This is a genomic window from Caballeronia sp. INML2, assembly GCF_023631365.1.
GTDB lineage: Bacteria > Pseudomonadota > Gammaproteobacteria > Burkholderiales > Burkholderiaceae > Caballeronia > Caballeronia turbans.
This window is the reverse complement of record NZ_JALQDH010000069.1, coordinates 1-113487: the sequence shown is the minus strand read 5'-3', so window position 1 is coordinate 113487 and position 113487 is coordinate 1. Positions and strand designations below refer to the sequence as shown.

The 113487-nt window shown below is 64.5% G+C and carries 107 protein-coding genes and 1 pseudogene (1 of these 108 only partly in view); 76 read left to right on the top strand and 32 right to left on the bottom strand.

Annotation, left to right across the window (positions count from 1 at the left end):
* The 3 genes in view from NCT32_RS24025 to NCT32_RS24015 are tightly spaced (each overlapping or abutting the next) and all read left to right on the top strand, a layout consistent with a single transcriptional unit that may run on beyond the window.
* A protein-coding gene (locus tag NCT32_RS24025) for a glycosyl transferase family protein (protein WP_061119192.1) crosses the window boundary here: on the top strand, positions 1-1139 show its 3' portion. It extends 1039 nt beyond the left edge of the window; 1139 of the gene's 2178 nt are visible here — the last part of the coding sequence; the start codon falls outside the window, past its left edge; it ends in the stop codon at positions 1137-1139.
* On the top strand, positions 1136-3559 hold the full coding sequence (locus NCT32_RS24020; protein WP_061119191.1) for an NfrA family protein: 2424 nt from the start codon (positions 1136-1138) through the stop codon (positions 3557-3559). Before NCT32_RS24025 ends, NCT32_RS24020 begins: the two co-directional genes overlap by 4 nt.
* A complete protein-coding gene (locus NCT32_RS24015; protein ID WP_250477738.1) occupies positions 3559-4407 on the top strand; it encodes a hypothetical protein in 849 nt (282 codons plus the stop codon). Before NCT32_RS24020 ends, NCT32_RS24015 begins: the two co-directional genes overlap by 1 nt.
* A gap of 87 nt (positions 4408-4494) precedes the next feature.
* Here the strand turns inward: NCT32_RS24015 and NCT32_RS24010 are convergent, their stop codons facing one another.
* Positions 4495-4767: a hypothetical protein gene (locus tag NCT32_RS24010; protein ID WP_061119189.1), complete on the bottom strand. Its 273-nt coding sequence runs from the start codon at positions 4765-4767 to the stop codon at positions 4495-4497.
* Between the two features lie 157 nt (positions 4768-4924).
* Here NCT32_RS24010 and NCT32_RS24005 point away from each other — a divergent pair, with 157 nt between their 5' ends.
* From NCT32_RS24005 to NCT32_RS23960, 10 genes are all read left to right on the top strand, one after another.
* Positions 4925-5557 (top strand): TetR/AcrR family transcriptional regulator, encoded by a 633-nt coding sequence (locus tag NCT32_RS24005; RefSeq protein WP_061119188.1) that lies wholly within the window; start codon positions 4925-4927, stop codon positions 5555-5557.
* Between the two features lie 179 nt (positions 5558-5736).
* Positions 5737-7077: a hypothetical protein gene (locus NCT32_RS24000; RefSeq protein WP_061119187.1), complete on the top strand. Its 1341-nt coding sequence runs from the start codon at positions 5737-5739 to the stop codon at positions 7075-7077.
* A gap of 94 nt (positions 7078-7171) precedes the next feature.
* Positions 7172-8254, top strand: coding sequence for an alpha/beta fold hydrolase (locus NCT32_RS23995; protein ID WP_086961238.1), 1083 nt, complete (start codon positions 7172-7174; stop codon positions 8252-8254).
* Positions 8255-8488: 234 nt separating this feature from the next.
* A complete protein-coding gene (locus tag NCT32_RS23990; protein WP_061119268.1) occupies positions 8489-9469 on the top strand; it encodes a hypothetical protein in 981 nt (326 codons plus the stop codon).
* A 220-nt stretch (positions 9470-9689) separates the two neighbouring features.
* Positions 9690-10448: a flagellar brake protein gene (locus tag NCT32_RS23985; protein WP_250490595.1), complete on the top strand. Its 759-nt coding sequence runs from the start codon at positions 9690-9692 to the stop codon at positions 10446-10448.
* A gap of 64 nt (positions 10449-10512) precedes the next feature.
* Positions 10513-10854, top strand: coding sequence for a hypothetical protein (locus tag NCT32_RS23980; RefSeq protein ID WP_061119184.1), 342 nt, complete (start codon positions 10513-10515; stop codon positions 10852-10854).
* Between the two features lie 87 nt (positions 10855-10941).
* Positions 10942-11607 carry a MarC family protein gene (locus NCT32_RS23975; protein ID WP_061119267.1) on the top strand — a complete coding sequence of 222 codons (666 nt, stop codon included), beginning with the start codon at positions 10942-10944 and terminating at the stop codon, positions 11605-11607.
* Positions 11608-11702: 95 nt separating this feature from the next.
* Positions 11703-13436 (top strand): L-arabinonate dehydratase, encoded by a 1734-nt coding sequence (gene araD, locus NCT32_RS23970; protein WP_250477736.1) that lies wholly within the window; start codon positions 11703-11705, stop codon positions 13434-13436.
* Between the two features lie 13 nt (positions 13437-13449).
* Complete coding sequence (locus NCT32_RS23965) at positions 13450-14190, top strand: ribonuclease activity regulator RraA (protein ID WP_061119182.1); 741 nt, start codon at positions 13450-13452, stop codon at positions 14188-14190.
* A 49-nt stretch (positions 14191-14239) separates the two neighbouring features.
* Positions 14240-15277 (top strand): LacI family DNA-binding transcriptional regulator, encoded by a 1038-nt coding sequence (locus NCT32_RS23960; protein ID WP_250490594.1) that lies wholly within the window; start codon positions 14240-14242, stop codon positions 15275-15277.
* On the opposite strand, the gene NCT32_RS23955 is transcribed toward NCT32_RS23960, so the two are convergent.
* Complete coding sequence (locus NCT32_RS23955) at positions 15278-15862, bottom strand: histidine phosphatase family protein (RefSeq protein WP_061119180.1); 585 nt, start codon at positions 15860-15862, stop codon at positions 15278-15280.
* 96 nt (positions 15863-15958) lie between these two features.
* Positions 15959-16876 (bottom strand): NAD(+) diphosphatase, encoded by a 918-nt coding sequence (gene nudC / locus NCT32_RS23950; RefSeq protein ID WP_061119179.1) that lies wholly within the window; start codon positions 16874-16876, stop codon positions 15959-15961.
* Positions 16877-17008: 132 nt separating this feature from the next.
* On the opposite strand from nudC, the gene NCT32_RS23945 reads away from it, so the two are divergent.
* Positions 17009-17713, top strand: a complete 705-nt coding sequence (locus tag NCT32_RS23945; RefSeq protein WP_061119178.1) for a glutathione S-transferase C-terminal domain-containing protein — start codon at positions 17009-17011, stop codon at positions 17711-17713.
* A gap of 64 nt (positions 17714-17777) precedes the next feature.
* Here NCT32_RS23945 and NCT32_RS23940 read toward each other — a convergent pair whose 3' ends face one another.
* Positions 17778-18290 carry a response regulator transcription factor gene (locus tag NCT32_RS23940; protein ID WP_061119177.1) on the bottom strand — a complete coding sequence of 171 codons (513 nt, stop codon included), beginning with the start codon at positions 18288-18290 and terminating at the stop codon, positions 17778-17780.
* 223 nt (positions 18291-18513) lie between these two features.
* Between NCT32_RS23940 and NCT32_RS23935 the strand changes: the two genes are divergently transcribed.
* From NCT32_RS23935 to NCT32_RS23920, 4 genes are all read left to right on the top strand, one after another.
* The gene (locus tag NCT32_RS23935) at positions 18514-19173 is read left to right on the top strand and encodes a glutathione S-transferase family protein (RefSeq protein ID WP_061119176.1); all 660 of its coding nucleotides are present in this window, start codon (positions 18514-18516) and stop codon (positions 19171-19173) included.
* A gap of 26 nt (positions 19174-19199) precedes the next feature.
* Entirely contained in the window at positions 19200-19916 is a 717-nt protein-coding gene (locus NCT32_RS23930) for a DUF899 family protein (RefSeq protein WP_061119175.1), read from the top strand.
* Positions 19917-20051: 135 nt separating this feature from the next.
* Positions 20052-20678, top strand: coding sequence for a septal ring lytic transglycosylase RlpA family protein (locus NCT32_RS23925; RefSeq protein WP_086961236.1), 627 nt, complete (start codon positions 20052-20054; stop codon positions 20676-20678).
* 69 nt (positions 20679-20747) lie between these two features.
* On the top strand, positions 20748-21809 hold the full coding sequence (locus tag NCT32_RS23920; RefSeq protein ID WP_061119174.1) for a phytoene/squalene synthase family protein: 1062 nt from the start codon (positions 20748-20750) through the stop codon (positions 21807-21809).
* On the opposite strand, the gene NCT32_RS23915 is transcribed toward NCT32_RS23920, so the two are convergent.
* Positions 21787-22638 carry a LysR substrate-binding domain-containing protein gene (locus NCT32_RS23915; RefSeq protein ID WP_061119173.1) on the bottom strand — a complete coding sequence of 284 codons (852 nt, stop codon included), beginning with the start codon at positions 22636-22638 and terminating at the stop codon, positions 21787-21789. The two genes, NCT32_RS23920 and NCT32_RS23915, sit on opposite strands and share 23 nt — an antisense overlap.
* Positions 22639-22742: 104 nt before the next feature.
* Here NCT32_RS23915 and NCT32_RS23910 point away from each other — a divergent pair, with 104 nt between their 5' ends.
* The gene (locus NCT32_RS23910) at positions 22743-23612 is read left to right on the top strand and encodes an alpha/beta fold hydrolase (protein WP_061119172.1); all 870 of its coding nucleotides are present in this window, start codon (positions 22743-22745) and stop codon (positions 23610-23612) included.
* A 12-nt stretch (positions 23613-23624) separates the two neighbouring features.
* Here NCT32_RS23910 and NCT32_RS23905 read toward each other — a convergent pair whose 3' ends face one another.
* Positions 23625-25277 (bottom strand): D-alanyl-D-alanine carboxypeptidase/D-alanyl-D-alanine-endopeptidase, encoded by a 1653-nt coding sequence (locus tag NCT32_RS23905; protein WP_061119171.1) that lies wholly within the window; start codon positions 25275-25277, stop codon positions 23625-23627.
* A 309-nt stretch (positions 25278-25586) separates the two neighbouring features.
* Here NCT32_RS23905 and NCT32_RS23900 point away from each other — a divergent pair, with 309 nt between their 5' ends.
* Both NCT32_RS23900 and NCT32_RS23895 read left to right on the top strand, forming a co-directional pair.
* Positions 25587-26003, top strand: a complete 417-nt coding sequence (locus tag NCT32_RS23900) for a hypothetical protein (protein ID WP_250477733.1) — start codon at positions 25587-25589, stop codon at positions 26001-26003.
* Between the two features lie 202 nt (positions 26004-26205).
* Complete coding sequence (locus tag NCT32_RS23895; protein ID WP_409219306.1) at positions 26206-27087, top strand: fructose bisphosphate aldolase; 882 nt, start codon at positions 26206-26208, stop codon at positions 27085-27087.
* 11 nt (positions 27088-27098) lie between these two features.
* On the opposite strand, the gene NCT32_RS23890 is transcribed toward NCT32_RS23895, so the two are convergent.
* Positions 27099-28328, bottom strand: coding sequence for an NAD(P)/FAD-dependent oxidoreductase (locus NCT32_RS23890; RefSeq protein ID WP_250490593.1), 1230 nt, complete (start codon positions 28326-28328; stop codon positions 27099-27101).
* A gap of 254 nt (positions 28329-28582) precedes the next feature.
* Here NCT32_RS23890 and NCT32_RS23885 point away from each other — a divergent pair, with 254 nt between their 5' ends.
* The gene (locus tag NCT32_RS23885; RefSeq protein WP_061119168.1) at positions 28583-28900 is read left to right on the top strand and encodes a DUF4148 domain-containing protein; all 318 of its coding nucleotides are present in this window, start codon (positions 28583-28585) and stop codon (positions 28898-28900) included.
* A gap of 70 nt (positions 28901-28970) precedes the next feature.
* Here the strand turns inward: NCT32_RS23885 and NCT32_RS23880 are convergent, their stop codons facing one another.
* Positions 28971-29912 (bottom strand): LysR family transcriptional regulator, encoded by a 942-nt coding sequence (locus tag NCT32_RS23880; RefSeq protein ID WP_061119167.1) that lies wholly within the window; start codon positions 29910-29912, stop codon positions 28971-28973.
* A 112-nt stretch (positions 29913-30024) separates the two neighbouring features.
* Here NCT32_RS23880 and NCT32_RS23875 point away from each other — a divergent pair, with 112 nt between their 5' ends.
* The 8 genes from NCT32_RS23875 (at position 30025) to NCT32_RS23840 (ending at position 38359) form a co-directional block, all read left to right on the top strand.
* Positions 30025-31536, top strand: coding sequence for a CoA-acylating methylmalonate-semialdehyde dehydrogenase (locus tag NCT32_RS23875; RefSeq protein ID WP_061119166.1), 1512 nt, complete (start codon positions 30025-30027; stop codon positions 31534-31536).
* A 180-nt stretch (positions 31537-31716) separates the two neighbouring features.
* Positions 31717-32631 carry a LysR family transcriptional regulator gene (locus NCT32_RS23870; RefSeq protein WP_061119165.1) on the top strand — a complete coding sequence of 305 codons (915 nt, stop codon included), beginning with the start codon at positions 31717-31719 and terminating at the stop codon, positions 32629-32631.
* A 29-nt stretch (positions 32632-32660) separates the two neighbouring features.
* Positions 32661-33752, top strand: coding sequence for a nitronate monooxygenase family protein (locus NCT32_RS23865; RefSeq protein WP_061119164.1), 1092 nt, complete (start codon positions 32661-32663; stop codon positions 33750-33752).
* Positions 33753-33869: 117 nt separating this feature from the next.
* Entirely contained in the window at positions 33870-34808 is a 939-nt protein-coding gene (locus NCT32_RS23860; protein ID WP_061119163.1) for a TauD/TfdA family dioxygenase, read from the top strand.
* Between the two features lie 63 nt (positions 34809-34871).
* Positions 34872-35957, top strand: coding sequence for an ABC transporter substrate-binding protein (locus NCT32_RS23855; RefSeq protein ID WP_061119162.1), 1086 nt, complete (start codon positions 34872-34874; stop codon positions 35955-35957).
* Positions 35958-36782: an ABC transporter permease gene (locus tag NCT32_RS23850; RefSeq protein ID WP_061119161.1), complete on the top strand. Its 825-nt coding sequence runs from the start codon at positions 35958-35960 to the stop codon at positions 36780-36782.
* A 10-nt stretch (positions 36783-36792) separates the two neighbouring features.
* Positions 36793-37575 carry an ABC transporter permease gene (locus tag NCT32_RS23845; protein ID WP_061119265.1) on the top strand — a complete coding sequence of 261 codons (783 nt, stop codon included), beginning with the start codon at positions 36793-36795 and terminating at the stop codon, positions 37573-37575.
* A gap of 13 nt (positions 37576-37588) precedes the next feature.
* Positions 37589-38359 carry an ABC transporter ATP-binding protein gene (locus NCT32_RS23840; RefSeq protein WP_061119160.1) on the top strand — a complete coding sequence of 257 codons (771 nt, stop codon included), beginning with the start codon at positions 37589-37591 and terminating at the stop codon, positions 38357-38359.
* On the opposite strand, the gene NCT32_RS23835 is transcribed toward NCT32_RS23840, so the two are convergent.
* From NCT32_RS23835 to NCT32_RS23810, 6 genes are all read right to left on the bottom strand, one after another.
* Complete coding sequence (locus NCT32_RS23835) at positions 38356-38730, bottom strand: ester cyclase (RefSeq protein WP_061119159.1); 375 nt, start codon at positions 38728-38730, stop codon at positions 38356-38358. The genes NCT32_RS23840 and NCT32_RS23835 overlap by 4 nt on opposite strands.
* Positions 38731-38848: 118 nt before the next feature.
* Entirely contained in the window at positions 38849-39553 is a 705-nt protein-coding gene (locus NCT32_RS23830; RefSeq protein WP_061119264.1) for a hypothetical protein, read from the bottom strand.
* Positions 39554-39779: 226 nt separating this feature from the next.
* Positions 39780-41066 carry an oxalate/formate MFS antiporter gene (gene oxlT, locus NCT32_RS23825; protein ID WP_061119158.1) on the bottom strand — a complete coding sequence of 429 codons (1287 nt, stop codon included), beginning with the start codon at positions 41064-41066 and terminating at the stop codon, positions 39780-39782.
* A gap of 110 nt (positions 41067-41176) precedes the next feature.
* Entirely contained in the window at positions 41177-42808 is a 1632-nt protein-coding gene (locus NCT32_RS23820) for a gamma-glutamyltransferase family protein (protein ID WP_061119157.1), read from the bottom strand.
* 134 nt (positions 42809-42942) lie between these two features.
* Positions 42943-43704: a GntR family transcriptional regulator gene (locus NCT32_RS23815; RefSeq protein WP_061119156.1), complete on the bottom strand. Its 762-nt coding sequence runs from the start codon at positions 43702-43704 to the stop codon at positions 42943-42945.
* 2 nt (positions 43705-43706) lie between these two features.
* A complete protein-coding gene (locus NCT32_RS23810) occupies positions 43707-44279 on the bottom strand; it encodes a MarR family winged helix-turn-helix transcriptional regulator (protein WP_061119155.1) in 573 nt (190 codons plus the stop codon).
* A 332-nt stretch (positions 44280-44611) separates the two neighbouring features.
* Here NCT32_RS23810 and NCT32_RS23805 point away from each other — a divergent pair, with 332 nt between their 5' ends.
* The 9 genes from NCT32_RS23805 (at position 44612) to NCT32_RS23765 (ending at position 54027) form a co-directional block, all read left to right on the top strand.
* Positions 44612-45874, top strand: a complete 1263-nt coding sequence (locus NCT32_RS23805) for an amidohydrolase/deacetylase family metallohydrolase (RefSeq protein ID WP_061119154.1) — start codon at positions 44612-44614, stop codon at positions 45872-45874.
* A gap of 18 nt (positions 45875-45892) precedes the next feature.
* On the top strand, positions 45893-48301 hold the full coding sequence (locus NCT32_RS23800) for a xanthine dehydrogenase family protein molybdopterin-binding subunit (protein WP_250490592.1): 2409 nt from the start codon (positions 45893-45895) through the stop codon (positions 48299-48301).
* A complete protein-coding gene (locus NCT32_RS23795) occupies positions 48298-49134 on the top strand; it encodes a xanthine dehydrogenase family protein subunit M (protein WP_061119152.1) in 837 nt (278 codons plus the stop codon). The genes NCT32_RS23800 and NCT32_RS23795 overlap by 4 nt, the downstream gene beginning before the upstream one ends.
* On the top strand, positions 49131-49652 hold the full coding sequence (locus tag NCT32_RS23790; protein WP_061119151.1) for a (2Fe-2S)-binding protein: 522 nt from the start codon (positions 49131-49133) through the stop codon (positions 49650-49652). Before NCT32_RS23795 ends, NCT32_RS23790 begins: the two co-directional genes overlap by 4 nt.
* A gap of 23 nt (positions 49653-49675) precedes the next feature.
* Positions 49676-50338 (top strand): SRPBCC family protein, encoded by a 663-nt coding sequence (locus NCT32_RS23785; RefSeq protein ID WP_061119150.1) that lies wholly within the window; start codon positions 49676-49678, stop codon positions 50336-50338.
* Positions 50339-50340: 2 nt separating this feature from the next.
* Positions 50341-51534 (top strand): DUF1116 domain-containing protein, encoded by a 1194-nt coding sequence (locus NCT32_RS23780; protein ID WP_061119149.1) that lies wholly within the window; start codon positions 50341-50343, stop codon positions 51532-51534.
* On the top strand, positions 51531-51920 hold the full coding sequence (gene hpxZ / locus NCT32_RS23775) for an oxalurate catabolism protein HpxZ (protein WP_061119148.1): 390 nt from the start codon (positions 51531-51533) through the stop codon (positions 51918-51920). Before NCT32_RS23780 ends, hpxZ begins: the two co-directional genes overlap by 4 nt.
* A complete protein-coding gene (locus NCT32_RS23770; RefSeq protein WP_061119147.1) occupies positions 51917-53122 on the top strand; it encodes an amidase in 1206 nt (401 codons plus the stop codon). The genes hpxZ and NCT32_RS23770 overlap by 4 nt, the downstream gene beginning before the upstream one ends.
* A 74-nt stretch (positions 53123-53196) precedes the next feature.
* Positions 53197-54027, top strand: coding sequence for a phytanoyl-CoA dioxygenase family protein (locus tag NCT32_RS23765; protein ID WP_250490591.1), 831 nt, complete (start codon positions 53197-53199; stop codon positions 54025-54027).
* Positions 54028-54099: 72 nt separating this feature from the next.
* Here the strand turns inward: NCT32_RS23765 and NCT32_RS23760 are convergent, their stop codons facing one another.
* The 4 genes from NCT32_RS23760 to NCT32_RS23745 are packed head-to-tail and all read right to left on the bottom strand — an operon-like array spanning position 54100 to position 57169.
* Positions 54100-54975 carry an amino acid ABC transporter ATP-binding protein gene (locus NCT32_RS23760; RefSeq protein WP_061119145.1) on the bottom strand — a complete coding sequence of 292 codons (876 nt, stop codon included), beginning with the start codon at positions 54973-54975 and terminating at the stop codon, positions 54100-54102.
* Positions 54972-55631: an amino acid ABC transporter permease gene (locus tag NCT32_RS23755; protein WP_061119144.1), complete on the bottom strand. Its 660-nt coding sequence runs from the start codon at positions 55629-55631 to the stop codon at positions 54972-54974. Before NCT32_RS23755 ends, NCT32_RS23760 begins: the two co-directional genes overlap by 4 nt.
* On the bottom strand, positions 55628-56272 hold the full coding sequence (locus tag NCT32_RS23750) for an amino acid ABC transporter permease (RefSeq protein ID WP_061119143.1): 645 nt from the start codon (positions 56270-56272) through the stop codon (positions 55628-55630). Before NCT32_RS23750 ends, NCT32_RS23755 begins: the two co-directional genes overlap by 4 nt.
* A gap of 27 nt (positions 56273-56299) precedes the next feature.
* Positions 56300-57169: a transporter substrate-binding domain-containing protein gene (locus tag NCT32_RS23745; protein ID WP_061119142.1), complete on the bottom strand. Its 870-nt coding sequence runs from the start codon at positions 57167-57169 to the stop codon at positions 56300-56302.
* A 333-nt stretch (positions 57170-57502) separates the two neighbouring features.
* On the opposite strand from NCT32_RS23745, the pseudogene NCT32_RS23740 reads away from it, so the two are divergent.
* Positions 57503-57658, top strand: a pseudogene (locus NCT32_RS23740) (2,4-dienoyl-CoA reductase); the annotation flags it as partial.
* Positions 57659-57712: 54 nt separating this feature from the next.
* On the opposite strand, the gene NCT32_RS23735 reads toward NCT32_RS23740, so the two are convergent.
* Positions 57713-59104 carry a PLP-dependent aminotransferase family protein gene (locus tag NCT32_RS23735; protein WP_061119263.1) on the bottom strand — a complete coding sequence of 464 codons (1392 nt, stop codon included), beginning with the start codon at positions 59102-59104 and terminating at the stop codon, positions 57713-57715.
* A gap of 380 nt (positions 59105-59484) precedes the next feature.
* On the opposite strand from NCT32_RS23735, the gene NCT32_RS23730 reads away from it, so the two are divergent.
* The 15 genes from NCT32_RS23730 (at position 59485) to NCT32_RS23660 (ending at position 74667) form a co-directional block, all read left to right on the top strand.
* Entirely contained in the window at positions 59485-59967 is a 483-nt protein-coding gene (locus NCT32_RS23730; protein WP_061119141.1) for an MSMEG_0572/Sll0783 family nitrogen starvation response protein, read from the top strand.
* A 5-nt stretch (positions 59968-59972) separates the two neighbouring features.
* Positions 59973-60980, top strand: coding sequence for a Nit6803 family nitrilase (locus tag NCT32_RS23725; RefSeq protein ID WP_250477729.1), 1008 nt, complete (start codon positions 59973-59975; stop codon positions 60978-60980).
* Positions 60973-62043, top strand: a complete 1071-nt coding sequence (locus tag NCT32_RS23720) for an MSMEG_0568 family radical SAM protein (RefSeq protein ID WP_061119140.1) — start codon at positions 60973-60975, stop codon at positions 62041-62043. The genes NCT32_RS23725 and NCT32_RS23720 overlap by 8 nt, the downstream gene beginning before the upstream one ends.
* 2 nt (positions 62044-62045) lie before the next feature.
* Positions 62046-62606, top strand: a complete 561-nt coding sequence (locus NCT32_RS23715) for an MSMEG_0567/Sll0786 family nitrogen starvation N-acetyltransferase (protein WP_061119139.1) — start codon at positions 62046-62048, stop codon at positions 62604-62606.
* The gene (locus tag NCT32_RS23710) at positions 62603-63553 is read left to right on the top strand and encodes a sll0787 family AIR synthase-like protein (protein WP_250490590.1); all 951 of its coding nucleotides are present in this window, start codon (positions 62603-62605) and stop codon (positions 63551-63553) included. The genes NCT32_RS23715 and NCT32_RS23710 overlap by 4 nt, the downstream gene beginning before the upstream one ends.
* Positions 63541-64728, top strand: a complete 1188-nt coding sequence (locus NCT32_RS23705) for an MSMEG_0565 family glycosyltransferase (RefSeq protein WP_409219305.1) — start codon at positions 63541-63543, stop codon at positions 64726-64728. The genes NCT32_RS23710 and NCT32_RS23705 overlap by 13 nt, the downstream gene beginning before the upstream one ends.
* A gap of 13 nt (positions 64729-64741) precedes the next feature.
* Complete coding sequence (locus NCT32_RS23700; protein ID WP_061119137.1) at positions 64742-65026, top strand: MSMEG_0570 family nitrogen starvation response protein; 285 nt, start codon at positions 64742-64744, stop codon at positions 65024-65026.
* A 25-nt stretch (positions 65027-65051) separates the two neighbouring features.
* Positions 65052-66341: an MSMEG_0569 family flavin-dependent oxidoreductase gene (locus tag NCT32_RS23695; RefSeq protein ID WP_061119136.1), complete on the top strand. Its 1290-nt coding sequence runs from the start codon at positions 65052-65054 to the stop codon at positions 66339-66341.
* A 6-nt stretch (positions 66342-66347) separates the two neighbouring features.
* Positions 66348-67175 carry a Pnap_2097 family protein gene (locus NCT32_RS23690; protein WP_061119135.1) on the top strand — a complete coding sequence of 276 codons (828 nt, stop codon included), beginning with the start codon at positions 66348-66350 and terminating at the stop codon, positions 67173-67175.
* Entirely contained in the window at positions 67172-69277 is a 2106-nt protein-coding gene (gene scpA, locus NCT32_RS23685; protein WP_061119134.1) for a methylmalonyl-CoA mutase, read from the top strand. Before NCT32_RS23690 ends, scpA begins: the two co-directional genes overlap by 4 nt.
* Before the next feature lie 297 nt (positions 69278-69574).
* On the top strand, positions 69575-70876 hold the full coding sequence (locus NCT32_RS23680) for a gallate dioxygenase (RefSeq protein ID WP_061119133.1): 1302 nt from the start codon (positions 69575-69577) through the stop codon (positions 70874-70876).
* 26 nt (positions 70877-70902) lie between these two features.
* A complete protein-coding gene (locus NCT32_RS23675) occupies positions 70903-72252 on the top strand; it encodes an aromatic acid/H+ symport family MFS transporter (protein ID WP_061119132.1) in 1350 nt (449 codons plus the stop codon).
* Positions 72253-72267: 15 nt separating this feature from the next.
* Positions 72268-73293 carry an amidohydrolase family protein gene (locus NCT32_RS23670; protein ID WP_061119131.1) on the top strand — a complete coding sequence of 342 codons (1026 nt, stop codon included), beginning with the start codon at positions 72268-72270 and terminating at the stop codon, positions 73291-73293.
* Between the two features lies 1 nt (position 73294).
* Positions 73295-73978 (top strand): 4-carboxy-4-hydroxy-2-oxoadipate aldolase/oxaloacetate decarboxylase, encoded by a 684-nt coding sequence (ligK, locus tag NCT32_RS23665; RefSeq protein ID WP_061119130.1) that lies wholly within the window; start codon positions 73295-73297, stop codon positions 73976-73978.
* A gap of 5 nt (positions 73979-73983) precedes the next feature.
* Positions 73984-74667: a substrate-binding domain-containing protein gene (locus NCT32_RS23660; protein ID WP_250490589.1), complete on the top strand. Its 684-nt coding sequence runs from the start codon at positions 73984-73986 to the stop codon at positions 74665-74667.
* A 91-nt stretch (positions 74668-74758) separates the two neighbouring features.
* Here NCT32_RS23660 and NCT32_RS23655 read toward each other — a convergent pair whose 3' ends face one another.
* The 3 genes from NCT32_RS23655 to NCT32_RS23645 form a co-directional block, all read right to left on the bottom strand.
* A complete protein-coding gene (locus NCT32_RS23655) occupies positions 74759-75679 on the bottom strand; it encodes a dihydrodipicolinate synthase family protein (protein ID WP_061119129.1) in 921 nt (306 codons plus the stop codon).
* A 295-nt stretch (positions 75680-75974) separates the two neighbouring features.
* Positions 75975-76976 (bottom strand): 4-hydroxythreonine-4-phosphate dehydrogenase PdxA, encoded by a 1002-nt coding sequence (locus tag NCT32_RS23650; protein WP_061119128.1) that lies wholly within the window; start codon positions 76974-76976, stop codon positions 75975-75977.
* A gap of 120 nt (positions 76977-77096) precedes the next feature.
* Positions 77097-78272, bottom strand: coding sequence for an L-rhamnonate dehydratase (locus NCT32_RS23645; RefSeq protein WP_061119127.1), 1176 nt, complete (start codon positions 78270-78272; stop codon positions 77097-77099).
* 145 nt (positions 78273-78417) lie between these two features.
* On the opposite strand from NCT32_RS23645, the gene NCT32_RS23640 reads away from it, so the two are divergent.
* Entirely contained in the window at positions 78418-79341 is a 924-nt protein-coding gene (locus NCT32_RS23640) for a LysR family transcriptional regulator (protein WP_250477727.1), read from the top strand.
* Positions 79342-79360: 19 nt separating this feature from the next.
* On the opposite strand, the gene NCT32_RS37480 is transcribed toward NCT32_RS23640, so the two are convergent.
* On the bottom strand, positions 79361-79831 hold the full coding sequence (locus NCT32_RS37480) for an Lrp/AsnC family transcriptional regulator (RefSeq protein ID WP_061119125.1): 471 nt from the start codon (positions 79829-79831) through the stop codon (positions 79361-79363).
* A 294-nt stretch (positions 79832-80125) separates the two neighbouring features.
* Here NCT32_RS37480 and NCT32_RS23630 point away from each other — a divergent pair, with 294 nt between their 5' ends.
* From NCT32_RS23630 to NCT32_RS23590, 9 genes are all read left to right on the top strand, one after another.
* Positions 80126-80953 (top strand): alpha/beta hydrolase, encoded by an 828-nt coding sequence (locus NCT32_RS23630; protein WP_061119124.1) that lies wholly within the window; start codon positions 80126-80128, stop codon positions 80951-80953.
* Positions 80954-81895 (top strand): tryptophan 2,3-dioxygenase, encoded by a 942-nt coding sequence (locus NCT32_RS23625; RefSeq protein WP_061119123.1) that lies wholly within the window; start codon positions 80954-80956, stop codon positions 81893-81895.
* A gap of 3 nt (positions 81896-81898) precedes the next feature.
* On the top strand, positions 81899-83125 hold the full coding sequence (gene kynU / locus NCT32_RS23620) for a kynureninase (RefSeq protein WP_061119122.1): 1227 nt from the start codon (positions 81899-81901) through the stop codon (positions 83123-83125).
* A 69-nt stretch (positions 83126-83194) separates the two neighbouring features.
* The gene (locus NCT32_RS23615) at positions 83195-84592 is read left to right on the top strand and encodes an amino acid permease (protein WP_250477726.1); all 1398 of its coding nucleotides are present in this window, start codon (positions 83195-83197) and stop codon (positions 84590-84592) included.
* A gap of 33 nt (positions 84593-84625) precedes the next feature.
* The gene (locus tag NCT32_RS23610; RefSeq protein ID WP_061119120.1) at positions 84626-85759 is read left to right on the top strand and encodes a cupin domain-containing protein; all 1134 of its coding nucleotides are present in this window, start codon (positions 84626-84628) and stop codon (positions 85757-85759) included.
* Between the two features lie 43 nt (positions 85760-85802).
* Positions 85803-86759 (top strand): fumarylacetoacetate hydrolase family protein, encoded by a 957-nt coding sequence (locus NCT32_RS23605; protein WP_061119119.1) that lies wholly within the window; start codon positions 85803-85805, stop codon positions 86757-86759.
* The gene (locus NCT32_RS23600; RefSeq protein WP_061119118.1) at positions 86759-87775 is read left to right on the top strand and encodes a carbon-nitrogen hydrolase family protein; all 1017 of its coding nucleotides are present in this window, start codon (positions 86759-86761) and stop codon (positions 87773-87775) included. The genes NCT32_RS23605 and NCT32_RS23600 overlap by 1 nt, the downstream gene beginning before the upstream one ends.
* Positions 87768-88526 (top strand): Asp/Glu racemase, encoded by a 759-nt coding sequence (locus NCT32_RS23595; RefSeq protein WP_061119117.1) that lies wholly within the window; start codon positions 87768-87770, stop codon positions 88524-88526. Before NCT32_RS23600 ends, NCT32_RS23595 begins: the two co-directional genes overlap by 8 nt.
* A 68-nt stretch (positions 88527-88594) precedes the next feature.
* Positions 88595-89662, top strand: coding sequence for a porin (locus NCT32_RS23590; protein ID WP_086961225.1), 1068 nt, complete (start codon positions 88595-88597; stop codon positions 89660-89662).
* Positions 89663-89835: 173 nt separating this feature from the next.
* Here NCT32_RS23590 and NCT32_RS23585 read toward each other — a convergent pair whose 3' ends face one another.
* From NCT32_RS23585 to NCT32_RS23575, 3 genes are all read right to left on the bottom strand, one after another.
* The gene (locus NCT32_RS23585; protein WP_061119116.1) at positions 89836-91161 is read right to left on the bottom strand and encodes an MFS transporter; all 1326 of its coding nucleotides are present in this window, start codon (positions 91159-91161) and stop codon (positions 89836-89838) included.
* A gap of 227 nt (positions 91162-91388) precedes the next feature.
* Positions 91389-92945: a methyl-accepting chemotaxis protein gene (locus NCT32_RS23580; RefSeq protein ID WP_061119115.1), complete on the bottom strand. Its 1557-nt coding sequence runs from the start codon at positions 92943-92945 to the stop codon at positions 91389-91391.
* A gap of 172 nt (positions 92946-93117) precedes the next feature.
* Positions 93118-93897 carry a DUF2182 domain-containing protein gene (locus tag NCT32_RS23575; protein WP_086961244.1) on the bottom strand — a complete coding sequence of 260 codons (780 nt, stop codon included), beginning with the start codon at positions 93895-93897 and terminating at the stop codon, positions 93118-93120.
* A gap of 99 nt (positions 93898-93996) precedes the next feature.
* Here NCT32_RS23575 and NCT32_RS23570 point away from each other — a divergent pair, with 99 nt between their 5' ends.
* The 5 genes from NCT32_RS23570 to NCT32_RS23550 all read left to right on the top strand — a co-directional run bounded on the left by NCT32_RS23570 (position 93997) and on the right by NCT32_RS23550 (position 100302).
* Positions 93997-95217, top strand: coding sequence for a hypothetical protein (locus tag NCT32_RS23570; RefSeq protein ID WP_061119113.1), 1221 nt, complete (start codon positions 93997-93999; stop codon positions 95215-95217).
* 36 nt (positions 95218-95253) lie between these two features.
* Positions 95254-95892, top strand: coding sequence for a hypothetical protein (locus tag NCT32_RS23565; protein WP_061119112.1), 639 nt, complete (start codon positions 95254-95256; stop codon positions 95890-95892).
* 126 nt (positions 95893-96018) lie between these two features.
* On the top strand, positions 96019-98298 hold the full coding sequence (locus NCT32_RS23560; RefSeq protein ID WP_061119111.1) for an EAL domain-containing protein: 2280 nt from the start codon (positions 96019-96021) through the stop codon (positions 98296-98298).
* A 49-nt stretch (positions 98299-98347) separates the two neighbouring features.
* Entirely contained in the window at positions 98348-98998 is a 651-nt protein-coding gene (locus NCT32_RS23555; protein WP_061119110.1) for a hypothetical protein, read from the top strand.
* An 86-nt stretch (positions 98999-99084) separates the two neighbouring features.
* Positions 99085-100302, top strand: coding sequence for an MFS transporter (locus NCT32_RS23550; RefSeq protein WP_061119109.1), 1218 nt, complete (start codon positions 99085-99087; stop codon positions 100300-100302).
* On the opposite strand, the gene NCT32_RS23545 is transcribed toward NCT32_RS23550, so the two are convergent.
* Positions 100244-101227: a LysR family transcriptional regulator gene (locus NCT32_RS23545; RefSeq protein ID WP_061119258.1), complete on the bottom strand. Its 984-nt coding sequence runs from the start codon at positions 101225-101227 to the stop codon at positions 100244-100246. The genes NCT32_RS23550 and NCT32_RS23545 overlap by 59 nt on opposite strands.
* 120 nt (positions 101228-101347) lie before the next feature.
* Here NCT32_RS23545 and NCT32_RS23540 point away from each other — a divergent pair, with 120 nt between their 5' ends.
* The 4 genes from NCT32_RS23540 (at position 101348) to NCT32_RS23525 (ending at position 107475) form a co-directional block, all read left to right on the top strand.
* Positions 101348-102661, top strand: coding sequence for an MFS transporter (locus tag NCT32_RS23540; protein WP_061119108.1), 1314 nt, complete (start codon positions 101348-101350; stop codon positions 102659-102661).
* Positions 102662-102692: 31 nt separating this feature from the next.
* Positions 102693-104201, top strand: a complete 1509-nt coding sequence (locus NCT32_RS23535) for a M81 family metallopeptidase (protein WP_061119107.1) — start codon at positions 102693-102695, stop codon at positions 104199-104201.
* Positions 104202-104255: 54 nt separating this feature from the next.
* Positions 104256-105284: an alpha/beta fold hydrolase gene (locus NCT32_RS23530; protein WP_061119106.1), complete on the top strand. Its 1029-nt coding sequence runs from the start codon at positions 104256-104258 to the stop codon at positions 105282-105284.
* A gap of 214 nt (positions 105285-105498) precedes the next feature.
* The gene (locus tag NCT32_RS23525) at positions 105499-107475 is read left to right on the top strand and encodes a PhoX family phosphatase (protein ID WP_061119105.1); all 1977 of its coding nucleotides are present in this window, start codon (positions 105499-105501) and stop codon (positions 107473-107475) included.
* A 61-nt stretch (positions 107476-107536) separates the two neighbouring features.
* On the opposite strand, the gene NCT32_RS23520 is transcribed toward NCT32_RS23525, so the two are convergent.
* Positions 107537-107800, bottom strand: coding sequence for a hypothetical protein (locus NCT32_RS23520; protein WP_250490588.1), 264 nt, complete (start codon positions 107798-107800; stop codon positions 107537-107539).
* A gap of 323 nt (positions 107801-108123) precedes the next feature.
* Between NCT32_RS23520 and NCT32_RS23515 the strand changes: the two genes are divergently transcribed.
* Positions 108124-109230 carry a porin gene (locus tag NCT32_RS23515; protein ID WP_061119257.1) on the top strand — a complete coding sequence of 369 codons (1107 nt, stop codon included), beginning with the start codon at positions 108124-108126 and terminating at the stop codon, positions 109228-109230.
* A 54-nt stretch (positions 109231-109284) separates the two neighbouring features.
* On the opposite strand, the gene NCT32_RS23510 is transcribed toward NCT32_RS23515, so the two are convergent.
* A complete protein-coding gene (locus NCT32_RS23510; protein ID WP_061119103.1) occupies positions 109285-110034 on the bottom strand; it encodes an SDR family oxidoreductase in 750 nt (249 codons plus the stop codon).
* 102 nt (positions 110035-110136) lie between these two features.
* Here NCT32_RS23510 and NCT32_RS23505 point away from each other — a divergent pair, with 102 nt between their 5' ends.
* The gene (locus NCT32_RS23505) at positions 110137-111606 is read left to right on the top strand and encodes a PLP-dependent aminotransferase family protein (protein WP_061119256.1); all 1470 of its coding nucleotides are present in this window, start codon (positions 110137-110139) and stop codon (positions 111604-111606) included.
* Here NCT32_RS23505 and NCT32_RS23500 read toward each other — a convergent pair.
* The 3 genes from NCT32_RS23500 to NCT32_RS23490 all read right to left on the bottom strand — a co-directional run bounded on the left by NCT32_RS23500 (position 111603) and on the right by NCT32_RS23490 (position 113344).
* On the bottom strand, positions 111603-112220 hold the full coding sequence (locus tag NCT32_RS23500) for an FMN-dependent NADH-azoreductase (RefSeq protein WP_061119102.1): 618 nt from the start codon (positions 112218-112220) through the stop codon (positions 111603-111605). The two genes, NCT32_RS23505 and NCT32_RS23500, sit on opposite strands and share 4 nt — an antisense overlap.
* The gene (locus NCT32_RS23495) at positions 112217-112678 is read right to left on the bottom strand and encodes a GNAT family N-acetyltransferase (RefSeq protein ID WP_061119101.1); all 462 of its coding nucleotides are present in this window, start codon (positions 112676-112678) and stop codon (positions 112217-112219) included. The genes NCT32_RS23500 and NCT32_RS23495 overlap by 4 nt, the downstream gene beginning before the upstream one ends.
* Positions 112679-112780: 102 nt before the next feature.
* Positions 112781-113344, bottom strand: a complete 564-nt coding sequence (locus NCT32_RS23490; RefSeq protein ID WP_061119100.1) for a PAS and helix-turn-helix domain-containing protein — start codon at positions 113342-113344, stop codon at positions 112781-112783.
* Between the last annotated feature and the right edge of the window lie 143 nt (positions 113345-113487).

The following is a 113487-nucleotide window of genomic DNA, read 5'->3' as shown; positions in this document are numbered from 1 at the left end:
CGCTGACGGGCTGGAGCGGGTCGCTCGCGAATCGCTATCTGCTGATGCGCGACCGCAAGGGCGTGGTGACGGCGTTCGTCGGCATGCTCGCATACCTGCTCGCCGTGCAGTTCATGCTGTTCGCCACGGCTTCGTATCTCGGCCTCGCGGGCGACTTCTTTCCGTCGCCGTTCATCGATTCGCGGTGGCTGCAGGCGCTGCTCGCCGCGAACTCCGTCGCGCTCGTGCTGCGCGTCACGCAGCGCATCATCTTCACGACGCGGCTCTACGGCTGGGAGCACGGCGTGCTGTCGGTGCCGCGCATGGTCGTCAGCAACGTCATCAACTTCATGGCGGTGGCGCGCGCGTGGCGGCTTTTCATCGTGCATATGGTGACGGGGCGGCGGCTCGCATGGGACAAGACGATGCACGATTTCCCCAGCAACGAGGCCCTGCGCGACACGCGTCAGGATCTCGGGGAACTGCTCGTCTCGTGGCAGGCGATCGCACCCGAGCGGCTCGAAGAAGCGCGGCGGACGGATCATGCACGCGAAGCGCCGATCGGCCGCGTGCTCGTGACACGCGGCTGGCTCGACGAGGAAACGCTCGCGGAAGCGATCGCGTTCCAGGCCGACCTGCCGCGCGGACGCTTGGACGCGGCGCGGATGGACCCGACGCGCATCGCGACGCCCGAGACGCTCGTGCGGCTGCGCGTGCTGCCGCAGGGCATCGATGCGAACGGGCACGCCGTGTTCGTCTGCGCGAGCCTGCTCGACGATGCGTCGCTCGCCGAATTGCGCGCGACGTCCGGCGGCCCGGTCGCGCTGCAGATCGTGCGCGAAAGCGAGATCGCGGCGGGCCTGCGCATGCTGCGCGCGGTCGGCATGCCGGTCTTGACAGGCGATGGCGAAGACGATGCCTCGCCGGCGCTTGCCGACGCCACGGCCGCGCGCGGCGTGCCCTTGCTCGGCGACATCATGATCGAGATGGGGCTCGTCACGCGCAGCGCGTTCGAGGCCGCGTTGCGGGACTATCGGCCGGAGCGGCACGGACGCATCGGCGATTACATGGTGGCGGAGGCGATCATCACGTCCGATGCGCTCACCGCCGCAGTCGCGGAGCAGCGCCGCCGCTATCTCGCGCGGGCCGGCATTCGATGACGCCGCACGTTCGCGTTGCGTTGTGCGCCGCGCTCGCCTTGTGCGGCGCCGCGGCATCCCGTGCGGACGAGACCCTGCAGCTGCCTCTGAGCGGCGCGGCGTATCGCGTGGCGCGCGAAGCGTTCGCGGCCTACGGCGAGCATCGTTATGCCGATGCCATCGCAGGCGCGCGCGAGGCGATTCGCCAGCGGCCCGACGTCGCGGATCTGCGTCTGCTGCTTGCGAATGCGCTCGCGGCGCGCGGGCGTCTGAAGGACGCGAGCCGTGTGCTTGCCGAAGCCATCGCGCAGCTCGGTCCGGCGCCTTCGCTGACCGCGCGGCGCAGGCAGATCGACATCCTGATCGCGTCGGGCGGCGAGGGCGGCGTGCCGGACGACTTGCCGGCGCCGGCGTCGAAGGCAGCGCGCGCGGCGTATCGCGATTACGCGAAGAAGGATTACGCGTCGGCGGTGGCGGGAAGCCGCGAAGCCGTGCGTCTTGCGCCGCGGGCGGAGCGTCTGCGCTATCTGCTGATCGATTCCCTCGCCGCATCCGGCGACGATGCCGCCGCATACGATGCGGCCGTCGACGCATCGCAGCACTTCGGCGACAGCGACGCCTTGCGGGAGCGGCGGCGCTTCATCGGCGACCGGCTTGCGCCCGGGGCGTCGAAGTCCGCATATGTGGCGCGCGAGCGCGGCGACCTGGATGCGGCGCAAGATTTCGCGCGGAAGGCTGTCATGTATGCGCCGGCGCGGATGGATTTCCGCATGCAGCTCATCGAGATATTGTTCACGCGCGGCGATCTCGCGGGCGTGGAAGCCGCGGCGGGCGATGCCATCGCGATCGATGAAGACAATGCGCTCGCGTGGGCTTTGCGCGGATACGCACGCGCCGCGCGCGCAGAGCATGCCGACTTCGCGCGCGCGCTGACCCTGGCCGCATCCACCGATGCGGGCGACGCACGCGCATATCGCGATGCGCGCGTCGCGCGCACGATCGTCGCGGACGTGCGGCTCGCGCAAGGCAATCCGCAAGCGGCGCTCGATACACTGCCGTCCGTCGCCACGCAGCCCCCCGACGACACCGATGCCGCGATCACGTTACGCCGCCATCGCGCGCAAGCGATGTTGCGCATGGCGGCCACGCAGACCGTGCAAATCGATCCGCGCGCGCGCCCGACTTTCGAATGCCGCGAAGACCGGTTCGGCGCATCGTGCGATGTCTACGCGCACGATCCCGCACTCGCCGCGACACGCGAAGCGCGTCTTGCCGAACGTCGCGGCGATCGCGCAGCGGCCATCGGCTTCTGGCGCACGGCGATCGCCGAAGTGCCCGACGATCCGCAGCCGCGCATCGCGCTGATCGACGCGCTCGCGGCGACGGGCCGCACGCGTGAGGCCTCGGGCGAAGCGCGCGCGTTGATCGACGCGAATCTGCTCGATTCGATGACCGCCACGCAGGCCGCGTTCATCGCGCAGCGCGCGGGCGACAGCGCGCTCGCGCTGCACTACTTCGCGCGCGCGGAACGCGAGGGCGCGCTGCCCGCATCGGCCGAAGCCGACGCCGGCTACGCGGCGCTCAACCTGCGCCGCACCGACGAAGGCGTGAAGTTCCTGGAACGCGCGATCGACCATAGCGCGGGCGCGCCCGCCGGCGAGGCGCTCGCGCCTGAAGCACTGAACGACGCACGCGCGGCGCACGCCGAAGCGACGCGCAACTGGGGCTTCAGCGCGTCGGTGAACTATCGCGGCAACGGTGCGCAGCAAGGGTTCGCGTTCGCGCCCACGCCCGGCGTATCGAACAACTGGCAGGCGGGCGCGGAGGCGTACTGGCGGCCGTTCGGCAGCCTCGGTGACCGCATGTTCGAGGTGTACGCGCGCGGTTACGAGAACTTCGGCGTGAAGGGCGGCGGGCCATCGGGGGTATCGACGTTGCAGGCGGCGATCGGCGCGCGCGTGAAGCCGTTCGCATCGGCGAATGCGATTCTCGCCATCGAAAAAATTCTGCCGATCGGCTCGGACGTGCGCGCCGACTGGCTCGCGCGCGCCGCGTATTCGAACGGCTTCGGCGACACGCGCAGGCTCGACGTCCCGAACTGGTGGACGGGCACGGTGTACGGCGAGGCGGGCCATTACATCCAGAACGATTCGACTTACGCGACCGCGAACGCGCGACTGGGCCGCACCTATCGCGTCGATGCGATCAGTCCGCGTTTGACGGTGTTTCCGCATGCGGTCGTCGGCATGGACTACGATTCGGCGGTCGATCACAGCGTGCCGGTGGGCGCCGGCGCGGGCGTGGCGGCGCGCTACTGGTTCCGCGGCGGTCCGTATGACGCGCCGCGTTCGTTCGTGGATGTCGCGGTGCAGTACCGCTTGCGCGTCGCCGGCGACGATCGCGCGCGAGGCGTGTTCTTCGGCGCGGTATTCTCGTACTGATGTCCTCTCTATTTTCCGCCCTCGTCATTGCGTGCTGCCTTGTGCTCGCGCCGGCTTCGGCTCAAGCCGATGCCTCGCGCGTGCGTCTCGTCGACGGCATCGTCTGGCAGCCCGACAACGCGCACGCCGATCCGCGCGGCGACTGGGACAAGCTCGGCGCGCATGAACTCATTGTGCAATGGACGGCGGTGGACGGCATCGCCTTCGTGCCCGGCGCCGGGATGCGCACGGCGGCACGGATGCCGGACTGGGAGCGCATCGGGCAGGAGCCCTGGGCGCGCGACGTGATCGTTGGACTCGCGGGCCGTTTCGACGAAGCGGCGGCGCGCGCGAATGCGGCGCAGTTGTTCGTCGAATCGATGCGGCTCGTGGAAGTTCATCCGCCCGTGCATGTGACGGGCTACTACTTTCCCGTCGAGATCGATCCGACCTGGCAGAACGCGGGTGCGCTGCGCGCGCTGCTCGATGGGTTGCCGCGTCCGTTGTGGATCAGCGTGTATGACCGCGCGAATGTCGGTGGCGCGGCGCTCGCGCAATGGCTCGATGAGTGGTTGCCGCGCGATGTAGGCGTGCTGTTGCAGGACGGCTGCGGCGTGTATGCGCGAGAGCCGCGCGTCGCGCGGGAGTATGCGGATCAGATTGCGGCGAAGCTCGGGCGGCATCGCGTGCGAATCATTGCGGAAGCGTTCCGGCCGCAAGTGGGCGGCGGGTTTCGTTCCGCGACAGTGGACGAACTGAGGCCGCAGATCGATGCGTATCGCGGATATAAGACCTATCTTTTCGATGGGCCGCATTATGTGTCCGCGGACATCGTGCAAGGCCTGCTCGATGCGTATCGACGGCATTAGCGACGCGCCGCAACGCCAGTTCCGCAAAGCGCTCCGGCGCTCTGCCTCGTCGGCCGGCCGTGGCTGCCGGCCGCCTGCGTATGACGCTTACTTGACCGATGCCGTGTCGATGGCACGCGCCGAATCGGCAGGCAACACCGACGTCAGCACATTCGACGGCACATGCTGCGCTTCGTCCTTCGACACCGCGCCGACGAACTTCCATCCTGACGGCATCTTGACGAAGGTGAAGCCGGTCGGCTGATCGACGAACACCGAATACGGCGCGGGCGACGCCGGCGTTGCCGTGGCTTGCGCAAACGACATCAGCGGGCTCATCAGCAGCAACGCGGCGGCCAGTGCGGACAAAGTCGATTTCATGACGACACTCCTAAGAAGGTTCCGAGATTTATGTAACGGTCGACACATATATTTGAACATCGTCGCGTGACGGCGTCCAGTTATTTTGTTACGATCGACACATAATTCAGAATTTCAATGCGCGCAGCAATCGATGGGACGCGCAAAGGAGCGAGACATGCCGTCGGAAGTTCGGGAAACGCAGCACAAGGCGCGCGGACGGCCCCGCACGTTCGACCGCGAGGCGGCCTTGCGAAGGGCGATGGAAGTGTTCTGGGCCAAGGGCTTCGACACGTGCTCGATGGCCGATCTCGTCGACGCAATGGGCATCAATTCGCCGAGCCTCTACGCCGCGTTCGGCAGCAAGGAAGATTTGTATCGCGAGGCGGTCGAGCTCTACACGGACGCGGAAGGCGGCGCCGCGCTCAGGCAGTTGCAGGCGCACGAGTCCGTGCGCGACGGCCTGCGCGCGATGTTTCGCACGAGCGTCGAGCTTTTCACCGGCGCGCCGAATCCGCGTGGCTGCATGATCTTTCTGGGCGCGATGTCCGTCGGCGCCGAGCATGCGCAGTTGCGCAGCGAGATGCAGAAGCGCAGACGCAAGGTGGCGTCGATCGTCGCGGCGCGGCTCGCGCGAGGCGTCGAGAACGGCGAGCTCAATGCACGCACCGATGTTCCCGCGCTCGCCGCGTTGTGCATGACGCTGTTCGCGGGCTTGTCGATTCAGGCGCAGGACGGCGTGCGCAAGGCGGCGCTCCTTGCGGCGATCGATCAGTTCATCGCGACGCTGCCGCTGCGCGCAAAACGCTGAACGCGCGATCCGTATTCGTCCGTCGAGCGTCGGTAATGCAACGACGCTGCCCACGTCGTTGCGCGAAACGATCGCAGCCGATGCCCAAGCGGATGAAACAAACTGTCCTTGCGCTTGCTCACGCGCCGACCCCGGGACCAGAATCGCCCGGATAGGAACGCAAATCACGGAGCATCGCCATGACAACGCACGTCATCAGTTTTTTCGCGGACGGTAACGCTCACGCGTCGTTCGAGAATGCGCGCCGCTACTGCGCGCGTCAGGGATACAGACACGAATACGTCGATGCGAGCGCGATCGGCTGGCCGCATCTGCGGATGTTGCTGAAATATCAGGTGCTGCTGCGAGCGCTGCGCACGAGCGCCGAGGGCGACCTCGTGCTGCTGCTGACGCAGGACTGCCTGCTGTTGCGCGACATACCCTGCGAGACTTTCATGCAAGGCGGGAGCCGCGACTGGATCATCTCGTACCGCGACAGCCACGACGTCGATGTGATGGCGGCGTTCCAGCTCTGGCGCAATACGCCCGCCGCGCGCGAGTGCGTCGAGCGCCTTTGCGAGCGTGCGAAGTTCGGCGGCCACGCGCTTGTGAGCGAATCCGAGTTGCTGCGCGCGCTCGATCCGCTGTCGTTCAACGTGGCGATCAATGGCTATGTGCCCGTTGCGCTTGCCGCGCTGGACGTGTCTCCGGTCTGGTCCGAATGGCCCGCATTCGCGCTCGCGCTCGCGGATATACGCGAAGCGCCGAGAAATCAGCCGGTTTTCGCTGGCCTGCGCGATCTGCTCGCGGAGCACGTCAACGATTATCAGGCGCGCGGACTGCCGTATCTCGCCTTGCCGGCACCGGAAACCGGCGAAGCGCGCTACGAGGCAGTGAACGGCGACGCGCGTGTCGCGCTCGCGATGCTCTACACGCCGAATATCCGCGAGTACGGCGCGATCGCCGAGCGCAATCTGCGCCGCTATTGCGAGCGGCACGGCTATGCGCTCCATCTCTATCGCGACGTGCCGCCGGACGCCGGCCCGGACGCGAGCGGCAACTGGATCAAGCCGTGGGTGCTGCTGCGCCATCTGCCCGGACACGAATGGGTCTTCTGGATCGATGCCGACGTGCTCGTCGTCGATCAGGGCAGGCCGCTTGAATCGCTCATGAAGGACCGCGACCGCGTGATCGCGACGGACGTGAGCTGGCGGTTCAACTCGGGCATCATGGGCTTTCGGAACACGCGGCAAAACATCGAGGTGCTGAGCGAAATCGAGCAGACCATCGGCGGGATCGCGGATAAATCGTCCACATACGCGAGCGGCGGCGATCAGGACGTGTTCATCAAGGTGCTGCAACGGCACGGCCTCGCCGAATATCGCGATCTTCTCGATTGCACGACGATCAACACGCCGTACCAGCTTCAGGGCAGCGACAGCTTCATGGTGCATTACATGCATATGTGGCCGTCGATGCGCGCGCTCGCGATGCATCACGGCGACCTGACAAGCCAGATGCGCGGCGCGCGCCGTCCTTGACTTTCCAAAGCATTACGGGCGAGCATGAGCGAACGCGCGGGGCCGCCGCGCGGGCATCGACTTTGTACGTAGTCCCTACATACACATCACTCCGATGGTGCCGCGCCCGTCCATGCCACGGCAGCAGATCCGCCTTTGCCCGGCGAGCGACGGCGTGCGCATCGCATACGCGACTTGCGGCTCAGGGCCGCCGCTCATCAAGGCGGCGAACTGGCTGAGTCATCTGGAGCTGGACTTCACGAGTCCGGTCTGGAGCCATCTGGTGCTCGAACTGTGCGGCCGCCACACGCTGATTCGCTACGATCAGCGCGGCTGCGGTCTCTCCGACCGCGATGTCCCCGACATTTCCTTCGACGCCTGGCTGCGCGATCTCGAAACCGTCGTCGATGCGAGTGGCCTCGAACGCTTTCCGCTGCTCGGGATATCGCAGGGCGCGTCGATCGCCATCGCGTATGCGGTCGCGCATCCGGAGCGCGTCACGCATCTCGTGCTGCACGGCGGCTACGCGCGCGGCCGGCTCAAGCGCACCTGCGATCCGGCGCTGCGCGAGGAAGCCGAAATGCTCGTGAAACTCGCCGAACTCGGCTGGGGAAAACAGAATCCCGCGTTCCGGCAATTCTTCACGACGCAATTCATTCCCGGCGGCACGCCCGAGCAGCATCACTGGTTCAACGAGCTCGAACGGCTGACCACGACGCCGCACAATGCCGCGCGCATCATGCGCGTGTTCAACGAGATCGACGTGGTCGATCTGCTGCCGCGCGTGCAATGCCCGACGCTCGTGCTGCACGCCACCGGCGACGCGCGCGTGCCCTTCGACGAAAGCCGGCTGCTCGCCGGTCAGATTCCCGGCGCGCGCTTCGTGCCGCTCGAAAGCGAGAACCATCTCACGCTCGAATCCGACGCCGCCTGGCAGCGCTGGCGCGAGGAAGTGCGGGCGTTCCTGCCGTCTGCGCAAGTGGCCGATCCCGCGTTCTCCGCACTGACGCCACGCGAGCGGGATATCGTCGAATTGATCGCGGGCGGGCGCGACAACGCGCAGATCGCCGCGCGCCTCGCGCTCAGTGAGAAGACGGTGCGCAATCACATCACCAGCATCTTCGCGAAGCTCGAAGTCGAGAATCGCGCGCAGGCAATCGTGCTTGCCCGCCGCGCGGGCTTCGACGCGCCTGCCTGAGCCTTCGGGACACACGTCCCCCTTCCCTGGCGCCAAAACGTCGCGTCCCGGTTCGCGACCGGGACTTGCGCCTCATGTGCGAAAGCGCGGCACTCCCGAGAATGATCAGCAGAACGGTGACGCGACGCATGACTCATGCATGAACCCTACGCCGACCTGTTCGACGCGGCGCGCCGCCTGTCCGGCGCCCCTTTCAACGCAGTCATCGACGCAGAGTCATCCCGGAGTTTTTACATGAAAGCCGTTCAGCACGAGTCCAGCAAGACCAGTACGCAACAACGCTATGCGAAGTGCATCGAAGTGTCCCGCCGCATTCGCTGGGATATCGATCGCGACGTATTGCGCGGCCGTCATTTCGATCCCGCGCACAAGTTCATGCCCGACGGGCTCACCGAAGTCAACCGCCTGCCGTTTCTGGATACGCGCGAACGCCGGCTCATGTCGCAGATTCAGGGCCGCACGTACGCCAACATGTTCGGCATGATCGAGCGTTTCGTCGGCGCGAAGATGCTGGAAGTCGGCCGCGATCACGCGCTCGGCGATCAGACCGCGCTCGAAGCGATCGTTCGTTTCACCGATGAAGAGCTGAAGCATCAGGAACTGTTCCGCCGCGTCGAGGCGCTCGCGGCCGAAGCGCTTCCGCCCGGCTATCGCTTCGTTGCGCAGGCCGACGAAGTCGCCGCGTTCGTGCTCGGCAAGTCCACATGGTCGATTCTCGCGCTGACGTGCTGCGTCGAAATCGTCACGCAGGTGCATTACCGGCAGAGCATGGAGAGCGACGCGAGCCTCTCGCCGCTCTTCAAGGACATCTTCCTGTTTCACTGGAAGGAGGAGTCGCAGCACGCGATCATCGACGAACTGGAATGGGTGCGCGAGGACGCGCGCATCGACGACGACGCACGCGATGCCGCGATCGGCGATCTGATCGAACTCGTCGCGGCGATCGACGGCATGATGCAGGCGCAAGCCGCCGCCGACGCGCACTACTTCGTCACGCTACTCGACCGCGCGCTGTCCGACGACGAAGAGGCGCGCGTGCATGCGGGGCTGGTCGACGCGTATCGCTGGCAGTACATCATCTCCGGCGTCGACGAGCCGCGCTTCGGCGAGATTCTGACGAGTCTGGTCAGCGAGGCTCAGGGCGAGCGCCTCGGCGCCGCACTCACGCCGATGAGACGCCGCGCGCTCACAAGCGAGTCCGACGCGCTCGCGTGACGCATTCAGCGTGAAGCACGAGGCCGGGTGACAGCGCCCGGCCTTTTTGCACTTTCGAAGGCAAAACGTAAGGCAAGCGCGTTTGCTGCTCTGCAAAACGCTGAATTACCGTGAAAACCTAGTCGTTACTGACGGACTGGAGCACTTTCTTTTCGGGCAACATGGTCAGATCAGGTAGTCGTCGCTCACTGTCCCAAACTGATAACTAGATTGGACCATCATGCTCGCCGAACCGTTACCGCAGGCATCCGACATCGAAAAACTCGCAGAGGACCACGAGCGCTTCGCGCGACATACGCCATCCGAAATATCCATTGTTCTGCGCAATCTCGTGCAGCGTCGCGACATGCTGACGGTCACGAGCGGGAAAGGGCAGATCGTCACGCAATTGCTGGAAGTCGATGTGCGCGGTGCGCGTATCGTGTTCGACTGGGGCGGCGTGGAATCGGACAACCGCGCGCTGCTCGAAGCGCGGCAGTTGTATTTCAAGGGTGCGCCGGACGGCGTGCGCGTCGAATTCACGACGCACGCCGCCCATGCCGTGACCTGCGAGGGACGGCAGGCGTTCGAAGTCTCCTTTCCCGAGAAGCTCTATCAGTTCCAGCGCCGCGAATACTTCCGCGTGCCGACGCCGATTCTCGATCCGTTCTACGCGAAGGGCGCGTTCGGCGACGGCGAATCGTTCCGCTACGAAGTGCACGATCTGTCGCTCGGCGGCATCGCGCTGCGCATGGACACGCCGCGTCTCGCGCAAACGGAGACCGGCACGCTGTTCAACGATGTCGTGCTGCATCTCGGCCCCGGCGCGGCATTGCCCGTCGATCTCGAACTCGTGTCGCCGCGCACCGGGACCACGCCGCGCGGCGATGTGCGCTATGTCGTCGGATTCCGTTTCGTGCAGCTTTCGGGCGCGGCGGAGAACGTGCTGCAGCGTCTCATCACGCGCATGGAGGCGAAGCGCCGCAGCCTGTCGGCGTGAACGGCACGCGGATGCGAGGCGCCGTGGAGTAGAATGCGTGCCTCTTTCCACTGCATGACGACGCATGTTGCGCAAGGCCTGGCGCGGAGAAGAACGTTGCTGGAAAGTCTGGTGGCTGTTGGGCGTGCCGATTCACCTCGCATGGTGGTTCGTCTATCTCGACCTCTGGACGAGCGGCGTCGCTCCCGAAACATTCCTGCTGATCACCGTCTGGTTCTGGCCCGGCATGCTGGGCGTATTCGCCCTCTGCTCGGCGTTGTATCTGCTGTGGTGCACGCTCGCGTGGCGCTGCGCGGGCAATGTCGATCGCCGCATGTGGACGGTCATCGCGCGCGTGCTGATCGGCGTCGGGCTCGGGTCGTTTCTCACCGAATGCGCGTTGATTCTTTCGGCGCCGTTCGCCTGAACCGTCGATTGCCGCGCACGCGATTCGACTTACCGTGCACAATGTCCGGGCTTGCAGCAAGCCAACGACGAACGGACAACGACGCGCATGCTCAACGAATTCGCCAAGACGGTCCTCGTGATCGTCGCCGGTTTGTTCCCGATCATCAATCCGCCGGCGACGGCGCTCGTCGTGCTGAGCATGCTGCCGCATATCGGCGACGACGATCGCGCCGAGCTTGCGCGGCGCATCTGCATCAACAGTTTCGCGATTCTGCTCGCGTCGCTTTCGATCGGCGCCTACGTGCTGTCGTTCTTCGGCATTTCGATTCCTGTGTTGCGCGTGGCGGGCGGTCTGGTCGTCGCGATGGCGGGCTGGAGCCTGCTGCAGGCGCCCGATGACGACGACGCCTCCGAGGCCGCGCCGAGGCCCCGCAGCGGCGCATCGCTGCGCGCGAAGGCCTTTTATCCGCTGACGCTGCCGATCACCGTCGGGCCGGGCGCGATCGCGGTTGCCATCGCACTCGGCACCGGCTCGCCGCGCCACGGCCTGCAGCCGGTGCATCTCGCGGGTGTCGGCGTCGGGCTGGTGGTCCTGTGCGCGAGCATCTATGTGTGCGTGCGCTTCGCCGGGCATCTCGAACGCCTGCTCGGCACTGCCGGCACGCAGGTCGCGATGCGCCTCTTCGCGTTCGTAATCTTCTGCATCGGCGTCGAGATTCTTTGGCTCGGACTGTCCGAGCTGATCGCGTCGGTTCATCTCACTATCAAGTAGCGCAATTCCCGGACAAACCCCGAGCGACGCTCGCGGATGACAGCGTTACCATTTTTGGTCGTCGCATGGTAGCGCTACCATCAAGGAGACGCCGCTTGACTCTGAATCGCAAGAAGCCGGAAGACCTGCGCAGTCACCGCTGGTACGGCGCGAACGACCTGCGCTCGTTCGGCCACCGCTCGCGCACGGCGCAGATGGGCTATCACGCGTCCGATTACATGGGCAAGCCGGTTATCGCCGTGCTCAACACGTGGAGCGAAATCAATTCGTGCCACACGCACTTCAGGCAGCGCGTCGAGGAAGTGAAGCGCGGCATCTGGCAGGCGGGCGGCTTTCCCGTCGAAATGCCGGTGATGACGCTCGCCGAGCCGTTCCAGAAGCCGACGACCATGCTCTACCGCAATTTTCTCGCGATGGAAGCCGAGGAAGTGTTGCGCTCGTATCCGTTCGACGGCTGCGTGCTGATGGGCGGCTGCGACAAGACCACGCCCGGCCTTCTGATGGGCGCGATCAGCATGAACCTTCCCGCGATCTTTCTGCCCGCCGGCCCGATGCTGCGCGGCGACTGGCACGGCCGCACGCTCGGCAGCGGCTCCGATACGTGGAAGTACTGGGCGGAACTGCGCGCGGGCACGATCACCGAGGACGAGTGGAAGGGCGTGGAAAGCGGCATAGCGCGCTCGCCGGGCCATTGCATGACGATGGGCACGGCATCGACCATGACGAGCGCCGCCGAAGCGCTCGGGATGACGCTGCCCGGTTTCGCGTCGATTCCCGCGGTGGATTCGCGGCACGCGCAGCACGCGTCGCTGACGGGGCAGCGCATCGTCGACATGGTGTGGACGGACCTCAAGCCGTCCGACATTCTCACGCCGGCCTCCTTCGACAACGCCGTGACGACCGTGCTCGCGCTGTCCGGCTCGACCAACGCGATCGTGCATCTCGTGGCGGTCGCGCGGCGCGCGGGCGTGCCGCTCACGACCGCGCGCTTCGACGAACTCGCGCGCGTGACGCCGGTGCTCGGCAACATCCGCCCGGCGGGCAAATATCTGATGGAAGATTTTTTCTACGCCGGCGGCCTGCGCGCGCTGCTCGCCGAACTCGGCGATCTGATCGACGGCTCGCAACTGACCGTCAATGGCGCGACGCTCGGCGAGAACATCGCGGGGGCCGCGATTTTCAACGACGACGTGATTCGCCGCCGCACCCATCCATTGGTCCAGAACGACGGCCTCGCGGTGCTGACCGGCAATCTCGCGCCGGACGGCGCCGTGATCAAGCCGGCGGCGATGGAGGCGCGCCTGCTCAGGCATCGCGGGCCGGCGGTCGTGTTCAGGGATTACGCCGACATGGCCGCGCGCATCGACGACGAAGCGCTCGACATCACCGCCGATTCGGTGATCGTGCTTCAGCACGCCGGGCCGGTCGGCGCGCCGGGCATGCCGGAGTGGGGCCAGTTGCCGATCCCGCAGAAGCTTCTGAAAGCGGGCGTGCGCGACATGGTCCGCATATCCGATGCGCGCATGAGCGGCACGAGCTACGGCGCATGCGTGCTGCATGTGGCGCCGGAGTCGTTCGTCGGCGGGCCGCTCGCGTTCGTGAAGGACGGCGACATCGTCGAGCTGGACTTGCCCGCGCGCCGCCTGCATCTCGGTGTCACCGATGACGAGCTCGCCGCGCGCAAGGCCGCGTGGACACCGCCGAAGCGCCCGTTCGAGCGCGGCTTCGGCGTGATGCATCAATTGCATGTGACGCAGGCGGACAAGGGCTGCGACTTCGATTTCCTCGAAGAGAAAGCCGCGACCGGCGGCGACCCCGACATACATTGAGACGCGCAACCTCATGACGACACCCGATATCGCCATTTCCGACGAAACCATCGAGCTGCTGCGCCACGTCAGCACCGCGACGCTCACGACGCAACTCTTCAAGCGCGGCCTGCGCAACGTGTTCCTGCAAGGCGTCGCGCCGCTCGTGAAGCCTGCGAAAGGCACGCCGAACATGGTCGGGCCGGCGTTCACGCTGCGCAATATTCCGGCGCGCGAGGATATCGATCACGTCGGCGTGTTCCAGGACCCGGATCACCCGCAGCGCAAGGCCGTCGAAAGCGCGCCGCCGGGCAGCGTCCTCGTGCAGGATTGCCGCGGCGAGCGCAGCGTCGCGTCGACGGGCTCGATCCTCACGACGCGTCTCAAGGTTCGCGGCGTCGCGGGCATGGTGTCGGACGGCTGCGTGCGCGACTCGGGCACGATCGGCGATATCGGCCTGCCGCTCTTTTGCGCGGGCGCGAGCGCGCCGCTCAATCTCGCGAAGCATCACGCGGTCGACATGAACGTGCCGATTGCATGCGGCGGCGTGGCGGTGTATCCGGGCGATATCGTCGTCGGCGATGTGGATGGCGTCGTGGTCGTGCCGCGCTACATGGCCGAGGACGTCGCGAAGGACGCGACCGGGCAGGAAATCATGGAGGAATTCCTGTCCTCGCGCGTGGAAGGCGGCGCGATGCTGCGCGGCACGTATCCGCCGAATGAGGAAACGCTCGCCGCCTACGAGGAATGGCGCAAGCGGCGCACGGTCGGCTGACTGTACGGGCCTTGCGTTTCCATCGAAGCCCGCTCAAGCCGACACCAAGATGGCCTCGACCAAACCGGACCTCACACGCACGCGCCGCGCGCGCACAGGCGCGAAAGGCGTGCGCATCACCGACGTGGCGGCATCCGCGGGCGTCTCGCCGATCACCGTCTCGCGCGTGTTCAACGCGCCCGGCACCGTCGCGCCCGAGACGCTCGCCCGCGTGCGCCACGCCGTCGCGGAACTGGGCTACGTGCCGAACCGGCTGGCCGGCGGGTTGTCATCGGCGAAATCGCGGCTGATCGCGGCGATCGTGCCCACCGTCGCGCACTCGCTCTTCTCCGAAACGGTGCAGGTTTTCAGCGATTCGATGGCGCGCGCCGGCTATCAGGTGCTGCTCGGCCTGTCCGGCTACAGCGACGAAGACGAAGACGCGTTGCTCGACGCCGTGCTGAGCCGTCGTCCGGAAGGCGTGTTCCTGACGGGCGTCGCGCACACGCCGACGCTGCGAGACCGCCTGCGCAAGCTCGGCATTCCGATCGTCGAGACGTGGGACATGAGCGACGATCCGATCGACATGCTCGTCGGCTTTTCGCATGAGCACATCGGCGTGATGGTGGCCGAGCGCTTTCTCGCGCGCGGCACGCGCCGCCCCGCGCTCGTGTCCGCGAACGACCGGCGCGCGCTCGCGCGGCGGCGCGGTTTCGTCGAGACCCTCGAGAAACACGGCGTGAACGATGTCGCCGAAATACTGATGCCGCCGCCCAGTTCTGTCGCCCTCGGCAAGGAAGGCTTGCGGCGCGTGCTCGAAAGGCGCGCGGGCGTCGATGCGATCTTCTGCAGCTCCGATCTGCTCGCGCTCGGCGTCGTGTCCGAGGCGCGCCGGCTCGCGATCGACATTCCCGGGCGCATCGCCGTGTGCGGCTTCGGCGATCTCGAATTCACCGCCGACGCGATGCCCGCGCTCACGACCGTGCGCGTGGACCGCAAGCGCATCGGCGCGACGGCGGCGCGCTGTCTCATCGACAGGCTGGGCGGCGCGACCGGGGAAACGCGCGTCGATGTTGGCTTCGAGCTGGTCGAGCGCGAGACGCTCTGACTACGGCAGAAGATTCCACTTGATGATCGCGCGCACGTCGCGCTCGAAGCCGAGCACGCTCATCGCGGCGGTGTCCATCGCGAGATGCGCGCCGAGCGAGGGCGAGCCGGTCGCCCATTGCGCGCCGAACACGCGCGAGAAATGCGCGTGCGAAAAGAGCGCGATGTTCGTCGCGTTCGTTGCGAGCAGCGTGTCGATGAGCGCCTGCGCGCGCCTGCCGACATCGGCGAGACTCTCGCCTTCGGGAATCGGCGACGTCCACACCGACCAGTCCGGCACTTCTTCGCGAATATCCGGCGTCGTGCGGCCTTCGTAAATGCCGTAATTCCACTCGTGCAGTTCGGGTTCGACCTGCGCGAGACCGGAGAGACCCGCGAGGCGGCATGTTTCGATCGCGCGGTTCATCGGGCTCGTCAGCACGAGATCGAAGGTCTGGGACGCGAGGACCGGCGCGAGCGCGGTTGCCTGCTTGCGTCCGTCATCGGTGAGCGGGATGTCGGTCGTGCCGGTGTGCTGGCCCGACTTGCTCCATTCGGTTTCGCCATGCCGGATCAGCCAGATATGGACGCCGCCTTTCATGTTCATGTCGTTCACCCGGTGTCTGAGAAATGCGGTGCGCGCCCGCGCGTCACAGCCTGGAATTCTGCGCCGATCTCCGAAGGAACGCCGCGACGCTGCCTTTCAATCCAGCTCGCCTGTCGCGAACGCCTTCAGCAAATGATGCGCGATCGCGAACGGCTTGGGCGCCGACATGCCCGCTTCGTGCGTGCCGTCGAGCATCGCGGCGACTTCCTTGCGCGTGAACCAGCGCGCGTCTTCCAGTTCGTTCCTGTCGACGATGATCTCGGCGGTGGCGGCGCGCGCGAAGCAGCCGATCATCAGCGACGACGGAAACGGCCACGGCTGCGACGCGAAATAGCGCACGTCCGTGCAGCGGATGCCCGCTTCCTCCAGCACCTCGCGATACACCGCGTGCTCGAAGGTTTCGCCCGGCTCGATGAAACCCGCCAGCGCCGAATACATGCCCGGCAGGAATTGCGGCTGACGCCCGAGCAGGCAACGTTCTCCATCGGTGACGAGCATGATCACGACCGGATCGACGCGCGGAAAATGCTGCGCCTTGCAATTCGGACAGATGCGCCGCCAGCCCGCACCGGCGGAATCGGTCGGCTGGCCGCAGTTCGCGCAGAATCGGTGACGGCGATGCCAGTCGAGCATCGACCGCGCTTCGCCGAGCGCGCTGACGAGCCAGGGCGCCACGAGCCCTTGCATCGCGATGGGGCGCAGCTCGATCGCTTCGACTTCAGGAAGGCTTTCCGTCGCGTTGTCGAAAGAGGCCGCGAAAAGCGCGCGCGCTTCGGCGTCGCGGCCGAGAAACACTGTTTGCGATGGCGCGCCGGCCGCCGCCGCTTCCTGCGCGCTGAAGAGCGGATCGTGCCCGTCGATGCGCTTGAAGAGCGGCACGTTGTTCACGAAAAGCAGAAAGCGCGTGGACGGATCGTCGCGCAGGCTGGCGACGAACGCTTCGTCGTCGCGCTTTTCCGACACGCGATCGAGCGGATCGAGCGTAAAACCGATGGCATGAGGCGGCGTGGGCATAGTATTTTGCGTGTGTGGCGGCGCGTGACGGGAGAATGCCGAAACGCGCGCCGCGTGACGGGAAGCTGCGGGGCCAGTCGGCAATCGTAGCGAAGTTGGCGCGTCCTTGCAGGGCGACGCCCGGAGACGCCGATGATCACGCTGTATTCATATCCTCAGTTGTTCGGCCTCGAAGACAACAACCCGTTCGGGTTGAAGGTGTTCGCGTTCCTGAAGCTCGCGTGCCTGCCGTTCGGGCATCGTCATGTGCTCGACACGAGCGCCGCGCCGCGCGGCCAGCTTCCGTATCTCGTGGATGACGATGAAACCATCGGCGACAGCGATGCGATCATCGCGCATCTGAAACGCAAGTACGCGCTGACGCTCGACGACGCGCTCACCGCCCCGCAGCGCGACCTCGATCTGCTGATTCGCCGCACGCTCGACGATCTCTATTGGGTGATGTCGTATTCGCGCTGGCGCGACGACCGCTATTGGCCGCAGTTCCGCGCGGCGCTTCTGGAGCAGCATCCGGATATCGGCGGGGAGGCGCTCGAGGGCGCGCGAAAATACAACTTCGAGCGCTATCGGTATCAGGGCATCGGACGGTACGAGCCCGAGGCCGCGTATGCGCGCGGCATAGCGAGCCTTCAGGCGATGGCGAGCCTGCTCGGCGACGGGCCGTTCATGTTCGGCGCTGCGCCCGCGAGCATCGATTGCGCGTTGTATGGGTTTGTCGCGAGCATCTGGTTCTACGACATCGATACGCCTCTCAAGCAATTCGTCGCGACGCAGCGCAATCTCGTCGCGCATTGCGGCGCGACGCGCGCGCGCATGGGGCAAAGCGCGACGCCGTGAGGCTCGCTCCGGCGATGAGCGCCCGCGCTCGTGAAGCCGCCGGCACCGGTCGCCGCCGCTGCACTCAGAGCCGCGAATTGAACGGCCTGATGCTCATGCGCACGCCGTCATAGTCGGGCGCGGCATCGAATGAGACCGCGGCGCCGGTTGCGTCGCCGCAGCTCGCGATGCGCGGCGAGAGGACTTTCACCGCGCCGGAGAGCACCCGCTCGCACACGCGTTCGAACGCACGCGCTTCTTCGCGCGGGCTCACGAGGCCCGACGCGCCCGCTCGCTGCATATCGAGGAGCGCGTCGGGGTCGGTTTCGTCGGTGAAGATGACGACGGGCGTATCGGGAAACGTCCGGCGCAATTCGCGCAGCAGCGCGAAATCGTCCGCATGGCAGCCTTCCAGACCGCAGCCCAGCACGATCAGGTCGTAACTCGCGGTCCGCAGCCTCGCGAGCAATTGATCGGCGCTCTTGACGCATGCCGTGACCCGAAACCGCTCGTGCGACTCGAACCAGCTTTGCAGCCCATACAAAACGACAGGGCGATCGTCTGCAACGACGATACTAATTTTGTGTTCGCGCTTCATTTTTTTCGGCGGGCTCGACGGACAATGTATCCGCCGGCCGCGCTTCGGTTGCCTGAACCGCGCACGTTAGCAAATCAAAAGTCTCACGCTGCGCCGCACTACAAAATATATCGATTCCTTGTCGATTGGCGCGGTGGCCGTTCGTCGTCCAGATATCGGCGCTGCAATCGTCGCAGGCGCATCGCCGCGTTCCGAACCCGCTCGATAATCCGGAGGCTCTCAGATGAGCTTGCAACTCTATGCACACCCATTTTCTTCGTATTGTCAGAAAGTTCTGGTGGCGCTGTACGAAAACGGCACGCGCTTCGAATGGCGCGCGCTCACGCCCGAAACGCCGCAATGCATGGCTGAACTCGCCGAAATCTGGCCGATGAAGCGCTTTCCCGTGCTGGTCGATGACGGTCGGCCGGTGATCGAATCGACGGTGATCATCGAACACCTGGGGCTGTTCCACCCTGGCCCGGTGCGCCTCGTTCCCGATGATCCGCGTGCCGCGCTCGAAACGCGCTGGATGGATCGTTTCTTCGACAACTATGTGTCCACACCGCAGCAGAAGATCGTGTTCAACGCGATGCGCGATCCGAACGAGCGCGATGCGCGCGGCGTCGCCGATGCCCGCGCGATGCTCGACACGTCCTACGCCTTTCTCGATCGCAAAATGGCCACGCGCGAATGGGCGGCGGGCGACACCTTCAGCCTCGCCGATTGCGGCGCCGCGCCGTTTCTGTTCTATGCCGACTGGTCGCATCGAATCGGGGACGCGTATCCGAACGTGATCGCGTATCGCAAGCGCCTGCTCGCGCGGCCCTCGTTCGCTCGTGCCGTCGAGGAGGCGCGGCCGTATCGCGCGTTGTTTCCGCTCGGTGCGCCGGACCGCGACTGAGCTACTTGAGCCACAGGAGATCGGATATGAGCACGACCACGAATCACGTTCCCGCCGATGAACTCGCGAAGCGCGCCGCGATGAGGTTTCCCAACGAAAGCGCCGAGTATCGCCGGGCGCGCACCGCGTTGCTGGCCGAGGAAATCGAATTGCGCCGGCACATCGAGCGCGTCGCGCAGATGCGTCGCGCGCTGCCGCCCGGCGGCGAAGTGACAGGCGATTATCGATTCGAAGGCGAACGCGGCGCGGTCGATTTCGCGGGCCTTTTCGGCGACAAGGACACGCTCGTCACCTACAGCTACATGTTCGGGCCGCAGCGCGAACGGCCGTGTCCGATGTGCACGTCGCTGCTGTCGGCATGGGAGGGCGAGGCGCGCGACATCGAACAACGCGTGGCGCTCGCGGTGATCGCGCGTTCGCCGATCGCGAAGCTGGTGGCGTTCAAGACCGAGCGCGGCTGGCGCGATCTCAGGCTGTTTTCCGATACGAACGGCGCGTTCAGCCGCGACTATCACGCGATATCGAAAGAAGGCGGCGATGAGCCCGCGCTCAACGTTTTCACGCGGCGCGACGGCGTGATCCGGCATTTCTGGAGCGGCGAGATGGATTTCGCTACCGCCGATCCCGGCGAGGATCCGCGCGGCGCGCCTGATCTGATGCCGCTCTGGACCGTGCTCGACATGACGCCCGAAGGACGCGGCACGGACTGGTACCCGAAGCTGGACTACGGGCCGCGGACGTAAGGGAATGCAGTGCGCCGCCGGCGCTTCGTCTGTAAAGATGGGTCATATCTTCGGCGCACGCGTCAACTTCCAGGCGAGGCGCGCGTTGTGAGCGAGTCGATGAAATGCGTCGGCATTTCATGGAGAAACTCGCTAATGCAGAACAACGGACCCATCATGCAGTGGCAGGCGGCGCGCGTGGCCGCTATCGCGGCTTCCGGCGCGTGCGCCACATTGAACGGATGCGCGAACCAGCCGGACATCCCGTCGAAGGAAGCGGACTCGGCGTCGATCCTCACCGAAAGCGCTCACATCGCGGAGTCGATGCCCGCTCAGGAAAGCCACGCCCTCGATGCCGAGCCGCTCGACTACCGCAACGCCCGGACGAAGACGGTTCCGAATATCGGCTGGGCGTCGTATTACAGCAAGAAGTTTCAGGGGCGCAGAACGGCCAGCGGCGAACGCTACGACATGCACGCGTTGACGGCGGCGCATCGCACATTGCCGCTCGGCTCGTATGTGCGCGTCAGCAATCTCGCGAAGACGAAGTCGATTGTCGTGCGCATCAACGATCGGGGCCCGTTCGTGAAAGGCCGCATGATCGATCTGTCTTTCGCGGCGGCTGTCGAACTCGGTCTGCAACGCGCGGGAAGCGCGCAGGTGATCCTCGAACCGGTCGATCGGCCCGTCGCGCTGGCGTCGGCGTCCCGCGCGCCGCAACGCATCATGCTGCGCATCGAGCCTCATCCGCGGCATCGAAAGAAGCACGCAACGCCTCATTGACACGCGGACGGATACAATGCGGCGGCGCGCGATCATCGCGCTTCCGGCCGCCGTCATTCGATCCAAGTCATGAACCATTCGCCTCGGGCCTTTCTGCTGGGCCCGCTTCTGAAGCGCGTATCGCGATCGTTCTACCTCACGCTGCGCATCTTGCCGAGGGGCATGCGCGATCCCATCGGGCTTGCGTATCTGCTGGCGCGCGCCGCCGACACGATTGCGGATACATCGCTGATCTCGCCGCAACGCCGTCTGGAATTGCTGCTTTCGCTGCGCGCACAAGTCAATGGCGCGCCCGATGACGGCGCGCTCGCGCGCATCGCCGGCGAAGTCGCGGGACAGCAGGCGCAGCCGGATGAGCGCGCGCTGCTCGAAAGCCTGAGCGCCGCGCTCGCGATCCTGCCGCAACTGGGCGCGCAGGATCAGGCCGCGGTTCGCGAGATCGTCACGACGCTCAGCACCGGCATGGAGTTCGATTTGCGCACGTTCCCCGACGAGACATCGGGCGAGATCGTCGCGTTGAGGCAATTCGAAGAACTCGATCGCTACACGTATCTCGTCGCGGGCTGCGTCGGCGAGTTCTGGACGACGATGACCTACGCGCACATGCCAGGCGTGCTCGAGGCCGCGCCCGATACGATGCTCGCGCTCGGCGTGCGCTTCGGCAAGGCGCTGCAGATGACCAACGTGCTGCGCGATTGCGCGCGCGATCTGCGCATCGGCCGCTGCTATCTGCCCGAATCGATGCTCGCGCGTCACGGGCTGACGCCGCAGGATGTGTTGCGGCCGGAGTCGTCGGCGCGTGCGCGGCCCGTGCTGTTCGAATTGCTGCGCACGTCGCTCGCACTCTTTCAGGACGCGGTCGATTACACGCTCGCAATTCCATCGAGCGCCGTTCGTCTGCGACTCGCCTGTCTCTGGCCGATCATGATCGGCCTCGACACACTCGTGCTGCTCGCGCGTAACGATGCGTGGCTCGATCCCGGCCGGATCTCGAAAGTGCGGCGCAACGACGTGTATCGCATCATGGCGGCATCGTTGCCGATGGTGGCATCGAACGGCATGCTGCGCGCGTGGACCTCGCGCCGCATCCGTGCAATAGAGCGGGAGATCAGCGCCGCAGTTCGGCCATGATGCGCTCGGCGAGGAAGTCGCAAGGCGGGCGTCTGGACGCCGCGCTGCGCGCGAGCACCACTTCGAGCGTGCCGATCTCGGGCAGACCTTGCGCCGGCCCGAGCAGCGTGAAGTGCGCGGGCACCGCGCATTTCGCGAGCGGCGTCACGGCGAGGCCCGCTTCGGCCATCGTCAGCAGACCGAGCAGGCTCGGGCTTTCATACGACGTGCGATAGCCGATGCGCGCGCGCTCGAGACTCCGGATCGCATTCTCGCGGGCGACGCTGCCCGGCAGGAACACCGCGATCGGCAAGGGCCGCTCTTTCCAGATTTCGGTGGCGCCGGGCGCCGCGGCCCAGACCATCGGCTCGTGGCGCAGGAATTCGCCGGACAAGCCCTTCACGCGCGTCGCGCAGACGAGATCGACCGTGCCGTCCTTCACCATCGGCGCGAGCGCGAGGCTCGGCAGGCCGACCACCTGAATCTCGACCTTCGGATACGTCGCCGAGAATTTCTTGAGGATCGGCGGAAACAGCGACGACGCGTAATCGTCCGGCACGCCGATCACCACGCGCCCGGTCACGTCCGGCCGCACCACCGCCGCCCACGCCTCGTCGCGCAGCGCGATCATGCGGCGCGCGTAGGTGAGCAGCACCTCGCCGTCCTGCGTCGGCACCACGCTGCGCGGCTTGCGTACGAAAAGCGGCTTGCCGAGCGCGGTTTCCAGCGTCTTGATCTGCATGCTCACCGCCGATTGCGAGCGATGAACGAGCTCCGCCGCCCGGCTGATGTTGCCGGTATCGGCGACGGCGACGATCATCGAAAGGACATCCAGATCGAGCGCTTTCATGGGTGAACGACCGTTTGGTATCAGAAAACCTGAACGATTCTATCAAAATTATGCGTTTTTCTTTTGCTTCGGCGCGGCGCATAGTCGCATCAAAGGAGCGAATCATGAACGCGCGAACCGATCTTTCCGTCCTCACCGCTGTACAAGGCTTGCCCGAACCGTCGTTCGCCACGACGGCAACCGGCGTCTCGATGCCGTATGTCGAGTGCGGCGAGGGCGAACCGCTCGTGTTCGTGCATGGATCGCTATGCGACTACCGCTACTGGAGCGCGCAGATTCTTCCGCTGGCGAAGCAGTTTCGTTGCATCGCGCCGAGCCTGTCGCATTACTGGCCGGCCGTCGATGCGTTCGTGCAGGGCGAGTTCGGCTGGGAAACGCACGTCGCCGAGATGGCCGGGTTCATCGAATCGCTCGATCTCGCGCCGGTGCATCTCGTCGGGCATTCGCGCGGCGGCTGCATTGCGTTTCATCTGGCGCGCGAATACCCGCGGCTCGTGAAGACGCTCACGCTCGCCGATCCGGGCGGCCCGCTGCACATCGCGCCGCAGGCCGTGTCCGCCACGCTGCCGCCTGCGACCAACGCGCTGCGCGCACGCGTGGCCGAGCTGATCGAAGAGGGCGAATTCGATCGCGGCCTCGAAATGTTCGTGGATTCGGTCAGCATGCCGGGCTTCTGGAAGAAAAGCACGGAGAGCTTCCGGCGCATGGCGCTCGACAACGCGCTCACGCTGCCGAGGCAATTTCGCGATCCCTTGCCCGCCTACACGCGTGAGGCGGCGCGCGACATCAAGTGCCGCACCTTGCTCATCGACGGGCAGAAAAGCCCGCGTATGTTTCGCAACAACGTCGAGAAGCTCGAGGAGTGGATCGAGTTCGCGGAGCGTCAGACGATCGCGGGGGCATCGCACGGGATGAACGTCGCGAGCCCCGGCGCGTTCAATCGCGCGGTGCTGGCGTTCGCCGGCGCGTGGTGAATCGAACGCGGGTCATTGCAGCTTCCAGATGTTCGCCGCGATCGTGCCCTGGTCGTTGAACACGTTGAGGATGTCGGGCACATCGGCGATCGGCACGTTGTTCACCATCAGCGCAAACGCGAGCCGGCGTCCGCTCTTCGCGTCGATATAGCCCGCGAGCGCCTGTCCCTTGAGCGTCGTCTGGATCTGGCCGTTCGCCAGCTCGGTGCCGCTCGCGTAAGTGCCCGTTTTCGCGTAGACCTTGCCTTTCGCACCCGCGAGCGTCGGATCGCTTTCGAATGCCGTGGTGCTTGCGAGCGAGCCATCGACGCCGAGGAACGGCAGCGAATCCACATACGCCGGGAAGACCGGACGGCCGTTCATCGCGCGCAACATCGCGATGACCGCGAGCGGCGTCGCCGTCGTCTCGCCGCCGCCGCTGCCGTCGATGAAATGCGTCTGGCTCATCGGCACATTGAACGGCGCGGCCGACAGCTTCGCATTCTCGGCGGCGAGCGCCGCATTGAGCGTGGTCGAGCCGTTGTTCGCAACGCCGAAGAGCATCAGGCTCGTGTCCGCGCCGATGTTATAGCTCACCTTCAAGATCCACTTCGAATATTCGCCGTACGGCTGCGACGTGAGCTGCGCGACGCGCGTATCGGCGGCATACGCGTTCTTCGCGGGCAGCAGTTGCACCGGATTGCTCTCGACGGCGGGCGCGGTGACCGTGACGCCCGCGCGCGCGAGCGCGTCGATGAGCACCGAGCGCGCATAGTTCGACGGCTGCGTGATGCGAAACGTGCGGATCACCGGGAAGCTGGGCACGATCGGCGGCACGTAGTCCGCCGGAATCGAGCCGCTCAGCACGCCGCCGCAGGGCAGCGTGCCGAAGCAGGTGGGATCCGCGGGCGTGACCTTGATCGTCGCGGGCGTGCCTGCCGCGCCCGTCATGAGCGTGGACTGAACGGTGAATGCCGATGACTTCGGCCGGTAATCCACCGGCGACGCCGCCCCCGCGCTGCCCTGACCGATGATCGTATCTACCACGTCGTCGTTCACGAAGATCGGCCGCAAATCGAACTCGCCGCGAAAGTCGAAGGGATCGAAAAGGCGATCGTCAATCACGACTTCGCCGTTGATCTTTTTGATGCCCGATGCCGCCACCTGCGCCGCGAGCGAGTCGTAGCCCGCGAGCGGATCGGGCGCCGTGATCTGCGCGTTGCCGAGACTGTTCGCCTCGTTGTGGTCGAAGTTGGTCCAGGCGAGCGTGCCGTCGGGATTCGTGCGGCCGCCCATCGAGAGATCGCCGCTCGCGACGAGCACGAGGTTGCCATTGAGCGTGCCGCTCGCATCGACCGTACCGAGCCGATACACCGGCGTCTGAAACTGATGCGACGCGCCGTATTGATCGAGCGCGGCGCCGAGCGAAAAGAGCTTGCGCACCGAGGCGACATACACCTGCGCGTTCGAATTCATGTCGTAGACGAGATCGCCCGAGTTCAGGTCGACGACGCGCAGCGCCCACGTCGAGCCCTGATACATGGGCTTTTTCATGATCTGCGTGATGGCGTCGGGGACGGACGTATCAGTGGAATCGGAACCGCCGCATGCGGCGACGGATGCGACGAGCGCGCATGAGAGCGCGAGAGCGGCAGCGCGTGCCGGACTTCCTGAAAGCGGGTACATGACGCGGCTCCGATAAAGGCACATCGCGCTCCACCTGGAGCGAACATCCGATACGTCGGGACTGCTTCACTGCGCTGACAGGAGATGTCGGCGGCCGTCCGCCATTTTGCAGGCGCGGTGTGTGAATTAAATACCGTACACGAGCTGTGTCAAGCGAGGGCTATCGCGAATCGAGTGCGTTAGGCAAGCGCTTTTTGTACGATTTCACGAACGCTTTTCGTCTGCTTGTTGTGACGCGACAACGGAAAAACGTTTGGCGCGGGCTAACATCTTCGGCACCTCATCGCGAAGAAGAGGACATCTGTGAGCATGGCCCACGACGATCTCGATGCATGGAAACGCCGGCGCACGCTGGAACTGGCGTTCGAGCTGGCCGATAGCGGCCGCTATGAAGATTTCACCGACATCGCCTATGCGCTGCAATTCGAGCGCGGCATGGCCACCGCCCAGGCGCTGATCGACGACCCCGATATGCGCCGCGTGCTCAATCAACGCTGCGGCGACGCGCGTGAAAAGCGCGCTCCGCTTTCCGAGTACGAGGCGATCGAAGCGGAACCTGTGCAGGTCGACGAACCGGTCGATGAACCGGTCGCGGAATCATCGAACGATCATGCGCAAATGCCGCAAACCGCCGGCTTCGACCGCGCGCCTTCTTTGCTTCGCCGCGCGCTGGGCTTCGTCTGGCGTTCCGGCAACGCCGGCGATCTCAAATCCGCCGCTTCCTGATCTTTTCAATCGCAGGCCGTGCATGAACGCACGGCTAACGCGCGGTTGCGCCCCTTTTGCGCACGAATGGCGGATTTGCACGACTTTGGCGCCCGCCAAAACCATTACACTTGAGGAAGCTGAACCATAAGCCCGGACTATGCACGCGCGCATCGTCCGGAGTTTGAACTTCGAGGAGGAAACGTTCGTGGCTAATGAGAAGATGCTCGCGCAAATGGCTGAGAAGGATGGTTTCATTGCTGCTCTGGATCAGAGCGGTGGATCGACGCCCGGCGCGCTACGGCAATACGGAATCCCGGATGACGCCTACAGCGGCGACGCCGAAATGTTCAAGCTGATGCATGAAATGCGCGTGCGCATCATGACCGCGCCTTCATTTACGGGCAAGAAGGTAATCGGTGCAATTCTTTTCGAGCGCACAATGGACGGCGAAGCAGAAGGCAAGCCGGTCCCCACGTTCCTGTGGGAAGACCGTGGCATCGTGCCGTTCCTGAAGGTCGACAAGGGCCTCGAAACCGAAGCCGACGGCGTGCAGGTGATGAAGCCGATTCCCGGCCTCGACGATCTGCTCGCGCGCGCCGTGAAGCTCGGCGTGTTCGGCACGAAGATGCGCTCGGTGATCCATCAGGCCGATGAGAAGGGCATCGCGGCGGTGGCGAAGCAGCAGTTCGAGGTGGGCGCGCAGATCATCAAGCACGGCCTCGTGCCGATTCTCGAACCCGAAGTCTCGATCAAGAGCCCGGACAAGAAGGGCGCGGAAAAGATTCTGCGCGACGAATTGCTCAAGGGCCTCGACGCGCTGCCGGAATCGAGCAAGGTGATGATCAAGCTGACCATTCCGGACGAGGCGGATTTCTATCGGCCGCTGATCGAGCATCCGCGTGTCGTGCGTGTCGTCGCGCTGTCGGGCGGCTATACGCGCAGCGACGCGTGCAAGAAGCTCGAGCAGAACCACGGCATGATCGCGAGCTTCTCGCGCGCGCTCATCAACGAGCTGAAGAAGTCGATGAGCGACAGCGAGTTCGACAAGACGCTCGAACAGTCGATTGACGAGATCTACGACGCGTCCGTGAAGAAGGCCTGATTCTTCAGCCCTTATCCTCGTTCGGTCGGCGGCGGCGTTTGCACGACGGGCGCCGCCGCCCGGAAGAGATCCTCGCGCGTGCCGCTTCTCGGCGGATAGATGCGCTCGCCGTTGATCGTGCGCTTCGTCGCCTTCGCCGTCTCGCCCTCGGAGACGAGCAACCTGTCCCAACCTTCCGTATACACCGCGCCCCACGGCCCGAGATCGCAGATGGTCGTGTACCAGTCGATCGATAGCGGCAGCATCTCGAGTCCGAAGAGATCGCAGACGGCGTTGTTGCCCGCGTAACGTCCCATCGGCCGGCCATGCTGGCATGACATCACCGAAGGCCGCGTGCCGTCGATCAGGACGCGCGCGCAATCGCCGGCCGCGAACACGCCCGGCACGCCTTCCGCGCGCAGGAATGAATCGACCGGCACGCGGCCGAGCGGATCGAGCGTGACCGGCAGTTGCGCCGCCAGCGCGTTCGCATGCATGCCGCCGCACCAGACGACCGTCGCGGCCGCGATGCGCTCGCTCGCGGTGCCGTCGTGGAGCGTCACGCTCTGGCCGTCGAGCGATTCGAGCGACACACCGGCACGCGTTTCGACATCGAGCGTCTTCAGTGCGCCTTCGATGACATGCTGTGCGCCGCCCATCGACTGCGCGATCTTCGGCGAGCGATCCGCGAGCACGACGCGCACCTTGTCGCGATCGCCTGCCGCCACGATCTCGCGCAGCCGCGCGGGCAACTCGGCCGCGAGCTCGATGCCCGTCAATCCCGCGCCGACGACGACCGCCGTATAGCGGCCCGGCGTATCGGGCAGTGCGGGCAGCGTCAGCAGATGCGCCTGCAGCTTGCACGCGCCCGCGTAGGTATCGACATCGAACGAGAAGCGGTCGAGGCCGGGAATCGGCGGGCGCACGAGCACGCTGCCCGCCGCGAGAATCAGCCGGTCGTAATCGAGCGATTCGGACGCACCGTCATGCTCGATCGTCACGCGGCGGCTGGCACTGTCGATATGGGTGGCCTTCGCCTGAATCAGCCGCACGCCTGCGGGCCTGAGCACGGTGTCGAGTTGCACGAGCGTCGGGTCGAGCGGCTGCTCGTAGTTGCGCACTCGCACGCTATGAAACGGCTCGGGATTGACCATGGCGACTTCGGCTTCGCCGGTGCAATCGAGTTCATCCAGCTTGCGCGCGGCCGACAACGCGCTCCACAGGCCGGCGAAGCCCGCACCGATCACAAGGATTCGTTTCAAGGTCATTCCCCTGAAGAGACGATCGTTCGTGCTATGCGCCACTTGCGGTGGCCGCTCTGTTCTTCGTTATAGGCGATTCGGAGGTCGTCGGTTCGTGGCGGTTGCATGGATTAGGCGGATTTTCGCCAAAAGTGATTTCGCCGTTTAGGTATTTACCCTAAAACGTGCGATACCTAAACTCTGTTCAACGGTCGCGAGCGTGCCAGCCAACACAGCGCGGAAGCGGCAATTCAAAACTTCCAGGAGGAAGCATCATGAACAAGTTCATCGGTATTGCAGCGGTCGCTCTCGCTTTTGCCGCTCCGGTCGCGTCGTTCGCGCAATCGAATCAGCCTTTGACGCGCGCGGAAGTCCGCGAACAAATCGTGCAACTGGAGAAGGCCGGCTATAACCCAGGCGTGATCAGCGACTCCAGGTATCCCGCTGATATCCAGGCCGCCGAAGCACGCGTCGCTGCGCAGAACGGCGCCGCGCGGAGCGCATTCGGCGGTGCGGCGGAAGGCTCGGCGCAATCGGGCGCCCACATTAATGCGATCGAGAGTGAGGTTTTCCCGACGTTCGCGCATCACTAAGCAACAAGGGCTCCAACAAAACGCGCCCGCATGAAAGCGGGCGCGTTTTTGCCGTTCAGAGCAGTTCGATTTAAAGCGGAAACCCACCCGCAAAAGCCTCGCGCAAATATCCGATGAAAAGCGCAACCGCGCGCGGCACATGCGGCGCATACGGCCGCACCACGAATAGCTGATCGGCGAACGCGCCGACCGGACGCCACTCCGGTAGCAGCACGACGAGCTTGCCCGCCTGCACGGCGGCTTGCGCGGTGAAATCAGGCAGCAGCGCAATGCCGAGATCGTCGAGCGCGGCATCGCGCAACACTTCGCTGTTATTCGCCGCGAACGGCCCGTTCACCGCGAGCGTATAGGGCCCGGTCGAACTCTTGCGCGAGCCCTTTCTCTGAAACGACCAGATGCTCGACGCCTGCGGGCGCGGATAGACGAGGCAATCGTGCGTGGCGAGGTCGTCCGGTGTCGCGGGCGTGCCGCGCCGCTTCAGATACGCACGCGTCGCCACGATCACCGAATGCGTATCGCACAACTTCCACGCGACATGCGTATCCGGCACCTGCGCGCTATGCCGCACCGCGAGATCGAAGCCTTCGGTCGCGATCGAACTCAGCTTGTCCGAGGCCTCCAGTTGCACGCGCACTTCGGGATGCGCATGCAGAAATCCCGACATGCGCGGCACGAGTTGCTGCCGCGAAAAGGCCATCGGCGCGGTCACGCGGATCAGGCCGCGCGCGATGCCCGCCGTTTCCTTCACGCTCAGGAAACTCGACGCAATGCGCTCGTATTGCTCGCGCGTATCGTCGACGAGCCTTCGGCCCGCCTCCGTGAAGCGCACGCTGCGCGTCGTGCGCGTGACGAGCGGCACGCCTGCCGCGCGCTCCAGCTCCGCGATGCGCTGGCTCATCGCCGCTTTCGATACGTTCAGGCGCGCCGCCGCCGCCGTGTAGCTGCCTTGTTCCGCGAGCACCGTCAACCAGTGCAAATGGGTCCAGAGACCTTCGATCTTTTGCTCGTCCATCAGCCGATTGTTCGCCGATATAAACAATGAGTTCAATCATAGCGTCTTTGCAGCGGACGAGACGCTTCTTACACTGTGTAGAGTGCCAAACCAGTCAGACAGAGGAGTCGAGATGCAAGCGTTCAACGATACGGCCGACGTAGTCCATTACATTCACGGCGAGCGCACGCATGGCTCGGCCACGCGCACGCAGCCGGTGTTCAATCCCGCGACGGGCGAGCGCCCGCGCAAGCTCGTGCTGGGCGAAGCCGCCGATGTCGATGCAGCCGTCGCGAGCGCGAAAGCCGCGTTCCCGGCCTGGCGGGACATGCCGCCGATCCGCCGCGCGCGCGTCATGCTCAAGTTCCTCGAACTCATGAACAAGCATCGCGACGAGCTCGCCGCAATCATCACCGCGGAGCACGGCAAAGTGTTCTCGGATGCCCAGGGCGAAGTGTCGCGCGGCATCGACGTGATCGAATTCGCATGCGGCATTCCGCAACTGCTGAAGGGCGATTACACCGAACAGGTCTCCACCGGCATCGACAACTGGACGACGCGCCAGCCGCTCGGCATCGTCGCGGGCATCACGCCGTTCAACTTCCCGTGCATGGTGCCGTGCTGGATGTTCCCGGTCGCAATCGCGGCGGGCAACGCGTTCATCCTGAAGCCGAGCGAGCGCGATCCGTCGGCGTCGTTGTTCATGGCCGATCTGCTCAAGCAAGCCGGCCTGCCCGACGGCATCTTCAACGTCGTGCAGGGCGACAAGGTCGTCGTCGATGCTTTGCTCACGCATCCGCAAGTGAAGGCGATCAGCTTCGTCGGCTCGACGCCGATCGCGAACTACATCTACGAGACGGGCGCGAAGCACGGCAAGCGCGTGCAGGCGCTTGGCGGCGCGAAGAATCACATGGTCGTGATGCCCGATGCCGATATCGAACAAGCCGTGGATGCCCTGATCGGCGCGGGCTACGGTTCGGCGGGCGAGCGCTGCATGGCGATCTCGGTCGCGGTGCTCGTGGGCGATGTCGCCGACAAGATCGTGCCGAAGCTTGCCGAGCGCGCGAAGCAGCTCAAGATCAGAAACGGCATGGAGTCCGATGCGGAAATGGGCCCGATCGTCACGCGCGCCGCACTGGAGCGCATCGAAGGCTATATCGCGCTTGGCGTGGACGAAGGCGCGAAGCTCGTCGTAGATGGCCGCGGCTACAAGGTTCCGGGCCATGAAGACGGCTTCTTCACGGGCGGCACGCTGTTCGATCACGTCACGCCTGACATGCGCATCTACAAGGAAGAGATCTTCGGCCCCGTGCTCGCATGCGTGCGCGTGAAGGATTTCGGCGAAGCGGTCGATCTCGTCAACGAACACGAGTTCGGCAACGGCGTTGCGTGCTATACGCGCGATGGTCACATCGCTCGTGAGTTCGGGCGACGCATCGAAGTGGGCATGGTCGGCATCAATGTGCCGATTCCGGTGCCGATGGCATGGCACGGGTTCGGCGGCTGGAAGCGCAGTCTCTTCGGCGACATGCACGCGTACGGCGAGGAAGGCGTGCGCTTCTACACGAAGCAGAAGTCGATCATGCAGCGCTGGCCCGAGAGCACGGAGAAGGGCGCGGAATTCGCGATGCCGACCGCGAAGTAAGGCGTCACCCAACGTATGAATATCGCCCGCTTTTTCCCGTGTGGAAGAAGCGGGCGATTGTTTTTGGGGCTTGCGCGGCCGATCTGTTCCCGTGCGTCACAAGTCAAATGAAACGGCGTCGGTTGACCGTGCGGCCGCAAGCGCGGAAGATGCAGCGACAACGACGCGAAGCCCATCGACATGCAGCGGCAATTCGACGATCTTCTTCTCGGCAGCATCGAACTCTTCTGCCTCGCCGCGGAACTCGGCAGCTTCACGCTGGCCGCAACGGCGGCGAGCGTCACGCCCGCCGCGGTGAGCCGCTCTGTCGCGCGGCTGGAAAAACGCCTCGACGTGCGGCTTTTCGTGCGCACGACGCGCCAGATCCGACTGACCGATGCGGGCCGCCGCTACTTCGAGCAATGCCGCGACGCGCTCAATCGTCTTGCGGAAGCGGAGCGCGAGGCCACCGGCCAGCAGACCACGCCGAAGGGCGTGCTGCGCATCAGCATGCCGACGCCTTACGGCCACTATCGCATGCTGCCGTTGCTCGCGGAGTTCAGAAAGCGCTATCCCGAAGTGACCGTCGAGGCGCATCTGAGCAACCGCAACATCGACTTTGCCGACGAAGGTTTCGATCTGGCGATACGCGGCCGCGCGCCACGCGATTCCGGACTGATCGCGCGCAAGCTGGAAGATGCGGAACTCGTCGTCGTGGCATCGCCGGGTTATCTGAAGCGCTCTGGCACGCCCAGGCGCATCGAGGACTTGCTCGAACACGAATGCATTCAGTTCGAGATGCCGAGCACCGGGCGCCCGGTGCCATGGCTCTTCATGCAGAACGGCGACGCGGTAGAGATCACGACAGAAGGGGGCTACGGCACCTCCGGCGATGCGCTCGCGGGCATTCCGCTCGCAGGTCACGGCGCGGGCCTTTTTCAGACCTATCGCTTCACCGTCGAGGAGGAGTTGCGCGCGGGCACGCTGACTGAGGTGCTGCCCGAGTTCGGCGGCTGCAGCAGACCGTTCATCCTGCTGTATCCGCATGGCAGGCATTTGTCGTCGCGCGTGCGGGCTTTCGTGGACTTCGTCGTCGAGAAGCTCGCGACGCGCTGAATCATGCAATGTTTAAAGGATGCATATCCATGAGCAAGAACGCATTGACATCGTTACTCGGCATCGATACGCCGATCATCCAGGCGCCGATGGCAGGCGTGAGCACGCCCGCGCTCGCGGCGGCCGTATCGAATGCGGGCGGGCTCGGCTCGCTCGGCGTCGGCGCGATGAACGCGCAGGGCGCGCGCAAGGTGATCCGCGAGACGCGCGAACTCACCAGCAGGCCGTTCAACATCAACGTCTTCTGTCATGCGCCCGCCAGCGCCGAGCCCGCCGTCGAGAAGGCCTGGACCGAATGGCTCGCGCCTGTGTTCGCGCAATACGGCGCGACGCCGCCCGCGAAGCTGAGCGAGATTTACACGAGCTTCGTCGTCGATGACGCGATGCTCGAAGTTTTCGTCGATGAAAAGCCGGCTATCGTGAGCTTTCACTTCGGCTTGCCGTCGAAGGAATATATCGATGCATTGCGCGGGGCCGGCATCAAACTGATTGCGTCTGCAACTAACGTTCGAGAGGCCCAGCAGCTCGTTACGGCGGGCATGGATGCGATCGTCGCACAGGGCATCGAAGCGGGCGGGCATCGCGGCACCTTCGACCCAGAAGCCTGCGACGACAACCTCGGCACCTTCGCGCTGACGCGCCTTCTTGCAAGCAGGTTCGATGTGCCGGTGATCGCGGCGGGCGGCATCATGGATGGCGCGGGCATCGCGGCTGCGCTGGCGCTCGGCGCGCAGGCGGCGCAGCTCGGCACGGCGTTCGTGCCGTGCACGGAGACGTCGATCGACGAAGGCTATCGTCGCGCGATTCTCAGCGATGCAGCGGACCATACGACATTCACCGCTGCAATCTCGGGCCGCAAGGCGCGCGGCCTCGTCAACAAGTTCACCGAGTTGGGGCGCGGCGCGCATGCACCGGCGGTTCCCGCGTATCCCATCGCCTACGATGCGGGCAAGTCGCTGCACGCGGCCGCTAAAGCGAAAGGCGAATTCGGTTACGGCGCGCAGTGGGCCGGGCAGGCGGCCGCGCTCGTGCGCGAGTTGCCCGCCGCCGAACTGATGGCGCGACTGGAGGCGGAATTGCAGCAAAGCATCGCGGGCCTGCAGCAATACATATCTCGCTGATCGCTTTAATGCTTAGTCGAAACGCTTCGTTGGTCGAGCGTGCTGTCGATGCTTCAATGTTTTCGTCGCATCCACTGCGGCCTGCATCCGACAAACGCATATCAACGGAGTTTTTCGATGTCCGATATCCCCACGCTCGCCGCCGAATCCCCGCTTCAGGCCGTCACGTCGAATGAACCGGTCCAGGTGCGCCCAATCGGCGGGCGCATCGGAGCGGAAGTGCGCGGCGTGACGCTTTCCGCCGATCTCGACGACAACGCGATCGCCGCAATCAACCAGGCGTTGCTCGAACATAAAGTGCTCTTTTTTCGCGGCCAGTCGCATCTCGACGATGCCGCGCAGGAAGCCTTCGCCGCGCGCTTCGGCGAGACCGTCGCGCATCCGACGGTGCCGTCGCTTTCGAACGGCAGCCGCCTGCTCGAACTCGATTCGAAGCACGGCACGCGCGCGAACTCCTGGCATACGGACGTTACCTTCGTCGATGCGTATCCGAAGATCTCGATTCTTCGCGGCGTCGTGATTCCGCCCGCGGGAGGCGATACGGTATGGGCCAACACCGCCGCCGCATACGCGAATCTGCCGCAAGCCCTGCGCGATCTCGCCGACAAGCTGTGGGCGCTGCATTCGAATACCTACGACTATGCCGCGACACGTCACGTGCCCGACACGGAATCCGAGCGCGAGTATCGCAAGCAGTTCACCTCGACGCTCTACGAGACGGAGCATCCGGTCGTGCGCGTGCATCCTGAAACGGGTGAGCGCACCCTCGTGCTGGGGCACTTCGTGCAGCGCTTCATCGGCCTGTCGCAGCGCGATTCGGATCGACTGATCGAACTGTTCCACGACCACGTCACGCGTCTGGAGAACACGGTGCGCTGGCGCTGGACGCAAGGTGACGTCGCCATCTGGGACAACCGCGCGACTCAGCATTACGCGGTGGCCGATTACGGCGACGCGCATCGCGTCGTGCGCCGCGCGACCGTGCATGGCGACGTGCCCGTGGGCATCGACGGGCGCAGGAGCCGCATCGTCAGGCAGGAAACCCGCAGCGTCTGACGCGCCTTATGCACCGGCGATGACGCTTCATCGCCGGCGGTCCACACACTCTCTCATTGCACGATGACACTACGATCCAAGCTCTTCGTCGGCGCGGCGACGTTGTTCGCTGCGCTCATCGGTCCCGCGCATGCCGCCGATCCGGCGGTGGTGCGCATCGGCGTCGCGCAGCAGGGCAGCGGCGATCCGCCGACCTTCGGCGGCTCACCGGCCGCGACCGCGCAGTTGCAGCATCGTGTCGAGGATGCGTTGCGGCCCGAGCAGCTCAAGGTCGAATGGATCTTCTTCAAAGGCGCGGGACCGGCCGTGAACGAAGCGCTCGCGAACAAGCAGATCGATTTCGCGTATCAGGGCGATCTGCCTGCCGTGATCGGCCGCGCGAACGGATTGAAGACGCATCTGCTGGTGGCGTCCAACGTGCGCGCCGGCGTCTATCTCGCCGTGCCGCCCGATTCCGATATCAAGAGCGTGAAGGATCTCAAGGGCAAGCGCGTCGCCATCTTTCGCGGGACGAACCTGCAACTCGTCGCCGATAACGTGCTGAAGCAAAACGGCCTCAGCGAGCGCGATCTGCGCGTGATCAATCTCGATACCGCTGCTGCACAGGCCGCGCTCGCATCGAAGGGCGTCGATGCGGTATTCCTCGACTATTCGCTCTTCAAGCTGCAGCGTCAGGGGCTCGCGAAGATCGTCTATGCATCGCGCGACGACGGCTTGCAGCTCACGCGCCAGGCGCATCTGCTCGTGCTCGACGACTTCGAAAACGCGCATCCCGATACCGTGCAGAAAGTCGTGACCGCGGTCGTTCAGGCGGCGTACTGGTCGTCCGACGAAGCGAACCGCAACGCGCTCTTCGCGCTGTGGTCGAAGAGCGGCATTCCCCCTGAATCGTGGGCTTCGGAGTATGCGAATCAGCCGTTGAAGGATCGCAACTCGCCGCTCATCGACCCGTTCCTCGTCGCGCGCTATCAATCCGTCGCCGACGATGCGCTGCGTTTGAACCTGATCCGCCAGCCCGTCAGCGTGAACGGATGGTTCGAGCCGAAGTATCTCGATCAGGCATTGAAGTCGCTGAAGCTCGAAGCATACTGGCCGCGTTTCGATGCCTCGGGCAAGCCTGCCGGCGAACGTCTCGCGGAGAACAGGTAAATGGCCAACGCCCTGACGCGTGTATTTCTTCCGGCATATCGCGCGCGCAGGACGCTGCCGGGCGATACGTTGCGCTCGATCGGCTGGACTGCGTTGCCGTGGATCGTGCCCATCGCTTTGGCCTTGCTATGGATGACGGGTTCGCGATACGGCTGGATTTCCGCGCAGGTGTTGCCGCCGCCCGCGCTCGTGTTCGAAACGCTCGGCGCGCTCCTGAAGAACGGCGAGCTATGGATCCACGTGTGGGCAAGCATGACGCGTGCCGCCGTGGGCTTCGGCGGTGGCGTGGCGCTCGGCATCTTGCTGGGCGGTTTGCTGGGCCTGTCGCGCACGTTCGAGGCTTACGTGCTGCCGAGCTTCAATGCGATCGTGCAGGTGCCCGTGCTCGGCTGGCTGCCGTTCCTCATGATCGTCGTCGGCATCGGCGAGCCGCTGAAGTATCTGCTGATCGGGCACGCGGCGCTCGTTCCCGTCACGCTGTCCACGTTGCAAGGCTTTCGCGGCACGCCGCGCGCATTGCAGGAAGTCGCGGCGGTGTATCGCTATTCGCGCTGGCAGGTGATTGCGCGCGTGACCTTGCCTTCGGCGATACCCGTCATCGGCACCGGCGTGCGGCTCGCGTTCACGAAGGCGTGGCTGACGCTCGTCGTCGTCGAACTCGTGGCATCGTCGGAAGGGCTTGGTTATCTCATCGTGTACGGACGACAGCTCTTTCAGCTCGATCTCGTGCTGGCCGCGGTTCTGATCGTCGGTGCAATCGGTTATGCGGCGGATCGTCTGCTCAATGTTTTCGAGCGCAGGCTTCAGCGCGGCCGCTCGGTTTGAGGATCAACAGATGTCGACACTGGATTGGGAAGCCGGAACAGTCAAAGGATCGTGGCGCGGGCTCGTGCTGCCGGTCGCCGCGCTCGCGGTGTGGTGGATCGTGTCGCGCGGCGCGCAAGCCGGGCACGGCGTGATGGTTTCGCCCGCACAGGTCTGGGATACCGCCGTCGAGCAGGTTCGAAGCGGCGCGCTCGTGCGGGCGTTGTCCGCATCGCTTGCGCGTGAATTGACAGGGTTCGCGATCGGCACGGGTCTCGGCCTCGCGCTCGGCGCGCTGCTCGGCATCTCGAAGCTCGCGAATCGCGCGATTGCGCCGAGCTTCAACACCTTCAAGCAGGTTTCGCTGTTCGCGTGGATCCCGCTGATTTCCGTCTGGTTCGGTCTGGGCGATGTCGCGAAGGTCGTGTTCCTTTCGCTCGCGGCACTCGTGCCGGTCGTGATGCACACGAGCGATGGCATTCGCGCGGTGCCGGTCAACTGGCTCGATGTGGCGCGGGCATATCGCTATGGCCGGTTGCAGACGCTGGCGTACGTGGTGTTGCCCGCCGCGTTGCCTTCGATCTTCACGGGCGTGTATCTCGCGCTCATCTATTCGTGGCTCGCGACGCTCGGGGCGGAGTATCTGCTCGTCGCGGGCAGCGGGATCGGCAATACGCTTGTCGATGGCAGCGAGCAATTTCGCATGGATCTCGTCGTGTTCGGCGTGATCGTGGTCGGTTTGACGGGGTGGGCGCTGAATGCCTTGGCGCGCGGCGTGCAGCGGCGCTGGTTCGAGACGTCGCGCGCGGCTTGAGGAGAATCCAGTAATGACGACGGCAATCGGGCAGGACAGCGGTCTGACGCTGCGGCATGTGAGCAAGCGCTTCAACGACGATGCGGCGCCCCCGGTGCTCGATCGCATCGACTTGTCGATTGCGAGCGGCGAGTTCGTGAGCATCGTCGGGGCGAGCGGGTGCGGCAAGTCGACGTTGCTGCGGCTCATCGCAGGGCTGGACGGCGATCACGAAGGCGAGATCGAGTTCGACGGCAAGCGCGTCGTGACCACCGATTTGTCGCGCGGGATCGTGTTTCAGGACCATCGGCTGTTTCCGTGGCTCGATGTCGCGCAGAACGTGGCCGTTGCGTTGCGCAATGCGCCGCTGTCGAAAGCGGAGAAAGCGCGGGCGGTGGCGGAACATGTCGAGCTCGTCGGGTTGAAGGGATACGAGCGGCATTATCCGCATCAGTTGTCGGGCGGGATGGCGCAGCGTGTGGCGATTGCGCGCGGGCTCGTCAATCGGCCGCGATTGCTGCTGCTCGATGAACCTTTCGGCGCGCTCGATGCGCTCACGCGCAGCCGTTTGCAACTGGAATTGCAACGCATATGGGAGCGGGAACGAATCACGATGGTGCTCGTCACGCACGATGTGGAAGAGGCAGTACTGCTCTCGGATCGGATCGTGGTGATGCAGGCGCGGCCCGGGCGCATCGGCGAAGTGATCGACGTGGGATTGGCGAGGCCGCGGAAGGTGGGGGATCGCGAGGTCGCCGGGTTGAGGGACGACATCGTCGATACGTTCTTCACGGAAGCCGCCTAAAGCTGCGCCTCGATCGCAGCTTTGTCGATGACGGACCAGACCTTGGCGATTTTCCCTTCGCGGAATTCGTAGAACACGTTCTCGCAGAAAACGACGCGTTTTCCGTCGATGCGCAGTCCCATGAATTCCCCTACCGGCGTGCATTCGAACCGCAACCGGCACGCGACGCGCGGCGGCTCTTCAATCAGCAGTTGAATATCGAAGAGGAGATCCGGTATCTCGCGAAAGTCTTTTTTCAGCATTTCGCGGTAATCATCGAGCGTCAGCGCCCGCTCGTTGTACTGCACCGCGTCGTGAACGTATGTGCCGAGATTCGGCCAGTCCTGCGCGTTCAGACAGGCAATGTAGCCGCGATAGAGATCTGAAAGCATGGGATGCGCTCCGGTTAGGGGCGATGTCTGTACGCCTCGAGCCGACGCGAGGACGAGTTGGGTTGTGAGTCGCTTACTTCGCGGTCCAGTGCCACGGTCCAGGCCGTGACGCCGACCGCTAGTCAACGCGGAGCCACCGACCCGATTCCGGGCACACGGCGGCCGGTGCACCGTTCAACCGGACTTGCTCTTCCTTGAGCTGTAGCGACGTCGGGCGGTCAACATCGAGGACGATCTTCAGCGCATTTCCAATATTGGCGTCTTCGATTGGAAGTTCCCACGTCAGAAAAATCTGGGTGAAGTCTTGGTCCGGGGCGAAGTCGGCCGGGAAAAACCTGTCGCTGCCGCGCTGAACGACGCCGTGGGGCTGGGCCGTATCGAAAATCACGGCTGTTCCGCGCTTAAGGGGAATGCGTTGGCCCGTAGAGGGAAAGTGCAAGTCCAGACCCTTGTCTTCGCTCAGGAAGAGATTGCAAAAGGCGGCACCGCCATATTGCTCGCCATCATGGTGATGTTTCGCGCCACGACAGGCCATCAGCGCCATGGGGCTGTCGGCAAGCACCGCGGGCAGTCCCAGGGCGCCTGTCCAGTCGGACATGGCCTGCACGCACCGCTTGTAGTCCGGCCAGCGCACTTGCGTACGCGCCAGATGCATTGCCTCGACATCCCCAGGTTCCAGGGCGAGCCGGGTCGCTGTCTCTCTTTGCCAATCCGCAAGCACGGACGCACAAGGCGCAGGCACATCGAGCGTGCCCGATAAAACGATGTCGCTTACGTTACGACTGCGGATGGCGTCGCCGCTCCAAAAAAAGGAAGTCAGCATATCTCGCATTCGACGCCGTCAAAGATGGAGTTCATCGATGCATTGTAACGATTCAGCCCGGTCATCCCGGCAGAGATCGGCCAATCTCTGTCCCTCGCCGATGCGATGTCCGAGACGCTTGATCGGCTGTTACGCCTCCGCGCCCGTCGCCGGGGCGAGCGCATCGGCGGCCCCGGCGGCAAGCGAACATACGTCGAACGGTAATCCTCTCGCGGTGCCTGGACGTTTATACAGTCCCCTGTTTCAGGAAGCGAGTGCGCATTGGCTTGAGCGCGAAGAGCGCGAGTAGGGCGGTGACGATGTCCAGCGTGATCGCGACGCTGAAGACCGGCACCCAGCTTTGCGCATGCTGATGCAACAGCGCCGCGAGCGGTCCACCGAAGATCGAGCCGATGCCCTGAGAGATGTACAGCCAGCCGTAGTTCTCGGTCGCGTGGCGTGTGCCGAACGTATCGGTCAGCGTGGACGGGAAGAGCGAAAAGATTTCGCCCCAGCCGAAGAACACCACGCCCGAGAGCAGCACGAACAGCACGGCGTTGTCGCGCGTGAGGAGCCACAGCGCCATCGCCACGCCTTCGAGCGCGAACGCGAAGAACATCGTGTTTTCACGGCCGAAGCGATCGGACACCCAGCCGAACAGCGGACGCGTGAGGCCGTTCGTGAAGCGGTCGATAGTCAGCGCGAGCGGCAGCGCGGCCATGCCGAACACGACGACCTTCGTAATGCCGAAATCCGCCGCGAAGGTCGCCATCTGCGAGGTGACCATGAGGCCCGAGGTGGACATCATCGTCATCATGGCGAACATGAGCCAGAAGAGCGGCGACTTCATCATCTGCGAAGGACGAAGATTCGTCACGCCCGATGCCGCCGCAGCCGACGCCGGCCCGAGCGCCGCATCGCGCGGCACGCGCAGACCCTGCGACGCGACAAAGCCCACGATCGCGAAGGCGATGCCGTAGATCCAAAGCGTGGCGTCGAGTCCGCGCGTCGCAAGCGATGCCGAGATCGGGAACGTGGTTACGATCGCGCCCATGCCGTAGCCCGCCGCCACCGCGCCGGCCGCGAAGCCGCGCCGGTCCGGGAACCAGCGCACCATCAGCCCGACGACGCCGACATACACGATGCCCGTGCCGAGTCCGCCGATGAGACCATACGTGAGATAGAGCATCGACGTGCTCGTGGCCATCGACGCCAGCACCCAGCTCAGGCCCGACATCACCGTGCCGAGCGAGATCAGGAGGCGCGGCCCGAAACGGTCGATCAGCTTGCCCTGAAACGGCGAAAAGAACGTCTGCAGGATGATGAGCATCGAGAAGGTCACCTGCAGCTCCGGCAGCGGCACGCCGAGCTTCGCCGACAGTGGCTTCGTCAGCAGCGTCCAGACGTATTGCGGGCTGGAGATCGCCATCATGCAGAGGAGGCCCAGGCCGAGCTGGAGCCAGCGGTTATGTGCGACGACGGCGGGCGAGGGCATTGCGGCATCGTCGTGCATCGGCTGGATGCGAGAGTTCATTGCGTTCCCCGGTGGTATTGCGAATCAAAAGGATGAGAGGCGCCGTCCGGTCCGACGAATCGCGGGACCGGACGATGAAACGACTGCGAATGGCGATGTGCCCTGAAGCGTTACCAGCCTGCGACGCCGCCGTCGCTGCGCGGATCGTGTCCGCCCTCGAACGAACCGTCGGAATGACGAACGATCGCGCCGGCATGACCCATCGCTTCGTCGTAGGCGGCGAGCACTTCGACGTCGTGCCCGAGGGCGCGCAGTGCGTCGACGGTCGGGGCGGCAAAGCGCGCTTCGAGCTTCAGCGAATCGGTGGACTGGCCCCAGGTGCGGCCGAGCAGCCAGCGCGGCGCATCGATCGCGGCCTGCGGATTCCAGCCGAATCGCGCGATGCGCGAGAACACCGCGCTCTGCGACTGCGGCTGGCCGTCGCCGCCCATGTTGCCGTACACCATGGTGCGGCCGTCGGCGAAATGCGCGAGGGCGGGATTGAGCGTGTGAAAGGGGCGGCGGCCCGGCATCAGCGGATTTAGCGACGAAGGGTCGAGCGAGAAGCTGCAGCCGCGGTTCTGCCAGTTGATGCCCGACTGCGGCAGCACGATTCCGCTGCCGAACTCGTGATAGATGCTCTGGATGAAGCTGACCGCGACGCCATCGCGATCGATGACGCCCATCCACACCGTATCGCCCGGGCCTCGGCCCTGACCCCACGGCGCGGCGCGCGACATCGACACCTGAGAGGCCATCGCGTCGAGCGCGGCGGGATCGAGCTGCGTGACCGGGTCGATGCGCATATGGTCCGGATCGGTCACGTGCTCGTCGCGCACCTTGAAGGCGAGCTTGGTCGCCTCGACGCACGCGTGCACGAACTCGGGGCCGAGCGGGTCCATGTCGTGGGTAAGCAGGCGGTCCAGCACGCCGAGGATCAGCAGCGAGACGAGGCCTTGCGTGGGCGGCGGCATGTTGTAGACGGTGCCGAGTGTGTGCCGCAGCGCGAGCGGCGTGCGCGCGCAGGCGCGGTGCCGCTCGAGGTCGTCGAGCGTGACGAGCGTTTCCAGCGATGCGAGATCGCTCGCGATGCTGCGCGCGAGGTCGCCGCGATAGAAGTCGTCGAGACCGGCATCCGCGAGGCGTTGCAGCGTCGCGGCAAGCCGCGCGTTGACGAAGCGCTCGCCGGTGTGCGGCGCACGTGAATCAGGGAGAAAGGTCTGCGCGAAGCCGGGCACGGTTTCCAGTTCTGCGCGCTTGCCCGCAATGCAATCGGCCTGGCTGCGCGTGACCGGGATGCCGTCCCTCGCGTAATAAATGGCGTCTTCGAGCAGCCGCGCGACAGTCAGGCGACCGCCGAGCACGTCTTTCGAGTAGCGATGCGCGAAGTCCCAGCCCGACACCGTGCCGGCGACGGTATTGGCCGCGAGCGGGCCGCGTGGGGGAATCGCGCTCAGACCGAGTGAGCGATACGTGTCGATGCTGGCGCGCATCGCGGCCGCGCCGCATGCCTCGATGCCGACGGGCGCGTGGCCGGGGCGCGAGATCAGCCAGAAGCCGTCTCCCCCGATGCTGTTCATGTGCGGATAGACCACCGCGATGGTCGCGGCGGCGGCGATCATCGCCTCCACCGCGTTTCCGCCTTCGCGCAGGACGGCGAGCGCGCTTTGCGAGGCGAGCGCGTGCGGCGCGACCGCCATGCCGCGCGATCCGCGCGTGGGATTCAGTGTGTTGGCAGCGGCTTGCGCGTGTTCCAGAAGCATTGACGTTTCCTTGTATACAACGAAACGACCAATGCGAGATCCGTGCCAACGCTTGGTAATAACCCTGATCAGGCTTGCCGGATAAGGCTTGCAGCGCCGCGTCGACGACGCCGATGCGAAGCCTCGTGATGTCGTCAGATGGTGCGCCGAGGCCTTGCCGGTGCGTGCTCGACGGCTTCGCGCCCTGTCCCGGTGCGCGCGGCGAGCAGGCGCTGCATGGTGAGGCCGCTCACGCTGGCCTGGCTTCCGCGGATATGGCGCGACACGAGTTCGACACCGAGCGCGCCGTCGCCGCGGCGAATGGCGTCGAGAATCGCAGCGTGTTCGTCATAGGTTTCGGCGATGCAGTCGCCCTGCACCAGGTCGAGCCGCCGCACCACGCGAATGCGGTCGGTGACGCGCTGCATCGCCGAGGTGAGCTCGTCGTTGCCCGCCGCCGCGACGAGCGAGTGATGGAGCGCTTCGTCCAGTTCGACGAGCTTGCGGCCATCGGTGATGCGCCGCGCGCGCCCGATTTTCCAGATGCGATCGAGCGCATCGAGCAGCAGATGCAGCTTAGCCTGCGGCGTCTGCGCGTCGCAGAGTTTGCGCACGGCGAAGGTTTCGATCATCTGGCGCATCTCGTAGAGGTCGTCGAAGCGCTTGTTGTCGATCGGCACGACTTCCCAGCCGCCGCGCACATAGCCCTGCATCAGACCGTCGCTCTGAAGCCGCTGCAGGGCTTCGCGCGCGGGCGTGCGCGAGACCGCGAAGCGTTCGGCGATGGCGCCCTCCGTAAGCCGGTCGCCCGGCAGGAGATGCATGTCGAAGATTTCGTCGCGCAGCGTGTAATAGACGCGATCCGCGCGCGAAAGCGTAGCGTGCAGTGCGATGGCGGGGCGCTCCTCGGGCGTCATGTTCACGTCGCGCCGGCTTCGCTTTCGCTTTCGTCCTGGGCGAGCAACTGGCTGTCGGGCAGCCGGAAGGGCACGAGGTTGTCGGCGTTGTTGGCTTCCACCAGCCGGATCATTTGCAGCATGAAGACGTCGCGCTCCACAGGCGAAAGATGCTCGATGGTGCGCTCGTGCGCGCGCTGCACGGCGGCGGCCATCTTCCTGACCAGGCGTTTGCCCGCCGGCGTGAGTTTGACGAGCCGCAGCCGCTTGTCATGTTCGGCCTGCGTGCGGCTGACGAGCCCGCGCGCGTTGAGTCGCGGAATGACTTCTGCGACGCTGGAGCGCTCCAGTCCGACTTCGATGGCGAGCGAGTTCTGATCCATCTCGCCGAGCGATTCCAGCGCCGTGAGCAAACTGTATTGCACCGGCGTGATGTTGAACTCGCTCGTTTCCTGCACGAACAGGAACGTATGGATCTGATGCATGCGGCGAATCAGAAAGCCGGGCCGCGCAAACAGCGGCGAGCGCGCCTGCCGCTGCGCAAGCTCCGCGCGAACGCTTTCGATGTCGATGTGATCGGTGACGGTGTTTCGCATGTCAGCGACTTCCGTGGAAAGAGGGACGAGCGTCGGACGCTCCGATGCCGCATTCTAGGCCGAAATCGCGGCGCGCCGCAAATGCGGGGTACACCGACGAATCACCATAAGAAGGCATCGCGCATGGGCGTGGTGCGGGAACGCGTCGGTGCTCTCCGAGTTGGTGCGAGGCAGTTTGCGAAGCTCCGTGGAATGGCACGTATCTGGCGTTGAAGAACACTGCTAACTGAATGATTCGGATGAAGAAAATTCGTTCGTAAATCGATGCATAAAAACCGGCATACAACTTGCGGTACACCACGCATCTTTCGACTCGGCCAGGCGCACAGTACATGTCACAAGTTCTGCTCAAGGGAGGGCGCGTCATCGACCCGGCCCAGAAAATCGACGCCACGCTCGACGTCCTGGTGGACAACGGCGTCATTGCCGCAATCGGCGCCGCTGCCGCGAGCCAGGCACATCAGGCGGAACTCGTCGATTGCGGCGGCAAGCTGGTGCTGCCCGGTCTCATCGATACGCACGGCCACATCTATCAGTACGTGACGGGCCGCTTCGGCTTGAATGCCGATCAGTGCGGCGTGCAGTCGGGCGTCACGACGATCGTCGATCAGGGCGGTCCGAGCTGCATCACGATTCCGGGCTTTCGTCATTACGTAGCGGAGCGTTCGGCCACGCGCGTGCTCGCGTTCATCTCCGCCTATCTCGTCGGCGGGCTCGAAGGTCACTACTATCCGGACCTGTATCGCCCCGACTGTCTGGATGCCGATGCGACCATCAAGTCCATCAAGGCCAATCCCGATCTGGTGAAGGGCATCAAGGCGCATGCGGAAATCGGCGGCTTCGCGCGCTGGGGCCTCGACGTGATGAAGATCGCCGCGCAGATTGGCCGTGGCGCGCAACTGCCCCTGTACATCCACTTCGGCCAGTTGTGGCCGAAGCCACAGAGCGGCGGCCTGCCGGTCCAGCCGGACTGCATCTTCAATCAGGTGGTCGAGACCCTCAAGCCCGGCGATATCCTCGCGCATCCGTTCAGCCGTCATCCGGGCGGCTTCGTGGAGGAGAACGGGCAACTGCATCCGCTCGTGCACGAAGCGGTCGCGCGCGGCCTGAAGATCGACGTCGGCCACGGCTCGCATTTCAGCTTCAGGACGGCGCGCATCGTGCTCGATGCGGGCGTCGTGCCCGACACGCTCGGCGCGGACATGCACGGCTACAACACACACGTGCCCGCGCCAGCCGGCACGCCCGACAGCCATCCCGACGAAGAGCATTCGTTCCTCGGCCGCACGCAGTTCAGCCTTGTCAGCGCGATGACCAGCATGCTCGCGCTCGGCCTGCCGCTCGATCACGTCGTCGCCATGACGACGTGCAACGCCGCGAAGATGGTCGGCATGGAGGGCGAGATCGGCACGCTCAAGGTGGGACGCGGCGCAGACATCAGCGTGCTCGACGACCGGCGCGGGCGCTGGGTGCTGGAGGACAACGAAGGCACGCAGGTCATCACCGACCGCATGCTGGCGCCGCTCTTCTGCCTGCGCGACGGCGTGCGCCACGACGCCGTTTCGCCGACCCTGCCGCTCGCGCGCGCCGCCTGAGAATGCGAGGTTCATACGATGATCAAACGTCTGCATAGACAGGGCGGCGGCGATAGCGCGCAAGGCATCGGCGCATCGCTCACGCGCAAGGAAGACGAGCGCTTCATGCACGGGCGCGGCGAATACGTGCCCAATATCCGCATGGTCGGCATGGTCGATGTGGCGTTCGTGCGCAGCCCGATCGCGCATGGTCATATCGTCGGCATCGAGAAGCCGGAGGGCTTCGAACACGCGATCTACACGCTTGGCGACATGGAAGGCGTGAAGCCTGTCGTCGCGAATTCGGGCCTGCCGGGCTTCAAGTCTTCCGAGCAGCCGGTGCTCGCGAGCGGCAAGGTGCGGCAGGTCGGCGAGATCATTGCAATGTGCGTGGCCGCGACGCGCGCGCAGGCCGAGGACATTGCCGCGCAGGTTTTCGTCGATTTCGAGGAGCTGCCCGCCGTGGTCGACATGATCGACGCGCGCCGCGACGATTCCGCGCTCGTGCACGAACACTGGGGCGACAACGTCTTCCTCGAAACTTTCGTCGATGCGAACCCTGACGTCGATCTCGACGCGATCCGCCGCGACGCGCCGATCCGCGTGCATCGCAAGCTGCGCACGGCGCGCCAGAGCATGGCGCCGATGGAAGGGCGCGGCTGCGTTGCGCACTGGGACCGGCGGCTGTCGCAACTGATCCTGCACACGTCCGCGCAGATGCCGCACATCACGCGCACCGGGCTTGCGCAATGTCTCGGCCTCGACGAAGGGCAAGTGCGCGTGATCGCGCCGGACGTGGGCGGCGGCTTCGGCTACAAAGGCATTCTGCTGCCCGAGGAAGTCTGCTGCGGCTGGCTCGCGATGCAACTGGAGAAGCCCGTGCGCTGGATCGAGGATCGCCGCGAACAACTCACGGCGAATGCGAACTGCCGCGAGCACGACTACGACATTACCGGCTACGCCGATCGCGACGGCCGCCTGCTCGCGGTCGAATGCGAGGCGCATGTGGATTCGGGCGCGTATTCGTCGTATCCGTTCTCGGCGTGTCTGGAGGCGGCGCAGATCGGCAGCATCCTGCCGGGGCCGTACAAGATGGAGCGCTTCCGGTGCCGCACGTGGTCGGTCGCGACCAACAAGCCGCCGATCCTGCCGTATCGCGGCGTGGCGCGCACCGGCGTGTGCTACGCGATCGAAACCGTCATGGATGCGATCGCGCTCGAAGCGGGCATCGAGCCCTATGAGGTGCGTCTGCGCAATCTCGTCGAGCCGCACGAGATGCCCTACGACAACATCACCAGGAAGCATTTCGACAGCGGCGACTATCCCGAGGCGGTGCGCCGCGCGATGGCCGCGATCGACCTGTCCGCGGTTCGCGCGCGGCAGCGTCGCGGCGAGCCGGACGGCAGGCGCATCGGTTTCGGCATGTCGGTGTTCTGCGAGCAGGGCGCGCACGGCACGTCGGTGTATCACGGCTGGGGCATTCCGATGGTGCCGGGCTACGAGCCGGCGGTCATCCGCCTCACGCCCGACGGCGTGCTCGAAGTGCGCGTGGGCGTGCATTCGCACGGGCAGAGCATGGAAACGACGCTCGCGCAGATCGCGCACGAAGTGCTCGGCATCGACACCGACCGCGTGCGCATCGTGCTCGGCGACACCGGCGTCACGCCTTATTCCACCGGCACCTGGGGCTCGCGCTCGATCGTGATGGCAGGCGGCGCGGTGGGCCGCGCATCGAAGGAACTGAAGGAGCGGCTCCTGAAGATCGGCGCGCATCTGCTCGGCGAACCCTCGAGCGAGGTGCGCTGGGAAAACGGCGCGGTGGTCGGCAGACAGGCGTCGCGCAGCCTGCGGGAAATCGCGCGGACCTGGTATCTCGCGCCGCAACTGCTGCCGTCCGATGTCGATCCGCGCGGCCTCGAAGTCTCGACGTCCTATCAGGCGAAGCGCGATTCGGGCACCTTCAGCTACGCGTGCCACGCGGTGGTCGTCGCGGTCGATCCGGCGCTCGGGCAGACGGAGATTCTAGTTTACGTGATCGTGGAAGACGGCGGCGTGCTCATCAATCCGATGGTGGTCGACGGACAGGTCTACGGCGGCGCGGCGCAGGGCATCGGCACAGCGCTCTACGAGGCGATGCCGTACAGCGACGACGGCCAGCCGCTCGCCTCGACGCTCGCCGACTACATCCTGCCCGGCGCGACCGAAGTGCCCGCCATTCGCATCGAACACATGGAAACGCCCGCGCCATACACCGAGTTCGGGCAGAAGGGCATCGGCGAGAGCGGGGCGATCGGTCCGCCCGCCGCGCTTGCCAATGCTGTCAACGATGCGTTGCGCGGACTCGGCGTGCGCATCGACCAGTTGCCGGTCACGCCGCGCCTCGTCGTCGAAGCGCTCGCGAAGGAGCGCGAACGCCAGGCCCGCGCGATGAAAGGAATGCCCGCATGAAAGCCGCGACCTACGATTATGCAAAGCCGCTCACCTGCGACGAGGCGATCGCGCTCATCGTCCCGACCGGCGGCATGGGCAAGTTCGTGTCCGGCAGCCAGTCGCTCGGGCCGATGATGAACCTGCGCCTCGCGCAGCCGGAAATGCTCGTCGATCTGCGCGGCATCGCGGCGCTGCGTGCATGCCGCATCGAAGGGGAGACGGTCACGCTCGGCGCATGCCTCACGCATGCGCAGATCGAGGACGGCAAGGTCGAGACCGGCACACGCGGACTCATGGAATATGTGGCGCGCGGCATCGCGTATCGCGCGGTGCGCAATCGCGGCACGCTCGGCGGCAGTCTCGCCCACGCCGATCCCGCTGCGGACTGGATCAACACGATGTGCGCGCTCGATGCGCAGTTTCTGGTCGCGGGACCGGGCGGCGCGCGCGTGATCGACGGCGGCGACTGGATGGCCGGCGCATTCACGACCGCGCTCGAAGCCGACGAGATCCTGACCGGCGTGCGCTTCGCGCGTCTTTCGCCGACGGCGCGCTGGAGCTACTACAAGTTCAACCGCAAGCCGGGCGAGTTCGCCGAGGCCATCGCGGTGTTCATCGACGATGCGGCGCGCGGCGTGTGCCGTGCCGTGATCGGCGCGATCGACGCACCGCCCTTCGCCATCGACGATGCGCGCGATCTGCTGCGCGACGCCAATCCGCAAACCTCGTGTTTCGATGCACATCTCGAAGCGGCGGGCATCGAAGCGGGAAGCTATGAACATGAAGTGCATCGCGTCGCGCTCGTGCGCGCGGCGGCGGCCATTCGCAATCAGGACGGAAAAGCACCATGAGCGACGCATTCATCAAGACGATCGAACTCGTCGTCAACCGTGCGCCGGTCGTGGACCGCGTCGAGCCGCGCACGAGTCTCGCCGATTTCCTGCGCGAGCAGCGCATGTTGTGCGGCACCAACATCGGTTGCGAGCAGGGCGTATGCGGCGCATGCACGATCGACGTGGACGGCGTGCCGACCCGTTCGTGCATCACTCCCGCGATCAGTTGCGCGGGGAGCGCCGTGCGCACCATCGAAGGCTTCGACGACGACGCCATCATGAACGAGCTGCGCGCGGCCTTCAGCGCCGAACACGCGCTGCAATGCGGCTACTGCACGCCGGGCATGCTGATGACCGCGCGCGACATCGTCACGCGCCTGCCCGATGCCGACGACGCGCGCGTGCGCCTCGAACTCTCCGGCAACCTGTGCCGCTGCACGGGCTACGTGGGCATCGTCCGCGCGATCCGCCGCGTGCTCGATGCGCGTCGCGCCCGCGCCGCAGCCCCGCTCGCGGCCGCCGCCGCGACCGCCTGAAACACTCATACGGAATTCGCGCCATGGAAATCGAACAAAGCTTCACCGTCCCTTATCCGCGCCATGCCGTATGGGCGCGCTTTCACGACACGCCCGGGATCGTCGCGTGCCTGCCGGGCGCCTCGCTCACAGCGCCAGTCGCGAACGGCATGCTCAAGCTCGCGATGACCGTCAAGCTCGGGCCGATCGTCGCGTCGTTCGCGGGCGACGGCGCGATGCAGCTCGACGATGCGCAGTATCGCGGCAGCATCACGGGAACGGGTGTGGACCGGAAGAGTTCGTCGCGCGTGAAGGGCGTGGCGTCGTTCGCGCTCGAAGCCACGGCGGCGAGCGAAACGCGTGTCGACGTGAAGGTGGACTACACGATCGGCGGCAGCCTCGCGCAGTTTTCGCGCGGCGGGATCGTGAAGGAACTGGCGACGCGCATGACCGAAGCGTTCGCCGAAAATCTCAAGGCGAAGCTCGACGTCGCGGACACGGCAGCAGGCAGCGCGCTGGTGCAGGCCGCAGCGCCGGCCGTCGTGCAGGAAGCCGAAGCGCCCGCCCCGAAGACGCGCGTGGAACCGCGTCCGGGAGTGCGTGCGGCATCGGCGAAAGCGGCAAACGCGCCGCTCGATGTCGGCAATCTGTTCTGGAAGATGCTGTGGTCGCGCCTGCGCGGACTGTTCAGCTTCGCGGCCCGCTGACCATGCGCACCGACGATGCCAACGCACGCGCGCTGAGCCGCGTTCACGCGGTGCGTCCGCAATGGCGCGCGGTCGTGGCGGCGCGCGACGCGGTGCGTCTGCCGGACTTCACGCTGCTGCATGCGGGGCCGCCGTTCGACAATCCGCGCGAGCCGTCCGCGCCGGTGCGTTCGTCTGCGGTCCTGTGCTGTCTGTACGAAGGCTGGGCGAAGGATGAAGTGCACGCCGAACGGCTGATCGCGCAAGGAGAAGTGCGGCTCGAATGCGCGCAGGCGTATGGCGTGGTGACGCCGCTCGCGGCCGTGATCTCGCCGCGCACGATGCTCGTCGAGGTGAACGACGCGAACGATTCCGCCGCGCGTGCGTGGTCCATGCTGGGCAGCGGCGCGGGTCCGCAGATTCGCTTCGGCGGCCGCGATCTGCGCATTCTCGATCGCATGAAATGGCGCGACCGAGTGCTCGCGCCCGCGCTCGATGCAGCGCTCGCTCGCGGCCCGCTCGATCTGCTGGCGCTGGCGCAAACCGGTCTCGATGATGGCGACGATCTGCACGCGCGCACCACGGCTGCCACCGCCGCACTGCGCGAGCTGCTCGCGCCGCGCCTCTCCGATGCATCCGGCGAGATCGACGCGATGCTCGCCCAGACGCCGCTTTTCTTCCTCACGCCGTGGATGGCCGCGTGCGCGCTCATGCTTTCGGCGGCGGCGCGCGCGGGCGATGCTTCATCGACGCTCGTGGTGGCGCTCGCGGGCAACGGCGAGCGCATCGGTATCCGGCTTGCGGGCGCGCCCTCACGGTGGATCACCGCCGACGCCCGCGCGCCGGAAGGACCGCGCATCGATCCGCACCAGCAGGCGGAGGCGGCGCCGCTGACCGGCGACAGCGGCGTCATCGACGCGGCCGGTTTCGGCGCGCAGGCGCTCGCGCCGGAGCCGGCGCAGGCGTTCGAGGCATTGTTGCCCGCCGGCTGGCGCGAGCGCCAGGCGCGCCTTTACACGGAGCCGCATCCCGCGTTCCCGCGGCTGCCCGGTGTGCTCGATGCCGCCCGCGTCGAGCGCGAAGGTATCGCGCCACTCGCCGCCATCGCGATGATCGGCGGCGACGGACGCGCAGGCCTGCTCGGGCGCGGTCTCTATGCGGCGCCGCCCGAACTCTTCGCGCGCGCAATGAGAAACCTTTCCGGCGACAACGCATGAGCGCAGAACCGATCAACCATCCGGCCACGCTCGCGGCGGTCGAAACCGCCTTCGACGAATACGAGCGCGCGCTCACGACCAACGACGTCGCCGTGCTCGACACGCTCTTCTGGATGAGTCCGCACACGCTGCGCTACGGCGCGACCGAAAACCTGCAAGGCTACGACGCCATCCGCGAGTTTCGGGCGCAGCGTCCGGGCAAGGGCCTGATGCGCACGATCGTCGACCGGTCGGTGACGAGCTTCGGCGCGGACTTCGCCGTGACGAACATCACGTTCTCGCGCGCAGGCGAGCCGCGCATCGGGCGCCAGTCGCAGACGTGGGCGCGTATCGACGGTCAATGGCGCGTGGTCGCCGCTCACGTCAGCTGGATGGACCCGTCATGACGCGGAACGATTTGCTGCAAGCAGGCCTCCACGGCGCATTCGTCGCCGATGGCTTCGCCTCGCTGCCGCCCGCCGCGCTGCCGCCGCGCACCGGCGATCGGCTCGCGACCTTGCGCCTCGCGGTGAAGGATGTCTTCGATATCGCCGGATTGCGCACCGGCGGCGGCAATCCGGCCTGGCGCGATCAGCAGCCGGTCGCCGCGCGCACCGCACTCGCCGTGCGTGCGCTGCTCGAAGAAGGCGCGCAGTGGATCGGCAAGACCGTCACCGACGAACTTACCTACAGCCTTGCCGGCGTCAACGCGCACTACGGCACGCCCGTGAATCCGGCGGACCCGGCGCGCATGCCGGGCGGATCGTCGTCGGGGTCGGTCGTGGCAGTCGCGGCGGGTCATGCGGACGTCGCGCTCGGCACCGATTGCGGCGGCTCCGTGCGCCTGCCGGCTAGCTATTGCGGCGTGTGGGGCATGCGGCCCACGCACGGCCGCATCGCGACCGACGGATGTCTCACGCTCGCGCACAGCTTCGACACGGTCGGCTGGTTCGCGCGCGATCCGCACACTCTCGCGCTCATGTTCGAGGTACTGGCGCAAAGCGTCGTCGGATCGAACGACGATGCATTCGCCGTTCACGTGCCGCGCAACCTGCTCGCCTGCGTCGATGCGCCCGTCGCGGCGCGCTTCGAGGCGTCGATCGAGGCGCTCGGCGAGCGCGTGAGCTTCGTCGCGCCGCAGGCACCGCTGCCTGACTGGGCGCAGACGTTCCGCGTGTTGCAGGCGGGGGAAATCGCCCAGCGATACGGAAAGTGGGCGCGCGAGCATTCGGCGAGCTTCGGTGCGGACGTCGGCGCGCGCTTCGCGATGAGCCTGACCATCACGCGCGAGCAGATCGCGCAGGCGCAGCGGCTTCGCGTTGAAGCGATCCACGCAATGGCCGAAGCCCTGCCGCAAGGCACCTACTGGCTGGTTCCGACGGTGCCGGGCGGCGCGCCGCGCGCCGATGCATCGGCGCAAACGGTCGATCACACGCGCGCCCGTGCGCAGCAGATGCTGTGCGTCGCCGGTCTCGCAGGCCTGCCGCAGGTGAGCATGCCGTGGACGCGCATCGGCAGCGCGCCGGTCGGCGTGTCCGTCATCGGCGCGCGCGGCGCGGACGAAGGCGTGTTGCGCGTCGCGCGCGCCGTGCACGAACTCATGCGGTAAGCGTCCGCGCGGGCGCGACCCGTTGCCGGACGAGCAAGCGTCTTTCCGATCGAAGCACACTCAGAGGAACGTCCATGACGAAGCATCTCACCGAAGCGCAGGTCGCGCACTTCAAGCAGCACGGCTATGTCTATCCGATGCGCGCGATCGACGCGCACGAGGCGGCGGAGTATCGCCGCATCATCGAACGGTACGAGGCGTCCTCCGGCGAGGACGTCAACAGGACGCTCAAGATCAAAGGTCATCTGGCCTTGCCGGCGATCGTCGAACTCGGCCGTCATCCGGCCATTCTGGATGGGGTCGAGGATCTCATCGGGCCGGACATCATGCTGTTCGGCGCGTCGATCTTCGCTAAAAACGGTCGTGATCCGCGCTATGTGTCCTGGCATCAGGACTCGACGTATTTCGGGCTGACGCCGCACGAGGAAGTGACCGTGTGGGTCGCGCTCACGCCGGCGAATTCGGTCAACGGCGTGCTGCGCGTGCTGCCCGGCTCGCACAGCGGGCCGGACCTCAAGCACGTCGAGACGTACGCGAAGGACAACATGCTCGCCAAGGGGCAGACGCTCGTCGACATCGACGAAAACCTGGCGGTCGAAATGCCGCTTGAGCCGGGCGAATTTTCGATGCATCACGAACGCACCGCGCACAGTTCGTTGCCGAATCGCTCGGATGATCGGCGCATCGGCTTCGCGTTCTTCTATGTGCCGGCGCATGTGCGATCCGTCACCGGCCGACGTCGGGCGACGCTCGTGCGCGGCGTCGATCGCTTCGGTCACTGGGATGCCGACACCTTGCCCGAATACGACTGCGATCCGCGGTCGATGAGCGAACTGGCGCAAACCTGGGGCAAGTACAAGGACGGTGAAGTCAGGCAGGCCGCGGACATGGCTGCGCCGCAATGAATCCGCTCAGACTCGTCGCGGCGCATGCAGGCCGCGACGAGTCTGAACGTCAGGCGCGTCCGGAAGACTCGCTCAGTCTTCGGCCGCGTGATGCGGCGAGCGAAAGCGCGCAAGAAACTGCCGCGCGCGCGGCGTCTGCGGCGCGTCGAAGAACTGCTCGGGCGGCGCGCTTTCGATCACCTGTCCCGCGTCCATGAACACGACGCGGCTCGCCACCTGCCGCGCGAACTCCATCTCGTGCGTGACGATGACCATGGTCGCGCCTTCCTGCGCGAGCGAGCGCATCACGCTCAGCACTTCGCCGACGAGCATCGGATCGAGCGCGCTGGTGGGTTCGTCGAAGAGCAGGATGTCGGGCTTCATGGCCAGTGCGCGCGCAATGCCCACGCGCTGCTTCTGGCCGCCCGACAGCCGCGACGGATACGCATCCATCTTGGCCGCGAGGCCGACGCGTTCAAGCAGGCGCTCGGCTTCCGCGTGCACTACGTCGCGTGGAAGTCCGAGCACGTGCAACGGCGCTTCCATCACGTTCTGCAGCACCGTCAGATGCGGCCAGAGCGCGAAATGTTGAAACACCATGCCGATGCGCGCGCGCGAACGCGCGAGTTCGGCATCGTTCATCTTGATCGACGAGCCTTCGCGCAGGCCCATGCGCCGGCCGGATACGTGGACCGTGCCGGCATCGGGAATTTCCAGCCAGTTCACGCAGCGCAGCAGCGTGGACTTGCCACAGCCCGACGGTCCCAGCAGGCATACGGTCTCGCCCTTGTGCACGGTGAGCGAGACATCGCGCAGCACGTGATTCTCGCCGAACGACTTCGATATGCCGTTGAGTTGCAGGACCGTAAGCGCCGCCTGGCTCGCCGCGCCGCTCGCGAGGCCGGACGATGCTCCGGCTGCGTCGGTCGCGCGCATGATGGTGACCGGGACGTCGTTCGAAATGTTCATGCTCTGCGTTCCTCGGCAAATCTGGACAGTAATCCGCTGCCGCCTTCGATCACGAGGCATATGGCCCAGTAAAGCAGCACGGCCGTGATGAACGCGGCGAACGGGATGAAATAGGTCGCCTGAATGCCGTTCATCTGATGCGTCAGCTCGCCGACCGCGATCACCGTGAGAAACGCGCTGTCCTTCACGATCTGCACGAGCTGGTTGCCGATCATCGGCAAGGCGACTGTGAAGACCTGAGGCAGGATGATGCGGCGAACCAGGCCGAAGCCGTGAAAGCCGTACGCGCGCGCGGCTTCGATCATCGGCGCGGGCAGGCCGGCCCACGCGCCGCGCAGCAGCTCGGCCATGTAGGCGGTGTTGTAGAGAATCAGCGCGATGGCGCCGGCCCACCAGTTCGACAGGCGAATGCCCGCGCTCGGCAGCCCGAAATAGATCAGATAGACGAACAACAGGAAGGGCGCGCAGCGCATCGCATCGACATACAGCACGGCGATGTGCGCGATGGCCGGGCGCTTCGACATGAGCGCGGGTGCGAGCAGCGCGCCCAGCAGGAGCGACGCGAGTGCGGCGACCGCGAGCAGTCCGAGCGTGTCGAGCAAACCCGAAAGCACGTCCGCGCGCTGCTGCCAGACGATCAGAAAGTGTTCCGTCATGCGCGGGCCTCCACGGGCTGGCGACGCTCGATCACGCGCTGTGCCCGGATCAGCACGAACACGATAAGTCCGTAGAGCACCAGCGCGAACACGAAGGGCGGCAGCGGATCATAGGTGCGCGCGCCCACACGCAAGGCCGCGCGCGTGATTTCGACGATGCCGATGACCGCGACCGCGGGCGTCGACTTGATCTGCAGGGTCATCTCGTTGACGAGACCCGGAAGGCTCGCGCGCCAGAGCTGCGGCAACACGATGCGCCGGAACCGCAGGCTGCGCGGCATCGCGAAGGCGAGGGCGGCATCGTACTGGTCGCGCGGAAAGTTGATCAGCGCGGCGCGCCAGATTTCGCAGTTGAACGCCGCAGTGCTGATGGTGAGCGCGAGGATCGCGGCGGGCGTCGGGTCAAGCGAGATGCCGAACTGCGGCAGCGCGAAGAAGATCAGCAGCGTCAGCGTCACGGCGGGACACGAGCGGATGAGGCTCACGTACGCGAGCACGATGCGGTTGAGATACGGCACGCGCGCCCAGCGGATCAACGCGAGGCCGAGTCCCAGCGGCACGCCGAGCACGATGCTGGCGACCGAGAGAAGCACGGTCTCCAGCGCTCCTTGCGCGATGCTCCAGTAATCGAAGGCGTTCATCGATGCGGGATGATATGGGCGTAAAGGTCAGTTGACCGACTGCGGCATGTCCTTGTAGCTCGCGCCGAGCCACTTCTGCTGGAGCTGGTACATCTCGCCGCTCTTGCGCAGTTCGAGCAAAGCGGCATCGACTATCTTCAGCACGTCGGTATTGCCCTTTTTCACGGCCCACGCGATATAGGTCGGCTTGCCGATCGCCTGGCCGACGACGAACACGTCCGGGCGCGTCTTCACGAGCGAGTTCAGGCTGATCTGCGTATTCGCGACCGCATCGACGCGACCGAGCCCGAGATCCTGATAAGCCTCCGGATACGACTGATACTCGACGATCTGCTTGAGACCGTTGCCGCCGTGCTTCTTTTTCAGTTCCTCGTTGAAGGACTTGAGGTCCGCCAGCATCGCGCTGCCCGTTTCCGCGCCCACGACCTTGCCGACGAGATCGTCGGCGGTCTTGATCGGGGCGCCCTTCTTGGTCGCATACACGGTGACGGCCTCGCAGGTCGGCGACGCGAAGTCGAAGTTCTTCTTGCGCTCTTCGGTGACGAGCACCGCGCTCAATGCCATGTCGTACTTGCCCGTCGTGACGCCGGGCAGGATGCCGGACCACGGCATCACCTGTTGTTTGACGTCGACGCCGAGCTTCTTGCGCATCAGCGCGAGCAGGTCGTTGTCATAGCCCGTGTTCTTGCCGTTCTCGACGAATTCGAACGGGTTGTAGTCGTCCTCGGTCGCGACGCTCAGATAGCCCCGCGCCTTGATTTCCTCCGCGCCCGCTGCATGAGCCGCCTGGCTCAGGCCGAACGTCGCGACGAGCATGAGCGCGCACGAGCGAAGAAGCGTGACGGCGGTGCGCTGTTTCGACTGACGAGCATCGCGACGGGTGAGACAGGCTGACATGAGAGGCCTCTTTGATGTTTGCGATGGCGCGCACGGCGTTCGATGCATGCGCGGTCGCTGGTTGGCGATCGTCGAATGGACGATTCGTTCGAGTACCGATGAAATCGACTTCGGAATATGCAAGTGGTATGCCAACGATCCATCGCGCCGCCATCCCCGACGAACCGGCGTTCATGCGGCACACGAGCCGCCGTATCGAAATATGTGGTGCACCACAGATGTCCTGGCGGCCTCGTCTTCGTGCATGACCGCACCGAGTTGCGACATGGGGCGGCAATCGGTGGTTTGCTTATCCGCGAATTGGTGTTCGCTTGCGGGCTTCGGACTCAGATCGACGCGCGGCAGGCCGTGATGATGCTCAATGACTTGAAGGAGAATCTCGTCGAACGCTCAGGCGGCAGCTATGAAGCTCCTGCCATGCAAGGCGAAGCGCGTGACGGTCGCACGGTGGCGCGTGAGGGCTGCTTTGTGGGCTTTGCGCGCGGTATCCGCAAGAGACCGCTGCGGGTCGAATCGCCCGTTCACTTAGGCGATAGCGCGTTTTCAAAGCGTCGGCATATGCAGATGATGCGGATCGCCCATCATATCGGCGACGCGCCTTAGCGCTTCGCGGCAATCTTCCCGGTTCTGAGGTCCACCGAGACATAACCGCAGCGCATTCGGCGGATTCCCATCTGCGGAAAATGCGGCCCCGGCCACCGCGCCGATGCCTTGATTGCGCAACTGGAGGGCCAATTCCGGCGCACTCCAGTCACACATCGAAGGCACGGGCAGCCACAGATGAAACCCGTGCGGGTCGGCGTCGAACGCGAAGCCTCGAAGCTCGTCCGACGCGATCGCCTGTCTGGCCGATGCCTCCTCGCGAATAGCTTCGAGCACGTCTGAAGCCGTGCCGTCGTTGACCCATTGGGTCGCGAGGAGGACGGTGAAAGGGCTCGGCATGACCGTCGTCGCACGCAATGCTCCCGCGATCCGCTGCGTCTGCCGCAGCGTAGGCGCTTTGAGATATGCCACGCGCAACCCCGCGCCCAGCGTCTTCGATAAGCCGGTCACGTGATACGTCAGTTCGGGCGCGAGTTGCGCGAGCGTGGCGGGCGCGTCGAAAGGCAACATGCCGTAAGGCTCGTCTTCGATGATCGGCACGTTGTAACGCAAGGCCACATCGGCAAGGGCTTCGCGCCGCTGCAGCGTAAGCGTCAATGTGCTCGGGTTCTGCAGCGTGGGATTGCAGTAGAACGCTCCCGGCTTCTCCGTCTTGCACAACGCTTCGAACGCATGCGGCAACGGGCCTTCGTCATCGCGGGGCAAGGCCTGCAAGCGCACGCCTAGTTGCGAAGCAATCGCCTTGATCCCGGGATAAGCGAGCGAATCCAGACAGATGATCTCGCCCGGCCGCGCAAGCTGCGACACCAGCGCAACGAGCGCGCCATGAATGCCCGGACAAACGAGCACGTTATCGACATCGCAATCCGGAACGCGTTTCCGAAGCCATTCGCGTCCCGCCGCGCGATCCGCCGCCGTTCCGCCGAAATCCTGATAACGCAACAACTGAAACGGATCGGCACGCTCCATCAGGCTCGCCGCCGACGCGCGCAGTCGCGCTGCCAACAGCGGTGGTTCGGGCGGCATGTTCATCGACATCTCGACGCCGCCGCCCCCCGCGAGCGGCAACGTCGGCGTCCTGCCGCGCGCGAAGGTTCCGCTACCCGCGCGCGCATCGAGCAGGCCGCGCTTGCGCGCTTCCGCGTACGCACGCGCGACCGTCGTGTAGTTGAGGCCGAGCAGGTCGGCGAGATCGCGCAAACCCGGCAATCGGTCACGTGGCCGCAATCGCCCGGTGGCAAGGTCTTCTTCGATCAGATCGGGAATCGTCAGATAAGCGGGCTTTCTACTCTCCTCGAGCTTTCTGATCCAGTGATGCGCCGGCTGATTCATGACCGCGATGTCCTCGGCGAAGGTTCGATTCACCTTAGCATGACAAATCAATCAAAAGAAAAGAGATCGCATGCGCTGATCGCAGTTGATTGCATTGATCGCATCCATGCACATCGTCAGTGTGCTGCGCACCACGCACAGGCTTTCCTGCGCTGAAAGCGTGCGCGCCTCGCTCGGCAAGGCTCCCGTGCACGACTACGAAAGGCCGTCCGCAACGGCTTGCACGAGAATTTTTCGTGTCGCGCATGCAAGTTTGTTTTGCTTGATTGCAAAGTGATTGCATTTTACGGGCCAATCATTGGCATATCCGTTGCGTTTGAGCGTTCGCCGTCGCGATGAAACATGACGGTATACACGTGAACCCAACATCGGAGAATGCCATGCCCGCAGTCAATCAACCGCTTCACAAGAACGGCGACTTTCTGGTCGACTACGAAGAGAAAGTTTTCGAAGACGTGAAGGCCGAACCTGGCGAGAAAGCACTCGTCACGTTTCATACGGTCGCATTCGAAGGCTCGATCGGCTTCGTGAATCTGCTGCAAGCCACGCGTCTGCAACGCAAGGGATTCGACACCTCCGTGCTGCTCTATGGACCGGGCGTGACGCTCGGCCTGCAACGCGGCTTCCCGACGCTCGGCGACGAAGCGTTCCCCGGCCATCTCAACTTCAACAAGCAGCTTCAGAAGTTCATGGCTGAAGGCGGGAAGGTCTACGCATGCCGCTTCGCATTGCAGGCTCTCTACGGACACGGCGAGGCGTCGCTCATCGAAGGCATTCGTCCGATCAACCCGCTCGATGTGCTCGATCTTCAGTTGCTTCATCGCAAGGAGAACGCGCTCGTTATTCATACGTGGACCGTGTGACGATCATGGCCGATGCCCTGACGACCAAGCGCGTCGTGCGCGCCGCCGCCGTGCAGATCGCGCCGGATTTCGAACGCCCGAACGGCACGCTCGAGCGCGTCTGCACGACCATCGACGAAGCCGCCGCGAAAGGCGTGCAGCTGATCGTGTTTCCCGAGACCTTCGTGCCGTATTACCCGTACTTCTCGTTCGTGCGCGCACCGGTTGCTTCGGGTCCGGATCACATGAAGCTCTACGAACAGGCGGTGGTCGTGCCGGGTCCGGTCACGCAGGCAATCGCGGAACACGCGCGGCTCGCGAACATGGTGGTCGTGCTCGGCGTCAACGAGCGCGATCACGGCAGCCTCTACAACACGCAGCTCATCTTCGACACCGATGGCCGCCTGCTGCTCAAGCGCCGCAAGATCACGCCGACGTTCCACGAACGGATGATCTGGGGACAAGGCGATGCCGCGGGGCTGAAGGTCGCTGAAACGCGCGTTGGCCGCGTCGGCGCGCTGGCTTGCTGGGAGCACTACAACCCGCTCGCGCGGTACGCGCTGATGACGCAGCATGAAGAGATCCATTGCAGCCAGTTTCCCGGCTCGCTGGTCGGCCCGATCTTCGCCGAGCAGATCGAAGTGACGATCCGGCATCACGCGCTGGAGTCGGGTTGCTTCGTCGTCAATGCGACAGGCTGGCTGACCGATGCGCAGATGGAAGCCATTACGCCGGATCCGAACCTGCAACGCGCGCTGCGCGGCGGCTGCAACACGGCGATCGTCTCGCCCGAAGGTCAGCATCTGGCCGAGCCTTTGCGCGAAGGCGAAGGCATGGTGATCGCCGATCTCGACATGTCGCTCATCACCAAGCGCAAACGCATGATGGATTCGGTCGGCCACTACGCGCGGCCCGAGCTGCTGAGTCTCGCGATCAACGACCGACCCGCCACGCCCGTCACTTCTTTCAAGGACACCTACGACGATGAGCGCAAGAGAGAGCCTGCCGGCGTCGAGCCGGCAATTGATGATTGAGCTTCAGTCGAGCGGCCTGCGACTGGTCGATCCGCGCGCGGGTGTGTCGAGCCGGCGCGGCGGCGCGGGACCATCGGATCACAAGGCGGTGACCGTCGATGGCGTGACCATCATGGTGCCCGTGCATACGAGCACTGCCTGGGATTCGCCGTTCGTCGCGGGCCAGCCGGACGCGAGCGGCAACAGCGCGCTGATGCGCAACACGATCCCGATCGCGAGCATCAGCTTTCCGAAGACGCCGCGCTTCTACGCGATGCAGACACTCGACGGCGTGCCTTATTCGCACATAGCGACGCTGCACAGTGCCGACGTCCTCGCGACAACCGTGCTGCAAACCTGCATCCGTTACGAAAGCCGGCGCAAATCGTGCAAGTTCTGCGCGATCGGGCAATCGCTCGCGGCGGGACGCACCATCGCGCGCAAGACACCCGAGCAGCTCGCCGAGGTGGCGCGCGCCGCCGTGTTGCTCGACGGCGTCAAGCACATGGTGCTGACCACCGGCACGCCGCCGACGCCGGATCGCGGCGCGCAGATCCTGTGTGAGAGCGCGTTCGCGATCAGGGCGGCAGTCGATCTGCCGATCCAGGCGCAGTGCGAGCCGCCCGATGACGACCGCTGGTTCGAGCGCATGAAGGCGAGCGGCATCGATACGCTCGGCATGCATCTCGAAGCGGTGACGCCCGCGGTGCGCGACCGCATCATGCCAGGCAAGGCGAGCGTGCCGGTGTCGCGCTACATGGAAGCGTTCGAGGCAGCGGTCGCGGTGTTCGGGCGCGGGCAGGTGAGCACGTACATCCTCGCGGGACTCGGCGACACCGCACAGGCCATCGTCGATATGGCGGGCGATTTGATTGCGCTCGGCGTGTATCCGTTCGTCGTGCCGTTCGTGCCGATCAGCGGCACGCCGCTCGAGGACCATCCCGCACCCACGCCCGACTTCATGCGCTCGGTGCTGGCGCCGATCGGCGCGATGCTCGCGCAGGCGAGCATGCGTTCCGCCGATATCAAGGCGGGCTGCGGCAAATGCGGCGCATGTTCGTCGCTTTCATCGTACGAGGTGTGACCATGTTCGTCGAAGCCATCGTCGGCGATGCGTTCGATCTCGACTACACGCCGGTCGAATACCGCGTGAAGTGGGCAACGCTGCCGTGGGAAGAGGATGAAGCGTACACGCTGCGGCGCGCGGTGTTCTGCATCGAGCAGGGCGTGTTCGTCGGTGACGATCGCGACGAGATCGATGAGCGCGCGCAGTTGCTGGTCGCGCTGAGTTGCGTCGCAGGCATGCCGGAGCAGGTGGTCGGCACCGTGCGCATCCACGAGACGGAGCCGGGCGTGTGGTGCGGCTCGCGGCTCGCGGTGCACGCGGCCTTCCGCTCGCATGGAAAGATCGGCTCGACGCTCATCCGGCTCGCGGTATCGAGCGCGCATGCGCTGGGCTGCGAGACTTTTCTCGCCCATGTGCAGGCGCAGAACGTGCCGCTCTTTCGCCGTCTGCGCTGGGACACGCAGCAGGAGGAAACGCTGTTCGGCCGCCCTCATCATTTGATGCGCGCGCAACTCGACGCGTACCCGCCGTGCCTGACCCCGCAAAGCGGTTTCGTCGCGCTGGCGCGGAGGCTGCCGTGAGCGCGCTCGCCGGACTGGTCGAGCGCCTGCGCGAGAGTCGCGGCTTTCGTCACAAGAACGATATCTCGCATGTGCTTTCGCGTCTTCGTCCGAACGCGCAATCCGTGGCGATCGGCGATGACTGCGCCGCGATTCCCGACGGCGATGGCTATCTGCTCTTCGCGATCGAAGGCATGGTGAGCGACTTCGTTCGCTCGATGCCCTGGTTCGCCGGCTACAGCGGCGTGATGGTGAACGTGAGCGACATCTACGCGATGGGCGGCCGCCCGCTCGCCGTCGTCGATGCGCTGTGGAGCGGCAGCGCACACGCCGCCGGCGAAGTGCTCGCGGGCATGGCGGCGGCATCGGAGGTGTATGGCGTGCCGGTCGTCGGCGGACACAGCAACGTGCGCAGCGACGGCGCGCAACTCGCGGTGGCGATCGTAGGACGGGCGCGCAAGCTTCTGACCAGTTTCGATGCGCGCCCGGGCGATGCGCTCGTGATGGCCGTCGATCTGCGCGGCAGGTTCGAGGAGCCGTATCCGTTCTGGAATGCATCGGTGGGGTCGCCCGAAGGCCGCGCACGCGCCGATTTCGAATTGCTGCCCGCGCTCGCCGAAGAGGGTCTGTGCGATGCCGCAAAGGACATCAGCATGGCGGGCGTGCTTGGGACCGCATTGATGCTGCTCGAATGCTCGAAAGCCGGCGCGCGTATCGACCTCGATGCGTTGCCGCGTCCCGCCGATGTCGGGATCGAACGCTGGCTCACGGCGTTTCCGAGCTTCGGCTTCGTGCTTTCCGTGCGTCGCGAGCATGTCGGCGAGGTGCTGGCCCGTTTCGCCGGGCGCGATCTCGCGAGCGCGGTGATCGGTGAAGTCGATGCCTCGCGCGAAGTGGCCGTGACGCGCGGCAGCGAGGCCGCCTTGCTGTGGAATCTGCGTGAGGAGCCGTTCATATGTGCGCGATGAACACACTGCGCGTCGCGCTGCTCACGCATTCGGTGAACCCGCGCGGCGGTGTCGTGCATACGCTCGAACTCGGGCGCGCATTGCATGAACTTGGTCATGACGTCACGGTGTTCGCGCCGGCGCGCGCGGGCGAGTCGATGTTCCGCGCATCGCCGTGCCGCATCGTGCTGGCGCGAATCGAAGGCGCGCAGCAAGGTCTGGCGGGCATGGTCGGCGAGCGCATGAACGCATTGAAGCGGACGCTCGCGGACCAGGGCACCGGTCTCTTCGATGTGATGCACGCGCAGGACAGCATCGGCGGCAATGCGCTGGCGGACCTGAAGGAACAAGGGGCGATTCGCGGTTTCATTCGCACGGTGCATCATCTCGACCATTTCGACGATGCGCGGCTCGCGCACTGGCAAACCCGCGCATGGCGCGATGCCGATGCCGTGCTGTGCGTGAGCGAAGCCTGGACGCACACGATGCGTTCGACCTGCGGCATCGCGGCGCATACGGTCACCAACGGCATCGACCGCGCGCGCTTCGGGGCATCGGCGGATGGCGAAACAGCGGCGTTGCGCGAGCGCTTCGGTCTCGGCGCGGGACCGGTCGTGCTGGCGGTGGGCGGCATAGAGGCGCGCAAGAATACCTCGATGCTGCTCGAAGCGTTCGCATTCTTGCGCCGCCGGCGGCCCGGCGCGCAACTCGTGCTCGCGGGCGGCGCAAGTCTGCTCGATCACGACGTCTATACGCGCGGCTTTCTCGCACGCGCCGCCGAACTGCGACTGGACGTGAGCGGCAAAGGCACGCCGGTCGTCGTCACCGGCGCGCTGCCCGATGCATCGATGCCCGCGCTTTATCGCCTGGCCGGTGTCGTCTCGATGATCTCGCTGCGCGAAGGCTTCGGCCTCGTGGTGCTGGAGGCGCTGGCGAGCGGGCGTGCGGTCGTGGTGTCGCACATCGCGCCGTTCACCGAATATCTCGACGATAAAGCGTGCCTCTTCGCCGATCCGCACGACGCGCAAGCCATTGCCGCGGCACTCGACACGGCGCTCGAGGGCAGGAGCGGCATCGACTTCCTTCACGCCGTGCCCGCGCTGCTGCGGCGCTTCACCTGGCGGGCAAGCGCCGTGCGTCATCTCGACATCTATGGCAGGTGGCTCGCGCGCGCGCCGCTTGCGCTCAACCCATAACGGAGGCTTGCACATGCCTGTCATGCACTTTCGAATTCGCTGGCCGGACGGCGTCGAGGCGAACTGCTATTCGCCCTCTACGGTCGTCAGCGAATATTTCGCGGTGGGCGAAAGCTATGCCGTCGGCGACTTCGTCGCGCGCTCGCGCGAGGCGCTCAACATCGGCTCGCAGCGCGTGCGCGAGAAGTACGGCTTCGCGTGCTCCGCGGCGCTCGATCAGCTTGCACGTATCGAAGACGATGCGGGACGGTTTGCCGATGCGCACGATGCGCGCGTGACCGTGCTCGCGCTCGATTGACCCATTTGTCGAAGAGGAAGCGGATATGTCGAACATCGAATCCACTCAGGCAGCGCCGGAACATCTCGGCGTGATCGTCATCGGCGGCGGGCAGGCCGGGCTCTCGGTCAGCTACTTTCTGCAACAGGCGAATATCGGGCATCTCGTGCTCGAAAAGCACAGTCTCACGCACACGTGGCGCACACAGCGCTGGGACACGTTCTGTCTCGTGACGCCCAACTGGCAATGCGCGCTGCCGGGCCATCCATACGATGGCCCGGACCCGCACGGCTTCATGAAGAAGGACGAGATCATCGCCTATCTCGATGCGTTCATCGCCAAGGTGAACGCGCCGGTGCTCGAAGGCGCGGCTGTCACGCGGGTAACGCGCAACGCCGGTGGCGGCTACATCGTCCAAAGCACGCGCGGGACGTATACGGCCGATCAGGTGGTCGTCGCGTCGGGCGGCTATCACACGCCGATCGTGCCGCGCATGGCGGAGCGCCTGCCGCAGAGCATCGTGCAGGTGCAGTCGTCGGAATACCGCAACGCCGACGCGCTGCCACCCGGCGCGGTGCTCGTCGTCGGCTCGGGGCAGTCCGGCGCGCAGATCGCGGAAGATCTGCACCTGGCGGGCCGCAAGGTGCATCTCGCGGTCGGGGAGGCGCCGCGTTGCGCGCGCTTTTATCGGGGCCGCGACGTCGTCGACTGGCTGGCCGACATGCGCTACTACGACATGCCGGTGACCGATCATCCGCTGCGCGAAGGCGTGCGCGACAACACCAATCACTATGTGACGGGCCGCGACGGCGGACGCGATATCGACCTGCGCCGCTTCGCGTCCGAAGGCATGGAACTGTTCGGGCGGCTGGAGGACTTCCGCGATGGAAAACTGCGTTTTGCGCCGAACCTGCGCGCCAACCTCGACGATGCGGACGACACGTACAACCGCATCAACGCGAGCATCGACGGTTTCATCGAGAAGCATGGTATCGATGCGCCGGCTGCCGCGCGGTATGAGCCGCTGTGGCATCCGCCGGCTGAACGCGCGGAACTCGATCTGCAGGCGAGCGGCATCACGTCTATCGTGTGGTGCATCGGCTTCACGCCGGACTTCGCCTGGCTCGACGCCCCAGTGTTCAACGGGCGCGGATATCCGGCTCACGTGCGCGGCGTGACGGCCGTTCCGGGCATTTATTTCGTCGGCCTCCCGTGGCTGCATACGTGGGGCTCGGGACGCTTCTCCGGCGTCGCGCGCGACGCGCAGTACGTCGTCGACGCGATCTGCGCGCAGCGCTCGAACGTGCCCGATCATGTGTCGATTGCGTGTGCGTGAAGAAGCATGACGCCTCCTTACGACGACACTTACCGCGCCGGCATGCCGCAACTCAACTACGCCGGCCTGTCCGAAAACTGGCTGCTCAAGGAATGCGGCGACCGGCACTGGGGCGCACTCGCGCAAGCCACCGGCAGCGACTTCGTCGCCGATGAAGGCACGCGCGCCTATGCCGCGTTCACGTCGATCCGGCTGCGCGCGCACGGCATGCACGAGGTGCGCGAGAACGACGCGTTCCGCATTCGCACGGAGCTTGCGCGGATCGGCGCGGCGCGGCATATCAGCGAGCATCGCGTGGAGCGTGAACATGGCGCGATCGCCTCGCTGTCGATGATGTCCACCTTCGTGCGGCGAACCGAGGCGCGTAACAACCGCTCGGTCGCGCGCGCGAGCTTTGCGAAAATGAAGGGCGACATCGCGCCGATGAACGCGGCGATCACCGACATACAGGACGCCGCGCGCCAACTGCGCCTGTGCGAAGCGGGGCCGCGCCTCGTGGAAATGGGCCTGCGCGCGGAAGACTGCGCGCCGGTCGAGTTTCTGCCGTGCCCTTACAACGATTTCAATGGCGCGCACTTCCTCTACTTCGCAAGCTTCCAGGGCTTTGTCGATCGCGCGGAATGGCAGACCTGGCGTCTCGCGGATACCCCCGCGCTCGTCTCGCGCGAACTGCATTATCACGGCAACATCGACGTCGGCGAGAGCCTGCGCCTGACGTTTCGGCGCGCCTTCGTCGACGAGACACGCGTGGCGCACTGGTGCGAGATCGAACGCACGAGCGACGGCAGGAAGATCGCCGACGTCCTCACGCACAAGGCCCGGAGGCGCGCATGAGCCGTCCGCGACGCGTTCCATTGAAGCCGCTTTACACTTCGGCGGATCTTGACCGCATCGAGCATCTCGGTTCGCAACCCGGCGCGCAACCATTCGTGCGCGGACCGTATGCCTCCATGTACACGGCGAAACCCTGGACCATTCGCCAGTACGCCGGTTATGCGGACGCCGCAGATTCGAATCTCGCGTTTCGCAAGGCGCTCGCACACGGGGCGCAAGGCCTGTCTGTGGCCTTCGATCTGCCGACGCAGCTCGGCTACGATTCCACCGATCGCGAAGCATGCCCGGACGTCGGCCTCGCAGGCGTGGCGATCGATACTGTCGACGACATGGCGCGTCTCTTCGAAGGCATCGCGCTCGATCGCGTGTCCGTCTCGATGACGATGAACGGCGCAGTGCTGCCGGTACTCGCCGCTTTCATCGTCGCGGCCGAAGAGCGCGGCATCGCGATGGATTCGCTCTCGGGCACGGTGCAGAACGACATCCTCAAGGAGTTCATGGTGCGCAATGCCTACGTGTTCGCGCCGGAACCGTCGATGCGCATCGTCGCGGATGTCGCGCAGTTTCTGAACGAACACATGCCGCGCTTCAAGGCGCTTTCCGTGTCGGGCTATCACTTTCAGGAAGCGGGCGCGGATGCATCGCTCGAACTTGCGCTCACGTTCGCGAATGCCCGCGAATATCTTCGCGCGTTGCGTGCGCGCGGCCTGGAGGCCAATGCCGTTTGCGAGCAACTGAGCTTTTTCTTCGGCGCCGGAACGGACTTTTATACAGAGATCGCGAAACTGCGCGCGGCGCGCTTGCTGTGGTCGAGAATCGCGGCCGAAGAGGGTGCGAGCACGCCGAAAGGCCGTGCGCTACGCATGCACTGCCAGACTTCGGGCTGGTCGCTCAGCCCGACGCGCACGCATAACAACATCGTGCGTACGACCGTCGAGGCGATGGCGGCCGTGTTCGGCGGAACGCAGTCGCTGCACACGAATGCGCATGACGAGGCGCTCGCGCTGCCATCCGCATCGGCTTCGCAACTCGCGCGCGACACGCAACTCATCCTTCAGCACGAAATGGGCTTGTGCGACGTGATCGATCCGTGGGCCGGCTCGTACATGATGGAATCGCTGACGGCGGATCTTGCCGGGCGGGCGCGCGACATGATCGACGCAATCGAGGCGGGCGGCGGCGCGCGCGAGGCGATTCGCACGGGCTGGGTTCAGCAGCAGATTCGAGCAAGCGCGGCGGCGACGCAGGCGCGCATCGATGCGGGGAAACAGGTGATCGTCGGCACCAACGCCTTTCCGGCAATCGAGGCAGATGATGATGCTCCCGAATGTGTCGCAATCGATGGGGAACGTGTGCGCGTGCAACAGTCGCGCAGAATTTCCGACGTCAAGCGCCGACGCGACGAGTATCGGGTGAGCACGACGCTCTCGGCATTGACTCGCGCCGCACACGACGATGCCGCAAACCTGCTTGCACTGACAATCGATTGCATGCGCGCACGGGCGACGGTGGGTGAATGCACGCGTGCCCTTGAAGCAGTTTGGCCGCGCCATGTGCAGGCATCCGGCGTTGTGTCGAATGCGTATGGAACACGATGTGGAGAGGACGAGGCATGGCATGCGGTGAGGGCACAGGTAGCGCGTCTCGCGAAAAAGCTAGGCAGAAGACCACGCCTGCTGATGGCAAAACTCGGACTCGACGGACACGATCGCGGCGCGAACGTGGTGTCGGCGGCGCTGAAGGACGCGGGCTTCGATGTAGCGATGAGCGGCCTGTTTGCTTCGCCGACGCGTGCAGCGAGGATTGCCGGGAAAGAAGGATGCGACGTGATCGGTATTTCGTCGCTCGCGGGAGCGCATGGAAGTCTCGTCCTTCAATTCATGCGCGAGCTTGGAGAAATAGACGTATGTGCGCCGGTAGTCGTCGGCGGGATCGTGCCAGATCAAGACGCGCTTTCTCTGCGGAACATAGGCGTGGCAGAAATCTTCGGACCGGGGACAACCGTACACGAGATCGTCGAGCGGCTTGTGCGGCTGATTGAAACGAGCCGCCTCGGTGGGTTGACCCGGCGCGTGCCAGAACGCACGCGAGTCCTCGAATAAGGGTACCGTCTGTACGCTTGATGGATCTTGTCCGAAGATCACGCCTCGCTCATTGCCGTGGACCTGACCCAGACGGTTTCTCGCGACCTCTTGCGTCCTGCTTCACGAGCCATCAGTTTTGTTTATCGACATATCGCTGGTAGTAGGCGGCCGCACGCCTCGCTGCGGCCGTCCCACCGGGCTTTCCACGCGTCAGAACCCTATCCGCAAAAGCAAGATGGTGGTTTACGCGTAGTACCAGCCACGCTGCCTTCATCGCTACCCTTCGGGCTTACGCATTCTGAAGGAGTAGCGCACATGGCACGGATCATCGGAGGCATTGCCGCCTCGCACACACCGACTATCGGTTTCGCGTTCGACAAGAACAAACGCGACGATCCCGTCTGGGCGCCGATCTTCGAGAACTTCGCGCCGCTCACGAACTGGCTCGCGGAGAAGCAGCCCGATGTCATCGTCACGATCTACAACGACCACGTCACGTCATTCTTCTTCGATCACTACTCCGCATTCGCACTCGGCGTAGGACCGCAATGGCGCGTTGCGGACGAAGGCGGCGGCGCACGCGACCTGCCGCCGATCAAGGGTCATCCGGCGCTTGCCGCGCACATCGGCACGTCGCTGATGTCCGACGAATTCGACATGTCGTTCTTCCAGAACAAGGCGCTCGATCACGGCTGCTTCTCGCCGCTTTCGATGCTGTGCCCGCACGAACCCGAATGGCCGGTGAAGCTCGTGCCGCTGCAAATGGGCGTGCTGCAATTGCCCGTGCCGAGCGCGCGCCGCTTCTACAAGCTGGGTCAGGCGCTGCGCCGCGCGATCGAAAGTTATCCGGAGGACATCAAGGTCGCGATTCTCGCGACGGGCGGTCTTTCGCATCAGGTACACGGCGAACGCGCGGGCTTCAATAACACGGCATGGGACGCGCGCTTTCTCGATCTCTTCGAGCGCGATCCCGAACAACTCGCGGACATGACCATCGCCGAATATGCGGCGCTCGGCGGCTACGAAGGCGCCGAAGTCATCATGTGGCTCACGATGCGCGGCGCGTTGTCGTCGAATGTCGTGTGCAAGCATCGCAGCTATTACCTGCCGTCGATGGCGGGCATCGCGACCGCGATCTATGAAGGCGAGGATAGCGAGATCAAGCCGGCGATCATCGAGCGTCATCGTCAGAAGATGGCGGTGCAGCTCACCGTTGTCGAGAACCTCGAAGGCACCTATCCGTTCTCGATCGAAACCGCCGTGCGCGCGTATCGCATCAACGACTATCTGCATCGCATGGTCGAGCCCGCGCATCGCGAGGCATTCAGGCAAGACGAGGAAGCGAGCTTCGAGGCGGCCGGTCTCAGCGAAGAGGAGCGGGACCTCATTCGCCGGCGCGACTGGCGCGGCCTGCTTCATTACGGCGTGATTTTCTTCATGCTGGAGAAGCTCGGCGCGGTGACCGGCGTGTCGAACCTGCACATCTACGCCGCGATGCGCGGCGAAACACTCGAAGCATTTCAGAAGACCCGCAATGCGCCCGGTGCACTGTACTCGGTCGCGGGCAAGGGCGCGGGCAAGCTCGACTGGGACAAGGCCGGGAAGGCCAAAGACTAAGCAGGCAACGGGGACGGGAGACACATATGACTATCGGTAAAACCATCGACATCAAGGGCTTCATCGACGAACGCCCGATTTCCGCCTACCAGTGGCTGCTGGTGGCGCTGTGCTTTCTGATCGTGACGGCCGACGGCATGGATGTCGCGATCATGGGCTTCGTCGCGCCTTCGATCATCGCGGACTGGCACATCTCGCGGCCCGCGTTCGGCCTCGTGATGAGCGCGGCGCCCATTGGTCTCGTGATCGGCGCGCTCGCGGCAGGCCCGGCGTCGGATCGCATCGGACGCAAGTGGGTTCTGATTGCGTCGGTGTTTCTCTTCGGCGTGTTCACGATCGCCACCGCGTTCACGAATTCGCCTTCGAGCATGGCCTTGCTGCGCGTGCTGACCGGCATCGGCCTCGGCGCCGCGATGCCCAATACGACGACGCTGCTCTCCGAGTACGCGCCGCAACGCAAGCGCGCGCTACTGATCACGATCATGTTCACGGGCTTCAATCTCGGCTCGGCGCTGATCGGCTTCCTCGCCGGCGCCTTGATTCCGGTGCACGGCTGGCGCTCCGTGCTGATCTGTGGCGGCGCGCTGCCGCTCGTGCTGATTCCGCTGCAAATCTGGCTGCTGCCCGAATCGGCGCGTCTGCTCGCGGTGCGCGGCGCGAGCTCGGCACGCATCGGCAAGGTGCTCGGCCGCGTATGCGGCGCGCGCTTCGACGGCACGGAGACGTTCGTATCGAACGAGCCGCCGCTGCCGACGAAGAAGCCCATCGGCGTGTTGTTTTCGCATGGCTACGGCCTGATGACGGCCGCGCTGTGGGCGACCTATTTCATGGGCCTGCTCGTGATCTACCTGCTCACCGGCTGGCTGCCGACGCTGATGAAGGACGCGGGGCTCACGGTATCGTCGGCGGCGAACATCACGGCGATGTTCCAGATCGGCGGCACGATCGGCGCGATCATCGTCGGGTGGATCATGGACAAGGTGCGCCCGGCGCCCGTCATCAGCGCGGCGTATCTCGGCGGCGCGGTCTGCGTGCTCGGGCTCGCCTGGATCGGCGCGTTGTCGTCGTCGCTGGCCGTGCTCGTGTTCGCAGCGGGCTTTTGCATGAGCGGCGCGCAAACGGGCCTCAACGCGTTCGCGCCGAGCCGTTATCCGACGGTTGCGCGTGCCACCGGCGTGAGCTGGATGCTCGGCATGGGCCGCTTCGGCAGCATCTTCGGCTCCGCGTTCGGCGGCGCGCTGCTCGGCCTCGGCTGGGAGTTCGGCGCGATCCTCGCGATCCTTGCCGTGCCCGCGACGCTCGCCGCGATTTCGATACTCGTCGCGCAACGCACGCATGCCGACGAAGCGCACGCACAAACCAAAGCAGCACATTAGTACCTGGAGTGACGCATGATCATCGACATTCACGGCCACTACACGACCGCGCCGAAGGCGCTGGAAGCGTGGCGCAACCGGCAGATAGCCGGCATCGAGAATCCTTCGGCGATGCCGGCCGCATCGGAGCTGCATATCAGCGACGATGAACTGCGCGAATCCATCGAAGCGAATCAGCTTCGACTGATGCGCGAACGCGGCCTCGATCTCACCGTGTTCAGCCCGCGCGCGAGCTTCATGGCGCATCACATCGGCGACTTCGAAGTGTCGAGCACGTGGGCCGCGATCTGCAACGAGCTGTGCTATCGCGTGAGCGAGCTGTTTCCGGACAGCTTCATTCCGGCGGCGATGCTGCCGCAGAGTCCGGGCGTCGATGTCTCGACGTGCATCCCCGAGCTCGTGAAGTGCGTCGAGCAATACGGCAATGTCGCGATCAACCTGAATCCGGACCCGTCGGGCGGCCACTGGACGAGCCCGCCGCTCTCGGATCGCTACTGGTATCCGATCTACGAAAAGATGGTCGAGTACGACGTCCCCGCGATGATTCACGTGAGCACAAGCTGCAACGCGTGTTTCCATACGACGGGCGCGCATTACCTCAATGCGGACACCACCGCGTTCATGCAGTGCCTCACGTCCGATCTGTTCCGCGATTTCCCGACGCTCAAGTTTGTGATTCCGCACGGCGGCGGCGCGGTGCCGTATCACTGGGGACGTTTCCGGGGTCTCGCGCAGGAGCTGAAAAAACCCTTGCTGAAGGATCATTTGCTGAACAACGTGTTCTTCGATACGTGCGTCTATCACCAACCGGGCATCGACTTGCTGACGCGCGTGATCCCCGTCGACAACATTCTGTTCGCAAGCGAGATGATCGGCGCGGTGCGTGGCATCGATCCTGAAACGGGGCATTATTTCGACGATACGAAGCGCTATGTCGAGGCTGCGCACATCGAGCCCGACGCGCGCTACAAGATCTACGAAGGCAACGCGCGCCGCGTGTATCCGCGCCTCGATGCGGCGCTCAAGGCAAAGGGACGCTGACATGTACGAACTGGGTGTGGTGTATCGCAACATCGGTCGCGCGAACGCGGATGCGGCGGAAAAGCTCGGCCCGCTCGGCGCGGCGACCGTGCACGAAGCAATGGGCCGTGTCGGCCTGATGAAGACCTACATGCGGCCGATCTACGCGGGCGCGCAGGCGAGCGGCACGGCCGTCACCGTGCTGCTGCAACCGGGCGACAACTGGATGCTCCATGTCGCCGCCGAGCAGATTCAGCCGGGCGATATCGTCGTGGCTGCCTGCACGACCGATAACACCGATGGTTTCTTCGGCGATCTGCTCGCCACGAGCTTCAAGGCGCGCGGCGCGCGGGCGCTCATCATCGACGGTGGCGTGCGCGATGTGCGTGTGCTGACCGGGATGAACTTCCCGGTCTGGAGCCGCGCGATTTCGGCGAAAGGCACGGTGAAGGCGACGCTCGGCTCGGTGAACATTCCCGTCGTGTGCGCGGGCGCATGGGTGAACCCGGGTGATGTGATCGTCGCGGATGACGACGGCGTCGTCGTCGTGCCATCCGCATCGGCGCAGCAGGTGCTCGACAAGGCCGTCGCGCGCGAGGCGCTCGAAGAAGAGAAGCGCGCGAAGCTCGCAAGCGGCGTGCTCGGCCTCGACATGTACGCCATGCGCGAACCGCTGGAAAAAGCGGGGCTGCGCTATATCGATTGATGACCATGAGCATCACCGCTATCTCTTCGATGGCGACGCGCCAGGTGCTCGATGCGCTTGCCTCGACATTCGAAGCGCAGACGGGGCAGCGCATCGCGATCGAATCGGTGGGCGGCGTCGCGGCGTTAAAGCGAATCGAGGAAGGCGAGGCGTTCGATATCGTCGTGCTCGCTTCGGACGCGATCGACCGGCTCGCGGCGGCGGCGCGTATCGATGCAACGAGCCGCGTGCGCATCGCGCGCTCGGGCGTGGCCATCGCGGTGGCGTCGGGCTCGCCGCGTCCCTCCATCGACGATGAGGCGGCCGTGCGCGAGGCGGTGCTCGCGGCGCGCAGCATCGGATATTCGACGGGGCCGAGCGGCGTTTATCTCATGCGTCTGTTCGAGCGCTGGGGCATTGCGGAACGCATCGCGTCGCGCATCGTGCAGGCGCCGCCGGGCGTCGCGGTGGGCGCGCTCATCGCGCGTGGCGAGGTTGAACTGGGCTTTCAGCAGATGAGCGAGATGACCGGCCTCGAAGGTATCGACGTGCTCGGCATGTTGCCGCCTGCGATTCAGACTCTCACGGTGTTCGAAGGCGCGATATGCGCGAACGCGAATGCGCCGCAACTGGCTCGCGCGTTCCTTGCGTTTCTCGGTTCGTCCAACGCCGATAGCGCGAAGGTACGGCACGGCATGGAGCCTTGCTAACAAGACTGATTGCACGCCGCGGAACAGGCGCGGGAACGCCTGGGCGTTCCCGCGATGAAGGCCGATACGGAAAAAGAAGCGCCGGCGCCAGTCAATGTCCCCAGCGCAGCACGAGCGGATCGAGCTTGCGCGCGACTTTCAACAGCCCTTCGCGCACGGCGGGATGCATCGGCGCGAGCGGATGACGCACCGCATCCGAGCGAATGACGCCGCCTTCCTTCATCAGGGTCTTGCATGCGGCGAGACCGCATTGCCGGTTCTCGTAGTTGATGAGCGGAAGCCATTGCTGATACAGGTCGGCGGCTCGGTCGGTGTCGCCCGCGAAGTAAGCATCGACGATCTTGCGAATGCCGTCCGGGTAGCCGCCGCCCGTCATCGCGCCCGTGGCGCCCGCATCGAAGTCGGGGATCAGCGTGATCGCTTCTTCTCCGTCCCACGGACCGACGATCGCATCGCCGCCCAACCCGATCAGTTCGCGCAGCTTCGAGGCGGCCTGCGCCGTTTCGATCTTGAAGTACGACACATGCTCGACGTCGCGCGCGAGCTTCGCGAGAAACGATGCAGAGAGCGGCGTGCCCGCGACGGGCGCGTCCTGAATCATGATAGGAATGTCGATCGCATTCGATACTTCGCGATAGAACTCGTGAATGCCGCGCTCTCCGACGCGAATCGTCGCGCCATGATACGGCGGCATGATCATGACCATCGCAGCGCCCGCGTCTTGCGCTGCGCGGCTGCGCTCGGCGCACACGCGCGAGCTGAAATGCGTCGTCGTGACGATGACGGGCACGCGCCCGGCGACATGTTCGAGCACGGTGCGCTGCACCGTATCGCGCTCGGCATCGGACAGTGCGAATTGCTCGGAGAAGTTCGCGAGTATGCACACGCCGTGCGAACCGGCGTCGATCATGAAATCGATCGCGCGTTTCTGGCCTTCGAGATCGAGGCCGCCTTGATCGTCGAAAATGGTCGGGGCGACGGGGAAAACGCCGCGATAAACAGGTGCAGCCATTGAAGTGTGTCTCCTTTGATTGGTTCAGATCCGCTACAGCGTCGCGTTATCGAAGGATAGCGCGAGGCGTTCTTCCCGCGCGCGATGCGTCCGTTGCGCCCGACGCTCCAGCTTACCCCAGCTTCGCCTATGCCCGATATCCAGAGCCATACGTTCGGCCATTGCGCAAGCGCATCTTCGTTGAATTGCCGCCACGGCGCCTGCAATTCGAACATCAGGCCGCTTTTCGGCGCGATGCGCCGCCGCTTTCGGGAAAGCGCGGCGCAAAGTTTCGGTGCGCTCTTGCATCATGGCCTCAGGCCAGGCGATCTTGCGCCATGCGCACGGCGATGTCGAACGCTTTCTGCGTCGCGCCGACATCGGCACGGCCCTGGCCGTGGATATCGAACGCGGTGCCGTGCGCGGGCGTCGCGATCGGCACGGGCAGGCCGCCGTGCACGGTGACGCCGCGCCAGAAGCCCATCAGCTTCATCGCGATCTGACCTTGGTCGTGGTACATCGTGACGACGCCGTCGAAGACCTTCTGATCGCGTGCGCGCACGAAGATGGTGTCGGCGGGGAAGGGGCCTTGCGCATCGTAACCTCGAGCGCGCGCATGTTCGACGGCTGGCGCGATCACGTCGATTTCCTCGCGACCGAACGCGCCGTTGTCGCCGTTGTGCGGATTGAAGCCGCATACCGCGATGCGCGGCTGCGCCACGCCGGCGCGGTTGAGGCCGTCATGAATCAATTGCACCGCGCCGCCGATGCGCTCCTGCGTGAGTCTCGCGCTCACATCCTTCAACGCGATATGCGACGTCACGCGCGAGGTCCAGAGCTCGTCGAGGACATTGAATTCGCAGAATGCGCCGCTGAAATCGAGCTGGCGCGCAAACCATTCCATCTCGTCGTTCGTCTCCATGCCGGCCATATGCAGCGAGGTCTTGTTGACTGGCGCGAAGAGCATCGCCTGCGTGCGGTTGGCGCGCGTCATCGCAAGGGCTTGTTTGAAGGCTTCGAGGCTGTACCGGCCGCCGCGTTCGGTCGATACGGCGCGCTCATAGGGGGCGTCGTCGGGGAGGCGGAAGTCGATGAGCGATGGCACGTCGGTGTCGCGCGCGGCGTCGTCGACGCGCTCGACCAGTCGATAGTCGAAGCGCTGCTGCGCGATCTCCATGCCGTGATCCAGCTCGCGCTTGTCGCCGACGATGAGCAGATCGGCGCGCGCGCGATTCTCAGCCTTCGCGATGAGGCGCGCGATGAGTTCGGGACCGATGCCGGCGGGATCGCCGAGAAGAACTGCGATGAGAGGTTTCATGTTGGTAGGGTCTCGTATCTCGTGATCGGTTGCAAGCGGGGGCGGCGCCGGTCGAGGGCGGTCGAACCGAAGATATGCACCCGCGCGCACGCGCCGTAAAAGTGCAGCCGCGTGTTTGCATCACTCGATGATGTCGAAGTCGCTCAGATGCTTGTCGGACAGCGTGATGCCGAGACCCGGCGTTTCATCGGAAAGTTGCAGATAACCGTTTTGCGGTTGCGGCTCGCCGTCGAAGATGTAATAGAAGAGCTCGTTGCCCACTTCCACATCGAACACGGGGAAGAACTCGGACATCGGGCTCGCGGTGCTCGACATCGTCAGGTGATAGTTGTGCATCTGCCCCGCGTGCGGAATCACAGGAACGGACCACGCTTCGGCCATCGCGTTGATCTTGCGCGCGGCGGTGATGCCCCCCACGCGATTCGTATCGTACTGAATGACATCGACGGCGCGGCGTTCCAGCAGATCCTTGAAGCCATAGCTCGTGAACTCGTGCTCGCCGCCGGAGATCGGCACGATGTTCATTTTCTTCAGCTCCTGATAGCCTTCGACGTCGTCGCCGATCACGGGCTCTTCGAGCCAGCGCGGATTGAACTCGGCAAGACGCGGCAGCATGCGGCGCGCGTATTCCAGCGTCCAGCCCATATAGCATTCCAGCATGATGTCCACATCGTCGCCTGCGAGTTCGCGCAGCAGGCGCACCTGCTCCAGATTCTTCGCCATGCCCTTCGGACCATCTTTCGGGCCGTAGCCGAAGCGCATCTTCATCGCGGTGAAGCCCTGGTCGAGATAGCCCTGGGCTTCCGCGAGAAAGGCGTCGCGGTCGTCGTTGTTATAGAGCTTCGATGCGTAGCACCAGATGTTTTCTTTCGTGCGGCCGCCGAGCAGCTTGAAGACGGGCTTTTTCACCGCCTTGCCCATGATGTCCCACAGGGCGATATCCATCGCGGAGATCGCCGCCATGCCGATGCCCTTGCGGCCCCATGCGAGCGTGCGCCGATACATCTTCTGCCAGATATATTCATGATCGAACGGATCTTCGCCGATGGCGATAGGCGCGAGATATTCATCGACGATCTGCTTCGCGACACGCGGCGCGAGCGCGCAATTGCCGATGCCGATGGTGCCGTCGTCGCATTCGATCTCGACGACGAGCCAGCCGTGAAAGCGGAACGAGCCCATCGCGTCGCCGCGCTCGTAGAGGATATCGACGGCATTCGTGCAGAAGTGCGCTTGCGGCGGAACGACCTTGCCTTTCCATTCGAAAACGCGTGCGCGGACGTGCTTGATCTTCATCTTCGGTGTCTCCGGGTTCTATTCGGGTGGGGCCGCTGAAACGAGGGTTTGCGCGGCTGTATCGGGTAGCGCTAGTGTGCGAAACTCCGCGATAACTGACCATTGAATTATTTGCATCAGGCTATTTCCTGGAGTTATCGCTCGCATGATCGCGCCCGCCACGGCCATACGCAAACGCCTGCGCCTGCGTCATCTGCAATTGATGACGGCGCTCTCGGAAACGGAATCGCTCAGAAGCGCAGCCGACGAGCTCTCGATGACGCAGCCCGCCGCGACCAAGGCGTTGAAGGAGCTGGAGGACACCATCGGGGCAACGTTATTCGTGCGTCATGCGCGAGGGATGGAGCCGACCATCTACGGAGAGGCGGTGATGCGATACGCGCGCGTCGTCTTCGAGGATCTCGATGAATTGCGCGAGGAACTGGCGGCGATCGAGGCGGGCGATATCGGCAAGGTGCGCATCGGCGCGGTGATGGCGCCGGCTCCCGATTTGCTCACGAAGGTGATCGTGCAATTGAAGGAAGCGCATCCGCGCCTGCAGATCAGCGTGCAGATCGACACGAGCGATGTGCTCGTGCAGGCGTTGCAGCAGGATCAGCTGGATATCGTGGTGGGGCGCATTCCTTACGGCTTTTCCGCGCTGGATCTGACGTTCGAGACCTTGTCGGAAGAGGCGCTCGCGATCGTCGCGCGGCCGGATCACCCGGCTGTCGGCATGACGGCGAAACCGAAGCTCGCCGATCTCGCGAAGTATCCGTGGATCGTGCAGCCGCATCCGAGTCCGATGCGGCAGATCATCGACCAGACGTTTCGGGAATCGCGCGTTGCGCCGCCGGTGAGTACCGTCGAGACGTCTTCTATTCTGACGACCTTGTCGCTCTTGAGGGATTCGGACATGCTCGCCGTGCTGCCGAGTTCGGTCGCAGACTATTATTCCGCGCTCGATACGATCGCTTCGTTGCCCACCGCATTGCGTGGGCGCCTCGCGCCTTATGGGTTGATTCTCAGAAAGAACCGGCGGATCAGTCCGGCGACGCAGCTGGTTATCGAAGCGATTCGGCAGGCGTGAGGGAGTAGCGAGGCGGCGCTCAGTCGAGCGGCAGACGGTTGGATTCCTTTATCGTGTGCATGACAAATGCACTGCGTACCTCCCTGACATGGGGCAGCGCCGCCAGGACTTTCCGGCTGAAGTTGGCGAATCCGTCGAGATCCGGCGCGACGATCCGCAGAAGATAGTCCTCGACACCGGACAGGATGTAACACGACAGGACCTGGTCGATTGCCTGCAGGGAAGTCTCGAACTCGACGGCGTCCCGTTCCTGATGGGACGTGATCTTCACAAAGACGAAGGCGTCGATTCCGAAGCCGAGGGCCTTCCGATTCAGGTCCAGGTGATAGCCTTCGATAACCCCGACCTCTTGCAGGCGTTTGACGCGACGCCACACCGGCGATGAGGAACTGTTCATTCGCTCGGCCAGTTCCGCCATGGATATGCGCGGATCTTCCTGCAGATGGCGAAGAATCTGACGATCGGTCGAACTGAGCGGCGTGGTTTCCACTGCGATTTCCTCTGGAACGAATTTGTGTCTGCTGCGGGATCGCGGGTCAAGTCTATCGGATATTCGGCACCGTTCGGCAAGTTCATGCCGATGCTACTTTATTTCGCGTGATATCAGACCGCGAGCGCTAGGGTTGACCCTGATCTCTTAGCGTCGTCCTTAAAGGTCGGCAAATCATTTCGCCTTGAAGTTATATGCCGGCATCACATGCCGCTCTCGCCGATTAAACCGGCAAAAATAGAAAAGAAAAACCGCCTGTCAAAAACTAGAATTTTTTGCATCAGGAGACGAGACATGTGGCAAGAATTCACTCAGGCACAGTTGGAGCGGGAGTACTCGCCTAGCTCCGTCGCCCACGACTACCTGGCGGTCGTCGCTGCCTACACTGCCGAGAGCGAAGCGGTATCGGCATCCCTCGTAAGCTATCGGCTGAAGTACGGCTTGCCGTCCGATGAGTATTCGATCGTATTCCCCGCCCGGACCTCGGCGGGTGCGATCGTGGTTTTTATCCACGGCGGCTACTGGCAGGAACTCTCCGCGGAGGATTCCTGCTTCCCCGCGCGGGAGTTCGTCGAACGCGGTGTGTCGTATGCGGCCGTGAACTACACACTCGCGCCCCTTGCGAACATCGGCATGATGATTCGGCAATGTGAAAGGGCGATACGCGCCATTGCTGCCGCTCATCCTGACCTGAAGCTCGTGATCGCGGGAAGCTCAGCAGGGGCACACCTTGCCGCAATGATGGCGACGCTCGATTGGGAGCCCGAGCTCGAGACGCGAATCAAGGGTTATGTGCTTGCGTCGGGCGTCTACGATCTGCGCCCGATCGTAGGCACCTACATCAACGAGCCGCTCGATCTGAGCAGCGAGACGGCTTTAGCGGTAAGCCCGATGTTCATCAAGACCCGCCATCGCTTGCCTACACTCATAAGCTGGGGTGAGCACGAAACTGCTGAATTCAAGCGTCAAAGCCTTGAATACGCACAGCGCCTGACCGATGACGCCGTGCCTGTACGGCTCCTCGAAGTCTCCGGACGCAACCACTTTGACATCCTGTTCGATCTGGCGACGCCGTCCAGCGAACTGGGCGCCGCAATTGAACATTTGATTGGAGCAAAGTAAATGTCTGCAAGCCGCAAACGCGTGATTCCGGAAATCCGCAATCCGGAACTGGAGCTATCGCTCGTCAGTGAAATTGCTATTTCGACGAACGAAACGCGCAACGAAGCGGTGAAGACCACGGCCGGCGAGCCGATGGTCAGCTTCGAGGGAAAGAGCAATCCCTACATCGATTATCACCGCAACGACCTGTTGCTCAGCATCCAGCACATGCGCAGCGAAGGGCACGATGAAATGGTGTTCATCCTGATGACGCAGTGCAAGGAGTTGACGTTCAAAGCTATCCATTACGAGCTGTACAACATGCAGTTGCGTATCACACGAGACGACGTGAGCGGGGCGCTCGAGCTCGTCCCGCGCGTGAAGCGCCTGTTCGAGTACCTGATCAAGACCTGGGACGTGTTGTCGACGATTACGACGCACGGCTTCAACGAGTTCCGCAATCATCTGGGCGTGTCTTCTGGACAGCAATCGTATATCTACCGGCACGTCGAATTCATTCTCGGCAACAAGTCGAAGCGACTGGCGGCGGCGCATTCGAATAACCCCGATGTCTATCCGCAATTGCAAGAGGCACTCAACAATCCGAGCCTGTACGACGATGTACTGGCGCTGCTGCATCGCCGGGGTATTCCGGTGCCGGAGCAAGCGCTGGATCGTGCCTGGTCGGAAACTTACGCGTCCAATCCCGAGGTCGAGAAAGCATGGCTCGCGGTTTATGCGGACCCGTCGCCGGACAACGACCTCTACCTTCTCGGCGAAGCGCTGATCGAAATTGCGGACCTGTTCGCCCAATATCGCTGGCGGCACTTTACCTCGGTGGAGCGCATTCTCGGTTTCAAGCCCGGTACGGGCGGTTCCGCAGGCGTCGGCTGGCTCAAACATGTCGTCGAGCTTCGCTTCTTCCCGGAACTCTGGTCTATCCGCACTGTGTTGGGGGCGTGAGAGATGAATGATATGACCGTTCCCGCATCTCCCGCTCGCGATACGTTCGCGCTGACTCGGGAAAAATTTTCCCTGCCGGAGGGTGTTCGATACTTTGATGGAAACTCGCTGGGCCCACTGCCCAAGGCCGTTCAGATGCAGGCCTATATCACGACGACCCACGAGTGGGGCGACGGGTTGATCCGCTCGTGGCGGAGCGCGAAATGGAATACGCTGCCGCAGCGCGTCGGCGATGCGATCGGCCGTTTGATCGGCGCGGCCGCGGGACAGGTGGTTGCCTGCGATTCCACGTCGGTCAACCTGTTCAAGGTCTTGACCGCGGCGCTACGCCTGCGTGCCGACCGGAAGGTGATCTTGACCGACGCATCGTCGTTTCCGACCGACCTTTACATCGCCGAGCAGGTGGCTCGGCTGTGCGGTGCGGAGATACTCAACTTGCCGGTGAGCGAATTTCCGAAATTCCTGAACGATCGCGTGGCGGCAGTATTGCTGTGCCATGTCGACTATCGCAGCGCCGAGGTTTATGACCTCGCTCGCCTGACACGCGCGGCACATCGGGCCGGCGCGCTCATGGTATGCGACCTTTCGCATTCCGCCGGTGCGATTCCCTGCAACCTCGACGAGTCCGAGGTCGATTTCGCGGTCGGCTGCGGATACAAATACTTGAACGGCGGTCCCGGTGCACCCGCTTTCCTGTACGCCGCGAAGCGTCACCACACGGATTGCGAACAGCCGCTGACCGGATGGTTCGGGCACGCCGCGCCGTTCGAGTTCACGCCGTCCTATGCGCCCGCGCCGGGCATCGAGCGCTTTCTCTGCGGGACGAATCAGGTGATCGCGCTTTCGCTCCTGAACCGTTCGCTCGAAGTGTTCGACGGAATTTCGATCGAAGAAATCAGAACCCGAAGCCTCGAGTTGACCGAGCAGTTCATATCGAGCGCGGAGAACCGGCTTGCTCCGCACGGGTTCGTGGTCGCCTCGCCGAAGGATTCGAATGTGCGCGGAAGCCACGTCTCGCTTCGTCACCCGCAAGGCTACGCCATCATGCAGGAGTTGAGCCGGCGAGGCGTAATCGGGGACTTCCGCATGCCGGATTTCATGCGATTCGGCTTCGCGCCGCTCTTCAACACGGCGGATGAAGTGGAGTACCTCGTGGATCAAATCGATCAGATCATGACGACTCGTGCCTGGGACAACCCCGACTACGAACAGCGTCGCGCCTTCACGTAAGCACGTAGCCGCAACAAAGAGAATGGAAACTTTCCATTTAATCAGTATAACGAATCGACGGAGACATGAATGAGTGCGGTCAAAGGATTCAAGGTCATCGCGGACAGAGAAGGCGGACTGAAGCGATCTCTTACACGAGCTCAACTGATGATGATCGCCATCGGAAGCGCGATCGGCACAGGCCTTTTCCTGGGCAGCGGCGCCGCGATCCATCTTGCCGGGCCGAGCGTCATTATCAGCTTTGCAATCGGCGCTTTTATTGCCCTTCTTCTCATGGGTTGTCTGGCCGAAATGGTGGTCACACATCCGAGTACCGGCTCGTTCGGGTCGTACGCGGAACATTATCTGGGAGGCCTGGCGGGGTTCGTCGTCAGATACGCATACTGGATCTCCGTCGTGCTCGTGATCGGCGCCGAAGTGACGGCGATATCCGTCTATATGCACTTCTGGTTTCCAACCTCTCCGGGCTGGTTGTGGATCGTCGTCTTCTCCGCCGCGCTGATCGCGATCAATGCCCGAAGCGCCAGCGCCTTCGGAGCGGCGGAGTACTGGTTCTCGATCGTCAAGGTAGCCGCCATCGTCGGATTCATCATCCTCGGCAGCTACGCGGTGTTTTCCGCTCCTGAAAATAGCTCAGTGGGCCTCGCGAACTTCTATGTCGACGGCGGATTCTTTCCGAACGGATTCTCAGGAACATGGAACGCGGTGGTGGTTGCGGTATTCAGCTTTATCGGCATCGAGTTTATCGCCGTGGCGGCAGGCGAGGCCAATGAACCCGAGCGCGCCGCAAGGAGCGCATTCAAGTCGGCGCTTCTTCGACTCGTCATCTTCTATATTTTGACGATCGGTTTGATGGTTGCCATCGTTCCCTGGCAGTCCGCCGGCACCGGCAAAAGTCCATTCGTGATGGTGATGGAAAAGATCGGAGTGTCTGGCGGTCCGAGCGTCATGAACTTCGTTATCTTGACGGCCGCCTTGTCGGCGATGAATGCCCAGTTGTACGTCGCGACACGGATGATCTTCAGCCTGTCACGGAGTGGCTATGCGCCGGCGTTCCTGAGCAGTGTCAGCAGTAACGGCGTACCCGTTCGCGCTTTGCTGCTTTCGTCCCTCGGTGTGGCCTTTGCAGCGATCACGAGCGTCATGATGCCCGGAGGATCGTTCATTCTGGTCATGTCGATTGCGATGTTCGGGGCGCTCTTCGGCTGGCTGATGATCTTCGCGACTCATCTTCGGTTCCGTATGGCGTGCAAGCGCGATGGTGTTACCCCGGCCTTTCGACTGCCCTTGTTCCCGATTCCCACTTTGCTCGGCCTCGTCATGATGGTAGCGGTCATCGTCTCGACGTTCTTCGTGCCCGCGTTCCGCATGTCGGTGGTTACGGGTGTTCCGATGCTCGTCGCTCTCATGGTGACCTATGCGCTGCTTAAAAAGCCGGATCCGCAAAAACTTCTGGCGGTCGAGTGACCTGGAAATGAGCCGATCGACTGGAGCAACGCGATGACCAAGTACGACACTTTTCGCGAAGAGATGGCGGGCCGGGCAAACGTCGAAGATTCGCCTGAACTCATCGCTTATTACCGCGACCTCGAGCGACTCAAGACCGGTGCACTGTGGACCGTGGCCAACAAGATCGAACCGTGGCAGCCGAAATCGGAATCGGTGCCCGTGATCTGGCGCTATCGCGACCTTCGCGAACATGTGCTGCGTTCCGTGCGGCTCGTCACGCCGGAGAAGGCTGGCCGGCGGGTGATCTTCTTCGAGAACCCTGGAAGGCGGGATGTATCGGCGGCAGTGGGATGGCTCTACTCGGGACTGCAGGTCATGCATCCGGGCGAGCGGGCCACCGCGCATCGGCACTCGTCTTCTGCGCTGCGTTTCATCATGGAAGGAAGCGGCGCATACACGATCGTCGATGGTCACAAGATGACGCTCGGCGCGAACGACTTCGTGCTCACGCCGAATGGCACATGGCATGAACACGGCGTCGAGGAGAACGGGACGCCATGCATCTGGCAGGACGGTCTGGATATCCCGCTGGTCAACGCACTCGAGGCCGGGTTCTATGCGGTGCACCCGGATTTGCATCAGGCCGTCGGATTTCCCGTGGATGACGGCGTGAGCATGTGGGGCGCGGCCGGACTTCGTGCGCATCAGGCTGGCTGGGACAAGCCTTATTCCCCGTTGTTCAAGTACCAGTGGGAACCGACGTACGATGCATTGAAAAACTACGCCGCGAACCACGATGACAACCCGTTCGACAGCGCGCTGATGCACTACACGAATCCTGTTACCGGTGGCCACGTCATGGCGACCGCCGGCGCCAGCATGCAGCTTCTTCGTCCCGGCTTCGAGGGCAAGGCTCACCGTCACACCGGGAGTTTTCTTTATCAGGTGGCAAAGGGCGCGGGCTATTCGATCATCGACGGACACCGTTTCGACTGGCGCGAACGGGACATATTCTGCGTCCCCTCGTGGGCATGGCATGAGCACGTGAACCTCAGTTCGACCGAGGACGCCTGCCTGTTCTCGTTCAATGATCTTCCAGTGATGGAAAAACTGGGGCTCTTCTACGAAGAGGCCTTGGCGGATAACGCGGGCCACCAGCCGGTTTCTTCGCAGCCAGCGCTTTGAGCGAAATTTCGCGTCGGAACTTTTGATTCAAGAGACACACATCATGCAACTCGCTACCTATCGAACGAATGTTACCGCTGCCGCCCGGCTCGGCGCGGTTGTCGGTGATTTCATCATCGACATCGAGCAACTCGGTGCTCACGCCGGTGTCACGCTTCCCTCCGATATGCTCGAATTCATCGACATCGGGCCGCACGCGGTCGAGCGCGTTGCGAAGCTGCTGGAGCAGCACGGGGGGAACGGGCCGCTGGACTGTGCTGTTCCGCTCGTGAACGTGAAGCTGCTCGCACCCATTCCGCGGCCGCGGAAGAACATATTCGGCGTCGGATTGAATTACGTCGAACACGTGGATGAGTCGAGCCGAACACTGGACACGTCGAAGGATCTGGCGAAGCAACCGGTCATATTTTCGAAGCCTCCCACGAGCGTGATCGGAACAGGAGACGCCATCGAGCATAACGCGGCGATCACGCAGCAGCTCGACTGGGAAGGTGAGCTGGCCGTCGTCATCGGTCGTCGGGCAAAGAACGTGAGCGTGCAAGACGCGCTCGGCCACGTCTTCGGCTACACGGTCATTAATGACATCAGCGCCCGTGACAATCGCCGCGCCGGTCAATGGATCTTCTCGAAGGGCCAAGACACGTACGCACCGCTCGGACCTGTGCTCGTGACGGCCGACGAGATTGGCGATCCCCACGACCTGGACCTCGGCTTGAAGGTCAATGGCGTGGAGAAGCAACGCTCCAACACGCGCCACTTGTTGTTCGACATTCCAGCTCTGATCGCGGACATCAGTTCGGCCATTACGTTGGAACCGGGCGACATCATCGCGACGGGGACACCCGCGGGCGTCGGGGCGGGACGATCGCCTCAGGAATGGTTGTGGCCGGGCGATGTCGTCGAGGCGTGGGTCGAAAAGATCGGTACGCTGCGCAACCCGGTGGTCGCCGTGGGCAACGAGCCGCGAAAGACTCGGTCGCAACGTGCCGGGGATAACTGATGCTGCAACTTCGCAAATTCAAAGCCGCGGCGGTCCAGACGGCCCCTGTGTTTCTCGACACGGATGCGACCGTCGAGAAGGCAGTGAGCCTCATCGCAGAAGCAGCGGCCAATGGCGCGCAGCTCGTGGCCTTCCCGGAAGTGTTCGTTTCCGCGTATCCCTATTGGAGCTGGCTCGGCGACCCATTGCAAGGCAGCCGCTGGTTCGAGCGCCTGGCGCGCGCGGCAATCGAGATTCCCGGCCCCGAGATTTCGAAGATCGCGGAAGCAGCAGCACTGCACCGGATCAACGTGGTAATCGGTGTCAACGAGCGCAGCCGGAGTTCCATCGGGACTTTGTTCAACACCGTCGTCACGATATCCGACGAGGGGCGGATTCTCGGCCGTCATCGCAAGCTGGTGCCCACATGGGCGGAAAAGCTCACGTGGGCGCCGGGGGATGCCGCATGCCTGCGTGTTCACGCTACGAGCGTGGGACCGCTCGGCGTGCTCGCTTGTGGAGAAAACACCAACACGCTCGCGCGCTTCGCACTGATCGCGCAAGGTGAGCTGGTGCACGTCGCGAACTACATCGCGTTGCCGGCGGCGCCGCTGGACTACGACATGGCCGAAGCCATCAAAGTACGCGCGGCTGCGCATAGCTTCGAGGGCAAGCTATTCACTGTCGTCTCGTGCTCGACCGTTTCAGAAGAGATCATTGGCGCGCTCGAAACCGATTATCCGAACGCGCGCGAGCGCCTGACGCGGCGCCACAGTGCGTTTTCAGGTTTTCTCGGACCGGACGGTCGGGTGATCGGTGAACCGCTCATCGACGAAGAAGGAATCGCCTACGCGGATATCGATCTCGGAAATTGTATCCAGCCGCGCCAGATGCATGACATCGCCGGGCAATACAACCGATTCGATATTTTCCAACTTCGTGTGAAACGCAAGCCGCTGCAAGCAGCGACGTTCGAGGATGCGGCTTCCGAACAAGCCGAGAACGATAACGAGTTGCTGGAGCCCGGAAATGAGTGAAAAGAAGGCCTTTCGTATCGGACAGATCGTTCCTTCCTCGAATACCACGATGGAGACGGAGGTCCCCGCCATCTTTCGGGCGCGCGAGGCCGTCGCAAGCGAACGCTTCACGTTTCATTCGAGCCGGATGCGCATGAAGCACGTGACGAAGGAAGAGCTGGAGCGCATGGACGGCGAGAGCGAGCGATGTGCGCTCGAACTGTCCGATGCGCACGTCGATGTCATCGGCTATGCGTGTCTGGTCGCCATCATGAGCATGGGACCCGGCTATCACCACACGTCGGAGGCCCGGCTGATGCGGCGAACGGTGGAAAACGGCGCGCTGGCGCCGGTCGTGACCAGTGCGGGTGCTCTGGTCGATGGTCTCAAGACGTTGGGCGCCAGGAAGGTGTCGATTCTCACGCCCTACATGAAGCCATTGACCGGGCTGGTCATCGACTACCTCGCGAACGAGGGAATCGAAGTCGTCGACAGCATCTCGCTCGAAATCCCCGATAACATCGAAGTGGGACTTCGAGACCCGCGCGCGCCCATCGAGATAACGCGAAGACTCAATATCAGCGGAGTCGATGCCGTTGTCGCATCCGCCTGCGTTCAGATGCCGTCGCTCGCGTCCGTCCAGCCAATCGAGGATCGGATCGGCCTGCCGGTGGTGTCTTCTTCGGTGGCGACCGCATTCGCCATGCTCAAGCGGCTTGGCCTGGATCCGTCGGTGCCTGGCTTCGGCTCCCTGTTGTCCGGACGATATTGAGAAGTTCGAGCGTTACGTACGAGTGACGTTTGCGACCGAGCAAATAGTAAATCGGTTTAAGTTTAGATATGCTAAGGAGACGGAAAATTAAAAGACCAATCATAGCGGCCATTGCGACTTTGACGTGCGGAGCCGCTTCAGCGCAATCATCCGTGACTTTGTACGGAATAATCGATGCGGGAGTCACTTACACCAATCGGGTGGATACGCCCACGCAGAAGGGCGCCGTCGTGCAATTCACGTCGGGATCTTCACAGGGCAGTCGATGGGGACTGAGAGGATCCGAAGATCTGGGCGGTGGACTCAAAGCGATCTTTGCGCTGGAGAACGGGTTCGACGTCGGAACCGGTGCACTCGGTCAGGGCGGGCTCGAGTTCGGACGACAAGCCTTCGTCGGACTGTCGAGCAATTGGGGCACGCTCACGCTGGGCCGGCAGTACGATTTCATCGGCGACATCTTCCCGGCGTTCGCGGTAGGCTCGAATACACCAGCGGGCCTTCTCGCATGGAGTCTCCCCGCATACGCAGCCGGCGGCTACTCGCTCGACAATCGCGTATGGGGCGATCAGGTGAACAACGCGGTGAAGTACCAGTCGCCGTCCATCGCGGGTTTCACGCTTGGCGGTATGTACGGTTTCGGTAACGTTGCCGGTTCGATGGGCACGAACAGTTCGAGCAACTTCGTCGTGAGCTACGACAACGGACCGCTGAGCGCTGCACTTGCGTATATGTCGCGCCACAACGCCACGCCTTCTGCAAACTCGAGAGAATTCGCGGGCGGCGCGGCCTACATGATTGGAAAAGCGCGCCTGTTCGGAATGGTTTCCGACGTGCAACTCAGCAGCGGAACGAAACCGCGCGCAACGACCTATGAAGCCGGCCTGGCCTATCAGGTCATTCCGACGTTGTCTCTTGCGGGCGGCGCGCAATATCAGCACCGCAACAATGGAGTCGGCAGCGCGAACCAGTTGACACTCAGCGGCGACTATTTCCTCTCGAAGCGTACGGACGTCTATTTCGTAGCCGCGCTTGCGCATGACCACGGCTTTAGCGCACAGGCGCAGGCCGCGCTAGGTGACGCGTCCGGGACGGACGTGCAGACCGCGGTTCGAATCGGGATTCGCCACAAGTTCTAAGCGTGCTATGTCCACGGAGCGTTGCGGCCGCCGCGTCCTGATTCAGAGTACCTAAGTGGTCCCCGCAACGGGGGCCTTTGACCGGCGTTCGCGCCGGTCTTTTTTTGCGTTTGAAAGCAGCATGCGTGCATTCGAGTAGCAAAGGCGTTTTGCGGAGGAATACGAGCAGGCCCTCACGACCCGCTCCGCCGCTCCGCCAGCTTCAACTCCCCATGCGCCGTGCGCCCGGCATTATCGGAAGCTGCAGCACTATCCAGTGCGATATCCGGCCGCATGAAAAACGTCATCACGATTCCGACCGCGAGCAACCCGAGCGATCCTGCGAAAGGCAACGTCCAACTCCCAGTCCGGTCGACGACGAACCCGAACACGATCGGCGAAAAGATCCCGGCGATAGCCGATCCCGCATTGACGAGCCCGCTCGCGATCCCGACGTGCTTCGGCGTAATGTCCATCGGCACGGCCCAGATCGGCCCGATCGTCATCTCCAGAAAGAAGAACGACAGGCTCAACGACGCAGCCATGACCGGCAGCGATTTCACGACCATCACCGGCGCGAGAAACACGAGCGCACCGAGGAACGCGACGATGATCATGTTGCGCCGCGCTGAAACGACACTGCCCGTGCGCTTCAGAATGCGATCCGAGATCACGCCGCCCGCCGTATTGCCGACGACACCCGAAAGAAATACGCCCGCCGAAAAGAGCGCCGAGCTCTTCAGATCGAGACCGCGTCCATGCATGAAGAAAGTCGGCAGCCACGTGAAGAAGAGCCAGCCGGTCCAGCCATAGCAGAAGTAGACGATCATCGTCGGCGAGATGCGCTTGAGCAGGCGGCCCCAGGGCGTAGGCTCGCGCGTCTTGTCGACGGCGACCTTGTTTTCAGGCGGCAACTGCGCTTCTTCCTCGGCCGTCATGTGCCGATGCTTGCGCGGGTTATCCGCGAAGTACCACGCATATACGACGACCCACACCGCCGTCAGCGCGCCGACGAGCACGAACGAAGCGCGCCACGAAGCGAACGCGACCAGTAACGCGATCAAGGGCGGCGTGAGCGCGTTGCCGAGGCGCGAGAACGAATGCGTGAGACCTTGCACGAAGCCGCGCTTGCCCGCCGGATACCAGTTGACGAGTGCGCGCGCCTGCGCGGGCAGCGCCGCGCCTTCGCCGACGCCGAGCAGCATGCGCGCGCAGAACAGCGACACGACGCCACCCGCGAATCCCGTCGCGATCGTCGCGACGATCCAGATCGACGCGCACAGCACGAGCGTCGTCTTGGCGCCGAAGCGGTCGCTGAACCATCCGCCGATGACCTGACAGATCGCATACGTATAAGCGAAAGCACCGAACACGAGCCCGATGTCGGTGTTGGTGAGATGAAGATCGTCGCGGATCAGACCTGCGGCAGCAGACAGGTTGACGCGATCGAGGTACATGATGAAGGACATCGCGCACATCAGCGCGAGAACGGAGCGGGTGACTCTTGGGCGATGCAGCATCTTCTTGTCTCCTCCGAGGCTTGTTGCGCGCGGATTGATCCGTTGCGCGCGCTCTTTTCGAGGGCGGACCGCATGATGGTCCGACGTCCCGCAGTCTCGCGAAAACAGCGATAGCCGTCTATTGAATTCGCCTCATGAGGTGATTACCGGCGGTTATGGCTCGGAAAGGAAAACGGCTCGCGTCCCGAAGGATCGCGAGCCGCGCATCATGGAACCGCGAAACGGCTTCAGGCCGTCGCGCGCATGCCTTCGTCGTGAAGCCGGAACGTCTCCACTGCCGTGCGCAACGCGCCAGCCTGATCTTCGAGCGACTGGGCCGCCGCCGCCGCTTCTTCGACGAGCGCCGCGTTCTGTTGCGTCACTTCATCCATCTGCGTGACGGCGCGCGCCACCTGCTCGATGCCGCTGCTCTGCTCTTCCGAAGCCGCCGCGATTTCGCCCATGATGTCGGTCACGCGCTGCACGGCCGTGCTGATCTCGTTCATCGTGCGGCCGGCTTCGTCGACGAGCGCGGTGCCCGATTGCACGCGCTCGACCGAGCTGTCGATCAGTTCCTTGATCTCCTTCGCCGCCGCCGACGAACGCTGCGCGAGCGAGCGCACTTCGCCTGCGACGACTGCGAAGCCGCGTCCTTCCTCGCCGGCGCGCGCGGCTTCGACCGCCGCGTTCAGCGCGAGAATGTTGGTCTGGAACGCGATGCCTTCGATGATCGTGATGATGTCCGCGATCTTCGACGAGCTCTGGTTGATCTCGCCCATCGTCGTCACGACTTGCGACACGACATGGCTGCCCTTGCCCGCGATCTCCGACGCGTTCGCGGCGAGCACGCTAGCCTGACGCGCGTTGTCGGCGTTCTGCTTCACCGTGCCCGTCAGTTCGTCCATGCTCGAGGCGGTTTCCTGAAGCGCCGACGCCTGCTGTTCCGTGCGTGAGGAAAGATCCACGTTGCCCGCCGCGATCTGCTTGGTCGCGGATGCAATCGATTCGCTGCCGCCGCGTACCGTGCGAACCGTATCGATGAGGCTCGCTTGCATGGTCGCGAGACCGCGCAACAACTGGCCCATTTCGTCGTTCGAGCTGACCGTCACGCTGCGGCGCAGGTCGCCGTTTGCGATCGCATTGAATTGCGCGAGCGCGGCATCGAGCGGACGCGAGATACGACGGCGCAACGACATCCACGTATGGAGCGCCGCGGCGACGCCGAGCAGAATCGCAACAATGCAGCCGATGCGAAACGCGCCGAAGGTTTCCTGGCCTTCGTCATACAAGGCCTTCGCCTGGTCGAATTGCAGCTTGCGCAGCGCGACGCCCGTCTTCGCGAACTCGTTGAATGCTGCCTGCATCGCGCTCGCGTCGGCGACGATCTTCGCCTGATCCTGCGCGCGGATATCGGCATAACCTTCGTCGATCTGCTTTTGCAGCGCGAGACGCTGCTCGTTGAATTTGTCGGCGAGCGGCTTTTCGTCGGAGCCTTGCGGCAGGCCGGCATATTTCGTCCATGCGTCGTCGGAGGTCTTGCGCATCAGCGCGCCGCGTCCGATCGCATCTTCCGCCGCGGGCGTGCCCACATTCAGCGCTGCGCGGTCGAAGGAGAGGCGCTCGCGCGCCATGAACATTTCCGCGTTGCCGACGGACACCGCGCTCGGCATTTCATTCGTGAAGAGGTCGTACGCTACCGCGTTGGACCGGCTCATGCCGGTCAGTCCGACCATGCCGATCGCGACAAGCAGCGCGCTCAACAGCATCATGGCCAAGGCCAGACGGCCTTTGATTGTCGAAAACATAGTTCTCTCAAGAGTGGCTGCATCGAGAAGGCGTACGCACGCGGGCGGCGATGCTTCGCCTGCTGCGCGGCCGATGAAACGCGTCGGCTGGTCTGTATAACGACAGCAAAGCACCGTCCTTTAGTGAGCGATTAAAACGTATTTCAAATCGCTTGCCCGGTAAAGGCCTTGCTTACAGCCGGCTTGAACCGGCGATAATCATCAACCCGAGCAGCACCAGAACGATGCCGATAACCTGCGGCACGCGCCTGAACGAAGGCAGCAGACGTTCCGCGGTTATCGCCAGCGTAACGAGCGCCATTGCGCGCAGATCCATGACGCCGAAGACGAAGAGGGCCGCGGTCAGGCCTGCGCAGCAAGAGACGCAATGAAGTCCGTGTCGCACGCCGTCGAGCCACTCGGCACGCATGTGCCTGCAATGCGTGCAGCGCGCAAGCAGCGTCGCATGCCACTGCGAACACTGCGCCACGCCCGCCAGCGACACGACGGCGCCACTCGCGAAGGGAACACAACGCGCGATGGCCGGTGCGCGCATCACGAACTCGGTGAGGATCGCGACGAGCGCGAAAGCAGCGATGCCGGTCATCGTCCAAATGAAGGCATAGCCTGCGGCCATGCTCCACGAGAGACGCGTGCCCGCGCCATCGAGCATTGCGCGATAACGCCACAGAAGCGGCGCGAAAGAAGGCAGCATCATCGCGGTCATCATCGCGATCCACATGCCGACGAATGCCGTCGCCGTGCGCAGCCATGTGCGGCCGCACATCGGCGTGAAGGTGGGCGAGAGCATCCAGCCGCCGGGCATCGGCAACTCGCTCATCGATGACATCGACGTATGGATCGCGCACGTCACGATCACGCCCGCCAGAAAAACGAGCGCGGCCACGGCAACGAAGCGGCGGCGCGAATGAGGCGAGGCCTCTCGTTCGATGTTCACGGTGAGCACGTTCATGATGTCGTCCCTTTGCATTCGCCCGGTGCGCGTCGGGTACGGTGTTAGATTAGTCGCGGGCATCTACCGCAAAGGAGTGACAAGTGTGTCGGGATTCGCATGGATTCGCTGATCACGGCGGCGGCGCGCGCGCTCGCGGCGGGTGATCCGCTCGGCGCGCTGAATCGCATCGCGCTGCGTGAGGATGCAAGCGCGCTTGCGTTGCGCGGCATCGCGATGGCGCAGCTCGGCGACTTCGTGCGCGCGCGTGCGCTCGTGAAAAGCGCGGCGCGTGCGTTCGGTGCGAAAGAGGCGCTCGCGCGCTCGCGCTGTATCGTCGCGGAAGCGGAGATCGCGCTCGCATCGCGCGATCTCGCGTGGCCCGCGAAAGCACTCGATCACGCCCGCGCGATTCTCGAAGCGCACGGCGACCACGCGAACGCCGCGCATGCGCGCTATCTGGAAGTGCGTCGCGCGCTGCTCATCGGACGAACCGACGATGCCGAGCGCATGCTCGTCGAACTGAATCCCGGGGCGCTTCCCGCTGCGTCGCGGGCGGCGCATGAGCTGATCGCGGCAGGCATCGCGTTGCGGCGTCTTCATACGAAAGCGGCGCACGCCGCGCTCGAACGCGCGACGCAAGCCGCGCGGCAGGCGGGCATTCCGGCACTTGCCGCCGAAGTGGATAGCGCATGGCGCATGTTGAGCACGCCCGCCGCGCGCCTCATCGCACATGGGCAAGAGCGGCTGCTGCGGCTCTACGAAGTCGAGGCGTTGCTGGCATCGGACGCATTTGTCGTCGATGCATGCCGTCTGTGCGTGCGTGAGAACGGCATGTCGATATCGCTCGCGACGCGCCCCGTGCTCTTCACGCTCGCGCGCATGCTCGCGCAGGCATGGCCTCGCGACGTGCCGCGCGACGCGCTCATTCTGCGGGCGTTTCGCATCAGGGAAGCGGACGAGACGCATCGTGCGCGGCTGCGCGTCGAGATGGGCAGATTACGCGCGATGCTGCGGGCGCACGCGAGCATCGACGCGACGCCGCGAGGCTTCGTGCTGAAGCCGCGTCATGCGCGCGACGTGGCCGTGCTCGCGCTGCCCGTCGAAGACGAATTCGCGCCGTTGCTGGCGTTTCTCGCCGATGGCGAGTCGTGGTCGAGCTCGGCGCTCGCAATTGCGCTCGGCGCGAGCCAGCGCACGGTGCAGCGCTCGCTCGATGCGCTCGCCGCGAGCGGCAAGGTGCAATCGTTCGGTCGCGGTCGCGCGCGCCGCTGGACGACGCCGCCGATGCCCGGATTCACGACGACCTTGTTACTCCCCATCGGGCTCGCGAGTGATTAGCATGAAGTCACGATCAGTCATCAGGAGGACGGCGACATGAAACGCGCAAAGGCGGAAATCATCCGTGAATACGGGCCTTTTCCGGACGTCGAGGGCGTGCACGGCGTCACCTGGGACGGGGAGCGCGTGTGGTTCGCGGCGGGCGACACGCTCAACGCCTTCAATCCGGACAGCGGCGAGAAAGAACGTTCGCTGAACATTGCGGCGCATGCGGGCACGGCCTTCGACGGCGAGCATCTGTTTCAGATCGCCGAGGACCGCATTCAGAAGATCGATCCGAAGACAGGGCGCGTCCTCTCGACGATTCCCGCGCCCGGCGGCGGCGCGGACTCGGGCCTCGCGTGGGCCGAGGGCACGCTCTGGGTCGGGCAATACAACGAGCGCAAGATTCATCAGGTCGATCCGGACAACGGTGCGATCCTGCGCACCATCGAGTCGAATCGCTTCGTCACGGGCGTGACCTGGATCGAGGGCGAACTCTGGCATGCGACGTGGGAAGGCGACGAGAGCGAGCTGCGGCATATCGATCCGCAATCGGGCGAAGTCATCGAGCGGCTGGAGATGCCGGAAGGCGTCGGCGTGTCCGGGCTCGAATCGGACGGCCAGGACCGCTTCTTCTGCGGCGGCGGGCGCACGGGCAAGGTGCGGGCGGTGCGCAAACCCAGGCGCGGCTGAAAACCTGCTTTCGTCCGGCGTCGCGGCACGACTCGGCAATCTTTACCACCGCATCGCTTATTCAAGAGTTCCGCCCTCACGCCGATAAACACCGATCAAACCCATCATTGCAACAGGGCCAGAAAGGTGCAGAGAGGCGCCAACGATTTCCTCGGGACCATCGGCGAAACCATCGCCAGGAACCTGCCGTACATCGAACGCGCACGTCGTTTCGGTGGGCTCGGTCTCGCGCCGCTCGGCGTGCTCGTCGCCGCGTGCGGCGCCTTCTTCGTGCCGCGGCCGTGGAACGGGCTGCTCGCCGCGCTGCTCTTCGGCGCGGCGATCGTCGTGCATCGCATGCAGAAGGCGAATCGCCAGGTCTTCGTCGCGCGGCAGGTCGCGCACGGACTGCTTTCGATCGCCGAGGATTGCCTGAAGCTGCTATCGCTCGAAGGCCGCATCATGTGCATCTCCGAAGTCGGCAGGCGTTTGCTCGGAGCGGACTGCGCCGAGGAACTCGTCGGCTTCGACTGGCTCGCGCTCTGGGACGGTCCCGATGCGCGGCAAGCCTTCGAGCGCGCGAAGCTGGGTGAATCGACGTCGTTTTCCGGCACCTGCCGCACGATGCACGGCACGCTGAAGTGGTGGACATCGACCTTCGCGCCCGTCTACGGCGAGCACGGCAAGGTCACCGCGGTCCTGTGCAAATCGCGCGACATCACCGCGGAAGTGAATCTCATCGAGGAATTGCGCGGCAACGCGCGCGTGCAGAAGGACATGGAAGATCACGTCGACGCCGTGTTCTGGACCGCGACGCGCGATTTTCGCGAGCTCCTGCATGTGAGCTCCGCATTCGAGCGCATGTGGGAAATGCCGATGTCGGCGCTCGAAGCGGATCAGACCGCATGGTCGCAGCGCGTGCATCCCGACGATCTGCCCGCGCTGCGCGATGAAATGCGCACGGCCCTGAACATGGGCGCCCCGACGCAGAGTTATTTCCGCCTGTGCCTGCCGCACGGCCGCACGCGCTGGGTTCGCGCGGACATCTATCCGGTGACCGAGGACGGCGTCGTGTCGCGCGTCGTGAGCGTGTGCGTGGATGCCACCGACGAGCGCGAGCGTCTTCAGGAACTGCACCGGCTCGCGAACACCGACAGCCTCACGGGCCTCGCCAACCGCAACGCGATGATGGACGCGCTCCTGAAGCGCTGTGAAGCGGGCGCGCCGTTCGCGTATCTCTTCATCGATATCGACCGCTTCAAGTCCATCAACGACACGGCGGGCCATATCGCCGGCGATGCCGTGTTGCGCACGATCGCCCGACGCATCCAGGAAACGCTGCCCGAAGGCGCCGTGGCCGCGCGTCCGGGCGGCGACGAGTTCACGGTGATCCTGCCGGGCACGTTCGCACAGGAAAGCATTGCGCGGGCGTGCCGCAAGCTCTCGCTCGCCTGCCATCGGCCGATCAAGATCGACTGCAAGAGCGTGACGATGACATGCTCGATCGGCGTCGCGCTCTATCCCGAACACGGACGCACGCCCGAAGCGCTCTTCATCAGCGCCGACATGGCGATGTACGCCGCGAAGCGCGCGGGCCGCAACACGTTCCGCGTGTTCGGCGATCGCGAGAAGGACGATCTCGCGCGCGCGCATCTGGAGGCGGAACTGCACGGCGCGATCCGCGAGAATCAGTTCGTGCTGCACTATCAGCCGCAGTATCGCGTCGAGACGGGCGAGCTCGTCGGCGTCGAGGCGCTCTTGCGCTGGAATCATCCGCAGCTCGGACTGCTCGCGCCCGGCGCGTTCGTGCCGGTGCTGGAAGAGAGCGTGCTCATCGCCGAAGCCGGGCACTGGGTCATACGCGAGGCCGTGCTGGCGGCCTCGCAACTCGCGCTCGCGCTGCCGCAGGCGTGCTCGGTGGCGCTCAACGTGTCGCCGAAACAGTTCCGCGATCCGCGCCTCGTGTCCGTGCTGAGGCAGGCGATCAGGCGCGGCTGCATCGACTCGAACCGCATCACGCTCGAGATCACCGAATCCGCGCTGATCGACAACGTCGACGACGCGCAGGACGTGCTCTCGAATGTGCGGGCGATGGGCGTGCGCATCGCCATCGACGATTTCGGCACGGGCTATTCGAGCCTCAGCTACCTGGCGCGCTTTCGCCCGGACGTGCTGAAGCTCGACAAATCCTTCGTCGACAACATCGCCACCGATGCCATGGTGCGCACGGTGGTCGAAGGTGTGATCGATCTCGCGCACAAGCTCGGTGTGACCGTGGTCGCCGAAGGCGTCGAGACGCAGGAGCAGCTCGATACGCTGCGCGAAGTGAACTGCGACAAGGTGCAGGGCTTTCTGCTCAGCCGTCCGGTGCCGCTCGCGAGCCTGATGGCGCGCTCCGATGCGCAGGAGTTCGCTGCGCTGCCGTGAAGCCGGCGTTATCATCGCGACATTCGCGCATGCGAGCCGGAGACAGCCGATGAACACTTCATCTTTACGCGTTTCGCTGGCCGTGCTCGGCTTCGCGATCAGCACGCTCGCGCTCGCCGATTCCGCGCCGCCGTGTCCGGGCGCGAACGATGCGAACGCGGGCACGCTGGTTCAGGTTCGCGACTTCACGCCGGTAAGCCAGCAAGGCGGCGGATCGCATTTTCCCGGCTCGCGGCTGCGTGCCGCGCGCAACGCGATGAAGGTCGATCAGAACGCATCGGCGCTCGCCGAAGGCATTGTCAGGGCGCTCGACGCGAAGGGCATCGGCGCGTGCCACATGACGGCGGATTCGCCGCCGCCGACCTCGGGCTGGCTCGTGACCGGCGAATTCGACGAAACGCTCTCATCGGGATTCGGCGCCGGGCTGCCGTCGATGGGTTCGTCGGACAAGCCGCCCAACACGCACGTCACCGTGCAGCTCGCCAATCTCGCGGCGAGCCCGGACGCGCCGCTCACGCAGATCGATACGAGCGGCGAGCTGAAAGGGCAGAAATCGGCGGCAGCGCCCAAGCCCTACGGCGCGGCGGCGCGCTTCGTGATCAACACGACCGAGGCAATCTCTTCGCTCGACGATCTCGCAGCCAGGATCGCCGGGCAGATCGCGGCGGAGAAGGCGAAGCTCGACGGCAAGCCGCAGTAGCGCGAATCAAAGCGCAAGATCTGGAGTGCGGGCGCGCGCCGCATCCGTGACGATGAGTTTTCCCAGCCTGTCACGGAGTCACTTCGATGCGCTTCCCCGCTTCGTTTCAACGCCTCGCGTGGTCGAATCTGCTCGCGCAATCGGCGGAACAGATCGGCCTTGCCGCCGCGCCGCTCGCCGCCGTGTTCGCGCTCGGCGCGTCCGCCGTCGATATCGGTTTCTTGCAGAGCGCGCAGACGCTGCCGTTCCTGCTGATGTCCATTCCGCTCGGCGTGATCGCCGACCGCCGCTCGCGCCGCACGCTGATGGCCGCCGCCGAATGCGCCCGCGCGCTCGCGATGGCCTGCGTGCTGCTGCTCGTCCTCACGCACACGTTGACGCTCCCGCTGCTCGCGCTGCTCGGTTTTCTCGGCGCGACCGGCACGGTCGCCTACAACGTCGCCGCGCCCGCGCTCGTGCCGGCGCTCGTCGAGCGCGCCGCGCTGCCCGCCGCGAACGGGCGCATCGAGCTTGCGCGCAGCGCCGCGTATTCGGCGGGGCCGGCGCTGGGCGGGCTGATCGTCGGATGGATCGGCGCGGGCTGGGCGTATGGCTGCGCGGCGGGCTTGTCGGCAGCGGCGGCGGTGCTGCTCGCGGGATTACGCGAACCGCCGCGCCACCACGCCGCCGCGCGCCATTTCCTCATCGAGTTGCGCGAAGGCGCGCGTTTCGTCGGCGGCGATGCGCTGCTGCGCCCGATGCTCGCCACCGCCGTGTTCTTCAACATCGGCTTCTTCACGTTGCAGTCGGTCTATGTGCCCTATGCGGTGCAGCGGCTCGGCCTGAGTGCATCGGCAATCGGCGCCACCCTCGGCGCGTATGGCGTCGGCATGGTGTGCGGCGCGCTCGCGGCGCCGGCCGTGGCGCGGCGCATCGCGTTCGGCCGCATGCTGCTCGTCGGGCCGTTCTGCGGGCTGGCCGCATCGCTCGCGATGGTGGCGACGCTCGCCGTGCCGTCGTTCTGGCTCGCGGCATCGAGCTTCTTTCTGCTGGGCGCGGGGCCGATCCTGTGGACGGTCGGCTCGACGACGCTGCGCCAGGCCATCACGCCCGCGAACATGATGGGCCGCGTCTCGGCGCTCAACAGCACGGCGACCTACGGCGCGCGGCCATTGGGCGCGCTGCTCGGCGCGGCGATCAGCGCGCGCTTCGGCATGGGGCCGTGCCTCGTCGCGGCGGCGGCGGGCTTCGTCGTGCAGGCGTGGATCATCGCGGTTTCTCCGGCGGCGCGTCTCGCCGATGTGCCCGATGGCGCGCTCGTTTGACGCTCGCAGCGGACGGGCGCGCGAACATCGGCATTCGCGTGAGAATCCAGTCGAGCAATTCCTGCGGCCCCGCCGCGAGCGGACGCCCCGTCTTCACGAGCAGCTTCGCCTGCGCGCTTTCGAAGAGCGGATGCGCGATCGGGATGGTCGTCAGCTCGCCGCTCGCCAGTTCCCGATACGCGGCGAATTCGCCGATCAGCGTCATGAAATTTTCCGCGGCGACGAAGCGCTTGAGCGCGCCGAGCGAGTTCGTCGTGAGCGTCGGACGGATCGCGAGATCGTCGGTCGTCTCCAGCATCTTCACGACATGGCCGATGCCGAACGTCGGCGGCATCAGCGCGAGCGGATAGTCGAGCAGATCGCGAATGCGCGCGACGCCGCCGCGTAGCGCGAGCGGATGATCGCGCCGCGCGAGCAGCACGACCGGCTGCGGCGAGCTCGCGCGGCTCTCGATGCGCTCGTGCGGCGGCGGGTTGTACGCAAGCCCGATATGCGCGCGGCTTTGCGCGACTTCTTCCAGCAGGTCGTCGACGGCGAGCATCTGCATGTCGATTTCGAGGCGCGGATAGCGCGCGCAGAACGGCGCGAGCACGTCGTCGACGAGCGTATCGACATAGCCTTCGCTCACGGCGAGCCGTATCTGCCCTTGCTGCAACCCCTTCAGCGCGTGCAACTGGTCTTCGAGCTTCTCCTGTTGCGAGCGATAGCCGCGCCAGAATTCGAGCAGATGAAACGCCGCCTCGGTCGGCCGCACGCCGCGCGGCTCGCGCTCGAAGAGCGTGGTGTCGAGCTCGTCCTCGAGCAGTCTGATCTGCCGCGCAATCACCGACGGCGACGTATTCAGGTGATCCGCCGCCCCCCGAATCGTGCCGTGCGACAGCACTTCATGAAAGTAACGCAGGCGTTGCTGATTGATTTCGCGCATGGTCATTGGCTCAGTGTTGCTCACAGGGCAACGATACGTGAACTTAGTTGCTCTTGCTAGCACGCTCGCCCGCGCTCAACATGGCTTCACCCGTTGGGGGAGACAAACCAGGAGACGCGGATGTCCACGATACAGACCTTGCGAGGCGGCGATGCCGTTTCGGCGCTCTACAGCAGGATCAACTGGCGGCTCCTGCCGCTCCTCGTCGCGTGCTACATGTTCGCGTATCTGGACCGCGTGAACGTGGGCTTCGCGAAACTTCAGATGCAAAGCGATCTCGGTTTCTCCGATGCGGCGTACGGCGTCGGCGCCGGGATCTTTTTCATCGGCTATGTGCTGTTCGAGATTCCGAGCAACCTGATGCTGCCGAAAATCGGCGCGCGCCTCACGTTCAGCCGCATTCTCGTGCTGTGGGGCATCACGTCGGCGTGCATGCTCTTCGTGCGCAACGTGCCCGCGTTCTACGCGATGCGCTTCCTGCTCGGCGTATTCGAAGCCGGCTTCGCGCCGGGCATGATCTATTACCTCTCGTGCTGGTACGGGCCGAAGCGCATGGCGCGCGCGATTGCGCTCGTGTTCGTCGCGGGGCCGCTCGGCGGGGTCGTCGGCGGGCCGCTCTCGGCGTGGCTGATCTCTTCGCTGGCGGGCGTCGGCGGACTGGCCGGCTGGCAGTGGATGTTTCTCGTCGAAGGCTTGCCGTGCATCGCGCTGGGCGCACTCGTGTGGCGCGTGCTCGCGAATCGTCCGGGCGATGCGCGCTGGCTCACGCAGGACGAGCAGCGTCTCGTCGAGGCGGAAGTCGGAGGGCACGGCGGCGCGTCGCATCGCATCGAGTCGTTCAGGGAAATCGCGAAGAATCCGCGCATCTATCTGCTGGCGATCGCGTACTTCTGCATCATCTTTCCGATCTACGCGATCAGCTTCTGGCTGCCGACGCTCATCAAAGACCAAGGGGTAAATGACACGATCCGCCTCGGCTGGTATGTCGCGATTCCCTACGTCGCTGCCGCCGTCGCGATGTACGCGGCCGGACGACGCTCCGACAAGGTCGGCGAGCGCCGCTATCACAGCGCGCTGCCCGCGCTCGCCGCTGCCGCGCTGCTGGTGCTGACGCCGTATGCATCGGGCAATCTCGTCGCCACGCTCACGCTGCTCACGCTCGCCACGGCCTGCATGTGGATGGCCTACACGGTCTTCTGGGCGATTCCGTCCGAAACGATTTCCGGCCCGGCGGCGGCCGGCGGCATCGCGCTCATCAACACGATCGGCCTGTCGGGCGGCTTCTGGGGGCCGGCCGTGATCGGCTGGGTGAAGTCCGCGACCGGCAGCACGAACGGCGGCCTGCTCGTGATGGCGTGCATGGCGGCGCTTGCATGCGTGCTGATTCTCTCGAACAAACGCACGGTCGCCGCGGCCAGCGCGCGCACGGCCTGAACATCAATCGACACTTACGAGGACATCGGTCATGAAGATCCTGATCGCAGGATTCCAGCACGAAACGAACACCTTTGCGCCGACGAAGGCGAGCTATCAGAGCTTCATCCAGGGCGAAGGATTTCCGCCGATGGCGCACGGCGACGATGTGCTCAAGCTGCGCGATGTGAACGTGCCGATCGGCGGTTTCATTCAGTGGGCCGAGGCACAGGGACATGAACTGATTCCCGTGATCTGGGCGGGCGCGAGCGCATCGGCGCATGTGACGGAAGATGCGTACGAGCGCATCGCGGGCACGATCGTCGATCGTGTGCGCGCGGGCGGCTTCGATGCGATCTATCTCGACCTGCACGGCGCGATGGTCACCGAGCATCTCGACGATGGCGAAGGCGAGTTGCTGGCGCGCGTGCGCGGCATTGTCGGCGATGACATGCCGCTCGTCGTGTCGCTCGATCTGCATGCGAACGTCACCGCGCGCATGGTCGCGCTCGCCGATGCGCTCGTCGCGTATCGCACGTATCCGCATGTCGATATGGCGCAGACCGGCCTGCGCGCGGCGCATCTGCTCGCGCGGCGCATCGCGCATGGCGAGCCTCTGAAGCGCGCGATGCGCCGCGTGCCGTTCTTGATTCCGGTGAACGGCATGTGCACGCTCGTCGAGCCGGCGCGCGGCATGTACGGCACGCTCGAATCGCTCGAAAAGGATGAAGTCGTGTCGCTGTCGTTCGCGCCGGGCTTTCCCGCATCGGACTTCGACGAGTGCGGCCCGGTGTTCTGGGGCTACGCGTTCGATCAGCAGGCCGCCGACGAAGCCGTCGATGCGCTCTACACGACGCTCGTGAACGACGAAGCGCGCTGGGACGTGCCGTTTCTTTCGCCCGACGAAGCCGCGCGCGAAGCGATCGAGGCGAGCCGCGACGCGACGAAGCCCGTGATCATCGCGGATACGCAGGACAACCCCGGCGTCGGCGGCGATTCGAACACGATGGGCATGGTCCGCGCGCTGTTGCGCAACGACGCGCGCGATGCGGCTGTCGGCGTCATCTGGGACGAGAAGGCGGCGCGGGCGGCGCATCGCGCGGGCGTGGGCGCGCGCATCCGGCTCGCGCTCGGCGGCGGCTCGAATGTGCCGGGCGATTCACCGCTTGAGGGCGAGTTCGAAGTCGAGTATTTGTCGGATGGACGCTTCCGCTTCGACGGCCCGATGCTCAACGGCATGTCGGGCGAACTCGGGCCGACCGCGTGCCTGCGCATCGGTGGCGTGCGCATCGCGGTGAGCAGCATCAAGATGCAGGTGTTCGATCGCAATCTCTTTCGTGTCGCGGGCATCGAGCCGGAACGCATGAAAATTCTGGTGAACAAGAGCTCGGTGCATTTCCGCGCCGATTTCGAGCCGATCGCGGCGCGCATTCTCGTCGCGAAGGCGCCCGGTCCGATGGCCGCCGATCCGGCCGATCTGCCGTGGCGCAATCTCGATGCGCGGATGCGCGTGCGCCCGCTGGGGCCGACGCTCGCCGCGTTGCGCGCATCGGCCGCATGATCGTTCGCGTTGTTTTCCGCTCATTGAATACGTTAAAAAGAGGAGTATCGCAACATGCCGGATGATCAGATCAACTCATGGCGCCGCCGCTTTCTCGGCACGGCGATCGCGAGCGTCGGCGCCATGCAGCTCGGATTGAGCGACCTCGTTCGCGCTCAGACAGCGCAACGTGCATCGCCGGGAGCGGGCTTCGCGGAGATCCGCCAGATCGATGCGGGCGTGCTCAATATCGGCTATGCGCAAGCGGGGCCGGCGAACGGCCCCGTCGTGATTCTGCTGCACGGCTGGCCGTACGACATCCACGCTTTCGCGGACGTGACGCCGTTGCTCGTCGCGCAGGGATATCGCGTGATCGTGCCGTATCTGCGCGGCTACGGATCGACGCGCTTTCTGTCCGCCGACACGCCGCGCAACGGCCAGCAAGCGGTGGTCGCGGTGGACATCATCGCGTTGATGGACGCGCTCAAGATCAGGCAGGCCACGTTCGGCGCGTTCGACTGGGGCGCGCGCACCGCCAATATCATCGCGGCGCTGTGGCCCGAACGCGTCAAGGCGATGGTCTCCGTGAGCGGCTATCTGATCGGCAGCCAGCAGGCGAATCGTGCGCCGTTGCCGCCGAAGGCCGAATTCGCGTGGTGGTATCAGTTCTACTTCGCAACGGATCGCGGCCAGGCGGGCTACGAGGCGAACCGTCACGATTTCAACAAGCTCATCTGGCAACTCGCATCGCCGAAATGGAATTTCGATGACGCGACGTATGACCGCTCGGCGAAGTCGTTCGAGAATCCGGATCACGTCGCGGTGGTGATTCACAACTATCGCTGGCGTCTCGGGCTCGCGCAGGGCGAGGCGCAATACGACGCGCTGGAGCAGCGTCTCGCGACCGCGCCGACGATCGGCGTGCCGACCATCACGATGGAAGGCGACGCCAACGGCGCACCGCATCCCGATCCAGCGGCGTATGCGAAGAAGTTCACCGGCAAATATCAGCATCGGAATATCGCGGGCGGCATCGGACACAATCTGCCGCAGGAAGCGCCGAAGGCTTTCGCCGATGCGGTGATCGAGGCAGACCGGATGTAAGGGGGGCGAGCGGGCGCAATGTGCCCGCCGCGACCTCGAGTCGAACAGTCCCGCGCTTTCAGGCAAAACACGAAACAATTACATCGGCCTGTCAAACGCATTTCACATTCGTTTCCTAAAGTAGCGCGTCAACCGGCACATCGGGCCGCAACGGCCTGAAGCAGGGACTTTCATCGCCGGTACACAACCCACAATCAAGGACTCGACACCACACATGGCGCAGCGACTCGACCTTTCCCGCCGCAAAGCCCTCAAGATTCTCGCCGGCGCGCCGATGCTGCCGCTCGGCGGCGCGGCTACCGCTTCGTTGCTCGCCACCGCATGCGGCGGCAGCGACAGCAACGCGGCCACGCCCGCGCCCGCGCCGACCGCCGCCTTCACCACGGCGACGTTCACCGGCATGGCCGCACCGACGCTCGCCGATCCGGGCGCGATGGCCAGGACCACCGTCGCATCGACGATGACGGTGAACTTCAGCGACGGCAGCAACCGCGCCTACAAGCTCGCGTATCAGCCGTTCTTCATGACGGGCGATGTCGTGCCGAACACGACCGGCGGGACCATCGTGGCGGGCGGCTATTTCGATATCGACAATCAGCCGATCATCGACCGCTCCACGCCGGGCAAGGAACGCCAGTTCTTCTCGGATTGCCCGGATGGCACGTCGCTCATCAGGATCGACAATCCGACGGTGAAGGGCGTGAAGGGCAACGCCGTGTTCGCGGTCGTGCAGTTCGAATACACGACGCGCGATCAGAGCGCCGTCAGCATGTACGGCCGCCTGCCGTCGCCGATCGCCGTGCTCACGCTCGATCAGGACCCGGCAACCGGCAAGCTCTCGCTCGTGAGCTACGCGAACGTCGATACGTCGAAGGCGAACGGCCTGTGGATCACGTGCGGCGCGAGCCTGTCGCCGTGGAACACGCATTTGTCGAGCGAAGAGTACGAGCCGGATGCGGCTGTTTCGTCGACGGACGCGCAGCTCAAGGCCTACAGCAGGAATCTCTACGGCGATGAAACGAAAGCGCGTCCGTATCACTACGGCCATGTGCCGGAAGTCACCGTGCACGCGGACGGCACCGGCACGATCACGAAGCACTATTGCCTCGGCCGCATCTCGCACGAACTGATCCAGGTGATGCCCGACAAGCGCACCGTGATGATGGGCGATGACGCGACCAACGGCGGCGTCTTCATGTTCGTCGCCGACAGGGAAGCGGATCTTTCGGCGGGCACGCTCTATGTCGCGAAGTGCGCGCAGACGTCGTCGGCGGGCGCGGGTTCGGCCACGCTCACCTGGCTCAACCTCGGCCACGCGACGAGCGACGAGATCGAGCATCTCGCCGACACGCTGACGATCGCCGACATCATGGACGTCGTCACCGACGAAAAGATCGGCCCGACGCTGGATGCGAGCTATACGCGCATTCATTTCGGCGGCAAGTTCAACTGGATTCGCATCAAGCCGGGCATGGAGAAGGCGGCCGCGTTTCTGGAAACGCACCGCTACGCCGCATGGCGCGGCGCGAGCATGTGCTTCACGAAACTCGAAGGCACGACGGTCAACGCGAAGGACAAGATCGTCTATTCGGCGATGTCGCAGATCGTCAAGTCGATGGTGAAGGGCGACGCGCACTCGACGGACATCGCGCTCGATCGCGCCATCACCGCCGGCGCCGTCTACGCGTTCAACCTGAAGGGCGGCCAGCGCGATCTCGCGGGCGCGGCGATCGACAGCGAATGGGTGCCGGTCGACATGGCCGCCCCGGCTGCGCTCGTCGGCGAAGACATTGCGTCCGATGCGCTCGGCAATCTCGCGAACCCGGAGCGCGTCGCGAATCCGGATAACCTCAAGTTCTCGGAGAAGCTGCGCACGCTTTTCATCGGCGAGGACAGCGGCGCGCACGTCAACAACTTTCTGTGGGCGTACAACGTCGATACGAAATCGCTGACGCGCATTCTGTCGGCGCCTTCGGGCGCGGAATCGACGGGGCTGCATGCGGTCGACGAGATCAACGGCTGGACCTACATCATGAGCAACTTCCAGCACGCGGGCGACTGGGAAACGGCCCTGCACGGCAAGGTGCAGGCGACGCTCGATCCGCTCATCCGCGCGAACTACAAGGATCGCTTCGGCGCGGCAGTCGGTTATCTGACCGCCGATCCGGCCTCGCTCAAGCTGAGCCGATGAGGTGAGGTGATGTGAAGCGAAGCATCGCGCTTCGCTTCGTCATGCAGCGGCGTTGCGTGAGTCAGCAGCGCTGCTCGCAATCGATATATTCGAAACCCGCCGCGATTGCGAAGCGGATCGCTTCTTCCACGTTGGGAAACTCGCCCGGCAAACGCACGGAACGCTCCATTCCGTTCAAATCCTGGATTCGCGCCGTCGCGGCAAACACATCGCCATGCCGGACCGCTGCCGGCGTGACCATCATGTCCCTGTAGCTGAAGACCATTTTTTCTCTGTCGGATGTTATCGGCCCGCGGAATACCGCTGCGGGACACTCGTCTTGCATATCGAAAAGGTCCGGAACGATCGTCCGGCTCCTTCTGTTTCAGGTTATCGGCACGGGTAAACGTTTCTTTACGTGGAGCGTTCGAAAACCGCCGGTTGAAGTCGATGAAACGTTTGCATCTGACCGAAACGCTGAGGCCGGTGCGGGCAGCGACGCATGGCAACGTTCGTCATCCGAACGATACGGTAGCGCCCGGCGTTTGCGCTCAAGTCATTGCAATAACCCGTCAGATGCCGATTTCTGCCGACTTCACCGGATGGTGCTAAGGTGCAGCCAATCGTTTTCTCTCAACCGGGCAGGGCCAGCATGGAGTGCAGTCGGCCATGAAAGTTCGTCTCTGGAAAGCGGCAGGCCTTCTTCTCGTGACCTCGGGCGCGTGGGCGCAAACGAGCGTCACGATGTACGGCCGGATCGATGGCGGCATCGAATATCTGAATCACATTGCGAACGGCACGGGCGGCAGCGCCTCGCGATGGAGCGCCGAAGGCGGCGACTGGGGCACCAGCATGTGGGGCCTCAAAGGCAACGAAGATCTCGGCGCCGGCCTGAGCGCGGTCTTCGACCTCGAAACCGCCATCCAGATCATGAACGGCACCACCGGCGGCGGACGCCTGTGGTCGCGCCGCGCTTATGTCGGGCTGAGTTCGAAGACGTGGGGCCAGTTGCAGGCGGGCCGCAACCTCTTTATCGATAGCGACGGCGTGTGGGAGTTCGATCCCTTCGTGCAGCAGGCGGTGTCATCGGCGTCGCTCGTGCGCGGGCGCAACTGGCAGCAGACCAGCAATAACGTCGAGTATCACAGCCCCGTGTTTCATGGCTTCGACGTGCAAGGGCAGTATGCGTTCGGCAATCAGCCGGGCGCGTTCAATTCGGGCGCGCCCGGCGAGTTCGGCCGCTCCGAAGGCATCATGCTGACGTATCACTCGCCGGTGCTCGACGTCCGCGGCATCTACGACGAGCTGCGCAGTCAGGACGGCAAGCTGGACAACATCTTTCAGGCGTCGCGAGAGTACTTCGTCGGCGCGAATGTGAAGGTGGACAAGTGGAAGGTGCAGGCCGCCTACACGCACTACGCCGCACCGGATTCGCCCGCAGGCGTGGCCGAAAGCGCCGATCACTACTGGCTCGGCGCGACTTATCAGGCGACGCCCGCCTGGGCCGTCACCGCGGCGGGCTTCTACATCCATGTGGGCGCGGGTGCGGGCGATGCGGCGCACGATCCTGCGAGCCATGCGATGCTCTACGCGCTCGGCACGACCTACAACTTCACGAAGCGCACTTTCCTCTACGGCACCGTGGCCTACGTGCGCAACAGTGCGAACGGCACGTTCTCGGTCTTCGCGACACCGCGCGACGCCGAACCGGGCACGAGTCCGATGGCGGGCGAGTCGCAGACAGGCGCTTACATCGGGATGATGCACGTGTTCTGAAAAGCACCGGCATCGTTTCTACGCGCGAAACGATGCCGCAAAGCGTTGCGCCGGTCAGGAGCGCGCGCGCTTCAGCCAGTCTTCCAGCGCGATGTTTCCATGACGCGCAGCGCCGGTCGGCACGAGCGAGTCCTCCGTGATCGTGCCGCCGAAGTACGTGGCTTTCGGATCCACGACGATCTCACGCGCATCGCCCTGCGCCTTCAGATACTGGCCGACGATCCGATGCAACGGCGCCCGCTGCGGCCCTGCGATGTCGACGATGCCGTTCAACGGCGCGGCGAGGGCGACATCGGCGACGATGGCCGCGACGTCATCGGCTGCGATCGGCTGGAACTGTCCTGTCGAGAGATGCACCTTGCCGTCCTGCATCCCGGCATCTGCGATGCCGCCGAGAAATTCCATGAACTGCGTCGCGCGAATGATGGAATACGGCACGCCCGATTCCGCGATCAGCTTCTCCTGCGCGACCTTCGCGAGGAAATAGCCGTTGTCCGGCATGCGGTCCGTGCCAACGACCGACAGCGCGACATGATGCTGCACGCCCGCCGCGGCCTCGGCCTTGACGAGATTCGTGGTCGACGTACGGAAGAACGCCATCACGTCGTCCGGTGCCCATGAAGGCGCGTTCGATACATCGATCACGATCTGCGCGCCGCGAAGCGCTTCATTCAGACCTGCGCCGCTCACCGAATCCACGCCGTTGCGCGGCGACGCGGCGATAGCCTCGTGACCCTTCGCGCGCAGAATCGCGACCGTTTTCGCGCCGATCAAACCCGAACCGCCGATGACGACGATCTTCATGATGCACCTCTCGGTTAAGTGAAAGTGAAGTCATTGTGCGACAATCATGGCTTAGTACAAAGAGACAAGAATCGTCGATCGGACTAGTCCATGAACCGCGCCATGCCACGAGCCAAGAACACGCTGACCATATCGATCGACCGGCACGAAGCCGCGCCGATTTATCTGCAGATTTGCGAGCGCTTCAAGGCCGCGATCGCAGCGGGCCATCTGAAGCCAGGCGATCGCGTGCCCGCCTTGCGCGGACTCGCGACGCAACTGAATACTGCGCGCGGCACGGTCGAGATGGCTTATAACATTCTCGTCGATGAGGGTTATTTGCAGATGCGCGGCGCGGCGGGCACGTTCGTGTCGTCGTCGCTGCCGGGCGCCGTCACGCTGTCCGCGGCGCGCAAGAACCGCGAGCGCGCGGATGCGCCGCGTGCCAGGCGTGCCGAACCCGCAGCCGATATCGGCAATGACGCAAAACCTTTGCGCCCGGGTCTCCCCGCGCTCGATGCGTTTCCGCGCAAGGTATGGAGCCGGCTCGTCGCGTATCGCGCGCGCAGCGGGGACCTCGCCGCGCTCACGTATCCCGATCCTTCCGGATATCGCCCGTTGCGCGAGCGCATCGCGACCTATCTCGGTCTTTCGCGTGGCGTGGATTGCGTGCCGGAGCAGGTGTTCGTGACGAACGGATATCGCGCGACGCTCGAACTGGTCCTGCGCAGTCTCGCGAAGCCCGAGGACCGCGCATGGTTCGAAGAGCCGGGATATCTGCTCGCGCGTAACTTTCTCGTCGAAGCGGGCGTGCGGCTCGTGCCGGTGCCGGTCGATCACGAAGGGCTCGACGTCGATGCGGGCATTGCGCTCGATGCCGATGCGCGCTTCGCATTCGTCACGCCATCGCATCAAAGTCCGCTCGGTGTGACGCTCGCGCTTCCGAGACGCATGAAACTGCTCGACTGGGCGAGCCGCGCGGGGAGCTGGATCGTCGAGGACGATTACGACAGCGAGTTCCGCTATGTCGGTCGTCCGCTGCCCGCGCTGAAAAGCCTCGATCGCGACGATCGCGTGATCTATTGCGGCACGTTCAGCAAAGTGCTGTTTCCGGGCTTGCGGCTCTCTTATGTGGTGGCGCCCGAGCGGGCCGTCGCGCGCTTCGGGCAGCTCACGAAGAGCATGAATGCGGGCTCGCCTTATCTCTATCAGGCGGCGGTGGCCGACTTCATCGCGCAAGGGCATTTCGCGCGGCATCTGAAGCGCATGCGCGCGCTGTACGCCGAGCGGCGCATGCTGCTCGCGAACGCGATCGTGAAGGCGTTCGGCGATCGCGTGGCGATCGACTTGCCGACCGGCGGCATGCATCTCGTCGCGATCTTCCGGAAGGGACGCGGCGGTCCCATCGACGACATGGCGATGGCCGCCCGCGCGCGTGAAGCGGGGCTTGCGGTGATCGCGCTGTCGGCGTGGTACCTGAACGGGCGCACGAAGCATACGTTGCGCGGGATCGTCGCCGGCTTCGCGAATGTCGCCGATGCTGCGCAAGCCGCGCGTCTCGCCCGCATGCTTCGACGCGCCTACGATGGTTAGAGCGTGACGGCGTCGTCCGAGGCGAAAAGCGCGTGGCGCGCGATTTCATCGCGTGCGCATTGCAGCGCTTCGTTTACGGCTTCGTCGCCGCGCACGAGTCCTTGCAGCAGGAGAAAGTGCAGGCTTTGCAAGCCGATCGAGCCGAGCGCGTAGCGTAAATATGGCGTGAGGAAATCGCGTTGTCGCGCGTGCTCGCCGCAATGAAACCCGCCTGATCCGACGATCACGAACGCGGGCCGGTCGCGCATCAGACCGACCTTGCCCTCGGGCGTGGCCGCGAACGTGCGGTGAATGCGCAGCACGTAGTCGATCCACAGCTTCAACGCGGCGGGCACGGTGAAGTTGTGCATCGGCGTGTTGATGATGAGTGCGTCCGTCGTTTCGATTTCGCGGACCAGTTCCTCGGATACGTAGAACGGGCTCGCATCCGGATGACGCGACGTGATCGCGCGCGCATAGTCCTGCGTGATGGGCGGCAACGGCTTCGCGGCGAGATCGCGTTCGACGACTTCGACGCGCGTCGTCTTGCGCAGCATGCCGATCATTTCCAGCGCGAGCCGATAGCCATGGCTCGCATCGCCGTGCGGGCTCGCGTTGATGAAAAGCACTTTCATCGCGCGGCCTCCGTGCCGTTGGCGGCGAGCGTTTCGACGAAGCGCATGCCTTTCGCGAGCAGCCCATTGCGATAGTAGAAGCGCTGAGCGAGCGCCATGTGCAGGCCGGTATCGAGCACGAAATGCGCACAGCGTGAATGACGCGCGATCTCGCGGACCTTGTCGAGCAATTGCGCGCCGATGCCGCTGCGTTGCAGACGTGCCGTCACGACGAGATCGTCGAGATAGACGAAACGCCCGTACAGCGTGTTCGTTTGCGTGCGATAGCCGGCAAGACCGAGAATCGCGCCATCGTCGCATGCGGCGAGCAGGCGATAGCTTTCCTCGCGTTGACGGCGCATTTGCGCGCGGAAGGCGTCGGCGTCGGTGAGATGCGGGCGCAGTTCCTTCATGACGTCGAAGGCGCGCGTCAACTCGTCGGGCGTGTCGAGATGCCGAAGGGTGATCGAAGTGTTCATGCGTGTTCTCCACGTTGCATGACACCTACGATATCCGCGCGATGGCACAGGCTGAAGGGCCAAGATTCGATCTTTCGACCAGGCCAAGCGTTCGCGTTCGCCCTACGCCAGCAGTCGGGCAATGAGGTCTTGTGTCGCTCTCGCGCCGTATTTGCGCAGCAGGCTCGCGCGATGTATGTCGACCGTGCGCGGACTGATATTCAGTTCCTTGCCGATCTCCTTGCTCGTCATGCCGTGAACGAGCAGGGCGGCTACGTCGCGCTCGCGCTCGGTCAGCATGCTCGCGTTATCGGATTGCTTCGTGCCCTGCGACAGGTCCGTGAACGTCCAGATTGCAAGCTCGAATGGCCGCTTCGGGTTATAGCCGAAGCCGCAAACCGTGACCCAGAAGTGCGTGCCGTCGATGCGCCGCATGATGCGGTCATCGCTGAAGAGGGCATGCTTTGCAAGGAGCGGCGCGAGGCGGCGACCGGTGGTGGAGAAGTCCTTGCGCTGCGGATAGAGCTTCGAGAACGATTGACCGATGATGTCGCCGCGTGTCGCCCTGAAGAGTTCCAGGGCTCTCGAATTGCAATCCACCATGACCCGTTCTCTCGCAACGATGACGGCAACGGGCAAATGCCTGAATAAATCTTCGTAGTCGAGCTTGGGCGTCGAGTCGGTCATATCGGGAAGCGCGCCGCGTCTGGCGAAAAGTTATCGTAGCACCGAGTTCCGATAACTTTCGCGCGGGATCAGACGTTCCAGACTTCGCCGAAGAAGCGCATCCAGTTTTCGCCCATCACTTTCTTGATGCGCGACTCGCTCCA

Excerpts from the sequence above, each read along its gene's own strand:
- NCT32_RS24020 (WP_061119191.1), top strand. The coding sequence starts at position 1,136 with ATGACGCCGCACGTTCGCGTTGCGTTGTGCGCCGCGCTCGCCTTGTGC.
- NCT32_RS24015 (WP_250477738.1), top strand. The coding sequence starts at position 3,559 with ATGTCCTCTCTATTTTCCGCCCTCGTCATTGCGTGCTGCCTTGTGCTC.
- NCT32_RS24010 (WP_061119189.1), bottom strand. The coding sequence starts at position 4,767 with ATGAAATCGACTTTGTCCGCACTGGCCGCCGCGTTGCTGCTGATGAGC.
- NCT32_RS24005 (WP_061119188.1), top strand. The coding sequence starts at position 4,925 with ATGCCGTCGGAAGTTCGGGAAACGCAGCACAAGGCGCGCGGACGGCCC.
- NCT32_RS24000 (WP_061119187.1), top strand. The coding sequence starts at position 5,737 with ATGACAACGCACGTCATCAGTTTTTTCGCGGACGGTAACGCTCACGCG.
- NCT32_RS23995 (WP_086961238.1), top strand. The coding sequence starts at position 7,172 with ATGGTGCCGCGCCCGTCCATGCCACGGCAGCAGATCCGCCTTTGCCCG.
- NCT32_RS23990 (WP_061119268.1), top strand. The coding sequence starts at position 8,489 with ATGAAAGCCGTTCAGCACGAGTCCAGCAAGACCAGTACGCAACAACGC.
- NCT32_RS23985 (WP_250490595.1), top strand. The coding sequence starts at position 9,690 with ATGCTCGCCGAACCGTTACCGCAGGCATCCGACATCGAAAAACTCGCA.
- NCT32_RS23980 (WP_061119184.1), top strand. The coding sequence starts at position 10,513 with ATGTTGCGCAAGGCCTGGCGCGGAGAAGAACGTTGCTGGAAAGTCTGG.
- NCT32_RS23975 (WP_061119267.1), top strand. The coding sequence starts at position 10,942 with ATGCTCAACGAATTCGCCAAGACGGTCCTCGTGATCGTCGCCGGTTTG.
- NCT32_RS23965 (WP_061119182.1), top strand. The coding sequence starts at position 13,450 with ATGACGACACCCGATATCGCCATTTCCGACGAAACCATCGAGCTGCTG.
- NCT32_RS23960 (WP_250490594.1), top strand. The coding sequence starts at position 14,240 with ATGGCCTCGACCAAACCGGACCTCACACGCACGCGCCGCGCGCGCACA.
- NCT32_RS23955 (WP_061119180.1), bottom strand. The coding sequence starts at position 15,862 with ATGAACATGAAAGGCGGCGTCCATATCTGGCTGATCCGGCATGGCGAA.
- nudC (WP_061119179.1), bottom strand. The coding sequence starts at position 16,876 with ATGCCCACGCCGCCTCATGCCATCGGTTTTACGCTCGATCCGCTCGAT.
- NCT32_RS23945 (WP_061119178.1), top strand. The coding sequence starts at position 17,009 with ATGATCACGCTGTATTCATATCCTCAGTTGTTCGGCCTCGAAGACAAC.
- NCT32_RS23940 (WP_061119177.1), bottom strand. The coding sequence starts at position 18,290 with ATGAAGCGCGAACACAAAATTAGTATCGTCGTTGCAGACGATCGCCCT.
- NCT32_RS23935 (WP_061119176.1), top strand. The coding sequence starts at position 18,514 with ATGAGCTTGCAACTCTATGCACACCCATTTTCTTCGTATTGTCAGAAA.
- NCT32_RS23930 (WP_061119175.1), top strand. The coding sequence starts at position 19,200 with ATGAGCACGACCACGAATCACGTTCCCGCCGATGAACTCGCGAAGCGC.
- NCT32_RS23925 (WP_086961236.1), top strand. The coding sequence starts at position 20,052 with ATGCAGAACAACGGACCCATCATGCAGTGGCAGGCGGCGCGCGTGGCC.
- NCT32_RS23920 (WP_061119174.1), top strand. The coding sequence starts at position 20,748 with ATGAACCATTCGCCTCGGGCCTTTCTGCTGGGCCCGCTTCTGAAGCGC.
- NCT32_RS23915 (WP_061119173.1), bottom strand. The coding sequence starts at position 22,638 with ATGAAAGCGCTCGATCTGGATGTCCTTTCGATGATCGTCGCCGTCGCC.
- NCT32_RS23910 (WP_061119172.1), top strand. The coding sequence starts at position 22,743 with ATGAACGCGCGAACCGATCTTTCCGTCCTCACCGCTGTACAAGGCTTG.
- NCT32_RS23905 (WP_061119171.1), bottom strand. The coding sequence starts at position 25,277 with ATGTACCCGCTTTCAGGAAGTCCGGCACGCGCTGCCGCTCTCGCGCTC.
- NCT32_RS23900 (WP_250477733.1), top strand. The coding sequence starts at position 25,587 with ATGGCCCACGACGATCTCGATGCATGGAAACGCCGGCGCACGCTGGAA.
- NCT32_RS23895 (WP_409219306.1), top strand. The coding sequence starts at position 26,206 with ATGCTCGCGCAAATGGCTGAGAAGGATGGTTTCATTGCTGCTCTGGAT.
- NCT32_RS23885 (WP_061119168.1), top strand. The coding sequence starts at position 28,583 with ATGAACAAGTTCATCGGTATTGCAGCGGTCGCTCTCGCTTTTGCCGCT.
- NCT32_RS23880 (WP_061119167.1), bottom strand. The coding sequence starts at position 29,912 with ATGGACGAGCAAAAGATCGAAGGTCTCTGGACCCATTTGCACTGGTTG.
- NCT32_RS23875 (WP_061119166.1), top strand. The coding sequence starts at position 30,025 with ATGCAAGCGTTCAACGATACGGCCGACGTAGTCCATTACATTCACGGC.
- NCT32_RS23870 (WP_061119165.1), top strand. The coding sequence starts at position 31,717 with ATGCAGCGGCAATTCGACGATCTTCTTCTCGGCAGCATCGAACTCTTC.
- NCT32_RS23865 (WP_061119164.1), top strand. The coding sequence starts at position 32,661 with ATGAGCAAGAACGCATTGACATCGTTACTCGGCATCGATACGCCGATC.
- NCT32_RS23860 (WP_061119163.1), top strand. The coding sequence starts at position 33,870 with ATGTCCGATATCCCCACGCTCGCCGCCGAATCCCCGCTTCAGGCCGTC.
- NCT32_RS23855 (WP_061119162.1), top strand. The coding sequence starts at position 34,872 with ATGACACTACGATCCAAGCTCTTCGTCGGCGCGGCGACGTTGTTCGCT.
- NCT32_RS23850 (WP_061119161.1), top strand. The coding sequence starts at position 35,958 with ATGGCCAACGCCCTGACGCGTGTATTTCTTCCGGCATATCGCGCGCGC.
- NCT32_RS23845 (WP_061119265.1), top strand. The coding sequence starts at position 36,793 with ATGTCGACACTGGATTGGGAAGCCGGAACAGTCAAAGGATCGTGGCGC.
- NCT32_RS23840 (WP_061119160.1), top strand. The coding sequence starts at position 37,589 with ATGACGACGGCAATCGGGCAGGACAGCGGTCTGACGCTGCGGCATGTG.
- NCT32_RS23835 (WP_061119159.1), bottom strand. The coding sequence starts at position 38,730 with ATGCTTTCAGATCTCTATCGCGGCTACATTGCCTGTCTGAACGCGCAG.
- NCT32_RS23830 (WP_061119264.1), bottom strand. The coding sequence starts at position 39,553 with ATGCTGACTTCCTTTTTTTGGAGCGGCGACGCCATCCGCAGTCGTAAC.
- oxlT (WP_061119158.1), bottom strand. The coding sequence starts at position 41,066 with ATGAACTCTCGCATCCAGCCGATGCACGACGATGCCGCAATGCCCTCG.
- NCT32_RS23820 (WP_061119157.1), bottom strand. The coding sequence starts at position 42,808 with ATGCTTCTGGAACACGCGCAAGCCGCTGCCAACACACTGAATCCCACG.
- NCT32_RS23815 (WP_061119156.1), bottom strand. The coding sequence starts at position 43,704 with ATGACGCCCGAGGAGCGCCCCGCCATCGCACTGCACGCTACGCTTTCG.
- NCT32_RS23810 (WP_061119155.1), bottom strand. The coding sequence starts at position 44,279 with ATGCGAAACACCGTCACCGATCACATCGACATCGAAAGCGTTCGCGCG.
- NCT32_RS23805 (WP_061119154.1), top strand. The coding sequence starts at position 44,612 with ATGTCACAAGTTCTGCTCAAGGGAGGGCGCGTCATCGACCCGGCCCAG.
- NCT32_RS23800 (WP_250490592.1), top strand. The coding sequence starts at position 45,893 with ATGATCAAACGTCTGCATAGACAGGGCGGCGGCGATAGCGCGCAAGGC.
- NCT32_RS23795 (WP_061119152.1), top strand. The coding sequence starts at position 48,298 with ATGAAAGCCGCGACCTACGATTATGCAAAGCCGCTCACCTGCGACGAG.
- NCT32_RS23790 (WP_061119151.1), top strand. The coding sequence starts at position 49,131 with ATGAGCGACGCATTCATCAAGACGATCGAACTCGTCGTCAACCGTGCG.
- NCT32_RS23785 (WP_061119150.1), top strand. The coding sequence starts at position 49,676 with ATGGAAATCGAACAAAGCTTCACCGTCCCTTATCCGCGCCATGCCGTA.
- NCT32_RS23780 (WP_061119149.1), top strand. The coding sequence starts at position 50,341 with ATGCGCACCGACGATGCCAACGCACGCGCGCTGAGCCGCGTTCACGCG.
- hpxZ (WP_061119148.1), top strand. The coding sequence starts at position 51,531 with ATGAGCGCAGAACCGATCAACCATCCGGCCACGCTCGCGGCGGTCGAA.
- NCT32_RS23770 (WP_061119147.1), top strand. The coding sequence starts at position 51,917 with ATGACGCGGAACGATTTGCTGCAAGCAGGCCTCCACGGCGCATTCGTC.
- NCT32_RS23765 (WP_250490591.1), top strand. The coding sequence starts at position 53,197 with ATGACGAAGCATCTCACCGAAGCGCAGGTCGCGCACTTCAAGCAGCAC.
- NCT32_RS23760 (WP_061119145.1), bottom strand. The coding sequence starts at position 54,975 with ATGAACATTTCGAACGACGTCCCGGTCACCATCATGCGCGCGACCGAC.
- NCT32_RS23755 (WP_061119144.1), bottom strand. The coding sequence starts at position 55,631 with ATGACGGAACACTTTCTGATCGTCTGGCAGCAGCGCGCGGACGTGCTT.
- NCT32_RS23750 (WP_061119143.1), bottom strand. The coding sequence starts at position 56,272 with ATGAACGCCTTCGATTACTGGAGCATCGCGCAAGGAGCGCTGGAGACC.
- NCT32_RS23745 (WP_061119142.1), bottom strand. The coding sequence starts at position 57,169 with ATGTCAGCCTGTCTCACCCGTCGCGATGCTCGTCAGTCGAAACAGCGC.
- NCT32_RS23735 (WP_061119263.1), bottom strand. The coding sequence starts at position 59,104 with ATGAATCAGCCGGCGCATCACTGGATCAGAAAGCTCGAGGAGAGTAGA.
- NCT32_RS23730 (WP_061119141.1), top strand. The coding sequence starts at position 59,485 with ATGCCCGCAGTCAATCAACCGCTTCACAAGAACGGCGACTTTCTGGTC.
- NCT32_RS23725 (WP_250477729.1), top strand. The coding sequence starts at position 59,973 with ATGGCCGATGCCCTGACGACCAAGCGCGTCGTGCGCGCCGCCGCCGTG.
- NCT32_RS23720 (WP_061119140.1), top strand. The coding sequence starts at position 60,973 with ATGATTGAGCTTCAGTCGAGCGGCCTGCGACTGGTCGATCCGCGCGCG.
- NCT32_RS23715 (WP_061119139.1), top strand. The coding sequence starts at position 62,046 with ATGTTCGTCGAAGCCATCGTCGGCGATGCGTTCGATCTCGACTACACG.
- NCT32_RS23705 (WP_409219305.1), top strand. The coding sequence starts at position 63,541 with ATGTGCGCGATGAACACACTGCGCGTCGCGCTGCTCACGCATTCGGTG.
- NCT32_RS23700 (WP_061119137.1), top strand. The coding sequence starts at position 64,742 with ATGCCTGTCATGCACTTTCGAATTCGCTGGCCGGACGGCGTCGAGGCG.
- NCT32_RS23695 (WP_061119136.1), top strand. The coding sequence starts at position 65,052 with ATGTCGAACATCGAATCCACTCAGGCAGCGCCGGAACATCTCGGCGTG.
- NCT32_RS23690 (WP_061119135.1), top strand. The coding sequence starts at position 66,348 with ATGACGCCTCCTTACGACGACACTTACCGCGCCGGCATGCCGCAACTC.
- scpA (WP_061119134.1), top strand. The coding sequence starts at position 67,172 with ATGAGCCGTCCGCGACGCGTTCCATTGAAGCCGCTTTACACTTCGGCG.
- NCT32_RS23680 (WP_061119133.1), top strand. The coding sequence starts at position 69,575 with ATGGCACGGATCATCGGAGGCATTGCCGCCTCGCACACACCGACTATC.
- NCT32_RS23675 (WP_061119132.1), top strand. The coding sequence starts at position 70,903 with ATGACTATCGGTAAAACCATCGACATCAAGGGCTTCATCGACGAACGC.
- NCT32_RS23670 (WP_061119131.1), top strand. The coding sequence starts at position 72,268 with ATGATCATCGACATTCACGGCCACTACACGACCGCGCCGAAGGCGCTG.
- ligK (WP_061119130.1), top strand. The coding sequence starts at position 73,295 with ATGTACGAACTGGGTGTGGTGTATCGCAACATCGGTCGCGCGAACGCG.
- NCT32_RS23660 (WP_250490589.1), top strand. The coding sequence starts at position 73,984 with ATGAGCATCACCGCTATCTCTTCGATGGCGACGCGCCAGGTGCTCGAT.
- NCT32_RS23655 (WP_061119129.1), bottom strand. The coding sequence starts at position 75,679 with ATGGCTGCACCTGTTTATCGCGGCGTTTTCCCCGTCGCCCCGACCATT.
- NCT32_RS23650 (WP_061119128.1), bottom strand. The coding sequence starts at position 76,976 with ATGAAACCTCTCATCGCAGTTCTTCTCGGCGATCCCGCCGGCATCGGT.
- NCT32_RS23645 (WP_061119127.1), bottom strand. The coding sequence starts at position 78,272 with ATGAAGATCAAGCACGTCCGCGCACGCGTTTTCGAATGGAAAGGCAAG.
- NCT32_RS23640 (WP_250477727.1), top strand. The coding sequence starts at position 78,418 with ATGATCGCGCCCGCCACGGCCATACGCAAACGCCTGCGCCTGCGTCAT.
- NCT32_RS23630 (WP_061119124.1), top strand. The coding sequence starts at position 80,126 with ATGTGGCAAGAATTCACTCAGGCACAGTTGGAGCGGGAGTACTCGCCT.
- NCT32_RS23625 (WP_061119123.1), top strand. The coding sequence starts at position 80,954 with ATGTCTGCAAGCCGCAAACGCGTGATTCCGGAAATCCGCAATCCGGAA.
- kynU (WP_061119122.1), top strand. The coding sequence starts at position 81,899 with ATGAATGATATGACCGTTCCCGCATCTCCCGCTCGCGATACGTTCGCG.
- NCT32_RS23615 (WP_250477726.1), top strand. The coding sequence starts at position 83,195 with ATGAGTGCGGTCAAAGGATTCAAGGTCATCGCGGACAGAGAAGGCGGA.
- NCT32_RS23610 (WP_061119120.1), top strand. The coding sequence starts at position 84,626 with ATGACCAAGTACGACACTTTTCGCGAAGAGATGGCGGGCCGGGCAAAC.
- NCT32_RS23605 (WP_061119119.1), top strand. The coding sequence starts at position 85,803 with ATGCAACTCGCTACCTATCGAACGAATGTTACCGCTGCCGCCCGGCTC.
- NCT32_RS23600 (WP_061119118.1), top strand. The coding sequence starts at position 86,759 with ATGCTGCAACTTCGCAAATTCAAAGCCGCGGCGGTCCAGACGGCCCCT.
- NCT32_RS23595 (WP_061119117.1), top strand. The coding sequence starts at position 87,768 with ATGAGTGAAAAGAAGGCCTTTCGTATCGGACAGATCGTTCCTTCCTCG.
- NCT32_RS23590 (WP_086961225.1), top strand. The coding sequence starts at position 88,595 with ATGCTAAGGAGACGGAAAATTAAAAGACCAATCATAGCGGCCATTGCG.
- NCT32_RS23585 (WP_061119116.1), bottom strand. The coding sequence starts at position 91,161 with ATGCTGCATCGCCCAAGAGTCACCCGCTCCGTTCTCGCGCTGATGTGC.
- NCT32_RS23580 (WP_061119115.1), bottom strand. The coding sequence starts at position 92,945 with ATGTTTTCGACAATCAAAGGCCGTCTGGCCTTGGCCATGATGCTGTTG.
- NCT32_RS23575 (WP_086961244.1), bottom strand. The coding sequence starts at position 93,897 with ATGAACGTGCTCACCGTGAACATCGAACGAGAGGCCTCGCCTCATTCG.
- NCT32_RS23570 (WP_061119113.1), top strand. The coding sequence starts at position 93,997 with ATGGATTCGCTGATCACGGCGGCGGCGCGCGCGCTCGCGGCGGGTGAT.
- NCT32_RS23565 (WP_061119112.1), top strand. The coding sequence starts at position 95,254 with ATGAAACGCGCAAAGGCGGAAATCATCCGTGAATACGGGCCTTTTCCG.
- NCT32_RS23555 (WP_061119110.1), top strand. The coding sequence starts at position 98,348 with ATGAACACTTCATCTTTACGCGTTTCGCTGGCCGTGCTCGGCTTCGCG.
- NCT32_RS23550 (WP_061119109.1), top strand. The coding sequence starts at position 99,085 with ATGCGCTTCCCCGCTTCGTTTCAACGCCTCGCGTGGTCGAATCTGCTC.
- NCT32_RS23545 (WP_061119258.1), bottom strand. The coding sequence starts at position 101,227 with ATGCGCGAAATCAATCAGCAACGCCTGCGTTACTTTCATGAAGTGCTG.
- NCT32_RS23540 (WP_061119108.1), top strand. The coding sequence starts at position 101,348 with ATGTCCACGATACAGACCTTGCGAGGCGGCGATGCCGTTTCGGCGCTC.
- NCT32_RS23535 (WP_061119107.1), top strand. The coding sequence starts at position 102,693 with ATGAAGATCCTGATCGCAGGATTCCAGCACGAAACGAACACCTTTGCG.
- NCT32_RS23530 (WP_061119106.1), top strand. The coding sequence starts at position 104,256 with ATGCCGGATGATCAGATCAACTCATGGCGCCGCCGCTTTCTCGGCACG.
- NCT32_RS23525 (WP_061119105.1), top strand. The coding sequence starts at position 105,499 with ATGGCGCAGCGACTCGACCTTTCCCGCCGCAAAGCCCTCAAGATTCTC.
- NCT32_RS23520 (WP_250490588.1), bottom strand. The coding sequence starts at position 107,800 with ATGCAAGACGAGTGTCCCGCAGCGGTATTCCGCGGGCCGATAACATCC.
- NCT32_RS23515 (WP_061119257.1), top strand. The coding sequence starts at position 108,124 with ATGAAAGTTCGTCTCTGGAAAGCGGCAGGCCTTCTTCTCGTGACCTCG.
- NCT32_RS23510 (WP_061119103.1), bottom strand. The coding sequence starts at position 110,034 with ATGAAGATCGTCGTCATCGGCGGTTCGGGTTTGATCGGCGCGAAAACG.
- NCT32_RS23505 (WP_061119256.1), top strand. The coding sequence starts at position 110,137 with ATGCCACGAGCCAAGAACACGCTGACCATATCGATCGACCGGCACGAA.
- NCT32_RS23500 (WP_061119102.1), bottom strand. The coding sequence starts at position 112,220 with ATGAAAGTGCTTTTCATCAACGCGAGCCCGCACGGCGATGCGAGCCAT.
- NCT32_RS23495 (WP_061119101.1), bottom strand. The coding sequence starts at position 112,678 with ATGAACACTTCGATCACCCTTCGGCATCTCGACACGCCCGACGAGTTG.
- NCT32_RS23490 (WP_061119100.1), bottom strand. The coding sequence starts at position 113,344 with ATGACCGACTCGACGCCCAAGCTCGACTACGAAGATTTATTCAGGCAT.